The sequence below is a fragment of the Novosphingobium sp. genome (assembly GCF_027531025.1).
GTDB lineage: Bacteria > Pseudomonadota > Alphaproteobacteria > Sphingomonadales > Sphingomonadaceae > Novosphingobium.
On record NZ_JAPZQX010000009.1, the window covers coordinates 1 to 110,636 of the forward strand.

Here is a 110,636-nt window from a genome sequence, read left to right on the forward strand (position 1 = left end):
ACCGCATCTTCAAATCCTACGACGACATCGTCGATCACTGCTGCTTCGCCTGGAACAGGCTCGTCGAGCAACCATGGCGCATCATGTCCATCGGCCTGCGCCAATGGGCGCACAGGTTCTGATCAACGAGTCTTGGTATAATCCCTGAGCATCATTCGGTCCCGCCTGACAGCTCCGTTCTCGACCTTCACGAATTCCCGCAGCTGTCGGGTCAACTTCTGCCAATCCTTGGCATCAAAGTGCGGGCGGCTGGAAGCAACACCGTTGACCTTGGGGAAGCGGGGCAGCTCCTTGATGTACCCTTCCTCGATACACCATTGCAGGAAGTGCTTGAGGTCCGTGTAGGTCCGTTTGATCGTATTAGGTGAGAGCGTGCCCTTCTTGGTCAGGGCGATCTGCTCATCAACCACCTTCGACAGCAGCGAGGTCGAGAGGTCATCAAAGCTCTTCCGTTCAAGGAATGGCTTGAGCCGCTTCAGCAGCAGAATTTTGTAGTGGGTGGAAAGCTTGTGCGGTTGGGCTTCCAGCCGATCAATGTATGCCTGAATTGCTGGTCCCATCCGCTTTGCAGGGGGAGCCTCGCCAGTAAGCGATTTGACCAGAAGCTGGTTGTAGAGGTCATCAGCGAACTTGAACGCCTTGTGTTCATCGCCTGTGCCTGTGCTGCGATTCACATAGCCCGAGCCATTCGGCACCTTCACACGGCAAAGCCAGGTCGGTTTTTTGAAGTCTGCTCGCTGGTAGAGATAGATCAAGCCATCACGGAACGTCTTGGATTCCGTCACTGCTCCCTTTGGAGCTTTCTTGGCGACCTTGGCTGGCTTTGCAGCTGACGCAGATTCTTTGAGACCCGATTTTCCCAAAATCCGACTACCCCCCGACGAATCCGAACACGATCCGAAGATGGTTGATTTTTGGATTTTGGAAAACGGCTATTTTCTAAACCGCTGTTTTCACTAGGAAAACTGGAGCGGGCGAAGGGATTCGAACCCTCGACCCCAACCTTGGCAAGATTCAGAGCGATGATATTTTATTTGCAAATCATGTGGTTATTTTAACCCCCGAAAATCCGAACACGATCCGAACATTTTCAGCGCAATTTGCTCAGAAGGCCTCGTGTTCAATGTTTTAGCGGCATCCACCATGTCGAACGATGCCGCCACTCGTGAACGTGTGTCCGGGTTTATCGAAAAGTGCGGAGCGACAGCTTTGCTACCCTCATCACGGTCATAGCGGATCTGCGATGCGGCAGGCATTGGCCTGACCATCGGCCCAGGCAAGAACGGCCGGGGCAAAAACCGCCGGGGCGCCAGCTTCCGGCTTGAATGCGCGGATCGCTGAACCGGGAAGCCTGGCGATTGCAGCCTATTTCCCGCCCGCCCCTGTCAGGTAGGGAACGGCGAAAGGTGCCATTCCGCCGTTGTCGTGCCCGATCCCCTCAGCGTAAGCGATGCGCCAGCGCAGCGGCACCGTCTTGCCTACGCGCTCCTGGGCTGCCGCCAGGAAGCCGTGGCCGCGGGCAAACCGGGTCAGGCCCTGCCGATCGGCTTGCTGGTTCTTGCGCAGGCTCGGATGATTGCGGTCATTGTCCGCCGTCCCGAGCAGGATCGTGAGCGGTCGCTGAAAGGCCTTCTCCGGCACGACCAGCCCGGCGACATCGCCGCCCCAGCCGTAGGGGAAGGCGGCATCGGTCGGCATGGTGTACCAGCCCGAATTTGCCGCCACCGCAACCTCGAGGCGCGGCGCTTCGGCAAAGGCGACATAGCGGTGAACGAATTGCCCGCCCGCCGAGTGCCCATAGAGGGCATAGCCGCGCTGGTTTCCGGCGATCCGGCAGACGATCTCATCAAACAGCGGCTCGATCGCGCTGAACGACCAGAGTTCGCGCGGAACCCGCTGGCCGCGCTGGTCGATGATATTGCCCAGATTGTAGGATTCGGTGGTCGGAAAATCCTTCCGGCCGAAGGTCGGGACAACGATCACGAGATTGTGCTGCTCGGCCAGGTCACGCCATTCGTCGCGGTAGCGGTCGCCGTCGCGCTGGACGCCATGCATGACGAACAGGATCCGGCTGCCCGCGCCGGCAGCCTTCGGCTTGTGGACATGGACCGGCAGTTTCGGCCCAGACCAGCCGGCGAACTCGATCCGTGACGAACCCGGTGCCAAGGGTTCGCACGCCCGCGCCCAGCCGGGCGCGGCGGCCAGACCGATCCCGGTGACCGCCAGCAGCGCAGCAAACCGTCCGAACCTTCCAGCGCTCTTCATGAACCTACTCCATCAAACCACAGTTTCGCGCCAAGCGCGCTGCACACAGCCTGAACTAAGGACGCAACCCCTCTGCGAGCATCAGCTCGAGCGCAGGGACCAGCCCCTGGGCGAGGCCCTCGGCAGCCCCGCGCACCGCTGCGGGATCGGACTCGTCGCCCGCTTCGTAAGTGTAGGCCGGGATGCCGTAAGTGGCGTTGAACCAGTTCTTGGTTGTTCCGGTACCAGGGTTGGCATCGCGCGGATCGATCGTGAACGGATAGCCGGCGAAGGCCTCTTCCTTGCCGCCCAGCCAGGCGGCGAGGAAGGCCTTGCCCTGGGCACTTGCTTCGGCGCCCTGGACATAGACCGTGTTGCGGCGGGTCGAATGAAAATCGAGCATGAGCACGGGCCGGACCCCCGCCGGGAGCTTCGCGAGCCAATCGCCGACAGCGCGGGTTTCGGGCTGCTTGAACTGGCCCCAATCCCGGTTGAGGTCCACGCCGCCAAGGTTCGCCCGCCAATGGCCGCGCGCAACGCCGTCGGGGTTGAGCAGCGGAACGATCAGGAACTGGAAGCGCGTGCGATCGATCCCGCGGGACCGGACCAGCCTGGCAATGGCCGTGGAAAAGGCGTCCATTGCCATGGCCCCGGTGACTTCCGGCGGATGCTGCCGGCCCAGCAGGACGACCAGATGAGGGGCATCCGCATTGCCAAGCCGCACGGCCTCGACCGGTCGGCCATCGTGCGAATGGCCCAGGACCTGCCGATGGCCGCCGCCGTCTGTCACAAGCTGCTTCAGCGCCCTGTCATAGTGCGCCGCCGTGACCAGCGGCTGTCCGCTGACCACCCCTTCCCCCGGCGGGAGGGTGATCGTCGCCGCGCTGCCATCCGCCGCGACCGCGACCGACAGCGCGGCAGGATCCCCGCGCCCCCGCCACTTGGGCGCATAGCGATGACGCGCGCCGATATAGCGCAGGTTCACGGTCAGCCTGCCGCCCTCGGCAGTGCGATAGCGGAAGGCATACCAGGGACTGGGATTGATCGGCGGCTGATGTTCGGGAGTGATCAGGATCGAGACCGTCCGGTCATCCTCGACATGGCAGGCCGAACGGGACGCACCTTCGAAATCGAAATGGATGCTGCCCTGCGCGGTCCGGCATCCGGATAGCGTCGGCCTGGGGGTGGAAGCCGCATGGGACGGGGACGACTGCGCCAGCGCCGCCGTCCCCATCCCGATTGCCCCCATCCCGGCCAGCGCCCCTACGGCCGATGCCCCCAGCGCAGCTGCGGCGGCGAGCCCGCGCCAGTGCCAGACCCGCCGCTTCACGTCAGAACTTCTTGCGCAGTTCGATGTGGAACACCCTGCCGCGCGCCGTGTAGAGTTCGCTGAAGAAGCCATAGGTCTCGTCCGCGAGCGGCGGGTTCTTGTTGAACAGGTTGTTCACCGCAAACCGCAGCCGGGTCCCGTTGAGCGGGGTCTTGTTCTTGATGGTATAGGCGATCGACAGGTTGGTGATGAACTGGTCGTCGACCCGGTAGTAGTTGGCATTGGGGTCGTTCGAAACCAGCAGGACGTCGCGCACCACGCTGGTGTCCCACACCTTGCCGGTATACTGGCCGAACAGGCCGATCTCGACCGGGCCGCTTTCCCAGTTGATCGACCCGCTCATGCGCCACTTCGGGCGACCCTCGATCTCGAGCAGTTCGCCCAACCCGCCAACCGTCACGTCGGCCGGCAGCTTGCCCGCCGCGATCCCGGCCAGCAGTTCCTCGCCATCGGCGCCCGCGCTCTGGACGAAGCTCGACAGCCGGGCCGCATTCGCCCGCAGGCGGAACTTGCCCAGCCCGAAGTCCGGGACGTTGTAAGTGAGACCGAAGTCCCAACCCTTCGAAATGCGGCTGTCGAGGTTCAGGTAGGGGTCGAGCACCCGGATGATCGCGCCCGCGGGAGCAAGGCCGGTGCCGGTGAACAGCGCAATGTCATCGGCCGTGGGCGTGGCGCGGATGACATTGGGGTTAGTGCTGCCGCTGAGGCGGCGCAGCAGGTCCAGCGCGATCGCGTTGTCATCGCCGAAGGTGCCCACCAGCCCGGTCTGCTTGACCCGCCAGAAGTCGGCCGTGAGGGTCAGGCCGGGGATGAATTCCGGCTCGAGCACGACCCCGAGATTGATACTTTCGCTATCCTCGGGCTTGAGGCTCTTCGCGCCCGAACGGAAGCTGATGACCCCGGCTCCGGGACAGGCGTCGAGGCTGGCCAGCAGGCCCTTGGCAACGCGCGCCTGGCAAATCACGAAGTCGTCGCGGGTGTTGGACCGGGTCGTGCCATCGTCGTTCACCTGCACCAGGTTCGGTGCGCGGAAGCCCTGCGACCAGGCTCCGCGGAAGGTGACCCCTGGCAGCGTGGTCCACGATGCGGCTACGCGCGGGACGACGGCCGTCGCCTTAATATCCTCGAAGCGCTCGATCCGACCGGCCAGCTGGACATTGAACGCCTCGACCAGCGGGACGTTCATTTCCGGGCTGACCACCGGCACGAACAGTTCGGCGAAGGCCGAATAGACGTTGCGGGTGCCATCGGTGTCCGGCGACGGGCTGGTGCCCGCCACGTCGCTGCCGTTGAACACGCCGGTCACGCTGTCCGTGAAGGTGATCGTGCCGTCGAGCCGCGGATCGCGATCGTCGAAGAAGGTCTCGCGCCGCCATTCGATACCGCCGGCAATGCCCAGGTTGCCGCCCGGCAGCGAGAGCAGATCGTCGCGGCTGACCTTGAAGTCCGCCAGGGCCAGGCTGGTCCCGCCCTTGCGGCTCACGTTGATGCGGAAGGTATCGATCACGGATGTCGGGTTGGGCGTGCAGTCGCCCTGGCCCGGATCGTCGAGACAGCCGCCGTTGAAGGGGTTGTAGGCATCCGGCGTGGTCCGGTTGATCGACTGCTGCATCGCGGTCAGCGACACGCGGTTGGTTTCGAGATCGGTTACCCGTGCTTCCGAATAGACGAAGCCGGTGTCGAAATTCCAGGCACCGAAATTGCCCTTCAGCCCCGCGACAAGCCGGAACGAATCCTTGTCGACAAACACGTCGCGGTTGCCCGCATCAACGAAACGATAGCGCTCCATGATGATGTCCGCGCCTTCAACGGGGATGGTGGTCCCGGGCAGGCGCTGGGGATTGGGCTGGCCGTTGCGCGTGGTCGGGCCGAACGGGTTGTAATAGGCATTGCGCGAAATGCCGACCGGCACCGCACTCAGGATCGCCGAGGCATCGTTCTTGCGGGCGTTCTCCGAGCGATAGTAGCTGCCTTCGAAGTAGGCTTCGAGATTGTCGGTCAGTTCATAGTTGAACAAGGCCATCGCATTGTAGCGGTCCTTGCGGCTGATCAGCGTGTTGCCGAAGATCGTGTTGTAGCGCACGGCGGTTGTCGGCGTTTCGCCATTGCGTGCGCAAATCCCGTTGCCGAAGCTCATGCGGCAGCCGGTGAAGGTGCTCGGCTGCAGGTAGAAATCGTCATCGAGGATCGGAGTGCGGTTCGTCGGTGCCTGGATGTCGAACTGGCCGAAGGGGCCGAAGGTGTTGCGATTGTTGAACGAGGCATCGTTCTCGAACGGCGTTCCGACCAGCAAGGGCAGCTTGTTATCGTCACGCGAATAGTCGCGCGCGGATGCATCGAGCCCGTTCTCGTGGAAATAGCCGCCGTAGAGGGTCAGGTTGCCGCGGCCACCACCGAAATCGAAGCCGAAGCCCCCGCTGACACTGACACTGTACAGGCTGGTGCCATCCGAGGCGCGCCAGTCGGTTTCGAGGAAGCCGCCTTTGAGATTGCCCTTGAGCACGGTGTTGATCACGCCTGCGACGGCATCGGCCCCGTAGACGGCCGAAGCCCCGTCGCGCAGCACCTCGATCCGCCGCACGCTGCCGGGAGCAATCTCGTTGGTATCCGGGCTGACCACCGGTACCAGCAGCTCGGTCTGGAAACCGGGGTGCAGGTTCATGCGCCGACCGTTGACCAGCAGCAGGGTGTTGCCCGTCCCCAGATCACGCAGGTTGACCGATCCGACGTCGCCGCGAACGTTGTTCTGGGTGGTCGCGTTCTGCTCGTTGAAGGCAATGGTCCCCGACTGCGGGATGGCGCGAAACAGTTCATCGCCCGATGAGGCGCCGGTATTCTCGACCTGCTGCTCATCCACGACCGTGACCGGAAGGACGTCATTGATCTGCGCGCCCTGGATCTGCGAACCAATGACCAGAATAGCCGGCTCGGCCGGTTCGGCTGTCTCGGTGGATTGTGGCGCACCGGTCGCCGGGTCGACTGCCGCCTGCGCATGCGCCATGGTTGCGGTCATCATTCCGGTGCTGCCGAGCAACGCCAGCTTGAACAACATGTTGGTCACCATAGCTCTTACTCCCTGTTTTCAATCGTCCGTTTGCCTGCTTGGGCGTTTGACTTGCTACCAGCTCATGCGCGAATGCCGGTGTGACCACAAGCCGAGAGCCCACCGCGCACGAAACGTGCTGGTGGTCGCTCTTGATTTCGTCACCTGGGTCTTTGGCTCGCGCATGTCCGGTAAATGATGCCCCTTCAATGATGATGATCAGTCGGGATCCTGCTCGCCGGGACGGAGACCGGCGGGCGGATCGATTGGTGGCCCAGCCTCGCCCAACGGGCGGCCAGGGCCGCCGGTTCCGGCCAGTACGGCCGCCAGGCGGTCCTGGTCGAGCGCACCTTCCCAGCGGGCAACGACCACGGTGGCGACGGCATTGCCAATGAAGTTGGTAAGGGCACGACATTCGCTCATGAAGCGATCGATGCCCAGGATCAGTGCCATTCCCGCAAGCGGCACCGAAGGTACGATCGACAAGGTTGCGGCAAGGGTGATGAAGCCCGCACCGGTTACCCCGGCCGCCCCTTTCGAGCTGATCATCGCGACTGCCAGGAGAGCAAGCTGTTCGCCGATGCTGAGTTCGATCCCCGTAGCCTGGGCGATGAACAGCGCGGCAAGGGTCATGTAGATGTTGGTGCCATCAAGGTTGAACGAATAGCCAGTCGGCACAACCAGGCCGACCACGGCCTTGGCACAGCCGGCATTTTCCATCTTCTCGATCAGCGGCGGGAGCGCGGCTTCCGAGGAGGAAGTGCCAAGCACAAGCAGCAGCTCAGCCTTAAGGTACCGGATCAGGGCAAGGATCGAAAAACCGTTGAGGCGCGCAATCAGGCCCAGCACCACCAGCACAAAGAGCGCCGAGGTGATGTAGAAAGTGGCAATCAGCGTTCCCAGCGAAGCGAGCGTGCCGATCCCGTACTTGCCGATGGTGAAAGCCATGGCCCCAAAAGCCCCGATCGGCGCAAACCGCATCAGGATCGAAACCAGCTTGAAGACGACCAGCGAGATGCTTTCGAGCAGGCGGGTGACCGGTTCGCCCGGCGCGCCAACCAGCGCCAGCGCCACCCCGAACAGGATCGCGACAAGCAGCACCTGGAGGATCGAACCGTCGGTCAGCGCCGAAAGGGTCGTGGTGGGAATGATGTCGAGCAGGAACTTGACGATGCTCGCCTCTTCGGCCTTGCCCGCATAGTCCTTGACCGCGCCGGCATCGAGCGTGGCCGGGTCGATGTTCATCCCGGCGCCCGGTTGCACGATATTGGCAACGACCAGGCCGACGATCAGCGCGAAGGTCGATACCGTGATGAAATAGGCAAAGGCCTTGCCCGCCACCCGGCCGATCTCGCCCACATGGCGCATCCCGGCAATGCCGGTGACGATGGTCAGGAAGATCACCGGGGCGATGATCATCTTGACCAGCTTGATGAAGGCATCGCCGAGCGGCTGGAGCGCTACCCCCGCTTCGGGCCAGAAGTAGCCGACCCCAATCCCCGCCGCGATCGCCACCAGGACTTGGGCATAGAGGTGCTGGAACCATGCCGTGCGCTTGGGCTGCGGCCCTGCAGCAGCGGGAACGGAAATCGATGCCATGCCCTCGGTCGCCCTCTTCCCCACCGTCGTTCGGTTTGCAGCCTTTGCTGGCCGTAGAGAGACAGGATAAGGCCAAAGCATGCCCGGACAACGAGAATCGTCTTTGTTCGATCGTTAAGCAATTTCAGTATTTTATGGTAAGTCCGTGATTGATAATTCTGGCTTTCCGGACATTTCGCTTGCTATTATTCCGGATTTCCAGAAAGTGAAGCCACGCCCAGAACTTGCCAATTCCGGCGAGCATTCGCCACTGACGGACCTTGCGCAACCAGGTGGAGGACCGATGAGCCGTAAGCCTTGGCCGATTAAGGATGCGGCGTTCGTCCAGCTTGGCGAACGGTGTCGTCCATCGGCTTTTGCCCGCCCATGAACCTGAACGGGAAGCCCGCCGGGACGACTCTGCTGCGGCATCGGCACCTGATGCTGATCCTTGGGTGCGGAGCAATTCTGGTGGCAGCCATGACGCTGCCCCTGATCGAGCGCACCATGCGGGCCTCCGCCCTCGACGAGGCGCAGCGTGCGGCCAGCAATGAAGCAGCGATCCTGGCCGCTGGCCTGGAAAGCGAGCTCGACAAGTTCAGCCTCGTGCCGCTGGTGCTCGCCCGCGACCCGCAGGTGCAATCGCTGCTCAGCGGGAACCCGACCGAGCAGGCGGCGCTCAACCAGCGGCTGGAACAGCTTGCCAGGCAAACCGGCGCCGCGGCGATTTACCTCATGGATCGCGAGGGGCTGACCCTGGCCGCCAGCAACTGGAACCGGCCCGACAGCTTTGTCGGCTCCACTTACCGCTTCCGCGACTATTTTCGCAAAGGGCTTGCCGATGGGGTCGCCAGCCAGTTTGCGCTGGGCACGGTCAGTCGGCGGCCAGGCCTGTTCATCACCCGCCGGGTCGATGGCCCGTCCGGCGCCATCGGCGTAGTGGCGATCAAGGTGGAATTCGACAAGCTTGAGGCCAGCTGGGCGAACACAACATCCGGAGTCTATGCCAGTGACCCCTCCGGCGTGATCCTCGTGACCAGCCGGCCAGCCTGGCGCTTTCGCAAGATGCAGCCGGGGGCAGCGGGCGAACCGGGGCATAATGGCCGAACATCGGCGCTGATCGACAGTCGCCACCCGGTGGCACCCTTCGATTGGGAACTGCATCTGCTGTCCGATCCATCACCCGCGCTGGCGGCGGCCAAGGCGAACGCGCGCCTGCTGTTCTTTGTGCTCCTGGTGCTCATAATCGCGGCGATCGCCGCAGTGGTTGTCGGTATTCGCCGACGCGAGGCACGAGCGGAAAGAATGCTGAACGAGCGGACCGCCCGCCTGCGCGACCAGCTTCAGCAAGCCAACCGGCTGGCCACCCTCGGCCAGATCACGGCCGGCGTTGGCCATGAAATCCGTCAGCCGGTATCGGCCATCCGGATCCTGGCCGAGACTGGCGTGCGCCTGGGTCAGCGCGGCGCGCATGACGAAGCTCGCGAGAATTTCGCGCGCATCGCGGCGCTCACCGACCGGATCGGCACGATTACCGACGAACTGCGGCGCTTCAGCCGAAGAGGGGATCGGGCCCGGCGTGATGTCGCGCTGCGGCAGTTGATCGACGGCGCGCTGCTGCTCTTGCGCGACCGGATTTCCCACCTTGGCATCCACCTCGTTCTGCCACCGGATGCGGCGCTGGAGCGGGTGGTTCGCGGCGAACATGTCGGGCTGGAACAGGTGCTGGTCAACCTGCTGCAGAATGCGATCGATGCGACTGGGCAGTCAGGCCGGGTCACTATCGCGGTCGATGCGCTGGAACGCGAAGTCCGGCTGTCGGTAACCGATGACGGGCCAGGGATTTCGGCAGAGCAGCGCGCAAACCTGTTCCAGCCCTTCGCCACGACCAAGGCCGAGGGACTCGGTCTCGGGCTGGTCATTTCGCAAGACATCATGCGCGGACTGGGGGGCGATCTGGTCGCTGAAGCAGTGCCCACCGGCGCGCGGTTCACCATGGTGATCCCATGCCCATGAGCGACAACCCCTCGCTTTGCGTTTTCCTGATCGAGGATGACGAGGCCCTTGGACCGGCCGTTGCCCAGGCATTGCAGCTGGAAGGCATGACGGTATCGCTGTTCGATCGGGCCGAGGCAGCAATCGCGGCACTGCCCGATGACTTCCCCGGCGTGGTGGTCACCGATGTGCGCCTGCCCGGGATGGATGGCCTGGCCCTGTTCGCGCAGCTGCGGGAACGGGATGCCGACTTGCCGGTCATTCTCACCACCGGCCATGGCGATGTCGAAATGGCCGTTGCCGCGATCAAGCGGGGCGCGGCTGACTTTCTGACCAAACCCTATGCATCCGAGGCGCTGATCCGCGCGATTGCCAGCGCTGCGGAGCGCAGGCGGCTGGTGCTCGAGAATCGCAGGCTGCGGGATGCTCTGCTGGCCAAGGCCCAGGGCAAGTTCATCGGTTCATCGGAGTTTGCGGTTCGGCTGCGCGGGATGCTGTCAGCCATCGCCCAGGCCGAAGTGGACCTGGTAGTCGAAGGCAGTGCCGGCACCGGGAAGACATTCGTGGCCCAGTTGATCCATGAGCTTGGCCCCCGCCAAAGCCGCCCGTTCGTGCCGGTCGATGCGGGTGTGCTCACTCATCAGGATGCCGATCTGCTGCTGTTCGGGCGAGAGCCCGGTGGAAACGGACTGTCGCGAACGGGGCTGATCGAGCGCGCCAACGGTGGCACATTACTGCTCGATCAGGTGGAGGCCGCCAGCCCCACGCTGCAGGCCCGGCTGCTCTCGGTGCTTGAAACGCGATCCATCCTGCCGGCCGGGGCCGAGCGATCCCGCAAGTTGAATCTCTGCGTAGTGGTGACACGCCAACTGCACGGCGGCACCGACCGGACCGAGGATGGCCGGAGCCCGTTCTTCGAGCGACTCGGCGCGGTCCGGCTGGCGCTGCCGCCCCTGGCCGCGCGGCGCGAGGACATCGGCGCCCTGTTCCGGCATTTTCTCTCCCGCTACGAAACGGAACTGGGGGTGCCACATCGCGCGCTGACCGATGGTGTCTGGCGCCACCTGCAGACTCACGGCTGGCCCGGCAATGTGCGCGAACTGGAAGCATTCGCACGAACCTGGGCGATCGGCCTCAGCCTGCCGGAAAACGAGGCCCAGCTCACAACGAGTGGGCAGCCGCTGCACCTGGCCGTGGCAGAGTTTGAAAGGACAGTCATTGAAAGCGCGCTGCGCGCGGCCGGCGGCAATATCGCCAGGCTCGAACAGTCCCTCGGCACCCCCCGCAAGACGCTCTACGACAAATTGCACCGCTACGGTTTGCGCCCGAGGGATTTCCGTTAGGAGCAGTATTCCGATCTTGCGCGAAACCGGGCGGCAGCGCCGTCACCACGGCAAGCCAGGGACGACAATGCGCCCGAGGTTCCACCCAGATACTGCAGCTTGGAAAACTGGAGCGGGCGAAGGGATTCGAACCCTCGACCCCAACCTTGGCAAGATTCGGGTCGATGCAATTTTGTCTTTAGATCAGATTGTTATTTTCCCTTCGGACAATCCGAACACGATCCGAAGATTGCCCCGTTACGCGATCTGCTCGCCCGTGAGCTTCAAATTCTTCATGCAAAACGCCCAGCTTCATTAGCTTCAATCCTGCCAGAAATCTCTAATTCTAGATGGCCACATTTATTGAGATAGGGCCGCCAATGCACCGCTGCCAAAATTAGGCCAATATAGCCGAGACCAGCCGTCTCAAATCCATTTCAAGCTCTTCTTTGCTTCTAGCCTGTTCGCTGATCCCAATTGAGGCGCAGAAAATAAGCCGGGCATCGTCTCGAGGCGTGCAGGTTCCGGCTGCTTGCAGGGCTGCAAAGATGGCATCCTCGATTGCCCTATCCACTGCGTTAAAAAGTTGCCCAAATTCATGTCTGCGCGTGTCGAGCAACTCTAATCTATGAGGGCTTCCAATAGCCGCATCAAATGCTCGCCCGTGTTTCGCCATCAGCGCATTGGATATGCGGTCAGCCAGGCTCCCTTTTTCATCAAGGGCAGTGAGGACGCCAGATTGCATCTCGTTTGCCAATCGCGATGCCATTGCTGAAAAAACTGCCATTTTATCTGGGAAGTACGCGTAAAGGGTTGCCTTAGAGACAGAACTCGCCGTCGCAATCGCTTCCATCGTGGCCGATCTCAGGCCAACCCTGGCAAACAAGCTCTCGGCTGCGTCGAGAATACGATCGCGCCTTGCCATTTTCGCGCGGGCTATCGGTTTTGGGCTATCTTCGCGGGTCATAACCTCTTGATAGGTTCCTGCCTTGACATCTGCAACCAGCTAAACAATCGTATCATACGATAATCGTTCAAAACGTATGATTCTTAGGATGCCGCTATGCAAGAACGAGTACTGGTCACGGGAGCTAACGGCTTTATTGCCTCGCACATCACCAAGCTGCTGTTGGAGCACGGGTTTGCCGTTCGGGGTACGGTGCGTAATCCTCTGAAGGCAGATACGATTGGCTTTCTTAAAGCGTTGCCAGGTGCCAGCAATCTAGAGCTTGTTTCGGCAAACTTGAACGATGAAGGCGCTTTTTCAGATTACACCGCAGACGTGGATTATGTGATCCACACTGCGAGCCCGTTTGTTATCGACGTTGAAAACGTTGAGCGTGATCTGGTCAAGCCTGCGGTGCGCGGCACCGTCTCGGCGTTGGAGGCTACAGCCAAGTCTAGCCGCGTTAAGCGGGTTGTTCTAACCTCTTCGATGGCAGCGATCACCGATGCGCCGGATAGCAGGGTGCTGACCGAAGCGGATTGGAATGAGAAATCTTCTGTAACCCGCAACCCTTACTATTATTCCAAGACGCAAGCTGAACGTGCCGCCTGGGCTTTTACGAAGGCAAACAGGACTGGCTTTGATCTAGTCGTCATAAATCCCTTCATGGTTGCTGGCCCCTCGCTAAGCACCGGCGTCAGCACATCCAATCAGCTCTTCATTGACGTCGCCAATGGTCAGTATCCTGCCTTGATGGCACTCAACTGGGGCTTTGTTGATGTTCGAGAGGTGGCTGATGCCCATGTTCGCGCAATGAAGGCTCCAAATGCCAAAGGGCGCTACATCTGCTCTGCGGGCAATATGGATATGCACCAAATCACGAATATCATGAGGTCGGTGGGCGTGCGGGGAAAGCTTCCATCATTCGACATGAGCGGACGCATTGGGACCGCAACGATGAAGCTTCTCTCACATTTTCAGCCGAGTGGCATAGGAAGCTACCTCAGAACGCATCTCGGAGGCATTCCGCGGTTTGATAATAGCAAAATCCAGCGCGATCTGGGCATAGAGTTTCGTGACGTTGAAGAGACCATTTATGATACCGTGCACGACCTCATCGAATGGGGGCATTTGTCTACTTGAATGTCCAGCTTCATCATCGCCCACCCCCTTCAGGGATGCCGAATTTCTGTTCTAAAATTCGCCATAGGCACCCGCAACCGGCCAGAAGCTGCATGCCGCCTGCCAAACAATGAGATCCAAACATGCCTGCCGTCATAATATGGTGTTCCAATTGGAACGCTGGCGCTCTGTGTTCGAAGCCAAGTTTTCTTATCCCCCAGCTAAGGGATTTGGGGTGCTAGGGATTGCTCGAACCGCGCTCTGAGCTTTACGGATGAGTTGGCTCAGACGACCCATGGTTATGTCCGCTTTCAGGCTTTCAAGTCCGCAACCGCACAGTCCGGTTACGACAACTTTAGGGACGCTTGAGGTCAGGGTCAGGTCAAATAAAAGCGGCCATAAGGTCGGTATTCACCCAGGAATGGCCTAATCCCGCCGCAACAAGGCAACTGCACCGCAGGCAATGGTAAGGACGAGAGCGGGGACCGCGCTTCCTCCGATGATTGCCAAGTGCGTACCCACGGCCCCCACCATCAGAAGGGCAAGGCAGGAAGCGGCTAGAGGGACAAGGCGGGGTATAAGAAGCCCAATCGCGCCCGCAAGCTCTGCAAAACCAATCGCTACGCGAAGCCATTGGCCAGTGCCAAGCGCCTCCACTGTCGCCACTGGCACCGGATCGGCCACAAATTTGCGATAGGCCGTGATCGTAAAAACTACCGCCAGTGGCAGCTGGAGCGCCCAGGCCAGTCGCAGACGCCAGGGGTGAGATTGAGGCAGCCGCGTCATGAGTCAGGTTGCCTTGATGTTTGCTGAGCGCGCCGAAGCCAGAGTCCAGGTCCATGTCAAGAGTGTCGTTACCAGCAGCACAACCGGCCCGACATACTCGAATGCCCAGAACAACACGCCGCCCGCGATGAACAGCATTCCGAGCTGCTGCCTACTCACCAACCCTTCGGCCAGCGCGGCGCGCACAATGATGTAGTTAGCCGGTAAGTACAGCGCAATTGCGGTGATCAGCCCTGGGCTGAAGTCGGCGAAGACCAGTGTCCCCCCCAGATGGAATATCGCATTGTGAACCTGCGTCGCCATGAGGAACAGGATCGCCATGCATGCACTAATCCGGGTGCGCATAGTGGCGTGAAGCAGGAGGTAGACCAGCGCTATCGAAATCAGCACCACCAACACTGCTTCGGTTGTAAGAGCATTATTGTCGGGAAAGTACTTCACGCGCCATGCACGGAAGTTGAAGACAACATGCTCCTCGCCATGGTGGATCGCATAGGCGAGCGGGGCTAGCAGCAAGGCTGTTGCAAAGGGCAGACGGGGCATCGTGCAAATCCGTTTCTCAGAGACACCGGAGCATAGAATAGCCGCCCTTATTCGACTATCTAGTCAATTAGCTTGGAGTTATACTCTGCTCCATGCCTGGCATTCCCAATTATCGTGGCTTGCGCCGCACGCCCAACCGCAAGGCATTACTCGATGCTGCCGAAGAACTTTTCGGACGGAACGGGTTCGGCGCGGTTTCGGTGGACGACATTGTGGCCCGGGCTGGGGTCGCCAAGGGCACTTTTTACAATCATTTCGCCAGCAAAGAGGATATCGCTGGAAAGCTGGCGCTTGATATCCGCTTCGAAGTGCGCGACCGCATCTCTCTGATCAAGCCGACCAGCTCCGACCCTGCAATTCACCTCGCGATCGCGGCGACACTGTTTCTCGATCTTGCGCGGACAAAGCCCCGGCGCGCCTGGATATTGGCCAACCTACTGGGCGAAGCGACCGATGTTCAAGCCGCAATGAACGAGCCAGTCCGCCAGACGCTGGCGGCCGGCATGGCGCAAGGCCGGTTCAGAAGCGCCTCGCCGGAGGTCGCGCTGGTCGTCGTGTTGGGGATCGTCGCAGCGGGCATCCGCCATATTGTTGAAAGGCCGCCGCCCGATCCCCAAGCATTTAGTGTGACGCTGACCGCTCATCTATTGGGCGCGCTCGGGCTTCCTAATCACGAAGTGCAGGCCATTCTCGCTGCGCCCGTGGTTGCGGCAATCAGGGCGGGCGCGTGAGGAAATTGCTCTGACGGGTACGAAAGCCCCAGATGCCGGCGGCCGAAACATATGCACCGCCGCCGCAATTGAAAACTGATTGCCACCCAAAATGTTCAATGTCTGCAATCGCACTGCAGGTACATTAAAGCATGCAATCAGGAATCGCCAAATTCTGAGGCATTGCCCCAATCCAATCCGACCGCCGATAGCGGCCGTCAGCTCGGCACATAAGCTAGCTGAACGGGTGGCTGCTTTCGGGAAGTAAAGGTGTCAACGCTAAGGTCGACTTTGTTAGCTAGATCTGCAGATTTTAATGGCCCGATTGGACGGGATGACAGGTGTGGTGCCGCGCTGGGCCATCTACGCGCAGCATCTCCCGCGTGTCGCGGGGCAGGAGTGGCTCAATCCGCGACCACTGCTCATCCGAAAACCAAAAGAAATCCGCTGTCCATCGCGCCTCCTCACCGGAGAACAATGAAATACATCCAGGGCGCAATCAGGAATCCTGCTTATGGGTCCGGACCCTAGCATATTTCCCGACGACGGAAGCCTCATCCACGCACCGAAACTCGAATTTCAAACTCCAATTTAGACCCTCCCCATTTCATCAGGAACAAAAATTTGCCGCACAGACCTGTCACATTTGATCGCCTTGAGCATCCTAATTAATTCACTTGATCAAATTAGAAGGGGTAGATAGACAAAGAATCACAAATGGGAGCTGAGCGAAATAGGCCGGCACCATTAGGCAGATAAAGACCTGGAGAGGGGAGTAGGTATGACCAAATCATCCATCAAAAAGACATTGTGGCTATCGGCTGCAGCTTCGGCTTATGCCCTCAGCGCTTCGCATGCGCTTGCAGAGCAAGCAGCGAATGGCGACCCAGCAGCGGATTCAGAGGAAATCATCGTTACCGCTCTGAAGCAGAACACCCGACTGCTGGAAACACCCGCGTCCGTGACCGTGCTCGACTCCGAGGCTGTCACTAAGGGTAACATCACCAGCGCCATGCAGGTTGAATCGGTTGTTCCAGGCCTTGTCCTTGGCCAGGGCGCTTCGAACACGGGTAGCCCGTTTATACGTGGACTGGGCACCAATTCCCCAATCTTCAGCATCGAGCTGTCGATCCCGATGTATTATGATGGTGTCTATTACGGTCGCGGGCAAGATCTAAACGCGCCAATTTACGACCTTGCATCAGTGCAAGTAATTAGCGGCACGCAATCTACTATGCTGGGCAAGAATTCCAGCTTAGGCGCGATCAGCTACACCAACAACCGCCCCGAAAAGGAGGCACATTTCGGAATAAACGCTTCGCATAGCTTCGAAATCGGTCAGAACCAGGCAACCGGTTACCTGAACCTTCCGCTCAGCGATAACGTTCAGGCTCGCGGCGCCTTCTTCCTGTCAAATGAAGACGGCTACTATACCAATAGCTTCTCGGGCGAGCCCGAAGTGCGCGGCAGAGACCTCTCGGGCCGTATGTCGATCGCCTATCAGCCCAGCGATGCATTGTCCCTGACCCTGATATATCAGCACGATGACCGAAAGCTTGATGGACAGGCATTTGAAGTTCTCAAAGATCCATCGGGTAGGCTTGCTGCACGTGCAACATCAATTGGACAGATCGGGTTCAGCGGAACAGTAGATGACATTGTCTCGATAGGATCGGAAGCTATGGGAGCGTCGACCCGCGGGCCGTCTGCATTTAACTACTCGAATGTTGACCGTCTGACCGGCATTGCCGACCTGCAGCTTGGCGACCATACATTAACCGCGCAGACGGCCTACGCTGACACCCGGATCGCCCGTAACAACGATCTCGACTTCACCGCTGGCAATCTGTTCAACTTGCAGGAAGACGAGAAGAACAGAACAGTTTCGCAAGAAATTCGCCTGGCTTCTCCTGCAGGAAAGCCGCTTAGCTATTTGCTCGGCCTGTACTATTTCGACAATGACTTCCAGATGCGCCGCCTGATTTCAGGCTCCGCGACCTCGCCGGCAATCTTCCCATTAAACGGGGCAGCTGATTCGCTGCTGGTTATCAACACGACCACCCTCTCAGCTTTTGGCTCGCTCTCGTATGAGGTTTCACCTCAGCTGAAGCTTACCGCCGGTGGGCGTTACACCCACGAAACCAAGGACATCACGTTCAAGCGTTCAGGCACCGGTACTTTCGGCACTGTGGCGTTTCCGGCAGTGGCTCCCTATGCCGTCAAGCAGACTGTTGACCCCTTCGACTACAACCTGCTGGTTGAATTCAAGCCCACGAACGGGATCATGCTTTACGGTTCATACGGAAAGGGCAGCAAGAGCGGCGGTTATCAGGATGCGCCAACTACCGCTCTGGGTGGTGAATACTCGCCTGAAGCAGCCTACACTACCGAACTGGGCGTGAAGGCCGATTTTAGTCGGGGCACCTATGTCACCGCTGCGCTCTATCACACCAAAGTGAAGAGCTACCAGACGGCTTTCACCGGAGAAGCAAACGGCATTTCCCAAACCTTGATCGGGAATACGGACATCCGCTCGCAGGGCTTTGAGATGACAGCGGGTATCAAGCCTTCCGCAGGCTTAAGCCTGACTGGGTCCGTCGTCTATGCTGATGCCGAATTCACGGCCCTGCCCGGCGGCACAGCGGCGATCGCAAATCCTGGCGACGAGCTTATCCGCGCACCGAAATGGAACGGTAGCGTCGCAGCTGATTATGAGACCCCGGTAAATGACAATCTGACCCTCTTTGCAGGCGTCGACCTGCGCTTTTCCAGTAGCTACCTTCACCAGCTCGTGAAGATGCGCCCCGATGCGCCTGTTTCAGGCGCCTATCAGGTACTGGGTGCGCGGGCTGGTCTGCGCAGCGAAGCCGGATGGGAGCTTTCGGTCATCGGGACAAACCTGACGAACGATCGCTATATCAACTTTGCCACGCCAGTAAACTTCTCAACCTACCCGGGTCAGGCTGCTGTCGGCAACCAAGGCTACACCGGCAATCGCAACCGTCCGCGCGTGATTGCCCTACAGTTCAAGTACGCAATGTAATCCAAATACTCCCCGGGCCTATAGGCCCGGGGATTAGTCCATCGGCGTCAGGCTTTCGGACGAGGAAGACGCAGCGCAGTGTGTTGATAACAGCAGTGAGAGTGCCACGATGAATACCGCGGAACGCGAAGCTACACCGGCCCGCGCCTGGTTTGCCTTGGCATTGCTTTCTGGACTTTATGTCCTTTCCTTCGTTGACCGCTTCATGTTGGCCCTGGTTATCGATCCGTTAAAACACGACCTCCAAATCAACGATCTCCAACTGGGGGTCTTGTTCGGGACAGCATTTGCAGTGTTTTACGGCGCAAGCTCTCTCCCTTTGGGAAGGCTGGCGGACACCTGGAACCGCAAGGCTCTGATTGTTAGCTGTGTTGTACTTTGGTCAGCCTGCACAGTGGCCTCGGCCTTCGCACAAAACTTCACCACACTAGCAATTATGCGCTTCGGATTGGCTATCGGCGAAGCCGCTTTAGTTCCCGCTGCGCTGAGCCTTATATCTGATCTTTTCCCTGAACGGCGTCGCATGCTGGCAGGAACAATCTTCTCAACTTGCGGTATGGCGGGTGCTGCCTCTGCCTATCTATTGGGAGCAGCCACCTTACGCTTGCTCGGCGACTACCTGTCTAGCGGCTCTGCATTTCCGGTATGGAGAGCAAGCCTGATTGCGGTCGGCTTGCCAGGAATCTTTTTGGCGGCTGCACTTGCGGTGTTGATCCGTGAACCAGAGCGTAGCCACCGGAACAATGCTCCGACTAGCTCCATGAAAGACCTGTGGCGCCATATCCGATCGGAAGGCTTCCTCTATCCAGGACTGTTCTTGGGCGCCGGCTTTATGCAACTGGTAGGCTATGCGATGATCGCATGGGGGCCAACTATGCTTCAACGTCAGTATGGGCTTAGCGCAGAAAGTGCCGGCTATGGTTTCGGAATAGCAAATTTCATTGCTGCAGTTGGCGGAACGCTAACCATTCCACTTGTGCTGCGATGGCTCGTGACTGCACGCAAGTTCAACCTCGCAACGGCCATGTTGGCAACGAACGCCCTATGCGGCACCTTTCTGATCAGCATCACCCCTATGCTGGAAAGCTCCACCGCTTTTCTTATCGCATTTGCGGCAGGTGGTTTTCTTCTTGCCGGGACAACCAACGCAATCCTTCTTTCCCTTCAGCCCATCATGCCGTCCACCATGCGGGCAACCCTGACTGCGGCAGCCTTGATTTGCGTAAGCAGCTTCGGCCTTGGCTTTGGCCCTCCTTTAGCCGCAGCTATTGCCGGAATGGGCGCCGATAAGGCGAGCGCGCTCGGCCTTGGCATTAGCGTTGTTGGGGTAGTGAGCTTGGTTGGTGCCGTTCTGTGCCTGACCGCAAGCAGGAAACGACTTGCTAAAAAGCTAGCTACAGTCTGAGGTCTTAATCGCCTGCATATATTTGGACTTATTTGCTGAAACACATTCATGCGTTTTTAGTCGACAAACCACCGTTACCGGAAGATCCAGAAGTCCGCCCTGAGAGAGTAACTGATCGCGGAAATGGTACTGGAGCAAATTCAAACCGCTGAAAGCCATGGCAGCGAAAGTGCATTTAAAAAAACACCCGGCCATGAGACCGGGTGTTTTTATTCGAACTTGGGCTAATCAACGCTCTTGCGCTATCTCACCTGAGATCAGCGTCAGTCTTTCACTCGCGTCTGTAAGCCATGATAGTTCAGTGATTTACGAGCTTCATCAAGCCGCATTCCGCTAGCCACCGCATCGCGAATGCGCTGCTCGATCGCCTCAATGCTTTCTGCTGCCTCGATCACATCGACAACGCAATCTGCCGGAATTGCAACGACGCCATCGGCATCGCCTACCAACCAATCACCTGGGTTCACGCGAACACCTGCGATCTGGATAGGGACATTATAGGCGTCGGCGGTGGTGCGATCCTTGCCGGTCCGCATCGTATTCGACCGAGCAAACACTGGATAACCCAGCTCAACGCAGCGGTCGCTGTCACGGCAAACACCGTCTATCACCGTGCCTGCGATCCCCTTCGAGTGTGCAACGAAGGTAAGGATGTCTCCCCACACAGTCTGGTCCATGATGCCCTTGTTGTCGATGGTGACGACAGCTCCTGCTGGTACGTCGTCGATGTAATCACCGACCACACCGCCAGTCAGCCCGACTGGCAACATCCGGATCGTGAAAGCCGGCCCTGCAAACCGCATCGTGCGGACAACGGGCATGATGCCGACAGCCTGTCCTTCGATCCCCAGCTTATCAAGGGCGTCAGAGATAGCCGTAATGCCCACGGCAGTGAGCCGACTAGAGAGTTGCTGATTGTCCATTACGGTCACTTGTCCTTGTTCTTGAGCATGTCCTCATAGTTCGCGCCCATGACCTCGGTAATGGGCCGTCCTGCATCGATATCTGCGGCCATCAGCTGCTCACGCGCGAAGATGTCTTCGGCGGTGCCGACGATGTCTTCCAGACGAGCGGCTGAAAGGAAGATCACGCCGCTGCCGTCCGCCATGACCCAGTCACCTGGCGAAACCACCAGTCCGGCAAAAGTAATGGGTTGTTCGAACGCGTGCTCGGCAACACGCCCGCGTGCTGTCACTGGAACAGCCGCACGAGCAAAAACTGGCAGGCCAAGATCCCGACTTTCATCGACATCACGCACAGCGCCATCAACGACCACCGCAGCAATGCCTCGCTTTACCGAGGCGCGGCTGAGCAACCCACCCCAGCCCGACACATCCAGTCGACCGCGATGCTCGACCACAAGGATGTCGCCGCTTTCCGATGCCGAAATAGCGCCTGCGCCCAAATGAACCTTGGGCAAATCGGGGATTGGCGCTCCAAGCTTGACCGTCCTGACTCGGCCAGCCACTCGCGCCGGAAGGGTCAGCGATTGGATACCCGTCACCGCACCTGACAGGCCCAGTTTGTCGAGAGCATCAGATACCGAAGGTGTGTCCAGCGCCAACAGGCGCGTCCTTAAATCGCTCATCGCTCCAACTCCCCACACAATGTATAATTTGCCGCATTGCGGCCGCAGCCGAAGCTTCTTCGCGCACCTTTGGCGCCAAGCCTTAGCTCACCCCGCCTGTCAACTTTTTTGATCGAAATGTCAATTTGAATACATTATTTTTTCCACGTGATGCATTTAGTGCAAAACACTGGTTGATGCCAAAACGCAGACTTCCGAACCGGATCGCAATTAACGCGCGCAGTTTGCAGAGCAGCGGAAGTGCTCAAAAATCCCCCACTCACTAAGTTGACCATTTGCGTCAATTAAGAATTGTAATTCACATCATATGCGGCATAAAGCAGGCAAGAAATTCAGCTATTAGCCTGCCAAGTGGGAGTTTTCAGAATGTACAATTCCAAGCCGGTCCTCGACATTCATGGTCACGTTAGCGCCCCAATGCACGGCACCACAGCTCTGGGCCTGATGCTCGCCGCCAATACCGACCTGGGATTTGATCCTCGCCAGTCACTGCCAGCCCTTGGCCTGACTGAGCAGAGCTGGGAACAGTCGGTAAAGGCGCACATTCACGACCTTGATATCCGCAGCATCGACGCGCAATTGATCGGCCCCCGCCCGTTCCTGATGCTCGGCTGGATGAACCAGCACGTGCTGGAAGGCTGGACCCGATTTGTGAACAACGCCATTGCCAAGCAGGTGGAAATGGCTCCTGATCGATTTGTCGGTGCCTGCCAGCTGCCGCAGAATGCCCACGACGGCGATCTTTCGGGAAGCGTTGCCGAACTGGACCGCTGCGTCAACGAACTCGGTTTCAAGGGCGTTTATCTCAGCCCGGACCCCACCGGTGATCGCAAGTCGCCGGGCATGGACACGGCTTACTGGTACCCCATCTACGAACGCTGCCAGCACTATGGCATTCCGATCGTCGTCCATGGCAGCAACTGCATGGACCCGCGCATCAAGTCGATCCCGCACAACTATCAGATCGGCTTTGTGTGGGAACAATACCTGGCCACGCAGCTGTTCAGCCATGGAGATGTTTTCGATCGCTTCCCCGACCTCAAGGTAGTCATCTGCCATTGCGGCGGCGCGCTGGACCGCTGGATCAAATCAGACCATCACCTGTCGCAGCGCGATACGACTGGAAACCTGTACTTCGATACCAACGCACCTGATCTCAACTTCCTGGAAGCGGCAATCAAGCAGCGCACACCAAAGCAGCTGTGCTTCGGCACGGAAGCACCGGGTTCGGGCCGTGCAGTTCGGCCAGAAACGGGGCGACCGGGCGACGATCTCGTTCCGGTAATTTCCAGCTTCGATTTCCTGAGCGAAGCCGACAAGCACATGATCTTCCATGAAAACCCGGCACATGTTTGCCCGGGCCTTGGCGAGCTCGGCGGCTGTGCTCATGGCAGTGCCACGTCCGGCGATCAGAAGAGCCTCGACGATCCCTTCGCCTTCGGCAAATGACCGAAAGAGGTGACTGCATGACCGATGACCTGATCAAATCGGCCCATGGTTTATCCTCGGCGACAATTCATGAAGCCGCAAAGCGGATCGGCGCCTTGCCGGGCGGCATCCGCCCAATAGACCGCTTCATGTACACTTGCGGCCGGGCCCTGCCCGTCCGCTGCCCGGCAGGAGACAACCTCTGGATTCACAAGGCGCTTGCCGTCAGCGAGCCGGGAGACGTGCTAGTCGTAGACTGCGGCAGCGACGGTGATCCCTATGGCTACTGGGGTGAAATCATGGCTACGGCCGCCATTGCGCGTAAAGCCGGGGGCTTGGTCATCACCGGCGGGGTCCGCGATAGCAACCGACTGATCGAAATGGGGCTGCCAACCTTCTCGGGAGGCATCACCATTCGCGGCACCGGCAAGGATGCCAGCAAGGATGGCGCGGTTGGTGAACCGGTGCGCATCGGCGAAATCGTCGTTCGCAAAGGTGACCTGGTAGTCGGGGATGCCGATGGCGTAGTCGTTATCCCCGCAGGGATTGCCCCTGAGATAGTCGCAGCGTCCCGCAAGCGCGATCAAGACGAAGTCGCCATCTTGGAAAAGCTTGCTGCCGGTGCGCTGACAATCGATGTCTACAAGTTCTGACTATTGATTGGCCGGAGCCACCTTGAAGTGGCTCCGGCAAGATATCCACCTGGGCTATTGCCGAACGAGCGGAAGGCTCTTGAACCCACGAACCATGACGTGGTGCGCGCGTCTGGAATTCGCGATATCCAGTTCATAGTCACCAAGAAACGGCAGAAGATCTTCAAGAATGGTCCGGCAGACCATGCGGGCCATAGTCGAACCCGCGCAGATGTGCGGCCCAAGGCCAAAACCGAAGTGGCGAATCCGTTTGCGACCGATGTCGAAAGTATCAGGGGATTCGACGACACGTTCATCGCGGTTGGCCGATCCATAAAACAGCACAACACGAGAACCTGCAGGGATTGATACGCCATCAATCTCAACGTCAGTCATGACTTGCCGAGCGAAGGATTGCGTTGAAGTATCCCAGCGAACCGTTTCCTCGATTATAGCCGGAAGCAATTCCGGATCCTGCATGACCGCGCGCCGCTGATCGGGATGCTGCCACAATGCATGAATGACGTTTGGGAAAAAATGCCCAAGAGAGGCATTACCAGCCAGCAATACTGTAGACATGTTGCCAAGGATTTCCTCATCGCTGAGGTTAGCCCCTTCAGCCTTCGCAGCTAGCAATACCGAGAACAGGTCTTCGGCCGGCGACGCAGTACGCTTTGCCAATTCTCCGCCCAAGAACTTCCAGATCTCGGCGAAATCTTCCGCTGGTAAGGCATTGCCCATCGGACCGCCATGGCCTTCAAAAAGGTTCCGCGCCAGATGCTCAGCCTCGACTGCGGTTGTTTCATCCAGACCAAGCATGATGCCCAGCGCTGAGAAGATCATCGGGCGAGCGAAGTCCTCGACGAAATCAAATGATTTGCGCTCCTGCAACTCACCCATCCGGCGCCGGGAAAGCTCTTTGACCACTCCAAGCATCGACTGGACGCGCGACGGAGCAAGCGCACGCTGAATAACACGGCGCAGCTCGTCATGACGTGGCGGGTCCATAGACCCCAGCGTCTTGCCCACACGCTGCGGAGAATCGACTATCGCATTGCCTCTGCTCGAAGAGAAAGTTGCATAGTCGGCCAACGCTCGCTCAATGTCGTGATATCGCGTCAGCAACCATAGCCCCGATTGTTCATCGTGATAAACCGGTGCCTCGTCACGCAGCCGCCGATACGTCGCATAGGGATCGTCACGGAAGGCATCACTATTTGGTTCGAACAGACTCATCATGCAATTGGCTCCTTCACCGCTGCGAAAGTGCTCTCCTTCCGCCCGACCGAAATCTCTCAAAAAAGAGAACTGCTTATTCGCTCCAGATCGCAAAGCCGCAGCCAATACCGGTTCCGGCGGGCGTTCGACGGATTGGTTCGTATGCTGACCACTTAAGCGGCAGGTGCGTGACGCTACCGGCAGTCAGGATCCAATTGAGGATTTCAGAGGTGCCCTCCAGCATCGCTTCACGCGGGATAGCAGACAAAGCTTCACCAGTAGGATCACCCAATGCACCCATGACGGTGCGATCAAGTTCTTCTTCGACGACAAAATGGCTAAGCCCACCAGACGCCAACACAGCTACGCGCAAATCGAGCGGGCTAGCCTCAATGGCTTCACGAAGCTTGGCCCCGACCGAAAAACAGCGTGAAGGCGAAAGCACATTTGGCGGGAAGTAAGTGTTCAGCATGACAGGGATCATGGGGATGTCTTTGCCGCCAAAAAGCCGCTCGGCCGGGAAACCGAAGGCATGTCCAAACCCCCTACCCTCGGGGTTTTCGTCCGCAATCGCCAAGTCAACTTCCCGGTCGATCAACCCATGAATGATATCCATGGCAAGACCCGCATGCCCAGGAAAGGCATGAACCTTATCCATGGCATAACCGCGCGCGACCTGGTTCATCCAATCAGGCAGATCTTCTCCCATCGGATGGGTGAGGATTGTATCGCCATAATAGACTGCAATAGCAGGCATATTGCCGGGCCTGTAAAGCTCCGCTTGGTCATCGCCGACAATGACCACGACATCCACGTTCGCCTTGGCCAGCGCACCTGCTAGAGTATCGAGATGAGCCTGACAAATGCCCGCCAGCCGCGCATAATTTTCGGGCGTGGCATCAGCTGCATAAGGCTCACCGCGCAGCTTCACCAATTCGTCGTAATCAACCAGCCTGCCATCCGCGAGACTAAGCCGACTGTTCTTTCGATCCGCGAGCGAACGGTTATACCATTCGTCACTATCCAACGTTAGCAACGGCGTATGCGCAGTGGCGATTCCGAGCACAATTTTTGCCATCTGGCCTGAAAGTCCCTCTCCAAGCGCGAAGCTAGATTACCTCGCCCTTCTTATATGCACCAATTGTATAATGTAGTGCAATAATGTTCAATAGTTTTGTCAGTTTTTTGATCGCATAAGCCTATTATGGCATTCGATTGTCCGGCGCCTGCATGAACGAGACAGTCTCTTATCATTCTGTAAAAGACTAGTTTTTTAAAGACACCGTGGGGCACACACACGGCAAGCCTTGATGAGGCAAGCTGCAAAAAGCAGCATTGATCAAAGGCAGCAGACCAGCCTTTCGGCGGGCAGCCATTGCAAATTAAGCTGATTAAATGTCCCAACTATGATTGGATTGTACAACAAACTTTAGCTAAGGACCGTCGATTGAAAGCCTGCACGCCTAACCGCATTGCCGGGCGCGGGATTTTTGCAACTCTTGAGGGGGCCATTATGCCTCAAACCACAGATTTGATTGGAAAGAATCCCAACCGCCCCGATCGCCAGCGAGCGTGGCAAAAGCGATCGCTTGAAACCCGCGAGCGAATTCTGACGGCCGCTGCGCAGGAATTTGCCCACCAAGGCTTTGATGGCGCCTCAACTCGAAACATAGCCGCAGCAGCAAAAGTCCAGCACACGCTGGTCACTTATCACTTCCAGAACAAAGAGGGACTGTGGCGAGCAACTCTTTACGGGCTGAGCGTAACGCGATTCCAACAGTTTGAAGAACGTCTGGCCGGTCTGCGGGGGGTGGATGACTCCGCCAAGCTCTACCTTTATCTAGATGATTTCATCCAGTACTCGGCCAAGAATCCGGATTTCGCACGCATAATGGCCCATGTGGCAGCCAAGCCCAGTGAGCAACTCGATTGGCTGCTTGATAACGCCATTCGCCCAATATTCGACCGCACAGCAGGTTTGATCACTGCGGCCCAAGCCGCTGGAAAATTCATCACTGGCGAGCCCAAATATCTGTATTACCTGTTCATTGGCATGGCGACGCGTATATTCCTGCTCTCTGCCGAAGTTGAAAAAATCCTCGGCGTGTCTCCCTATGATCCAGAATTCGTCAACCACCATAAGCACACCTGCCTGCAGATGTTTTTCCGGAACATGCCTGAATATGGCATAACAGAACCCCAGGTGGCGGGCTCAAAAGCAAAACGTCGCGCTCCCAGAACGGGCGAACGTTACGAGATGGTCTAAAGCACCTTCTAGATTGAATATATAGATTGAGTAAGGCGCACGAGCCCGCATCCACGGGCTCGTGCTGATCTCGACTCAGTCAATCACAGCAAGGAAATCGCACGCAACAAGGCGATTTCCTGGCATAGCCTCAAGGAGGATCGCCTGCCGGGCAGGCCGGGATGCCTCATGCGGGAAGGCCTCCAACCAGTGCTGGTCGATTGCTGCACGAACACTGTCGTTACGGATATAGACCGTAATCTTGAGGATATCGTCAAGTGTTCCACCAGCGCCTTCGATAACGAGACGCACATAATTGAACATCAGAGCGGCCTGTTCCTCGGCTGTATCAGGATGTGCGCCAGCAGTGTAGTCAAACCCGAAAATGTTTCCGCTAGCGACGAATGGACCAATACGGCTGGCTGCCGGGATTGGCAGTTTTCCGTGTCCGAACCCTTCAACGACAATGCTTTTGCGATCACTCATCAGCCGATCTCCTCTTCAACTCTACGCCTTAGACGTGCATTGCAACGCCATATCGCAATTTAATCGATATGATGATATAAATTCATTTTATGAACCATGTGGAATGTTTTATTCCGTGTGAGCGGAAAATCTTCTGTCAGATGGAGAAGCACCGCACCTCCTCTGGCCTGTTCAGGGTGTATTGGGATGATCGATCCGACCAATTTTCGATGTGCCATGGGTGCCTACCCCACCGGCGTCTGCATTATTGCGGCCCAAGGTGCGGACGGTAGCAAGCACGCAATGGTTGTGGTGTCTTTCACTTCAATTTCTTTGAATCCACCGCTCATCGAGTTGACCTGAGCCCGGCAACCTGGTCCGTTTTAAGTGAGAATTTCCTGGCTGGGTTTGGCCAATGCCAGCCAGGAGATTCATGGCATGAAGAAGTCCAGATTCAGCGAACAGCAGATCGCTTTCATATTGAAGCAGGAGGATGACGGGACGACGGTTGAGGAGGCATGCCGCAAGGCAGGGATGTCGATCCAGACGTACTATCGATGGCGCAGCAAGTTCGGCGGATTAGACGCCGTGATCATCCCCTTAGCGCTGTCAGCAGAACCTTTCGGCACTCATTCCCCCAAAATCCAGCCGCTGTTCAAATCCGAACACGATCCGAATACAGAAAAATCGGCATTCCCCGCTGGGAAGTTTTCTCTAACTCGGTGGTTTAATTAAACATTTAGCAGGCGAAGGAATTCGAAATCTTGCGACCTCCGGCGCACTGCATATTACTCAGCTCTGCTATTCTGTAATGCCCCGTGAGAGTGCCGCTATAAAGTGGCTTTCGGCCAGATTTTCTGACCAAAGATTGAAATCTCAGAAAAAAAAGGAGCCCGAAGGCTCCCCTATTCTAGCATTCCCGCTTTGATCAGTGAACTATTGCGATGTTCACACCAGCGCTGCGAAGGCGCTTGTATGCTGCCACCACCACATAATCGTCGAACTCGTGCCGCATCGTCACGACCAGCGCTTCAATCGTTGATGACCCCTGCCCAGCCTCCACAAGATCGATGAACCCCTGACGTTCTTGCTTTGACGTCACCCATTCGATGATCGCCTGCTTCACGCCCTTGTTACGAACCTTTTGCCAAGTACGTGTTGCACGCGTCGTGCGATCATTACGCTCTGATAGCAGCGCTTCATAAGTCGCAATGATTTCGCCAAAACCACGATCCAGCTCGCTGTCACCGAGCTTGTTCAGCTCCCAAACCCGACGCTTCGCACGTTCCGCATATTCCGTGTCACCGATGCGATAGGCGTTGACCATGATTTTTCGCAGCTTGTCTGCATCAGTTTCCAACTCAGGTGCCTTCTTCGGCATGGCAACGACCTTACCGACATTACGACCCTGATTGGCCGAACCTGCGATGATCTTGCTGTTGAATGCGGTAGCCATTTTCTGAACTCCTGATTTTCAGAGAAGCCCGTTTGCCTCTCTATGTGTTCACAATAGCCCACGTTCTATTTAGAACATATGAGCTGACTAAAATGCGCTATTGATATGTTATGATTAGGACCGTTCCAATTAGAACATGCCTGTGTGCAGGGATAAGGCGGGGAGCCATGCTCCCCGCCTTATCAAATCACGCCGCCTCGAGATTATCGAACTCATCATCGAGATCGAAGCCATCGAGCGCATCGATCATGAACCGATCGAGCAGCTCTTGGTTCGACACCCTGACCTTTGATCCGAACTGATCTCCAACTGCACCCAAGGCCCTGTCGATCTCGACTGCCTGTGCAGGATTCTTCGCCTTGACGGTCAATGTGAACGACACCGTGTCCGAAGGCGCTTTCGCACCATCATCGATGAACGCTCTCAGCTCCTTCATCGTTGCTGTTGCCGTCAGCGCTTTCGAATTAACAAGTGTTTCGAACTTATCATTTTCGAGCTTTGCGAGCTCATAAACAGTCGTCCAACTGTTCGGCACACGATCAATGACAGGCACAAATCGCGCTGCCTGCTGCCCAATCTTGCGCAGCTTCCTGAACGTTGGACCGTTGTGATCAATGCCGACCTCCTGGCAGAAGATCATGATCTCAAGACGTGACAGCTTCGCCTCTGCTTCGAGCACGGTTTCGCCAAGCTTCAAAATGCTCTCGACCGTGTTGCGTGCATAATAGCGATAACGCTCAACATACTGCTCGACGGCAGGTGACAGCTGAAACGAAGTTGCAACAGGGGTGACTGCAACAGACTGCTCAAGCGACATATTTTCCATAATGATTGCCTTCCAAATCCATCGAACCGCTTGATTGCCGTTCGATAATTTGGATCTATCCCCAACTCGAATTTAATGGCATGATCGCATTAAAAGGCGCGATATAGATGTTATGAAATCTTCCAATTTTCCCGCTGGATTCACAGCCAAACACCCCGTCTTTGGCCCTACGGAAGGCCGCAAAGGCGTGAAATGGAACCAGAGCGCATTTTACTTCTGGTGGGAGTTCTTAAGGCTACACGATGGCTATGCTGAAACCTGCCGAAAAGATGGCAAAGGTAAGTACGCCAAGCTGTTTCAAGACTTTGGCAACGTACACGCTCAAGAGTTCAAGGAATGGTGGACCGCCAAAGTTGATGGCGGAAACCGTGGACGGCATCTATTCGCCGAACCTCCCGCACCGGCAACCGTTAAAGCCCTGTCTAAAGCCGAAGTCTTGGAGCTTTTCGATGTCGGCGGCGAAAGTCAGGTACTGCTAGTCTCGATACCAATGAACTATTCTCGCCGAGAGATCTCAAAACGCCTCGGCAAGGTTATCCGAGAAAATCATGGCCGCAAACGCGGTGAGAAGCGCTTGTCCGTTAGCAAAGCTCGCTATCCGCTGCTTTCCATTCCGGATATCGACTCTTTGGAAAAGACACTGCGGGTTTTCACAATCAGACGAGATAACCCCAAAATGCCACTGTGGGAGGTTGCTAGAAAAGCTAAGGTTGGCTCAAGATCGAGTTATGCATCAGCCGAAACCGATGCTGATGTCAGAGCAGCCCTGACCGCTGCTGCCAGTCGCAAACTCCGTCATGCCGAACTGATCATTGAGGGTGTCGGCAGAGGGGTTTTCCCTGTGCCCTTACCAACCAAACGTCATGACAAGTCTGCTCAGGATGGAACCGCCGTTCCAAATGGAACCCAGAGCCCAAAATGACCGAGAAAATCCGCTATTCCAGTCGGTCTGAGGTCACTGTCAGGAACGGTGATCTAACCCTCAGTAAAACCACAATATGGGTGGAGAGGGATGACTTTTACGGAGGTGTGGAGCGCAGCCGCAAGGCTTCCGAACCATTCATGGTTATCGGCTTTGATACCGAATACAAAGCCCCTGACCAGCCCCTGTCGAACGAGGATATCAGGGCAGGATTGGCAAAGAACCTGATCCTTTCATACCAGGTCTACTGCAAGGTTTATGATCCCGCCAAAGGCGATGGCGATCCCACCGAGTGGGGCGCCATTTGCTATCCCAATGATGGTGAGAGGCTAAGCCTTGCCGATTGCATTATGTTTGCGGTGTGGAGCGGCGTTCGAAATGGAACGGTGAAAGCCGTGCCGACCCGCATCTATCTGGTCGGCCACTTTACCAGAGCTGACATCCCAGCGTTTTCGGACTTCCAAGACCTCACGCAAATGATGTCGAGCGTGCGCAACACGTTCCTGTCGATCGATGGCCACATTGCGCTCGCCTATGACTTTCCTGACGGGGATCATGTCGACCTGAAGATATTGCTCCGGGATACCATGCTGTTGACCCCTGCCGCATCGAAGGGCTTAAAGGCTCTTGGCGAGCTGGTCGGCCAAGAGAAGATCGCCCTCGATCCCGATCCTGCCAAAGAGCAATGGTACAAGGAGAACATGGATTGCCTGATGCGGGACAATCCAAAGCTGTTCGACCACTACGCCCTGACCGATGCCGTCATTTGCGTTCGCTACATCGACAAAATGCTCGAGCAGAGCCGGGAGCTGTTCAACACCAATAAAATCCCTGCCACGCTGACCGGCATTGGAGTCGACCTTCTCCTCAAAAATTGGGACGAGCGCTGGGCGGGTGCCTCGCTCGACCTGCTGGGCAAGGAGAAGATCAAGGAACGGATCTACGACAAGCGGCAGGGCTATTATCGCAAGGTTGAGCGGATCGTCGATCAACAGGAGGTCGCCTGGCACCTCGCACTGGCAACCGAGTGCTACCATGGCGGACGCAACGAGCAGTTCTGGTTTGGCCCCTGCTTCGAAGACAATTGGACGGACTATGATCTGTCCAGCGCCTATCCCACAGCCATGGCGCTAATCGGCAAACCAGAATGGAGCCGTGCCTTCGTAACGACCAAGCCTGATGACTTCACGGCGCTGTCGCTCGGTGTTGCCAACGTCGAGTTCGAATTCCCAAAGTCCGTCCGGTTTCCGACACTGCCTGTTCGCACCGACAATGGCCTGATCTTCCCCCGCAAGGGTCTATCAAACTGTGCTGCACCCGAGATTGCCCTTGCCCGATCACTCGGTGCCAAGCTCAAGATACGTCACGGCGTCGTGGTCCCGACTGACCCAACCAAGCACATCTTCGGCGACTTCATCCAGATGTGCGTCAAGAAGCGTGCCGCCTTCCCCAAGGGATCGCTGGAGAACCTGTTCTGGAAGGAGCTGAGCAACTCCACTTACGGCAAGACCGCCCAGGGATTGCAGAAGAAGCGGGTGTTCGACCTCAAGGCTGCAGAAATGACCGAGCTGCCGCCGAGCAAGATCACGAACCCCTATTATGCGGCCTACATCACCTCATTCGTGCGGGCTGTGCTCGGCGAGATCATCAACTCCCTATCGGCCGAAGTGTGCGTCTTCAGCTGCACGACTGATGGCTTCCTGACCAATGCCACCGACAGCGACATCGCCGCAGCATCAGGCGGACCGCTGGTCAAACTCTATGCGCAAAGTCGTCATCGACTGACAGGCGATCCGACAGTGCTGGAAATCAAACACCGTGTCCGTGAGCTACTGGGGTGGCGTACCCGTGGTCAGGCCACATTGAAGGAAGGAAACGGCGGAGCTGACGACAAGGGCAATGTCGTGCTCGCCAAGGGCGGGATCCACCTGCCTCACCACTTCGATGATGTTTGGCATCAGAACCGCCGCATCGTGGAAATGTTCTTCAACCGTACGAGCGACGATGTGATCCCGATGAAGGTGAAAACTGGCGTTCGGGACATGGTGTTGTTCGATGCCGACCTAGTTGATCGTGCACTGTCGAAGCGCCTCAACATGGAGTTCGATTGGAAGCGCAAGCCCTATGCTGTCAGGCATTCGGAAGCACACGACCATATCGCCTTTTCAACGGAACCGTGGGACAGCATTGATCAGTTCATGGAGATGCGGCGGTACTGGGAAGCGTTCGCCTTGCAGCCTCGCCTGTGCCTGAAATCGATGTCGGATTATCGCCAGTTTGCGGTTTACGTGATGTCGCAGTCCTCGCTGGAACACGATGCTCGTTATCTTCACCGCAAGACACCTGACCTCAAGCGCCTGCGGCAATCGCTGGGCTCTGCATGGCGTCATTCCAAGGCTGGACTGGTCTGGGGGCAGTACCAGATCTCCAATTCGGAATTTGCTGAAATCCTGACCGAAGCGGGGATCGAATGCACACGGGCGGACGTTGAAAATGCTGCCCGCAAGCCGTTCGAACCGAAAAAATGTCCGCCCACCCCTGACGTATTTTCAGCATTATCGAAACTGACCAGGCAATTTCCCGATCTCGAAGTGGACCAATTTGTCGTCCAGTCGAAGGGACACATAGACTTATTGGCGGCCGAAACTACCCCCTGCCCATTTATTTCCCGACTCTGACTCTGAAGATCCCAAACAGATAAATAGGAGATAAATACCTTATATTTATAGAAAAACGGGATTTACAGGTGCGCCAAAGCAACAGGGAATTAATCAGAAAAGCTTTCAGAGACTGGGTTGATATCGATAGCTGGCAGGCACCTTGTGCCATCACGTTAACCCTCAGACAGGCGATTTTTGTTAATGGCGATAATGGTTGCAGCCGCATTTCCATTACCCCTGTTGCAGCATCTCAGAATTTTCGGCATTTTATGAACCGCCTCAATCGGGCGGCATTTGGCAAAGCTGCCCAGCGATATGGCAAAGGGCTAGCTGTCGTTCCAATCCTCGAAGGCACGCAGGATAAGCGGCTGCATTACCATGCCATCATTGATTGCCCCGGCAGGCTCCATGACCAGTTTCAGTCGGAGATCGTTAGCCACTGGCAATCAACCGATTGGGGCTACCACCAGACTGATTGCCAGCATGGCGCTGACCATGGCTGGCTCGACTACATCACGAAGTTCAGGGACAAATCTGACTTCGTGGCATCGATAGACTTGATGAACCTTCGTCTCCCGTGATCGCTGGGTACAGACCCCTTTCACCCATCAAGCCGCTTTAATCTGAACCCAAGGGTCCGAGCCGCAACGGTCCTTGATCAATAACTATAACCCTAAAACACAACAATAATCCGGAAAGGAAGCTCAATGGACCCCACATCTCTGATCAATTTCAACGCACCAAGTCCCCTTAGATCCCGCTTTGATGCAATCTGCCACGCAAGTGGCAGAACGAGGACGTCAGTCCTCGTTGAACTGATGGCCGATTACATCCTCCATCAATCCCAGCTTCTCGCTACGAGAAACCACCAGTTCCAGATGGTTGATGAATTGCTGGGAGAAAATTCTGTTTCTAAGGGCGAGACATCGTTTCCGAGCAACCAGACCCTTGCCAGCCGAAACACCACTCAAACCCGTTCAAACAGGGAATTCGACTTACCTGATTTCCTCGTTTCCGATGGTCAGGGAGATTGGTGATGTTGTCGAAAATCCAGAAGCCGAAGACGAAGCAGGAGCTTATCAAGGCTTTGCAATCAGCGCCCATCAAATCATTCGAGATCTATGAAGGTTCGGAGGTGAGCCTGATGCCTCAAAAGAATGAGCTGACCCGACAGGGCGCAACGATCATCGTTCTGAGGTAATCAGGCTCAATACGTTCAGGCGCTAGCCTTCTTACGCCCCCGCTTCTGCCCAGGCTTACGCCCCAACCCAATCTTCACCGCCAGCTCCTTGCGCTGCTCAGCATAAGCAGGAGCAACCAGCGGGTAGTCCTTCGGAAGCGACCAACGAGCCTTGTAGTATTCAGGGCTCATACCGTGCTCAGTGCTGAGGTGGCGCTTCAGCATCTTGCCCTTGAACCCGCATTCCAAGCAGGTGATTGCCTCAGGCTTCACAGACGATCTGACGGAGACCGCAGGGGTTAGCTTCTCTTCGACAACTGGCTGAGTTGGTTCACCCGCAGCTGCCAGAGCTGAGAACACCGAACCGATCAGTACGGGAACAGCTTCTGCTACAGTTTCATTGTTGCTCACGTAAGCGGCAACAATGTCTGCCGTCAAAGTTACCAGCGCCTCGTGCTCCATCTACGACCCCGTTATTTTCATATTTGGAAGTATACCATCTGCTTCAGCAGAGACCTCACTCAATTCGTCACAACAATTAGTTGGATTAGCCGAAGTGTCAAATGGATCGGCTGCCGCCACCTGACAGGGATGAAAAGCGGTAGAGAAACTTACGGTTCGGTCTTGGATTGGTGCTCGATCCGACCAGAACCCAGATGTCATCACCATCAACCTGGACGCCGTGCACTCGATCGTGCGGCGGTCGAATATTGGTGCAGGGGATGTACCGCTTCATGCTTTCGCCTGGACGGATAACCTCCAAGCGGTTCCTGTTTGCATCATACAAAGCGCATCCAGCACTACCCATGCACTGATCCTATGGCTGGATGAACTGGTTGTAAAACTGAGATGAGCGATCTCAAGCCGCCCTACCGAAAATGTAAATCGGTCAAAACAAAAGCCCAGCACCAATCCGATTGGTGCTGGGCTAGTGACAGGGAATCGGGTCGCTGAATTCCCTCGGGAGTCATCAGCTTCAAATCACGTTTGTGCGCAGTCCGATTTGATCAACATCAAATCGACCGAAATTAAGCCGCCCTTCTCGATCTGTCAGAGTTGGCAGTGACCTATAGGCCAAACCCACCACCGTTACTTCCTCTACCCCATTAATGGCGCAGAGCCTTGTTGCCCAGCCTGCCGATCCATCAGAGCCCGTCAAACATAAACGTTGGTTTGCTTTTGACGGAAAACAGAAAATGGCTCGATATGTTGCCTATTTCAGGGTCTCGACTGAGAAGCAGGGCAAGTCAGGACTAGGGCTTGCTGCCCAACACTCCCTCATTGAGCGGTTCCTACCCGATAACGATGAAGTGATCGCCGAATATGTCGAGGTCCAATCGGGCAAGAACGACGAACGGTTGGAACTGTGGAAGGCAATTAATCACGCCAAGCGGAATGATGCCAAGCTGCTGATCGCAAAGCTGGACCGCTTCTCCCGCAAGGTCAGCTTCATTGCATCGATCATGGAGCAAGGGATTGGGCTGGTGGTTGCTGAGATGCCAAACGCCACCGACTTCCAGCTGCACATCTTCGCCGCCCTCGCCCAGGAGGAGCGCCGCCTAATCTCGGAACGGACCCGCAATGCCCTAGCCGAGGCAAAGAAGCGAGGTGTTCAACTTGGAAAGAACGGGAAGCTGCTGGCGGAGCGAAACCGCAAGGCTGCCGACGAGAGAGCAGAGACTTTGCGCCCAATGATAATGCCAATGGTCGATGCTGGCTTGTCACTGAGCGAGATTGCCCGCCGCCTGAATGGTATGGGGATCGCCACGGTTCGAGGTGGCCGTTTCTATCCCGAACATGTCAGTTTACTGATGGCTCGATTTCGACGCCGCCTATCCAGATAGAACGCCCTGTATCTTGCTTGAGCATCGATCGCGCTTCAATATCACCCCACAGAATCAAGTTCATCTTTGGGGGTTATGTTGCTCAACAATTCCAATGCTCTCACGAACGTCGAAAAATCGACTTCATTAAAGGATCTGCGCACCACCATCGCAAACGCCAAGTCTAACATCGCTGCGGGCAAAGATGTTGAGATTTCGCAGAAAGTCCATGATGCGGCCGTAAGCCGATTTTGGCAGGTCTCGGCTTCTAAGCACCAGGCTGGCGCAGAGGTTGATCAGGCGCTTTGGGAGGCGCTGTACGCCTACGAATATCTCAAATCGATTGAGAATGAGAGGCCTACACGAGCTACCTACCTCCGGCGGAAGATCAAAGACACCGACATTCTAAGCGCTGTTTCGACCAGCGTTCTAAAGGGTGGAAAAACTGCTGGTTTGCAAGCCTTGCGCGACATGGGCCGCTTGGATGCATCGTTTGAAGCCGTTGTCGTAAAGTACTCAGGAGCGTTTGATGCTGCGGTTGTCGCCGCAGCTAAAAAGACGCTGACCGATTACAGCTGAGCCCTGTCGAGTTGGAGCGATGTGACATTACCACGGCAGATCCTCACGTTTCAGCCATTCTAGCTGAGGCGAAATCATTGCATCAATCGGCTATCGCGGAATTAGGAGCACCATATGACAACCCGTTGCCGAGGCTTCGGAAGGCTCTGAAACTGCTTCGAGACGCCAGCATTCTTGCCGAAGACTCCTAGTTCGACGATGCGGGAGGCCCTGAAGCAGCTATACCAGCAGCAAGGTCAAATACAGGCGATGATCGCACAGCTCGAGACCAGACGATCTCAACCCACATCATCCCTATGGCTGCTGGTTAGCATTCTGATTTTTCTAATTTTTTGTTATTTTGCGTTCTAGGTTCGGGCTTTAAACTTAGCTCGTATCGCTGCTGAAACTTTTGCAAGCTGGTCGTCGAAATCGCCCTGACCGATCATCGTACGGATTGAACATAACGCTGCTTCCACCTGATCAAGGTCAGTGCACTGAACTGCAAACATACCCTTCTTCAGTTCGATCTGTTGGCGGCCGTATTTGATGGGCAAGACATAGCAGCCATCTTCATCTAGCCGCGCCCAGGCTGCTTGTTGAGGCTTGCCCGCAATCATCTGACGAACATAGCCGATCTGCTGATCGATCCGCATGACCAGCTTTTGACGTCGCTGAATAACAGGCTCGACCTGCTTCGGCTTAGCGCTGGCTACAAATTTGAGTTCCACGGCGGCATCTCCTTTCAGTTGATACCGCCGGGTCCCCCCACATTTTATATAAGTCCACGAGCCTTATAGCATCGCTCTAGCTTAATTGCCGTTCAGTCCAACGTGCGCTTCGCTGCGGCCCTGACGTCGGGATCCGCATCCTTGAGGAGCTGCTTCGCAATGCTTTTCGCAATACCCCAACAGCCGGCCAATGCGCGCCGAACATCAGGATCGCTGTGATCTCTGAGCACCGCTGCAACCTCGTTGGTATCAGCATTGCTGTATTCGTTGATGCGTCCCGCAATGGTGCGAGCGCAGTCTAGATCCAGATTGATGAACTCAATCAACTTTTCAGTCGTAGCCCACTCACTGAATGGCGTCTGACCACACAGCCTGCGTCGGACGTCTATCGAATTGTCATTTGCTAACAGTTCGACGGTTTCTTCGGATATGCAGTCTTTATAAGCGACATCGGCGCGCACCTCGGAAGAGGGGCTCATTGCAAGAAAATGCAGGATATCCTGGCTATCGGCAGCATCGGGTATGCCGCTCGACATTCGCGAAAGAACCTCTGACCCGATTTCAAATCTCTTCTCTTCCCCGCCATCAATCTGAACCAGCAGGCTGAACTTCACACTTTTCACGGCAACCTCATTTCTAGATCAATCAGTTAACCAGCTTAGTGACGTTTTGGCACCCGATACCGTTTTTTTGATTCTTTTAGTCAGCTCGTCGGCAGCTGCAATGTTTGAAGTGTGGCCGTAGTACTGCTCCAGCATCGCGACCGACGTTCCCATGTTCTTTGCCAGCGTGAACTGGTGGACGCCATTCTGAAGGCGGAAAGTCGCATAGGTGTGCCTGAGAGAGTAAAGCGTTCGCACCTGACCATGCGTGTCTCTCTCAACATTGGCCGATTTGAGCAGTGCCGCGAATGATTTTTTGAACGATCCGATTTCCGATCCGTCTTTGTGGCAGAACACCAGGCTCTCAGGATCCAGTTTTGGATGTGGAATGTCATCCGTCGCCAGCTCCTCAATTCTGAGGTCGTGGATCCGCTTGAGGTATGTTTTGATTTCCGACGATGCCGCCACAACCTCACGTTTGCCTGTTTTGCCAGACACGGTCAGGACGATGTTCGGTGGAGTATCAGGGCCACCGCCGACTTCGCGAATATCCCTCCATTTAAGAATTCGGGCTTCACCCACACGGATGCCTGTGTTCGCTAGAATCAGAACATAGTCTCTGAGCATCATGCGGTCACGTCTAACCGCCTTATTCTCGACCTTGATGAACTCTCTGAGATGGCGTGTCAGTCGCTGCCAATCTCTCGGATCGAAGTGCGGCCTGCGTGCAGCTTGCCCATTCGTCTTCGGGAACCTTGGCATCCGATCGAGGTAGCCCTCGTCGATCGTCCACTGGAGGAAGTGTTTCAGGTCGGAGTAAATCCGCTTGATCGTGTTGGGGGACAGCCTGCCATCCCTGGCGTTCTCAATAAGCTTGTCGACAAGCTTGGAAATCATTGCCGGCGACAGGTCCTCGAACAGCTTCTTTGCCCAGTGGGGCTTGATTCTGTTCATCAGCAAGATCTTGTAGCGGATCGATAGCCGCTCCTTGTCCACCTCGATCCGGCGCACGTAGGCATCAATGGCGGGTCCAATCCGCTTTCCGACGACCGTCTCACCCGTCAGCGATTTGACCAGCTGCTGATTGTAGAGGTCATCGGCGAACTTGAACGCCTGATGCTCATCGCCAGTACCAGTGCTGCGGGTAATGTAGCCCTTGGTGTTGGGGATCTTGATCCGGCACAGCCAAGTTGGCTTTTTGAAGTCGGATCGCTGGTAGAGATAGATAGCACCCTCACGGAACGTCTTTGACGCCGTGACCATGCTTTTGGCGTTATCTGCAGAACCCTTCGCCACCAATCCCCCGAAATTCAATCCGTCATTCGAATCCGAACACGATCCGAACATGCGATTTTTTCACGATCGGGGAAACGGGCTCGGTGAAATTCTCCGAATTTGGAAAACCGCACCTGCCTGCCACGAGCTGGGAAGAATTGGAGCATACCGCAAACGGTAGCGGAATCAGGCGTTCTCGGACCCGCTGAAATCCGAACATATTCCCGAAAATCCGAACACAATCCGAACACGGCAAAATCAGCCGCTTCCGCCGGATAGCGAATTTTTAAATAGTTAGATTTTATAGGAAAACTGGAGCGGGCGAAGGGATTCGAACCCTCGACCCCAACCTTGGCAAGGTTGTGCTCTACCCCTGAGCTACGCCCGCTCTGAACGTCCAAAGCCCGCTTGCCGGTTCGGCAGGGGCCGGGGAGAGGCGCGCGGTTAGCATCGGGTATGGCGCTTGCCAAGGGGAAAATGCGCTTCTTTTGAAAGAGCCGCATTGGCCCTTCACAAACCGGCGCAAAAGCCCACATTGGGGCCAAGCGCAGATTCAACTGGAGTTCTTCCCTTGGCAAGCATGGGCCTCAGCATTGACGAGCAGAAGGCGGTCGACCGGTTCCGCAAGACCGTGGTCGAACCGTCGATGAGCAGCCTCGTCATCCTCGATTTCTGGGCCGAATGGTGCGGCCCCTGCAAGGCGCTGACCCCGGTGCTGGAGAAGGTCGCCGCAGAATATGCCGACAAGGGCGTGGTCCTGGCCAAGGTCAACGTGGACGAGGAACAGTTCATCGCCGCGCAGTTCCAGGTGCGATCGATCCCCACGGTCTATGCCATGTTCCAGGGCCAGCCGGTGGCCGACCTGACCAATGCCCGCAGCGAATCGCAGCTGAAGGGCATTCTCGATCAGCTGCTGGCCAAGCTGCCGGTGCAGCCCGGCGGCGCGGCCCCGGCGCAGGATGTGGCCCCTTTGATCGCCATGGGCGAGGACGTGCTGGCGAGCGGCGATGCCGAACGGGCCGCCGGGATTTTCATGCAGATCGCCGAGATGGCGCCGGACAATGGCGCCGCCCAGGCCGGGCTGGTGCGCGCGCTGGCCGCAGCAGGCCATATCGAGGAAGCCGAAGCCGTGCTGGCCGCCCTGCCCGATTCGCTGGCCAAGGATGCCGAGGTGGCCCGCGCCCGCACCGCGCTGGACCTCGCCAAGGACCGCCCCGCCGACGATGAGCTGGCCGGGCTGAAGGCCGCCGCCACGCCCGGCAATCCGGACGGGCAACTGGCCTATGCCACCGCCGCCTTTGCCGCCGGTCAGCGCGATGCCGCGGCGGAAACCCTGTTGGCGATGATCGCGGCCGACCGCGAATGGAACGACGGCGCGGCAAAGGCCAAGCTGTTGCAGATCTTCGAAGCTGTGGGGCTGGAAGACCCCTGGGTTGCCGCCCAGCGCCGCAAGCTTTCACTGGTGCTGTTCGGGTGAGCGCGCCGGTGCGCCTGTCGATCTTTCCGCTGACCGGCGCGGTGCTTTACCCCGGCCTGCAATTGCCGCTGCATATCTTCGAGCCGCGTTACCGGGCGATGGTGAAGGATGCCCTCGCCCGCGACCGGCGGATCGGGATGATCCAGCCGCAGAAGCCCGAGGACGGTGCGCCGCTATTCAGCGTGGGCTGCGTGGGCAAGATCATCGATGTGGAAGCGCTGGAGGATGGCCGCTTCAATCTGGTACTGGAGGGCGAGGCGCGGTTCCGGGTGCTGCGCGAACTGGAGGTGATTACCCCGTTCCGGCAAGTCGAAGCCGAACTGCTGGAAGAACCGGAACACCAGGCACTGTCGCCGGTCGAACGCGCCGGGTTCGAACGCGAGGCCAAGCGCTTTGCCGATGTCCAGGGCTATGCCGTCAACTGGGAAGCGGTCATGCGGCTTGACGATGCCTCGCTGATCGATGGCGTGAGCCAGATCGCGCCGTTCGATGCGGCGGCGAAGCAGGCGCTGCTCGAAGCCCATGACCTGGCTGCGCGGTGCGAACTACTGATCCAGCTGATGCAGTTCTTCGGCAAGCGGGATTCCGGCGACGACCGGGTGACCTTGCAGTAAGGCGCGGCGCGGACGGCTAGGCCAGCGTCGCCTTCAGCCCGTCGATCACATATTGCGAGGCCAGCGCGGCGAGCAGCACGCCCAGCAACCGGGTGATCACGGCTTCGACCCGCGCGCCCAGCACCTTCATCAGCGGTCCGGCGGCAACCAGCGCCAGCAGGGTCAGCACCATTACCGCGCCGAGTGCGCCCAGCACGACCAGAGTTTCCTCCGTCCCCCTGGCACGCGCGGTCAGCAGCATGATGGTGGCGATCGAGCCCGGCCCGGCGATCATCGGCATGGCCATCGGGAAGACCGAGACATCCTCGATTTCCGGGGTGGCCTTGACCTTTTCCGCGCGCTCCTCGCGCCGCTGGGTGCGCTTCTCGAAGACCATGTCGAGCGCGATCAGGAACAGCATGATCCCGCCGGCGATCCGGAAGGAATCGAGCTCGATGTGGAGCGCGCCAAGCAGGTCTTCGCCGAACACCGCAAAGACCAGCAGGATGATCGTGGCGATGAAGGTCGCCCGGATCGCCATGGCCCGGGCCTGGGCGCGGCTCGCACCGCTGGTCAGCCCGGCATAGATCGGGGCACAGCCCGGCGGATCGATCACCACGAACAGCGCGATGAAGGCCGAGAGGAACAGCTCGAGCATGGCTTAACGGGCCGGTGCAGCAGCCGGAACGGTGTGCTCAACGACCGTCTCGAAGCCCGAGCCGGTCCACAACGACACCGAGATGGTGCGACTGCCGAGCGTGGTCACCCCGGTACCCCAGCGCAGCGTCCCATCGCGCGAGGCGGCAGTGCGCCAGTCGGTATCGGTCCGGATCACCAGTCCGGATTCGCTGGGTCGCACCTTGCATTCGGCCACCCGCGCCGCGATCATCTCGGGCGGGCGCGACGGGCCGTCCGAAGTGAGGCTCATATCGGCGATCCACTTGTAGTCGCCGTTGTTCTGGCGCTGCCAGATCGTGGCGAAGCTGCCGCTGGCATTGGGGCTGACCCAGCCGCCGCGCGTGACCGCGTAGGAGCCATCGCAGCTCGACCAGACGGCGTGGGGCTGCCACTTGACCGCCGTTGCCGGTTCGGCCCGCCCTTTCAGCCAGTCGGCCGCCTTTACCCGCTGCGGCACGAACATTTCCGCATCCTTGGCGGCTGTCGCGCGGAACGCGGCCCACTGACCCTTCTCCTGCGCGAGGCGGGCAAAGGCCAGTTCGGCGGCGATGACCGCGCTGGGGTTGGCGGCAGGCTTCAGGGGCATTCCGCCCGCCCGGCCTCCCGGGCCCGACGAACAGGCGGCGAGAACCAGTGAGAGCGTGGCTGCGATGATAGTGCGCTTCATGGGCCGCAGCCTAAAGCGCATCGTCCTCCAGCGCCACCCCCGCGTTGCGGTGGGCGGCCACCAGCGTGTTGCGCAGCAGGACCGCGATGGTCATCGGCCCGACCCCGCCCGGCACAGGGGTGATCGCCCCGGCAACCGCGCTGGCCCCGGCAAAGTCGACATCGCCGACGAGGCGCGTCTTGCCCTCTTCCGCCGCCGGAACGCGGTTGATCCCCACGTCGATCACGGTCGCGCCGGGCTTGAGCCAGTCGGCCTTGACCATTTCCGGACGGCCCACGGCGGCCACGACGATATCGGCACGGCGCACCACTTCCGGCAGGTTCTGCGTGCGGCTATGGGCGATGGTCACGGTGCAGCTTTCCGCCAGCAGCAGCTGGGCCATCGGCTTGCCGACGATGTTCGAACGGCCGATCACCACAGCATCGAGCCCCGAGAGGCTGCCCAGCCGGTCCTTGAGCAGCATCAGGCAACCCAGGGGGGTGCAGGGTACGAAACCCGGCTGGCCAACCGCGAGCCGCCCGGCATTGATCACATGGAACCCGTCGACATCCTTGTCCGGGCTGATCGTGGCGATCACCGCCTGCTCATCAAGGTGGCCCGGCAGGGGCAATTGCACCAGGATGCCATCGACCGCCCGGTCGGCGTTCAGTCGCTCGACCAGCGCCAGCAGCGTGCCCTGGTCGGTATCGGCGGGCAGCTTGTGCTCGAAGCTGGCCATCCCGGCCTCGACCGTCTGCTTGCCCTTGTTGCGGACATAGACCTGGCTGGCCGGGTCTTCGCCGACCAGCACCACGGCCAGGCCCGCCTTGCGTCCGGCCTGACGTTCAAAGGCAGCAGCGGCGATGGCGACGCGCGCGCGCAGACTGGCCGCAAAGGCCTTGCCATCAATAATCGCCGCCTGGCTCATCAGACCTGACGCCCGATGTAAGACAGGATGATGATCGCCACCTGGATCAGCAGCAGCAGCACGATCGGCGAGAAGTCCATGCCGCCGGTGTGCGGCATCCGCCGCCGGATCGGGGCCAGGATCGGATCGAGGATCGCGTTTAGCGCGGTCCACAGCGCCGAGACGAACTGGTTCGAATAGTTCACCACGTTGAAGCTGATCAGCAGCCCGAGGATGAACTGCACGATCACCGCCGTGGTGATGACGTTGGCAAACAGGACAATGATCGGGATGAGGACTTCGTTGATCATCGGTTGGGTGTCCTTGGGAGGGGAAAGGGGTCTGGCCGGGGCCTAGCGGCGGATCAGGGTCCCTGCCCCGCGCGCGGTGAACACTTCGATCAGCATGGCATGGGGAACGCGCCCGTCGAGCACGACCGCTGCCTCGCACCCGGCCTCGACCGCATGGATGCAGGTTTCCAGCTTGGGGATCATCCCGCCGCTGATCGTGCCATCGGCCTGGAGCGCGGCGATATCGGCCGGGGTCAGGTCGGTCAGCAGGTTCTTGTCCTTGTCGAGCACGCCGGCCACGTCGGTCAGCAGGAACAGTCGCGCCGCGCCCAGTGCGGCCGCGATTGCCCCGGCCATGGTATCGGCATTGATGTTATAGGTTTCGCCGTCCGCCCCAGGCGCGATCGGGGCGATCACCGGGATCATGCCCGCCGCGCTGGCGGTTTCGATCAGGGTGACATCGACCGAGGTCGGCTCACCCACGAAGCCCAGGTCGACCGCCTGCTCGATATTGCTTTCCGGGTCCTTGGTGGTGCGCTGCACCTTGGTGGCAGTGACCAGCCCGCCATCCTTGCCCGAGATGCCCAGCGCCTTGCCGCCTGCTCCGGCGATCCAGCTGACCAGTTCCTTGTTGATCGCGCCCGAGAGGACCATTTCGGCGACTTCGGCAGTCGCCTTGTCGGTCACGCGCAGGCCGTCGACGAACTTGCTTTCGACCCCCAGCTTCTTGAGCATCGCGCCGATCTGCGGCCCACCGCCGTGGACCACCACCGGGTTGATCCCGACGGCCTTGAGCAGCACCACGTCCTCGGCAAAGTCGCGCGCGAGTTCGGGATCGCCCATGGCGTGGCCGCCGTATTTCACCACAAAGGTCTTGCCGGCATAGCGCTGGAGATAGGGCAGCGCCTCTACCAGGGTTTCGGCCTTGGCCAGCATCAGGGGATCGTGGGACTGGGTCATGGTGGTGCGGCCTTTAGCCTGCTGGCCGGGGATTTGAAGCCTTTTCACCCGCGCCGGTCATTCCGGCCGGGCATCGAGCTGCCGCCCGATCCGCACGGCTACAACCACGATCACCGGCACCAGCACGGCCGACAGAACTACCTTGGCCACTGCCTGGCCGATCATCAGGTCCATGATCGGGCGCACGCCATAGAAGCTGATGCCGATGAAGATCACCGTATCGACGATCTGCGACAGCGCCGCAGCGATGAAGCCGCGCAGGGCCGCGAACTTGCCCACCGCGTTACGGAGCTTGTCGAACAGCCAGATGTTGAGCGTGACCGAGACGCCATAGGCGATGATCCCGGCCGCCATCATCCGCGCGCCCTGGCTCATGATGATCGGGAAGGCTTCCTTGGCCGGTTCGTACATGCCCGGATCGGTTGGCAGGCGCACGACCAGGAAGGTCCAGCCGATCGCCACGATCAGCGGCACGAAGCCATAGCGCACCAGCCGGTTGGCCACATCCCGCCCGTGCAGTTCGGCAATCGCCGAGGACAGCGCAACCAGGGTCAGGAAGGGGAAGATCCCCGCCTCGACCGCCAGCGGGCCGAGCGAGGCCTGCTTGGCACCGAGGAAGCCCCCCAACGGCACCATGCCGCCGTAAAGGATCGCGAGGACGAAGAGCGAGCGCGGGATCGAGACAGTCTGCATGGGTGAGGCTTAGCGAGGTTCCCGCGCTTGTGGAAGTCCCGGCGATTCCGGCTAGGCGCAAGGGCTTGGCACGGTTACGAGATAGGCCAGACCACAATGGGGGACGCCGGTAATGCTCATCGTCAACAGCCTGATCGGGATCGCGCTGATCCTGGGTGTCGCCTGGCTGCTTTCCACGGATCGCAAGGCGATCCGCCTGCGCGTGGTCGGGGCCGCCTTCGCGCTGCAGGCCGGGTTTGCCGCGCTGGTGCTTTATGTTCCCTGGGGCAATGCCGCCTTGCAAGGCGCGGCGCACGGTGTTTCCGCGCTGCTTGGCTATGCCCAGGCCGGGATCGATTTCCTCTTCGGGCCAATGGCCAAGCCCGAGATCGGCGGCACCAGCTTCGCCATCGCCGCCCTGCCGGTAATCATCTTCTTCGCGGCGCTGATCTCGATCCTCTATTACGTCGGGATCATGCAGCTGGTGATCAAATGGATCGGCGGCGGTCTCGAAAAGATCACCGGGGTGTCCAAGATCGAGAGCCTGGGTGCGGCATCGAACATCTTCGTCGGTCAGTCGGAAAGCCCGCTGGTGATCCGGCCTTACCTGGCCGCGCTGACCCCCAGCCAGCTGTTCTGCCTAATGAGCGTGGGCATGGCGGGGGTCGCGGGGACGATCCTGGCGGCCTATGCCAGCATGGGCATCCGGATCGACTACCTGGTCGCCGCCGCCTTCATGTCGGCCCCGGGCGGGATCCTGATGGCCAAGATCATCATGCCCGATCCCAAGGGCGAGCCGCTGCCCGAACTCGACAAGATCGAGGTCCACGGGCTGGAGGACGAGCGCCCCGCCAACATCATCATGGCCGCCTCGCAAGGCGCGCAGACCGGCGTCAAGCTGGCCGTCGCCGTTGGCGCGATGGTGCTGGCCTTCGTGGCACTGGTGGCGCTGGCCAACGGCATCCTCGGTTCGATCGGTGGCCTGTTCGGCATGCCGGACCTCTCGTTCCAGCTGGTGCTGGGCTATATCTTCGCCCCGGTGTTCTGGCTGCTGGCCGGGCCGGACTGGGCCGAAGCGCTGCGCGCCGGGGGCTTTTTCGGCACCAAAGTGGTGCTGAACGAATTCGTCGCCTTCATCGACCTGGGCCAGGTCAAGGACCTGTCGGAGCGGAGCGTGGCAGTGGTCACCTTTGCGCTGTGCGGCTTTGCCAATTTCAGCTCGATCGCGATCCAGATGGCGGTGACCGGCGGGCTTGCCCCCAACCAGCGCCCGGTGATCGCCAGGCTGGGGATCAAGGCGCTGGTGGCGGGCAGCCTGTCCAACCTGATGAGCGCGGCGCTCGCCGGTCTGTTCCTCAGCCTGTAACATCTGTTCCTCAGCCTGTAACGGTGGCGCCTTAAGGTTCCCGAGCGGAGCAAAGCTGCGGGTTTCCACGAATAGCGCGGCCGTGCGGCCTGCGGCAGGGAGCGGCCCATGCCCGCCCTGCTGCTCTCCGCCGCCGCCCTGTTCAGCCTCTGCGGCGATGCCCGCGCCAGACCTGTGTGGTCGATGGCGACACGATCTGGCTAGCCGGGGAGAAGGTGCGGCTGGCCGATATCAATGCCCCCGAAACCAGCCAGGCCGCCTGCCCGGCCGAGCGCGCGCGGGGCGAGGCGGCGAAGCGCCGGTTGCTGGCCCTGCTCAACGCGGGTCCCGTCGAACTGGTCAGCACCGGGCGCAGCCACGATCGCTATGGCCGCCGTCTCGCCACCCTGACCCGGGCCGGCGAGAGCCTGGGCGCGCGGCTGATTGCCGAAGGCCTCGCCGAGCCCTGGCGCGGGCGGCGCAGCGACTGGTGCGGCGACTGACCCGGGATCAGATCCCGGCCCACCACTGGTAGCCGCGGTTATCCTCCCAGAAGCCGCCCTGCCCGCCGTAAAGCCCGGCCAGGCTCTCGCGCAGCTCGATCCGCATGATGAACTTGGCCTGCTTGTAGCCGAGCTGGCGCTCCACCCGCAGGCGGATCGGCGCGCCGTGGGGTTCGGTCAGCGGGGCATCGTTCATCCGCCAGGCCAGGATCGTCTGGGGGTGGAAGGCCTCGATCAGGTCGATCGATTCGTAGAACGGCTTGCCTTCCAGCTTGTCGGCACAATGGAACACGACAAAGCGGGCATTGGGCAGCAGCCCCGCCGCGGCCAGAATCGCGCCCAGTTGCGGCCCCTGCCACTTGCCGATCGCGCTCCACCCCTCGACGCAGTCGTGACGGGTGATCTGGGTGCGCTGGGGCATGGCCTGCAGCGCGCTGAGCGGCAGGTCGAGCGGACGGTGGACCAGCCCATCGACCCGCAGCGTCCACTGGGCAAAGCCCCCCTCCAGCAGTGCGCGATAGGCCGGATCGGCCACCCGCAGGCTGCCATTGGCCTTGAACACCGGGGACATATCCGCCTCGGTAAACTCGCGCGCCAGGCTGTCACCAATGATCGCGCGCTGGGCCACTTCGTGAAGCCGGCCGACCCCGGCAAGGCCGTGCTTGAACGTGGCGCTGTCATTCAGGGCATCGCAGCCTGACAGCAGCAGGCCGCCCGCCCCCGCCGCACCCAACCGCAGCGCATGGCGACGCGTGACGATCATGGCGCTTCCCCTTTGTCGCGCGGCAGGCGGTACCAGCCGGTCAGCATCGAACGGACCTCGTTCACCGGCCCGGCCAGCAGCACCATGGCCATGTGGACCAGGAAGAACAGCACCAGCGCCATGGCCGCGATGAAATGGACCGAGCGCGCCGATTGCCGCCCGCCGAACAGGTCGACCAGCCAGGGCCAGGCCGCATCGAGCGCGGGCGACATGGCGAGGCCCGAGGCGATCAGCGCCGGGATCAGCACGAACAGCACCCCGCCATAAGCGAGCTTCTGCAGCACGTTGTAATCCAACGCCGCTGCCCCGGTCGGGAACTTGAGCTTCGCGTGCTCGACGATGTCATGCAGGATGTGGCGCGGGCTCCATTCGATCCGCGTGATGTGCAGCCGCCGCGCGATATGCCCGCGCACCAGCCCCCAGATCAGGTAGGCGGTGAAGGCCAGCACCAGCACCCAGGCAAAGGCGAAATGCCACAACCGGGCATCGGCCAGGCTGTAGTCGGTGGGGATCGTCATCCAGCCGGGAAACGCGATATCGTCCATATCCGCCAGCACCAGCCAGGCGGCATCGTGATCCGAACCATAATGCCCCCAGTAAAGCCGGGGATGGGCATTGAGGATCATCAGCCCGCTCATCAGCATGACCAGGATCGTGATGGCATTGGTCCAGTGCCACAGCCGGGTGGCGAGCGCATGGCGGCGGACCAGATCGCCGCCCACCGGTTCGCGTGGACCACTTGGACCACTGTCCAGGCTCATTTTTTCCGCCTTGGCAAAAGCTCCCGTCGCGACAGGCGCAGTGCGGCCTGATCGGCGGAAATGCAGGGGCGAGAAAGGCGAAGGACCACATCGGAATGATCGCAGGAAATAGCACATTAGGAAAGGCGCCATCGCCCGGCTTGCGCGCTGGCGGCCGCTCCCCTACCCGGCAGTCAGGGGAGACGATCTGTGCCACCGGGGCAAAACCGCCATCATCCGATCATGCCATTCCTGGTTGCGACCAGCGGGATCGCGCTGTTCAGCGTGATGGACGCGGTGATGAAGAGCGCCAGCCTGGCAGTCGGGGCCTATAACGCGATGCTCTATCGCTCTGCCTTTGGCGTGCTGCTGATGCTGCCCTTGTGGAAATACACCGGCGGGCGCTGGCCCGAACGCGACGCGCTGCGGCTTCACGCCCTGCGCGGGGCGATCAGCGCTGGCCTTGCCACGAGCTTCTTCTGGGGCCTGATCCGCCTGCCGCTGGCCGAGGCGATCGCCCTGTCGTTCATCGCCCCGCTGATCGCGCTGTACCTGGCCGCGGTGATGCTGGGTGAGAAGATCGGACGGGGCGCCATCACCGCCTCGCTGCTGGGCTTTGCCGGGGTGCTGGTGATCGGCGCGGGCCGCCTTGGGCGCGAGGAATTGAGCCAGGATGCCATGTGGGGCATCGCCGCGATCCTGCTATCGGCCGTGCTTTATGCCTTCAACCTGATCTTCCAGAGGAAGCAAGCGCAGGTCGCCAGCCCGCAGGAAGTGGCGCTGTTCCAGATGGGCTTTGCCGGGTTCTTCCTGGCGCTGGCAGCACCCTGGTGGGCGATTGTCCCGGGCACCGGCACGCTGGGCGAGATCGCCAGCGGCGCGGCGCTGGCTGCCGTATCGCTGATGCTGCTGAGCTGGGCCTATGGCCGGGCCGAGGCCCAGGCCCTGCTGCCGATCGAATATACCGCCTTCATCTGGGCCGCACTGCTGGGCTGGATCGTCTTTGCCGAGCCGGTGACGGTCGAAACGCTGGCCGGGGTGGTGCTGATCGTGATCGGCTGCTGGATCGCCGCGCGCAAGACCGCGCCGGTCCATACCGAACAGACCACACTTTAGGCCGATCCGGGGCCGAATCCCGGCCCAGCCCCTTGACGCACGGGGCAATCCCGCGCATCGGCAGCGCCGATAAAGCCCGGCTGCACCCGCGAAAGGGGCGTGCGCGCAGGCGGGCACCACCAACAGGAGTATTTGCGGGATGACCCAGGTCGGACAGGACACGCTCGGCACGCGCAGCACGCTGACCGTCGGCGGCAAGGACTATGCCTATTATTCGCTGAACAAGGCCGCGGCCAAGCTGGGCGACATCTCGCGCCTGCCCTTCAGCATGAAGGTGCTGCTGGAGAACCTGCTGCGCTTCGAGGACGGCGGCTTCACCGTTTCGACCGACCACGTGAAGGCCGTGATCGACTGGCAGAAGAACCCGACCGAATCGACCGAGGAAATCCAGTATCGCCCGGCCCGCGTGCTGCTGCAGGATTTCACCGGCGTGCCCTGCGTGGTGGACCTGGCCGCGATGCGCGATGCCATCGCCAAGCTGGGCGGGGATACTTCGCGGATCAACCCGCTGGTCCCCGTCAACCTGGTGATCGACCACTCGGTGATGGTCGATGAATTCGGCCACCCCAAGGCCTTCCAGGAAAACGTCGAGATCGAATACCACCGCAACATGGAGCGCTATGACTTCCTCAAGTGGGGCTCGAAGTCGCTCAACAACTTCTACGCCGTGCCGCCGGGCACCGGCATCTGCCACCAGGTCAATCTGGAGAACATCGCCAAGACCGTCTGGACCTCGACCGACCAGCACGGCGCGACCGTGGCCTATCCCGACACCTGCGTCGGCACCGACAGCCACACCACCATGATCAACGGCCTGGGCGTGCTGGGCTGGGGCGTCGGCGGGATCGAGGCCGAGGCCGCAATGCTGGGCCAGCCGGTGTCGATGCTGATCCCTGAAGTGGTCGGCTTCAAGCTGACCGGCAAGCTCAGCGAAGGCGTGACCGCGACCGACCTGGTGCTGACCTGCACGAACCTGCTGCGCAAGCACGGCGTGGTTGGCCGCTTCGTCGAATACTATGGCCCGGGCCTCGCCTCGCTGAGCCTGGCGGACCGTGCGACCCTGGCCAACATGGCCCCCGAATATGGCGCGACCTGCGGCTTCTTCGGGATCGACGACAAGACGCTCGATTACCTGCGCCTCACCGGCCGCGAGGAAAGCCAGATCGCCCTGGTCGAAGCCTATGCCAAGGAGCAGGGCTTCTGGCTTGACCCGAACGGGCCGGAGCCGGTGTTCTCCTCGACGCTGGAGCTCGACATGGGCACCGTCGTGCCGTCGCTCGCCGGGCCGAAGCGCCCGCAGGACCGCGTCTCGCTGCCCGATGTCGACGATGTCTTCGCCAAGGACATGGCCGAGACCTACAAGAAGGCCAACACCCGCGTGCCGGTCGAGGGCAAAGACTTCGACATCGGCGATGGCGACGTGATGATCGCGGCGATCACCAGCTGCACCAACACCAGCAACCCCGGCGTGCTGGTCGCCGCCGGCCTCGTTGCCAAGAAGGCCGACGAGCTGGGCCTGAAGCCCAAGCCCTGGGTCAAGACCTCGCTGGCCCCCGGCAGCCAAGTCGTCACCGATTACCTGATCAAGGCCGGGCTGCAGAGCCACCTCGACAATATCGGCTTCAACCTGGTCGGCTATGGCTGCACCACCTGCATCGGCAACTCTGGCCCGCTCGCCGAACCGATCAGCAAGGCGATCAACGAGAACGGGCTGGTTGCCGCCGCCGTCATCTCGGGCAACCGCAACTTCGAAGGCCGCGTCTCGCCCGACGTGCGCGCCAACTTCCTCGCCAGCCCGCCGCTGGTGGTGGCCTATGCGCTCAAGGGCACGGTGATCGACGATTTCGTCACCACGCCAATCGGCACCGGCAAGGACGGGCAGGACGTGTTCCTCAAGGACATCTGGCCGACCAACCTCGAAGTCGCCGAAACCATGAACGCCTGCGTCACGCGCGAGATGTTCCAGGCCCGCTATGCCGACGTCTACAAGGGTGACGAGCACTGGCAGGCGATCAACGTCACGGGTTCGGAAACCTATTCGTGGCGCGCCGGTTCGACCTATGTCGCCAACCCGCCCTACTTCGAAGGCATGACGATGACCCCGGCCCCGGTGCAGGACATCATCGAGGCCAAGCCGCTGCTGATCCTGGGCGATTCGATCACCACCGACCACATAAGCCCGGCCGGCAACATCAAGGCCGACAGTCCGGCAGGCCAGTGGCTGATGGAGCACCAGGTCGCCAAGGCCGACTTCAACTCCTACGGCGCGCGCCGTGGCCACCACGAAGTGATGATGCGCGGCACCTTTGCCAACATCCGCATCAAGAACGAGATGGTCCCCGGCACCGAAGGCGGGTTCAGCCGCTACAATGGCGAAGTGCTGCCGGTCTATGACGTGGCGATGAAGCACAAGGCCGATGGCACGCCGATGGTGGTCGTGGCCGGAAAGGAATACGGCACCGGCTCCAGCCGTGACTGGGCGGCCAAGGGCACCAACCTCCTGGGCGTGCGCGCGGTGATCGTCGAAAGCTTCGAGCGCATCCACCGCTCTAACCTGGTCGGCATGGGCGTGCTACCGCTGCAGTTCAAGGACGGCGAGACCCGCGAGACGCTGGGCCTCGATGGCGATTGCACCTACACGATCAAGGGCGTCGCCAGCCTGACCCCGCGCCAGGATGTGGAAGTGGAAGTCACCCGCAAGGATGGCAGCCAGTTCACCTTCACCGCGCTGTGCCGGATCGATACCGCCAACGAGGTAGAATACTTCATGAACGGCGGCATCCTGCACTACGTGCTGCGCAAGCTGGCCGCCTGATCCTTAGCGACAGGGCTAACGAAAAGGGGCGTCGTCCGGCCGGACGGCGCCCCTTTTGCGTTGCGGGTTCCCCAAACTAGAAGGGCGGCCCGCGAAGGCCGCCCTGTCCCCCCATTTGAACGGTATTCCTTAGCCGGTCAGTGGCCGGTCAGGCCCCCTGCTGCTTGCCCAGGCGGCGACGGCCGACCAGCGCCGCGGCAGCCGCGCCGAACAGCAGCAACATCGGCGGCGCGGGCACCTCGTGACCGCCCGAGGAAGTGCTCGTCGTCGTGGTGTTGCCCGAGGACGAAGTGCTGGTCGTGGTATTGCCCGAGGACGAGGTGCTGGTCGAAGTTGACGAGCTGCCCGAGGTCGACGAACTGGTCGAGGTCGAGGAGCTGCCCGAAGTCGACGAGCTGGTGCTCGACGAGCCCGAGGTGCTCGTGCTGACATTGCCCGAGCTCGAGGTGCTGGTGCTGACATTGCCGGACGACGAGGTCGACGAGCTGGTGCTGACGTTGCCCGAGGTCGAGCTCGACGAGGTCACATTGCCCGACGAGGACGACGAGACGTTGCCCGAAGTCGAGCTCGACGAGCTGGCGTTGTTGCCCGAGCTCGAGCTGACATTGCCCGACGAGGTCGAGCTGGAGCTGGAGCTCGAACTGGTGACACCGCCAGTCGAGGTCGAGACATTGCCCGATGACGTCGAGGTGGAGCTGGAGCTGGTGACACCGCCGGTGCTGGTCGACACGCCGCCGGTCGAGGTCGAGACACCGCCCGTGGAGGTCGAGACACCGCCGGTCGAAGTGGTCGAGCTGGAGGTGATCCCGCCGGTCGTGGTCGTGCTGGTCAGGCCCCCGGTCGAGGTCGACGAGCCGCCGCTCGAAGTGGAGGTCGAACCGCCGGTCGAGGTGAAGCCGCCGGTCGAGGTAGACGAGCTGCCCCCCGAGGTGGACGAGCTGCCCCCCGAGGACGAGGTCGAGGTCGAGCCGCCCGAAGTGGTGGTGGAGACGACCACCGAGCCGCTCGAACCGCCGCTGCCGCCGAAGAACCCGCCGAAGAAGCCGCCGCCAAAGCCGAAGCCGCCCGAACCGCCGATCACGGTCACTTCGCCACCACCGCCCGAGGGGGTCGGCATCGGCGGCAGTTGCGGCAGCATCGGCAGCGCGGCCAGGGCCATCTGCTGCGGTTCCGGCGTGGCGCAGCTGACCGACTTGGTGATCACGCGGCGAATCTTCTTCGTCTGGCGCGGCGCCTGGGCGGTGCGAACCACCTTGCGCTTCATCGGCTTGGCCTGCTTGGCGTGCTTGACGTACTGGACCTGGGCAGCCGGGGCCTCGGCCACGTGCACCGCCCCGCCGCCCACCACGGCACCGCCCGCGGCAATCGCGGACAATTTCACTAGGGCCATCCGAACCGACATAGGCTGCGCTTTCTTCTGCTTCGGGCTGGGGCACGAACCGAACAGCCAATGCTGCCGGATTGCCCCAATAGGCACAGAAACGCAGACGAATTATTAAGCGACAATCGGGTTAACCATGTTTTGCCTGTCCCGCAGCGGGATTCGTACGCGCAGCGACCGGCCCGGACCCGAGCTGTCCCATTCTGGAACCGATTGTCTGCTAACTTCCTAACGAACGCGGGCTTTTCAGCTAGTCGGACAGCGAATCGCCGGCATCGAACAGCCCGGCCTGGCTGCCGCCCAATTGACCCTGGGGTGCCGCCAGACCCAGATGCTGCCAGCCCCGCGCGTTAAGACAACGCCCGCGCGCGGTGCGGGCGATCAGGCCCAGCTGGATCAGGAAGGGTTCGATCACATCCTCGATCGTGTCGCGCGGCTCGCTGAGACCCGCCGCCAGCGTTTCCACTCCCACCGGCCCGCCATTGTAGAGCTCGGCGATCATCGTCAGGTACCGCCGGTCCATCGTATCGAGCCCCAGCGCGTCCACTTCCAGCCGGGTCAGCGCGGCATCGGCCTGGCCCCGGGTGATCGCGGCATGACCCTCGACATGGGCGAAATCGCGCACCCGGCGCAGCAGGCGCCCGGCCACGCGCGGGGTGCCGCGCGCGCGCCGGGCAATCTCGCGCGCGCCATCGGGTTCGATCCCGATCCCCAGCAGTCCGGCCCCGCGCGTCACCACGCGTTCCAGCTCCGCCTCGGTATAGAAATTGAGCCGCACCGGAATGCCGAACCGGTCGCGCAGCGGCGTGGTCAAAAGGCCGGCCCGGGTGGTCGCGCCGACCAGGGTGAAGGGCGGCAGGTCGATCCGCACCGAGCGCGCCGATGGCCCCTCGCCAATGATCAGGTCAAGCGCGCGGTCCTCCATCGCCGGATAGAGCACTTCCTCGACCTGGGGGTTGAGGCGGTGAATCTCGTCGATGAACAGGACGTCGCCCTCTTCCAGATTGGTGAGCAGCGCGGCCAGATCGCCCGCCTTGGCAATCACCGGGCCGGAGGTGGCGCGAAAGCCCACGCCCAGCTCCTTGGCGACGATTTGCGCCAGCGTGGTCTTGCCCAGCCCCGGCGGGCCGAAGAACAGCACGTGATCCATCGCCTCGCGCCGCGATTTCGCGCTTTCGATGAAGACGCGCAGGTTGTCCTTCGCCGCCGCCTGTCCGACGAATTCGGCCAGCGTTTTGGGCCGCAGCGCGGCGTCGGGATCCTCGGGCAGGCGGGCGGAGGAGAGGAGCGGGTTGTCGGTCACCCCGTCGCCCTCTTCAGCGCGACCCGCACCAGGTCATTCAGCCCCGCGCCATCGCCCAGTTCCTCGATCGCGCGGGCGACGGCCTGCGTTGCGATATTGGGCTTGAAGCCCAGGTTCTGGAGCGCCGAAACGGCATCCTGGCTGGCCGATCCGGCCGGCGCGGCAGCGATGGCGGCACCGACGGCAGAGGGAAGCCCCCCCGCCTTGTCCTTCAATTCGTTGACGATCCGGCCCGCCAGCTTCGGCCCCACGCCCTGCGCGCGGGCGACCATCGCCGCATCTCCCCCAGCACACGCGCGCTGGAGTTCGTCAACGGTCAGCGCGGACAGCACTGCCAGCGCCATCTTCGATCCCACCCCCTGCACCCCGGTCAGCAGGCGGAACCATTCGCGCTCCCCGGCCGAGGCAAAGCCGATCAGGCGCATGTCGTTTTCGGAAACCTGCAGTTCGGTATGGACCGTCACCCGGTCCCCCCGCGTGCCCAGCGCATCGAGCGTGCGGGCGCTGCAATGGACGAGGTAGCCGACGCCGTTGACGTCGATCACGGCCCAGTCGGGGCCAAAGTCATCCAGCAGGCCGGAAAGGCGGGCGATCATGCTTTGTTCTATTGGCAGCTTTCGAACGGCAATGCCAGCGGCTTGTGCAATTGCCCCCAGCCGTTAGGCTTGAGGGCCTGACCGGGGGGAGAACGAAATCATGGCCTTCAGCGATTCCGCGGGGAAATTCTGGCAGGTCGACCTGACCAGCCGCCTGGGCGCGCATACCGCCACGCACCAGGGCGCGCTGGCCTGTTTCATCTTTGCGGGCCTCGCCGTGCTGGGCTTCTTCGTGCTGGGCGGGAGCGCGGGGTTCGGCACGCCCGAGGGAATCGCGGTGATGATCGGGGCCGGGCTGGAATTCGTGGTGGCGATGATCGCCGGGCTGCGGCTGCGGACCGGCAAGGGCGCCTATTGGGGCATGGCCACCGCGGTCCTGGCCACGCTGGAGCTGATCGGCAAGATCGTTGCGATCAGCATCGGCGGCATCGTTATGGGCGGGCTGGTGCTGGTCTACCTGGTCAACGGCATTCGCGGAGCCCTGGCGCTGAAACGCGGCCAGGGCTTCGCGGATGACGATTTGGACGTGTTCGGATAGGCACTCCGCCTACTTCGCCCGCCAGCCGTCCACGCTCCACCGCCCCGCGCCATGGGTGGCGAAATGCGCGCCGATGAACACCAGCACGATCGCCGGCCACCAACCGCGATAGGGTTCGGCAAAGTGGACCATGGCCACGGCCACCACGAAGGTTGCCGCCACGGCGAGCCCCGCCCAGCGGGTGAACAGGCCCAGCACCAGCAGCGCACCGCTGATGAACTGTACCCAGACGCCCAGCGGGGCCATCAGGTTCGGAGCGGGAAAGCCGAACTGGGTCATGAAGCCGACGAATTCCTGCATCCGCGCCGGGCTGACGATATTGTCCAGCGTTTCGTGCATCAGGAAGCTGCCGGTCAGCAGCCGCAGGCCAAGCTGGCTGAGATCGCGGCCGTGATCGAGCCCTGAAAGGTTAAGCATGAGAATCCCCCGGTGAAACTGGTTTCAGGCGGAACGATCTGCCGCACGGGACCGGAGGCGTCCAGCGTACCGGTACACCGCCAGCGGCAGGAGGCAGGGGTTCAGGCGCGCAGCAGGTGGGCGTGGGTGATTGCCACGGCCAGGGCATCGGCGGCATCGGCCCCGGTTAGTGCGACCCCCGGCAGCAGCACTTTCAGCATGGCCTGGACCTGGGCCTTTTCCGCCCCGCCGGTGCCGACAATCGCTTTCTTGACCAGCCGCGTGGCATATTCCGCAACCGGCATTCCGGCCCGCGCCAGGGCCAGCAGGCAGACGCCCCGCGCCTGCCCGAGCTTGAGCGTCGATTGCGGATTGGCGTTGACGAAAACTTCCTCCACCGCGCCTCTATCGGGCTGGTAGCGGGCGATGACATCGCTGAGCTCGCGGTCCAGCGTGACCAGCCGTTCGGCCAGCGCCGCTGCGGGATCGGTCCTGACCTGGCCATTGGCGACATGACTCAGCCGATTGCCGCTTTTCGCCACGATCCCCCAGCCGGTGCAGCTGAGCGAGGGATCAAGGCCGATAATCAGCACGGCTCAGAACCAGCCATCGAAGGGTCCGCCTTCGTCTTCGGCACGCGGAAGCGGTGCGCCGACGCGCTCGGCCCACTCGGCCACGTTCGCAACAAGGCTGGCGTTGATCTGGCTCGCGGGGCAATCGATCCGGAAATCCTGGGCCGGATTGCTGTTCGTGATGGTCAGCGCCCCGGCATAGGTCCGGCCCGGCCGGTCGGCCAGCGAGCCGTCCATCCCTTCGAGGAGAATGACCTGCCGCACGCCATCGGACAGCCGGATATGGCGCTGGTGGCCACCGCCCTGGCCGATCACGTGGCCTTCGCGGACCTCGTCCCAGCTCGACTGGGCATTGCCCACCCCTCCCCTGCCCTTCAGCGGCGTGGTGAACAGGATCAGGCGCTGGTCTGCGGTGCCTAGCAGTTCGACCGCCCAGTCATCGTTGCGGCAATCGAATAGGACCTGTGGCGGGGTCGCCGGAACCGCGCTCGCGCTCGACGCCGCGGCGGCACCGGCGATCAGCCAGCGGGCCACGCGGCGCGCGCGCTGCATCAGCCCAGCTGCTCCATCACCGCATCGGGGATTTCGTAATTGCCCCAGACGGTCTGGACGTCATCGTCATCGTCCAGCACGTCGATCAGCTTGAGCAGGGTGCGGGCGGTTTCAACGTCCACTTCGGTCTTGAGGCCGGGCTTCCACGCCAGCTTCACGCCTTCGGCTTCGCCGAGCACCTTTTCGAGTTCGCGCGCGACCGGATGGAGGTTTTCGACCGCGACCCAGATCGCGTGGCTCTCGGCATCGCTTTCAACGTCGTCAGCCCCGGCTTCGAGCGCGGCTTCGAACACCTTGTCGGCATCGCCGGCGCTGCCGGGATATTCGATCAGGCCGAGCCGTTCGAACCCGTGGCTCACCGCGCCCGATGCGCCCAGGTTGCCGCCGTTCTTGGCAAAGGCGGTGCGCACGTTCGTAGCGGTGCGATTGCGGTTGTCGGTCAGCGCCTCGACGATCAGGGCTACGCCGCCGGGGCCATAGCCCTCATACCGCACTTCCTCGTAGTTCTCGGCATCGCCCTTGCTGGCCTTGTCGATCGCCCGCTGGATGTTGTCCTTTGGCATCGACTGGGCGCGCGCGGCATTCACCGCGGCGCGCAGGCGCGGGTTCATGTCGGGATCGGGCATGCCCATCTTGGCCGCAACGGTGATTTCGCGGCTGAGCTTGGAAAACTGCGCGGCGCGCTTCTTATCCTGCGCACCCTTGCGGTGCATGATGTTCTTGAATTTGGAATGGCCTGCCATGGGAAACGCCGTCAGCTAGGAGGTGGAATTGGCCCGCCCCCTAGCCCAGCGACAGCAATCAGACAACCTTGAGTCCCGGTTCTGCCTGACGGCAGTAGCGGCACCGGCCCTGCTTCAGACTACAACAGCCGTGCCCGAAGCGCTGACCATCAGCATCGAGCCGTTGCTGCCCAGCACTTCGTAATCGATATCCACGCCGATCACGGCATTGCCGCCCAGGTTGCGCGCGGTGTCCTGCATTTCCTGCAGCGCCTGCATCCGGGCGCGGGCCAGCACGTCTTCATAGGAGCCGGACCGGCCACCAACGATATCCCGGACGCTGGCGAACAGGTCGCGGAACAGGTTCGCGCCGACGATCACTTCGCCGGTGACGATGCCAAGATACTGCTGGACCGGCCGGCCCTCGACCGTGGAAGTGGTGGTAACGATCATGGGGAAACTCCTTTTCCCGGGGATGGTTAGCCCAAGATAGGGAGTGCCCCGCCGCGATCAACCGGCGCCGGGAGCCAGCGTCAGCCCAGCCCGAGGGCCGTCTTGCCAATGGCGCAGGCGTCAGCCGAGCCCCAAGGCCGCCTTGTAGGTATCGAGGATCGCTTCCATCTCGGCCCGGTCATCGGGCTTCATCTTCCGCAGGCGGACGATCTGACGCATGATCTTCACGTCATAGCCCACGGCCTTGGCTTCGGCGTAGACGTCGCGGATATCGTCGGTGATGCCCTTCTTTTCTTCTTCCAGGCGCTCGACGCGTTCGATCAGCAGGCGCAGGCGGTCATCGGTGGCGTTGGCCATGGGGAAACTCCGGTAAGCGGGTGAATCGGTTGGCCACGCGGTTAGCGGTGCGAACAGATTCGGGCAAAGCGCTGCCTGTGGAAATCAGTGGGCTGCCGCTCAGTGAGCGGGCGCGTTCTTCTTCAGGCTCGCTTCCATCCGGGCGAGCTGCTCCGCCGTTGCCTCGGTCTGGAAGCGGGCCTTCCACTCGGCGGAAGGCATGCCATGGATCACTTCGCGCGCGGCCTCCTTGTCGAGGGGGGCACCGGCCTCGCGAATCCAGTCGGCCAGGCAATTGCGGCAGAAGCCCGCCAGCCCCATCAGCTCGATGTTCTGGGCATCGTGCCGGTGGCGCAGGTGGCGCACCATGCGGCGGAACGCGGCAGCGGCCACGGCATCGTCCAGCGCATCCAGCGGATCGCCAGCGTCTACATTCGTATTTTCAGAGCAGCTCATCGGGACAGTCCTTGGTCTTTCGCACCGCCTTTGCCATAGGCAGGCTGACCTGAGGAAGGAAAACAATGGCGAAGTTCGATCCGCGCGGCCGCAAGATCAAGATCCTGGCAACGCTGGGGCCAGCCAGCCGCAGCCCGGAAATGATCGAGAAGCTGCTGCTGGCCGGGGCCGACGCGTTCCGCGTCAACATGAGCCACGGCGATCACGAAACTCACCGCGAAACCATCGCCGCGATCCGCGCGGTCGAAAAGGATGTGGGCCGCCCGGTGGCGATCCTGTGCGACCTGCAGGGGCCGAAGCTGCGCGTCGGCCAGTTCAAGGGCGGCAAGGCGGTGATCCGCCATTCCGGCCACTTCACCTTCGACCGCAATCCCGAACCGGGCGATGATAGCCGCGTCTGCCTGCCCCACCCGGAACTGTTCGGCGTGCTGCGCAAGGGCCAGCGCCTGCTGATCGACGATGGCAAGCTGCGACTGAAGGTGATCGAGGCCAGCCAGGACGCGATCCTCTGTTCGGCCGAGGTCGGCGGGGTGATCATGGACCGCAAGGGCGTGAACGTGCCCGATGCCGTGGTACCGGTGCCGGCCATGACCGAGAAGGACCGCCGCGACCTTGCCTTCGCGGTGGAGAACGGGGCCGACTGGATCGCCCTGTCCTTCGTCCAGCGGCCCGAGGACGTGGCCGAGGCTCGCCGCCTGATGGGCGGCTATGGCGCGCTGATGGCCAAGATCGAAAAGCCCGCCGCGGTCGACCGGCTGGAAGAGATCATCGAACTGGCCGACGGGATCATGGTCGCGCGCGGTGACCTGGGCGTCGAACTCAACCCCGAGGAAGTGCCGCCGATCCAGAAGCGGATCGTTGCCGCCACCCGCCGCAGCGGCAAGCCGGTGGTCGTGGCCACGCAAATGCTCGAATCGATGATCGAAAGCCCGGCCCCAACCCGCGCCGAAGTGTCGGACGTGGCCAACGCGGTCTATGACGGGGCCGATGCCGTGATGCTCTCGGCTGAAACGGCCAGCGGGGCCTGGCCGGTCGAAGCCGTCACCATCATGCACCGCATCGCGGGCCAGGTGGAACGCGATCCGGGCTATCGCCAGCAGGTCAGCTTTGCCGAAATCCTGCCCGATCGCACCACGGCTGACGCGCTGGCCCATTCCTGCGCCTCGATCGCGGAATCGCTCCCCATCGCGGGGGTGATCGTCTTCACCGGCTCGGGCAGCACCGCCCGCCGCGTGGCCCGCGAGCGGCCGGCCGCGCCGATGCTGGTGCTGACCCCGGCGCAGAAGACCGCCCGGCGCATGGCGCTGCTGTGGGGCGCCCATGCCGTGACCACCAAGGACATCGGCAGCTTCGAGGAGATGATTGCCAAGGGCAAGCGGATGGCACTGCGCCACGGCTTCGGCAGCGCGGGATCGAAGCTGATCGCGCTGGCCGGAGTGCCGTTCGGCACGCCGGGTTCGACCAACCTGCTCCACGTGGTGACCCTCCAGGGCGACGAACTGGACCGGCACAAGGGCTAGGTCGCACGCGAGGCTCCTCTTGCCATCGGGGCGGGTGCGGCTAAGGACCGCGGCCCCACGATGGAGAATACCCTTGCGCACCGACTGGACCCGCGACGAAATCGACGCACTGTTTGACCTGCCCTTTACCGAGCTGCTGTTCCAGGCCGCGACCACGCATCGCGCCCACCACGCCCCGGACGAGGTGCAGCTGTGCACGCTGCTGTCGATCAAGACCGGCGGCTGCCCGGAAGACTGCGGCTATTGCAGCCAGTCGATCTATGCCGACAGCGGGGTGGCCGCGACCAAGCTGATGGACGTGCGCGCGGTGCTGCAATCGGCCGCCCAGGCGCGCGATGCCGGTTCGCAGCGGTTCTGCATGGGCGCCGCCTGGCGCAACCCCAAGGACCGCGACATGCCCGCGATCGTCGAGATCGTGAAAGGCGTGCGGGCGATGGGCATGGAAACCTGCATGACGCTGGGTATGCTGACCCCCGCCCAGGCCGCGATGCTGGCCGAGGCCGGGCTGGATTATTACAACCACAACATCGACACCTCGCCCGAGCTCTATGGCGAGATCATCACCACCCGCACGCTGGAAGACCGGCTGGAAACGCTGGACCATGTCCGCGCCGCCGGGATCAACGTCTGTTCGGGCGGGATCGTCGGCATGGGCGAAACCCGGGCCGACCGGGTGGGCTTCATCCACACCCTCGCCACTCTGCCGCGCCACCCGGAATCGGTGCCGATCAACGCGCTGGTGCCGATCAAGGGCACGGTGCTGGGCAACATGTTGGCCGATACGCCGCTGGCGCGGATCGATGACATCGAATTCGTCCGGACCGTGGCGGTTGCCCGGATCACCATGCCGCAATCGATGGTCCGCCTTTCCGCCGGGCGCGAGAGCATGAGCGAGGCGACCCAGGCGCTTTGCTTCCTCGCCGGGGCCAACTCGATCTTCACCGGCGACCGGCTGCTGACCGCCGCCAATGCCGGGGACGATGCCGACGCCGCGCTGTTCGCTCGGCTGGGGCTGAAGGCCCTGACCGGCGAAGAACCGCTGCGCGCGGCCCGGGCCTGTGGTTCCTCCCCCGCCGAACTGGCCACCGCCGACTGAGATCAGTCGAACAGCGCCTTGAGGTCCTTCTTCAGGATCTTGCCGTTGGCGTTGCGCGGCAGGGTTTCGGGCAGGAACAGGATCCGCACCGGCACCTTGAACGCGGCGAGGCGTTCGCGGACCCAGTCCTGCAATTCGGCCTCGGTTGCAGACTGGCCCGGGGTCAGGTGGACCACGGCGGCCGGTTCCTCGCCCAGGGTGCGGTGGGGAATGCCGACCACGGCCGCGTCCATCACCGCCGGGTGGTCGTAGAGCACGTTCTCCACCTCGGACGAATAGATGTTCTCGCCCCCGCGGATCACGATGTCCTTGGCCCGGTCGGCGATAAAGCAGAAGCCTTCCTCGTCCAGCCAGGCCAGGTCCCCGGTGCGGACCCAGCCATCGATGAATGTCGCGGCGGTGGCTTCCGGATTGTGCCAGTAGCCTTTCACGATCATCGGCCCGGCGGCGTAAAGTTCACCGATCTGGCCCGGGGGCAGTTCGCGGCCCGCATCGTCCAGCACCTTCAGCTGGGCAACCGCCACTGGCGGGCCGCAGCTGGTCGGCCGGTTGAGATAGTCTTCGCCCGAATGGGTCGTGACCGTGGCGGTGGTCTCAGTCATCCCCCAGCCATTGCCGGGCAGCGCGCCAAACACCTCGCGGATCTTGCGGACCAGTTCGGGGGCGGAAGGCGCGCCGCCATAGCCGATCGCCTCGATCGAGGAGAGGTCGTACTTGCTCCGCTCCGGGTGCTCGATCAGCTGCCAGGCGATGGTCGGCACCCCGCCGGTCGAATTGACCTTTTCGCGCTCGATGATCTGGAAGGCCCGGACCGGATCCCACTTGTACATGAAGATCATGGTGTGGCCCGCCGCGATCGCGCCCATCAGCGTGGCCGAACAGGCGGTGGCGTGGAACAGCGGGATGACCGTCAGCAGCACCTTGCGAGCCGGATCGGGCAAGGCTTCGCCCCGGCGCAGAACCTGCCGCGCGGCCGCATAGCCAGTCGACAGGATGTTGGTGAGGAAGTTGCGGTGCGTGCCCAGCGCCCCCTTGGGATTGCCGGTGGTGCCGGACGTATAGAGAATCGTCGCGTCATCGTCCGGAGCGAGTTCGACGTCGGGCAGGTCCTGGTCAGGCAGGCCGGACCAGGCCGCAGAAGGCCCGATCACGCTTTCCAAGGCCACTACCCCGACGGGCAGGTCATCCCGGCGCGAGGCGATGATGTGGGCCAGGCCCGGCAGTTCGGCGCGGTGCGGCTGGATCCGGTCCAGCCGCTCGCCATCGCAGACCAGCACCTTGGCGCCCGAGTGCGACAGGCCATAGGCCAGCTCGTGCCCGGTCCACCAGGCGTTGAGCGGCACGCAGATCGCGCCGATCGAAACAGCGGCGAAGAACACCACCGGCCATTCGGGCAGGTTGCGCATGGCCAGCGCCACCCGGTCACCCTTCTGCACCCCCAGCGACTGGAGGTGCCGGGGAAAGGCGGACACCGCACGGAACCAGGCCTCATAGGAGACCCGCTCATCCTCATAGATCAGGAAGGTGTGATCGCCGTGGCTGCGGCCCAGCCGGGCCAGAATGGCAAGGTTGGCGGGGGCATTCTTCCAGACCCGGGTGGGCACACCGCGAATGGGGATCGTCTCGTATTCGAAGCGCGCGCCCGGCGCGCACAGGATCGCCTCGCACTCGGCCAGGCTGCGCGCGGGCCAGCCGGCCGGAATCCATTCGCGGAAACTGTCGCTCGATACCTCGGTCATGATCCTCCCTGACGGTCGTTCGGCCGCCCTGAAGGACAGGCTAGGTCAGCCGCGCGCGCCGAACAAGGCGGAACCGACGCGGATGTGAGTGGCCCCCAGCATGATCGCCGTTTCGAAGTCATCGCTCATCCCCATCGACCGGCCGGCCAGGCCATGGTCGGCGGCCAGCTTGTCGGTGAGGGCAAAGAACGGGGCGGGTTCGATCCCCAGCGGCGGCACGCACATCAGCCCGATCACCGGAATCTGCGCCGCGCGGGCCTCGGCCAGCAAGGCGGGCAGATCGGCAATCGCGCAGCCGCCCTTCTGCTCTTCCGCGCCGATATTGACCTGGACGAAGCACGGCACCTGCCGCCCGGCCTTGTCCATCGCCTTGCCCAGCGCAGAGACCAGCGAGGGCCGGTCTAGCGAATGAATGCAATCGAACAGCGCAACCGCGTCTTCCGCCTTGTTCGACTGGAGCTGGCCAACCAGATGCAGTTCGATCCCCGGATGGGCCGCGCGCAGGGCGGGCCACTTTTCGGCGGCTTCCTGCACCCGGTTTTCGCCGAACACGCGCTGCCCGGCGGCAATGAGGGGCGCGATCCGCTCGGCCGGATGGGTCTTGCTGACGGCCACCAGCGTGATCTCCTCCACCTTGCGCCCGGCAATCCGGGCGGCGCGGGCGATACGGTCGGCAATGTCGGACAGGAGCGCGGCTGGATCGGAAGCTGGATAGGTCATGGCGCGGTGCTATAGCGGCCCGGTGCCACGAAAGAAGCCCCTCCCGCATATCTGGCTGCTGAGCGACGCGCGCAACGATGCGGCGCTGGAACGCGCCATCAAGCGGCTGCCGCGCGGCAGTGGTTTCGTGTTCCGCCACTATCACCTGCCGGAGGGCGCGCGGCGGGCGCGGTTCGATCGGCTGGCGCGGCTGGCCCGCGCGCGCGGGATCGCGGTCGTGCTGGCGGGAAGCGCGGCGCAGGCGCGGCGCTGGGGCGCGGACGGATCCTATGGCCCGCATGGCGATGCCACCCTGGCTACGGCCCATTCCCTGCGCGAGCTGCGCCGCGCCTGCCGGGCCGCCGCCGTGCTGCTTTCGCCAGTCTTCCCGACCCGTTCGCACCCCGGCGGCAAGGCGCTCGGCCCGTTGCGCTTCCGCCTGCTGGCGGCGCATGCGCCGGTGCCGGTGATCGCGCTCGGCGGCATGAACGCCCGTACCGCCCGGCGGCTGCGCTGGCCGCGCTGGGCCGGGATCGACGCCTTTTTGCGATGAGGCGAATCCAAGGATTCTCAAGGATTCTTGACGGGGAGTCACCCAAAGGCGCATGATGCGCGCCGTTACGAAGGGGATCACCATGGCAAGTCGGGCAGTCAGCGCTGGGAGCCGCGGCGTGCAGGTCAACTGGCGCGCCACGTTGCGCCGTGCCGCGCGCCGGGCCGCCGAGATCGGCGGGGCCGGGCTGCTGCTGGCGGGCATGGTGTTCCTGGCCCTGGCGCTGGTCTCCTATCACCAGACCGATCCTTCGGCCTCGACCGCTGCCGGCGGCACTGTCGCCAACTGGATGGGCTGGCCGGGGGCCTGGGTGGCGGAACGGGCGCTGTTCCTGTTCGGCCCGGTCTCGGTGCTGTTCCTCCCGCTGCTCTATGTCGGCGCGCGCAAGCTGTGGCGGCTGGTCGAGGAAGAGGACGAGGACCTGCCCCACGCCAACCACGCCTGGTGGCGACCGATCGGCGTGCTGCTGTTCGCGATGGCCCTGCTGGCGACCGTACTCGCACTGGTCTTTACCGGCCCGCGCGGCTCGCTGCCCGCCGGGATGGGCGGCATTTCCGGCCTGCTGGGCGCGCGCGCGATCGAGGCCCTGGCCGCCCTGTTGCCCGAGGCCGGCCGCTTCTGGGCGATCCTGGGCGCGGGGCTGGCTTGCCTCGCGGGCGGATCGGTGCTGGCCGCGCGGGTCTTTGCGCTCGATTGGGGCAGCCTGTTCACCCTGCCCGGCTTCCTGCGCCGCAACCCCCGCATAGCCATCGAGGATGGTACCCGGATCAGCGTGAAGCCCGCCGCCAAGGCCGGTGCCGAACCGCGCGCCAGTGCCGCGATCTCCGCCGATGGCCCGCGCAAGCCGCCGGTAATCACCGATCCGACGCGCCCGGCCAAGCCCGCCCAGCTGGCGACTTCCGGCAAGCAGGGCGACCTGTTCGACAGCTTTGAACTGCCCGCGCTCGACCTGCTCAACGATCCGCCGCCCCACACCCAGCAGAAGATCGACAAGCTGGCGCTGGAACGCAACGCCCGCCTGCTCGAAACCGTGCTCGACGATTTCAATGTGAAGGGCGAGATTACCGCCGTGCGCACCGGCCCGGTGGTGACGATGTACGAGCTGGAACCGGCTCCCGGCATCAAGGCCAGCCGCGTGATCGGCCTGGCCGACGATATCGCCCGCAACATGAGCGCGATCTCCGCCCGCGTCTCGTCGATCCCCGGCCGCACGGTAATGGGCATCGAACTGCCTAATGCCGACCGGCAGATGGTCAGCTTCAAGGAAATGGTCGCGAGCGAGGCCTTTGCCGGGTCAAAGGGCATGCTGCCGATCATTCTGGGCAAGGATATCGCCGGTGAGCCGGTCGTGGCGGACCTTGCCACCATGCCGCACCTGCTGGTGGCGGGCACCACCGGTTCGGGCAAGTCGGTCGGGCTCAACACGATCCTGCTCTCGCTGCTCTATCGCCTGACCCCGGCGCAGTGCCGCCTGATCCTGGTCGATCCCAAGGTGCTGGAACTGAAGTCCTACGACGATATCCCGCACCTGCTCTCCCCCGTCGTCACCGAACCGGCCAAGGCGGTCCGCGCGCTGAAGTGGGCGGTCGAGGAGATGGAGCGGCGCTATCGCATGATGAGCGAGCTGTCGGTGCGCAACCTGGCGGGCTTCAACGACAAGGTGAAGACCGCGATCGCCAAGGGCAAGCCGCTGGGCCGCCGGATCCAGATCGGGTTCGATCCCGAAACCGGCGAGGAACTGTTCGAGGAGCACCAGCTCGATTACCCGGTGCTGCCGCAGATCGTGGTGATTGTCGACGAGCTGGCCGACCTGATGGTCACGGTCGGCAAGGAAGTCGAAGTGCTGATCCAGCGCCTCAGCCAGAAGAGCCGCGCGGCGGGCATCCACCTGATCATGGCGACGCAGCGCCCCTCGGTCGATGTCATCACCGGGGTGATCAAGGCCAACCTGCCGACCCGCATCTCGTTCGCGGTGACCAGCCGGATCGACAGCCGCACGATCCTGGGTGAACAGGGCGCCGAGCAGCTGCTGGGCAAGGGCGACATGCTCTACAAGCCCAACACCGATCCGATCCGCCGCGTCCACGGGCCCTTCGTCAGCGACGAGGAAGTGGAACGGATCGCCGATTTCTGGCGCGCCCAGGGCAAGCCGGAATATGTCGACAGCGTTACCGAGGAACCGGAAGACGGCGGCTTCGGCTTCGACGATCTCGATGCGACCGCATCGGACAGCCCGGAAGAGCGCAAGTATCGCCAGGCCTGCCAGATCGTGTTCGAAAGCCAGAAGGCCTCGGCCTCATGGCTCCAGCGCCAGATGGGCGTGGGTTACAACACGGCGGCCAAGTGGGTGGAGCGGATGGAGGCAGACGGCTTCGTCGGTCCGGCCAACCATGTCGGCCGGCGCGATATCTATCGCGACCGGGATGGCAATCCGCTCTGACGAGCAGGACGATGGCAACCCGCTGTAACGCGGGCTGACGGGCTCAGTCCTTGCCCATCTCGTATTGTCCGGCCACGGCCTTGAAGTGATCGCGCGCATGGGCCTTGGCGGCTGCGGCGGTCTTGAAGGCTTCATCCTGCATCACCGCGGTGACGATCGGATAGCCTTGCGAATTGTAGCGGGTGTCACGCACGGTCAGGCGGAAGTCGCCCCCGGCATCGCGTTTGATCAGGAACGGACGGACGGGATCATAGGACATGTGGGGCACTCCGCTGGGGCAGGCCCTGGTCTGGCCCGCCAGTAAAAGGGGGCAGTCAGTTCGTGATGGCGGCTCGCTCGGCCTCGCGCTTGTCGCGTTCGGCGGCCACGCGGATCGCCTTGTCGGCCATCGCCTGCCAGCTGGCCTGGGCACGGATCAGCACTTCGCGCCGGTTGGGCAGCAGGGCATCACCGGCTTCGCGCGCGCACTTGGCAGCCTGATCGAGGTAGAATTGCGTCGATACGCTCATGGCTCGATCCTTGTGCGTGGAGATTGCCCCGCTCGCGGGGCGATCCTGCCGGTGGGCCGAAAGGCGCCACCGGCAGGCTCAGACCCGGTCAGGCTGCTTCGAGATTGACGGCCGAGGTCTTGCCCCGGCGGTCGGTCTCCAGCTCGTACTTCACGCGCTGATCCTTGTTCAGCGTGCTCATCCCGGCGCGTTCAACGGCCGAGATGTGGACGAAGCTGTCAGCTTCGCCGGTGTCCGGCTGGATGAAGCCATAGCCCTTGTCGGCATTGAAAAACTTTACGGTACCTACAAACATGATGCGTTCCCTTCACGAAACCGCGTGGACCTGCGAACAACGTGTCCGCAGAGCAAAGTGGCGTGTAAAGGGAGTTGGGGCGTTTGGGCCGAAAGTCCCGTCGCAGGCGACGTTAGCCCACCCCCCTTGGACCCTTTTCGGCGAAATAGCAAACTTTCCCGCTCGACCGTGCCGGGCGGGGGGGCGGTGTCAGTCGGCCAGATCGCGCGGACTGCGCATGGCGAGGAAGATGAACAGCACCGCCAGCAGGGCAAAGGCATCGGCCCCCAACAGCGGCAGCGTCCAGCTGCGGGCCGAGCCATTGGCAAGCAGCCATTCGCTGGCCAGACCGATCGCCAGCGCCCCGCCGCCGATCGCGAAAATGTTGAGCACCAGCATGTTGAGACCGGTCGAGGTGGCCTTGAGCCGGGGTGGCAGCAGTTCCTCGATGATCGCAAAGATCGGGCCATAGATCACGGTCATGAACAGGATCGACCCGGCCATGCCCAGCAGGAACAGCGGCGTGCCGCCCGGCACCAGCCGGTACAGCACCAGCAGCGGAGCCAGGATCAGCAGCAGGACGAACATGGTGACCGCCCGGTCCAGCCCGTGGCGGCGCTTGGCCCAGTCGCCCAGCAGCCCGGCCCCGAACGTGCCCGCCAGGCCGAAGATCACGAACATCAACCCGTAAAGCTGCGCGGCGGGACCGGCGGCATAGCCCTTCTCGGAGGTCAGCCAGAGCTGCACGAAGGGGCTGGTCGCGGTGTGGAAATGGGCAAAGATGATCGCCAGCGAAGCCCACAGGGCGCGCGGCCTGGCCCGGAATACCTCTGCCAGCGCGGAGAGATTGCCGGCCAGCGTCGGCCGGTGCGACAGGTCGGGCGGATCGTCCTTCAGCCGCACCAGCACGGCCAGCGCCACCAGGCCAAGCGCGCCCATGGCGATGAAGGTCCAGCGCCAACCGATCAGCGGGCCGAGCTGGCCCGCGATCAGGAAGCCCCCGCCGATCCCCAGCGGGATCCCGGCAAAGAACAGGCCCAGTGCCGCCGCCTTGTGGCGTTCGCTGACCCGGGCCAGGATGATGTTGCTGGCGGTCGGCACCAGCGTGGCCTCACCCGCGGCGACGAAGGGCCGCGCGGCCAGCATGGTCCAGAAGCCCTGCGCGAGGCCGGCCAGCGCGGTGAACAGGCTCCACACGCCAAGCCCCGCCGACAGCACCCTTACCCGGCCCAGCCGGTCGGCCAGCACCCCGGCATAGAGCGCGGCAAAGGCATAAACGCCGCTGAAGGCCAGGCCCGCGATCAGCGCGAACTGGCTGCGACTGAGCTCCAGATCGTGCATGATGTCGGTGGCAAAGGCGGCCACCAGTTGGCGATCGATCTGGTTGATGATGTGGAGGGTCAGCAGGAACAGCAGCAGACCCACCGGCACCGCGCGATCCTGTCCTTCCCCCGGTTGGCCCGCCCGATCCACCATGTCAGAACATTCCCCCGTTGGGACTGATCACCTGTCCGGCCAGGTAATGCCCGTCGCCCGACAGGTAGACCACAAGATCGGCATATTCGTCCATCGTTCCCAGTCGTCCGGCCGGGATCATCTGGAACAGCCGCCCGCGCGCTTCCGGATCGAGCCGGGCCAGGTAATCGTCGAACATCGGGGTGGCGACCCCGCCCGGCGCGATGGCATTGACCAGAATGTTGGCCCCGGCCACTTCGGCAGCAACCGAACGGGTGAAGGCGATCACCGCCCCCTTGGTGGCCGAATAGTGCGGGCTATGCGCGCTGAGGCCCGACAGCCCCGCGATCGAGGCGATGTTGACGATCCGGCCAAAACCGCGCGGCTCCATCTGGCGCAGCGCGGCGCGGGTGCAGAAGAACACCCCGTGGACGTTGACACCCCAGTACTTGAGCCATTCGGCATCGCTCATCGCGCTGGTAAAGCCCAGCGAGGTGCGCGGTTCGGGCGAGGTGAGATAGGCATAGTGGCGGTTGCGACGGGCCTCGTCCTGCGGCCCGCCTGGCACCAGTGCGGCATTGTTGACGAGCACCTCGACCGGACCAAGCGCCGCCTCGACACAGGCAAAGAAGGCATCGACCTCGGCGCTGTCACTCACGTCGCAAGGGGCGGCATAGACCTCATGACCGGCGGCGCGCAGGTCCGCGGCGGTCTGCTCAAGCTCATCGGTGAGTACATCGCACAAGGCGAGGCGACCGCCGCTGGCGCCCAGCGCCGCGGCGATCGCCCGCCCGAGCCCGCGTGACGACCCGGTGACTACGCAGACTCTCCCCTCAACCGAATTCATGCATATTCCCAGCGCGGCACACCCCGTTGGCCGGGCTGGCGGTTGGGCGGATAGCCCAGGCGGCGCAGCGTCTCGTCGGTCGACTGGTAGAAGGTGCCGATCTGGTAGATCGCCTTGGCTTCCGGCCCGGTCGCGACATCACGGTGCAGTTCATTGGCGATCCGCACCATCTGTTCGACCTGCTGGACCGAGGTCATCCGCTCGCCCTTGCGGCTCCACAGGTTGTCCTCGATCCCGACGCGCACGTGCAGGCCAAGCGCGATGGCGATGGCGTTGAACGGGGCGACATTGCGCATCACCGATTCGATCGTCAGCACCGCGCCATCGGGCACGCGGCGGGCGAATTCGATCAGGTCGGCCGGATGCGTCCCGGCGGCACCGCTGCCGATCGCGACATAGTTCAGCACCAGCGGGCCGTTGTAATGCCCCTTCCGGATCAGCCGCTCGACCGTTTCCAGCTGGCTGAGGTCGCCGACCATGAAGTGCGGCTGGATCCCGTTGGCGACCAGGCGCTTGAGGTGTTCTTCCATGAACACCGGTCCGCATTCGAAATACATGTTGCGATAGGCTTCGAACATCGCCGGGTTGGTGAGGCAGGTACCCGCGATATCGTCCTCGCTCATCAGGGCGGAGATATCCATCTGGTTGGTGTTGACCGCGATGGTCACCTGGTCCGGCTTGGGCTTCAGCTCGGCCAGCATGTGACGGGTATCGTCAGACAGCCACTTGGCCTCGCTGCCTTCGCCTTCGGGAGCGAAGGAGATCGAGCCGCCGACCTGGATCAGCATGTCCGGACAGGCCGTGCGGATGCGGTCGATCATCTCGTTGAACATCGACAGGCGCTTCGATCCGCTGCCGTCGGCCTCGCGGCAGTGCAGGTGCAGCACGGTGGCCCCGGCGTTGTAGCAATCGACCGCCTTCTGGACCTGGTCGGCCATGGTGACGGGAATGTCCTCCGGAAAATCGCCCGGCAGCCACTGCGGGCCATAGGGGGCGACCTGGATCACCAGCTTTTCCTGATTTTCGGGCAGCAGGCTGTCATCGAGGAAGTGCATGGGTCAGTCCTCCGTGGATTGGGTTGCGGCGGGAACGGGCATCCCGCGGGCCTTCATTTCATCGACCAGGTGGGGCGTGCCGAGCGCGACCGAATGGATTCCGAGCACGGCCACCAGTTGCAGCACGGCCATGATCTCTTCGGGCGTGGCCCCCAGATCGAGCGCCTTGGCAATGTGGCGCTTCACCCCGGGCGAATACATGTGGGTGCAGCTGGCATCGACCGCGATCGCCAGGAATTCATAGGTCTTGGGATCGATGATCCCCTTGCGGACCGAATGGGTCCCCATGTCGAGGAACTTTTCCATCCATTCCGCATCAAAGGCGGCGACCTGGTCCCAGGCCTGGTTCCAGCCGCCACTGGCACGGGCGGCATCGCTGATCGGTGTATCGGTTGGCATCGACTCTCTCCCCAATGCGGCCTGAATAGCGCCCCGGACTGGACAGGATTTAGAATATCCGCCATTCAATTGCTGAAATGCGCCAAAACCCCACTGTCCGCGCCGCCGCGCTGACCGGCTTCAGCGCGCTTGCCCGGTCGTACGGGCTCGATCCCGCCGCCCTGTTGCGCGGGGTCGGCCTGCCCGCCGATGCCGAAATCGAGGCCGACCGGCGGCTACCCGCCAGCACGATCAACCGCCTGCTCGAACAGACCGCAGACCTGGCCGGGGCCGAGGATTTCGGCTTGCGGCTGGCCGAACTGCGCGGCTTTTCCAACCTTGGCCCGGTCACCCTGCTGGCCCGCGACGAACCGGACATCCGCAGCGCATTGTCGATCTTCACGTCCTATCTGCCGCTGCACAACGAGGCGCTGACCATCGACCTGGCCGAGCATGACGGGCTGGCGATCCTGTCCTGCGTGGTGGCAGGGGAGGGATCGCGGGTGCAGGCCACCGACGTGGCCGTGGCCATGCTCCACCGCATCCTGCGCCAGCTGCTGGGCCTGGGCTGGCATGCGCAGGGTATCTATCTGGAACGGCAGCGCCCGGTGCGGGTCGGCCAGTTTGAGCGCGCCTTCAGCGGGCGGGTGCACTTCGCCCAGGATTTCAGCGGGATCGCCTTTGCCTCCGCCGATCTCGACCGGCCCAACCTCCTCGCCGAAGCGGCGCTGCGCCCCTATACCGTCCAGCTGCGCGCCAGCCTGCCAGGCCTGGCCGACCTGCCGCTGGCCGAGCGGACCCGCCGGCTGCTGCGCGCCATGCTGGCCGGGCGGCGCTGCACCGCGCCACTGGTGGCCGAGCGGCTGGGCCTGTCGCGCCGGACGATGGAGCGGCGGCTGGCGGCGGAAGGGACCACCTTCCACGCCCTGCTGGACGAGGTGCGCGGCGAAGTGGCGCGCGGGCAGCTGGCAGGAACCCGGCGCGGCAATGCCGAGATTGCCGACCTGCTGGGCTTTGCCAGTTCGGCCGCCTTTACCGCCTGGTTCACCGCGCGGCATGGCCAGTCGCCGCAGGTCTGGCGACGCGGGCAATTGGCGTGAACGCTTGCCATTGCCCTCCTTCCCGGCGAAAGGCGGCGCAATGATCCGCCTGTCCGACCTGGCCCTGCCGCTTGACCACGAACCCGCCGCGCTCGAAGCGGCGGTGATCACGCGGCTGGGCATCGCGCCGGAGCGGCTGGAACGCTTCACCGTGTTCCGGCGCGGCAACGATGCGCGCAAGAAGACCGCGATCAAGCTGATCTACACGATCGATGCCGTGGTGCGCGACGAAGCCGAAGTGCTGGAACGGCACCACGGCGATCCGCATATCAAGCCGACGCCGGACCTCACCTACAAGTTCCCCGTCATGGCCCCGGAGGGCTGGCCAAAGGATGGCAACGCGCCGCGCCCGGTGGTGATCGGGGCTGGCCCCTGCGGCTTGCTGGCTGGGTTGATCCTGGCGCAGATGGGCCTGAAGCCGATCATCATCGAGCGCGGCAAGGCCGTGCGCGAGCGGACCAAGGACACCTGGGGCCTGTGGCGCCGCGCGGTATTGGAAACAGAATCCAACGCCCAGTTCGGCGAAGGCGGCGCCGGCACCTTCTCCGACGGCAAGCTCTATTCCCGGATCAAGGACCCGCGCCACCTGGGGCGCAAGGTGCTGACCGAATTCGTGCGTGCAGGGGCGCCCGAGGACATCCTGACCGAGGCCCACCCGCACGTCGGCACCTTCCGCCTCGTCACCATGGTGATGAGCATCCGCGAAACCATCGAAAGCCTGGGCGGCGAATACCGCTTCGGCACGCGGGTGGAGGATTTTTCCATCGAGGATGGCCAGCTGAAAGGCCTGACCCTCTCCACCGGCGAGTTCCTGCCCGCCGAGCACGTGATCCTGGCAGTCGGCCATTCGGCGCGCGACACCTTCTTCAAGCTGCACGAGCGCGGCGTCTATGTAGAGGCCAAGCCCTTTGCCATCGGCGTCAGGATCGAACACCCACAAAGCTGGATCGACAAGGCCCGCTTCGGCCCCAACGCCGGCAACCCGATCCTGGGCGCGGCGGCCTATTCGATTTCGCACCAGGCCAGCAACGGCCGCGCGGTCTATTCGTTCTGCATGTGCCCCGGCGGACGCGTGGTGGCGGCTACGTCCGAGGAAGGGCGCGTGGTCACCAACGGGATGAGCCAGTATTCGCGCGCCGAATTCAACGCCAATTCGGGGCTGGTGGTGGACATCAACCCCGAACGCGATTTTCCCGGCGATCCGCTGGCCGGGGTGCGGTTGCAACGCCAGCTGGAGGAAGCGGCCTTCGTCGCGGGCGGATCGAACTACTGGGCACCGGGGCAGCGGGTGGAAGACCTGCTGGCGGGGCGCCCCTCGACCCATTTCGGCGTGGTCCAGCCGAGCTACAAGCCAGGGGTGAAGCCGACCGACCTGGCGCAAGTTCTGCCGCCCTTCGTGATCGAAGCGCTGCGCGAGGCGCTGCCCGTGTTCGGGCGGCAGGTGCCGGGCTACGACCATCCCGACGCAGTGCTGACCGGCGTTGAAACCCGCACCTCCAGCCCGATCCGCATCCGGCGCGGGGCGGACCTGCAGTCGATCAACACCCAGGGGCTTTACCCGGCGGGCGAAGGCGCGGGCTATGCCGGGGGGATCCTGTCGGCCGCGGTTGACGGGATCAAGGTGGCCGAGGCGCTGGCGGCCAGGCTGGTTGCCAAGGCTTGACCCACCCCGCCCACCCCGTTCGCCCTGAGCCTGCCGAAGGGCCGTCCTTTGATCTCGACCAGAGTGCGGAACCGCAGCGGCACGACGGTGCTTCGACAAGCTCAACACGAACGGGCGAGGGGTTAGGATCGTGAGCCAGTTCGACGCCATCATTCTCGGCGCCGGAGCTGCCGGGCTGTTCTGCGCCGCGACCGCTGGCCAGCGCGGCAAGCGGGTGCTGCTGCTCGATCACAACGCCGAGGTGGGCCGCAAGATCCTGATCTCCGGCGGGGGGCGCTGCAATTTCACCAATCTCCATACCGCACCGGATCGGTACCTGTCGGCCAACCCGCACTTCGCCAAGTCGGCGCTGGCGCGTTACACCCCGGCGGATTTCCTCAAGCTGGTCGAGAGTTACGGCATTGCCTGGCACGAAAAGACGCTGGGGCAATTGTTCTGTGATGGCTCGGCGAAGCAGATCGTTGCGCTCCTGCTGGAGGAATGCGCCAAGGGCGGTGTTACCCTGCGGCTGGGCGGGGAAACCGGCGCGGTCGAGCACCGCGATGGCCAGTTCCATGTCGCGGGGGCGAGCGCCCCGGCGCTGGTCATCGCCACCGGTGGGCCATCGATCCCCAAACTGGGGGCAACGCAGTTCGCCTATGAGCTGGCGCGACAGTTCGGGCTCAAGGTCGTCCAGCCACGCCCGGCGCTGGTCCCGCTGACGCTGAGCGGGGACGATGCCCTGTTTACCGAGCTTTCGGGCGTGGCGACCGAAGTGGTGGCGAGATGCGGCAAGACGGCGTTCCGCGAGGCGGCGCTGTTCACCCATCGCGGCCTCAGCGGCCCGGCGATCCTGCAAGTCTCATCCTACTGGCAGCGCGGCGAGGACGTGCGGATCGATTACCTGCCGGATCAGCCGCTGGGCTGGCTGCTGGAGGCCAAGCGCACCCAGCCGCGCAGCGCATTGCGCCGCGTCCTGCCCCTGCCCGAGCGGCTGGCGACCACGCTGGCCGAGCGACTGGGGGTGGCGGGCGAGCTTGGCAACCAGTCCGACAAGGTGCTGCGCGCCGCCGAAGCGACCTTGCACGACTGGCATTTCCACCCCACCGGCAGCGAGGGCTTTGCCAAGGCCGAGGTTACCGCCGGGGGGATCAGCACGGCGGAACTGTCCAGCCAGACGATGGAGGCGAAGAAGGTACCGGGGCTTTACGCCATTGGCGAGGCGGTGGATGTGACCGGCTGGCTCGGCGGCTACAACTTCCAGTGGGCCTGGGCCAGCGGCTTCGCGGCGGGGCAGGCGCTCTAGATAACGCGCCGCTGCCGATCGAGCCGCAGGGTCAGGTCGGCCCGCCCCGGCAGGTCGGCCAGCATCCACCGGGTCAGGCGCTCATAATGCTGGATAAAGCGCGCCACTTCTTCGGGCGTCATCGCGCCTGGCGCGGCCTGGCGCAGCTCCGCTTCCTGCTGTTCGCGCCAGTCGGCCACCACCTCCCAATCCGGCGCGGCCAGAAAGACCAGCCGGTCGATCCGGGCCCAGAGCTGCCGATATTCGCCCGCCAGCGTGGCATTGGCATGGCGGCGCCAGATGCCAAAGGGGTCCTCGCGCGCTTCGAGATCGTTGACCGGCAGTCTCACCTCCCCCTCGGGCTGCGGCGCGGCGCCCAGGCACCAGCCCTCCAGCAAGAGCACCTGCGTCCCGGCCGGAGCGCACGACCAGTCGCTTTCCGGCGTGCAGTCATCGCGTCCCTTGTCAAAGCGCGGCAGCGGGGCCGCCTCACCGCGAGCCAGTGCCGCAATGGTGGCCAGGCCCAGCGCCACGTCATGCGTCCCCGGCACGCCGCGGGTGGCGAACAGCGGGTGAACCTCGGCCGCCAGCCGCTGGCGCTCGGCGCGCGTCAGGTAGAGATCGTCGAGCGAAAGCACCGCGACCCGTAGGCCATCGGCCACCAGCCGCGCCGCCAGATCGCGCACCAGGGTAGACTTGCCCGAACCCTGGGCCCCCGCCACGCCCAGCGTGAACAGGCCGGGGCCCTGTTCGGCCTGCCAGCGTCGGACCTGGGGCAGCACAAGGTCAGCCAGGGCATTCACCGCGGCACCGCATAGCCCGTCCAGCGCTTGATCCGCCGGATCGCGAAGGAGGAGCGCATTGCGCTGACCCCCGGCAGGCGCGAGAGGCAATCGCGGTGGATGCGGTCGTAATGCTCAAGGTCGGTTGCCGCGACCCGCAGCAGGTAATCGGCCCCGCCGCTCATCAGGTGGCAATCGAGAATCTCGGCATAGTCCTGCACCGCCGCCTCGAACCGGTCCATCGCCTCGCGGCTCTGGCTGGTCAGGGTGATCTCGACAAAGGCAATCGCCTTCAGCCCCACCCGGGCCGCGTCGATCTGGGCAGTATAGCCAGTGATGATCCCCGCCGCTTCCAAGGCCCGCACCCGGCGATGGCAGGCCGAGGAGGACATGCCGGTCGCCTCGGCCAGGTCCGCCAGCGAGCGCGAGGAATCGCGCTGCAAGGCCTCGATCAGAGCGATATCGGCGCGATCCATGGGAATTCCTGCCACATTATGGAGATATGTCGAGAATATTTGCCACAAAGACCCAATCAAGGCGAGCACTTTGGGCGCAATTGCCCGATCGCCTGAGGTATCATGTCAGCCGGTGGCAGTTTGGGAGAGCGAACATGCGCGTCGGCACCGTCAAGGAAATCAAGAACCACGAGTACCGCGTTGGCCTGACACCCGAGAGCGTGCGCGAGCTGGTCAGCCACGGGCATGAAGTCTGGGTGGAATCTGGTGCGGGTCTGGGGATCGGCGCGACCGATGCCGACTATGCGGCGGCGGGCGCCACGATCAAGGGCGATGCCGCGACGATCTTTGCCGAGTGCGAAATGATCGTGAAGGTCAAGGAGCCGCAGGCCGGCGAGCGGGCCATGCTGCGCAAGGGGCAGATCCTCTACACCTATCTCCACCTTGCCCCCGATCCGGAGCAGACCGCCGATCTGGTCAAGTCCGGCGTCACGGCGATCGCCTATGAAACGGTCACCGGGCCAGGCAACACCCTGCCGCTGCTGAAGCCGATGAGCCAGGTGGCCGGGCGCATGTCGATCCAGGCCGGGGCAACCGCGCTCCAGAAGGCGCACGGCGGGCGCGGTGTCCTGCTGGGCGGCGTGCCGGGCGTGCTGCCGGGCAAGGTGCTGGTCATCGGCGGCGGCGTCGTGGGCTTCCACGCCGCGCAGATGGCCGTGGGCATGGGGGCCGACGTGACCATCCTCGATCGCGATCCGGAAGTGCTCGAACGGCTCGACAACCATTTCGAGGGTCGCGCCAAGACCCGGTTCTCGAACCTCGCCGTGGTCCAGCAGATGGTCCAGGAGGCCGAACTGGTGATCGGCGCCGTGCTGGTGCCGGGGGCGGCCGCGCCCAAGCTGGTCACCCGCGCGATGCTGGCCACGATGAAGCCCGGCGCGGTGCTGGTCGATGTCGCGATCGACCAGGGCGGTTGTTTCGAAACCAGCCATGCCACCACCCATGCCGAGCCGACCTATGTGGTCGATGGCATTGTCCATTACTGCGTCGCCAACATGCCCGGCGCCGTGGCGCGCACCAGCACCTATGCGCTCAACAACGTGACCCTGCCCCACGCCCTGCGGATCGCGGACCTGGGCTGGCAGGCGGCGCTGAAAGCCAATCCGCACCTGGCGAACGGGCTGAATGTCCATGCCGGGCAGGTGACCTATGAGGCGGTCGCGCGCGAGCTGGGGTATGATTACACCCCGGTGGCGGAAGTGCTGAGTTAGGCTTCTTCCGCAAAGGGCCGGAACGGCGCCGTTACCTCGTCGCGCACGCGCGCCAGCCGCCCGGTAGCCTTGTCGATCATCGCCCAGGTGGTCCGGGCCGAGACGATCACCTTGCCGTCGGCCCCGCGAAAATCGACCCGCCGGTCAAACCGCGCCCCGGTGGGCGGGGCGGGAATGAAGGTTTCCGCCGTCACCGCCTCACCCAGGCCAATATTGCCGCGATAGTCGATCTCGTGCCGGGTCACGACCCAGATAAAGGCCGCCTGGTGCTCTGGCGCGGCGACGGCCGACCAGTGCGCCGTGGCGATCTGCTGAATCCAGTCGACCCAGACCGCGTTGTTGACGTGGCCCAGTTCATCGATGTGCTGCGGCTCGGCCATGAAGGTCAGGGTGAAGCGGTTGCTCATTCGGCTACCCCAAGCTGCCACAGGATGAAGGCGAACTCCTCGGCCGTTTCTTTCAGGCTCTCGAACCGGCCCGACTTGCCGCCATGCCCTGCGCCCATGTTGGTCTTGAGCAACAGCTCGTTGTCGTCGGTCTTGAGCTCGCGCAGCCTGGCGACCCACTTGGCCGGTTCCCAATAGGTCACGCGCGGATCGTTGAGGCCCGCCGTTACCAGCAGCGGCGGATAGGCCTGGGGCTTGACCTGGTCATAGGGGGAATAGGACCGGATCAGTTCAAACGCGGCCGGGTCCTCGATCGGGTTGCCCCATTCGGGCCATTCGCCGGGGGTCAGCGGCAGGGAGGGATCGAGCATGGTCGCCAGCACATCGACGAAGGGCACGTGGGCCACCACCGCGCCCCACAGCTGGGGATCGGAATTGATCACCGCCCCCATCAGCTCGCCCCCGGCCGAGCCACCGGAAATGCTGATCCGTCCGGCTTGCGTATAGCCCCGGTCGATCAGGCCCTTGGCCACGTCGACAAAGTCATGGAAGGTGTTGGTCCGCCGTTCCAGCTTGCCCGCCTTGTACCAGGCCCGGCCCAGGTCATCGCCGCCGCGGATATGGGCGATGGCATAGGCAAAGCCGCGATCGACCAATGACAGCCGTGTGGTTGAGAAGCCCGGATCGATCGAAATGCCATAGGCGCCATAGCCATAGAGGTGCAGCGGGCCGCCGGGCTTCCGATCCTTGCGATAGACAATGCTGACCGGGATCTTGGTGCCATCGCGCGCGGCAATTTCGAGCCGTTCGGTGGCATAAAGCGAGGCATCATAGCCCGAGGGGATTTCCTGGACCTTCAGCGTGGTGAGCGTGCGGGCTGCGACATCATAGTCCAGCACCGAGGCCGGGCTGACCATGCTCTCATAGGACAGCCGCAGCGTGGTGACCGCCCATTCGGGATTGTCGCCCAGCCCCGCCGAGAAGCTCGCTTCGGGGAACGCGATCGGTTCGACCCGCGCCGGATCGTCGTAATAGCGCACCTCGATCCGGTCGAGCCCGCGCACCCGGCCTTCGGTGACGTAGAAATCGCGGAACAGCTCGAAACCGGTCAGGTAGAACTCATCCGTCCCTTCGATCAGCGTGGTCCAGTCCCCCGGGGCGCTGAGCTGCGCGGTGGCGAGGCGGAAGTTCTCGTGGGTGTCATTGGCGTGGATGAACAGCGTCTCGCCGCGCAGGTCGACATCGTATTCGACCCCGGCCTGGCGCGGCTTGACCAGCAGCGGCGTGGCCAGCGGATCGGCCGCCGGGACCAGCCGGACCTCGCTGGTTTCATGGTCGGACGTGCCGATGATCAGCCACTGCTCGTTGGCGGAAAGCGAGCAACCGACGCGGAAGCCCTCGTCATCCTCGTGATAGAGCTCGACATCCTGCTCGATCGGCTGGCCCAGCCAGTGGAGGCGCGCATTGTCGGTCCGCCACTGCTCGTTGGCGAGGGAGTAGACCAGCCCCGTGTCATTCGCGACCCAGATCAGGCTGGAGAGCGTACCGGGGATCACATCGGGCAGCACTTCGCCAGTGGCGATCACCTTGATCCGGGCGGTGAACCGTTCCGAGCCATTGTCATCGACCGACCAGGCCAGCAGCTTGCCATCGTTCGACACGGCAATCGCGCCGAGGCGGAAGTATTCGAGGCCCTCGGCCAGGGCGACCTCATCGAGGATCAGTTCATCCGGGCCGCCCGCGACAGGCCGGCGCCACCACTTCTTGTATTCGGCCCCTTCCTCGAACTCGATCCAGTAGAGGTAATCGCCGTCCTTTTGCGGCACCGACTTGTCGGCTTCCTTGATCCGCGCGCGCATTTCCTTGAACAGCGCGTCGATCCGGCCCTGCTGGGCGGCCATGCGATGTTCGAACCAGGCGTTCTCCGCTTTCAGGTGCGCCAGGACCTCCGCGTCCTTCACCTCGGGATAGCCGGGATCGCGCAGCCAGGCGTAATCGTCGGTCACGACGATGTTGTGATGCGTGACGTGATGGGGCTTCTTGGCGGCGACCGGCGGCCGGATCGGGGATTCGTTCATCCCGCCTAACTAGGCAATTGTCGCGGCAATGAAAGCCGGGCATCACAAGTGCAGGCAAAGGTGGGAAGAATTTCGATGCGGGGAATGATTGCCGGGGCTGTGGTGGTGATGGTGGCGTCAGCCGGTACCGCGATCGGCCAGGTCGCCCCGGACGCGGCCAAACCTGAGCGGGGACCGTTCCGCCAGATCGGAATCCAGAACTACGCCGCCGAGGAGACCCGCTGGCCCGCCCCGCCGCCGGACATGATCCGTCGCGCTGCCGCCCAGGGCGACCCTTCCGAATGGCTGCGCGAAGCCGACGCCCCGATCGCCGCCTGGCTGAAGACTGAGGAAACCGGCAGCGCAACGCTGCAGCTGTCAGTCGGCGCGGACGGGCGCGCGACGGCTTGCAGTTCGGCACCGGCTTCCTGGCAGAAGTCGCCCGCCTGGGCGGCGGACTTGTGTCCGCTGCTGATCAAGCGGGCGCAGTTCACGCCCGCCCTGCGCGAAGATGGCCGTGCCATGCCCGACCTGTTCATCGTCACCGCCAACTTCCAGTTCGCAAGAAACTGGTCGGGGCGGACCGGCCCCTTGATTGTCAACTATGGTGGCCTGGGCCCCGCCCCGCCGCCGCCCCGCACTAACAACCCCCTGCTCACGTCATGGCCGCCCTCCGGAGACTGGCTCCGGTGGGTCGCCAGCGAACCGGCCTTCAAGCTGCCCGTCGAACAGCCAGGCGGCGCGGCGCTGGCGGGGCCGGCGATCGGACTGGTGGTGGCGGACCGCAAAAGCGGTGATCCCGCATGCCGGATGGTCCTGTCCTCCGGTGATGCCGGTATCGATGCCAAGGCCTGCGACTTTGCGCGCAAGAAGCTCAAACCCGCGTGGGCGGATCCTGTGCGCGTTCCGGTGCGGCGCTGGCCGCTGCTGCTCAGCCCGCAGGGCAAGGGTTTCCGGGCGATCACCGCCAATGCGGATGCCATCAAGTGGCTGCGGGTCGAACCGGTCGAGCGCGACCGCCTCAACGCGCTGTGGCGCCCGCAGGCGGCGGGGGTGAAGCTGGTGCGGCTGGCCGGTGCGCTGGGGCCGGACGGTCGGCCCACCGGGTGCCGGGTGTTTGAAAGCTCCGGCAGCGACCTGGCCGATACCGCCGCCTGCCGGCTGTTCCGCAGCGAGGCCCGGTTCACCCCGGCCAGCGATGCCTTCGGCCAGCCCGGCAACCTGACCGGCTGGGTCAACCTGCAGCTCACGCCGCCCTGATCGGAACGCGCTGCCTTACCCACCCTCGCCAAAGCGGCACGGCGATCCTATAAAGCAGCGATGACCGAAACGCTCGCCCCCGCCCGCCCCGCCGTGCAATCCCATGCCGACCGCCCCCATGCCGACCGCCTTGCCGCGCTGCGCGCCGAACTGGCCGCGCGCGGGCTCGATGGCTTCGTGATCCCGATCTCGGACGAGCACATGAGCGAATATGTCGGCGGCTATGCCCAGCGGCTGGCCTGGCTGACCGGGTTCGGCGGATCGGCCGGAACCGCCGCGGTCCTGGCCGATCGGGCGGCGATCTTTGTCGACGGGCGCTATACCGTGCAGGTGCGCGAACAGGTCGATGGCGCGCTGTTCGAATATCGCTCGGTCCCGGCCGAACCGCTGCCGGCCTGGCTGGCGGATCATGCCCCGGCGGGCGCGAAGATCGGCTTCGATCCCTGGCTGCATGGCAAGCCCTGGGTCGATGCCTGCAATGCCGCGCTGGCGGCCAAGGGCGCGGCGCTGGTGCCGGTCAGCGGCAATCCGGTCGATGCCGTCTGGGCCGATCGCCCCGCCCCCAGCCTGGCCCCGGCGCTGGTCCACCCGACCGACCTGGCCGGTCAGTCGAGCGAGGCCAAGCGCAGCCAGGTGGCCGAATGGCTGACCAAGCGCGGGCTTGATGCGGCGGTGATCTCCGCGCTCGACAGCGTGGCCTGGCTGCTCAACATCCGGGGGCAGGATGTCGATCGCACGCCGGTGGCGCTGTCTTTCGTGCTGGCCCATGCCGATGGCACGGCCGAACTGTTCATGGAAGAAGCCAAGGTCACGCCGGAACTGCGCGCGCACCTGGGCAATGCCGTTTCGATCCGGCCCTATGGCGCCTTTGCCGATGGCCTGGCGCGAATGAAGGGCCGCAAGGTGGCGGTCGACCCCGAACGCTCGGTCCAGGCGGTCTTTGCCGCGCTGGGCGAGGCCGGGGCGATTGCCGTCGAGCTGACCGATCCCACCATCCTGCCCAAGGCGCAGAAGAACGCGGTGGAACAGCGCGGCCAACGCGATGCCCAGGCCCGCGATGGCGCGGCCGTGGCGCGGTTCCTGCACTGGCTGTCGGTCGAAGCACCCAAGGGCGGGCAGACCGAACTGTCGGTCGCGGCCCGGCTGCAGGCCTTCCGCGCCGAAAGCGGCCTGCTGCGCGACCTGTCGTTCGACACGATTTCCGCCGCCGGGCCGCACGCCGCCCTGCCGCATTACCGGGTGGACGCAGCCTCCAACATCGAAATTGCCCCCGGCTCGGTCTTCCTGGTCGATTCGGGCGGGCAATATGCCGATGGCACGACCGACATTACCCGCACGGTCTGGATCGGCACCGCAGATGGACGGGGCGAACCGACGGCCGAGCACAAGGACCGCTTCACCCGCGTGCTGAAGGGGCACATTGCGCTCGATCGCGCGGTCTTCCCGCGCGGCACGGTCGGCGCGCAGCTCGATACCCTGGCGCGGCAATACCTGTGGGCGGCGGGCGTGGACTATGCCCACGGCACCGGCCACGGCGTCGGCAGCTTCCTGTCGGTCCACGAAGGGCCGCAGCGGATCGCCAAGGGTCAGGGCGGGCAGGCCGGTACGGGGCAGGAGCTGCTGCCGGGGATGATCCTGTCGAACGAGCCGGGCTATTACAAGGCCGGCCACTTTGGCATCCGGACCGAGAACCTGGTGCTGGTGGAGCTGCGCGAAATCGCCGGGGCCGAGGGCGAATACCTCGGCTTCGAGACGCTGACTTTCGTGCCGATCGACCGCACGCTGGTGGACCAGACCATGCTGACCCGCGACGAAGTAGACTGGTGGAACGCCTATCACGCCCGGGTCGAGGCGATCCTGGCCCCGCAGCTGACGGGCGCGGACCTGGCCTGGCTGAAGGATGCCTGCGCGCCCTTGTAGGATAGATTTGTTCCTTTATTGTTCCGTCATCGAATCGAACGGAGAGCAAGAAGATGATCGGTTATGTCACTGTCGGAACCAACGACCTCGCCCGCGCCGCGAAGTTCTATGATGCCATTGCGGCTGAACTCGACACCCCGCGGATGATGGAATTTGACAGCTTCATTGCCTGGGGCACCGCCAATGGCCCGGCCGGGATCGCGGTGACCAAGCCCTACGATGGCCAGCCCGCCACGGTCGGCAACGGGGTGATGGTGGCCTTCGAGGCGAAGGACAAGGACCAGGTCGACCGGCTCTATGCCATTGCGCTCGCCAATGGCGGCACCGATGAAGGCGCGCCGGGACCGCGCGGCGAAGGGTTCTATGCGGGGTACTTCCGCGATCCCGACGGGAACAAGCTCAACGCCTTCGTGATGGGCTGAACGGGCCGGGCCTTGCGCGCGGGTGAACGAACCGGCGCGGGCGCGACAAATGGCTACAAAACTCGGCCAATCGGGCATAATGCTGTGACAGTCAGGGGCTAGAAGGCCCATGAGACGCCGCAGCACCGGTTGGCCCGTTCCCTCTGCCCACCGGTTGCGGCGTCCGCCCATGGATGGAGTTTGACCGCATGACCAGGATCGCCCGCACCTTTGCCCTCGCCACGCTGGCCATGGCCGCCAGCGCCACGGCCGCCATGGCCCAGCCCGCCCCCGGCGCCAACCCCGGCCCCCGGGCCGCGATGACCAAGGCCGATGCCGAGGCCCACGCGGCCGAAATGTTTGCCCGGATGGACGCCAACAAGGACGGCCGACTGGACCAGGCCGACCGCGCCGCGCGCGAGGGCGAACGCTTCGCCCGGCTCGACACCAACACGGATGGCAGCCTTTCGCGCGATGAGTTCGCCGCGGCCCGCACCCGCCCCGAAGCGATGAAGGGTACGCCCGGCGAAGGTCCGCGCAAGGGCCGGATGATGCGCGACCGCCGTGGACCCGGTGGTCCGGGCGGCCCCGGCGGCCCCGGCGGCCCCGACATGATGGCGCGCATGGCCGATGCCAACAAGGACGGCGCGGTCACTCGCGACGAGTTCCTGACCGCCCAGTCGCGCCATTTCGGCATGATGGACGCCAACCAGGACGGCACCGTAACGGCCGAGGAACGCCGCGCCGGGCGAGCCAAGATGCGCGAGCACATGCGCGGGATGCACGGTGCACGCGGCGGGGCTGACAAGGCCGGCCACGAAGGGCACTGATGCTCGCAATGGAGCAACCCCCGCCGATCAATCTGCTGCTGGTCGATGACGAAGCGGCACTGCGCGAACCCCTGGCCGAGTACCTCTCGCGCCAGGGGTTTGTCGTGACCCAGGCCACCAGCGCGGCCGAGGCCCGCACCCGCCTGCGCGAGGCTCGGCCCGACCTGGTGCTGCTGGACATCATGATGCCGGGCGAAGACGGCCTGTCGCTGTGTCGGCACATCACCGAGACGCTGGTGGTGCCCACCATCCTGCTGACTGCCCGTGGCGAGCCGACCGACCGCATCGTCGGGCTGGAAATCGGTGCTGACGATTATGTGGTCAAGCCGTTCGAGCCGCGCGAACTGGTCGCCCGGATCCGCTCGGTCCTGCGCCGTGCCGCCAAGGGTCCGGCTCCGGCAACCGAGGATGAACTGTTCGAGTTCGACGGCTGGCGGCTCGATCCGCTCAAGCGGCGGCTGATTGCCCCGGACGGCGCACTGGTCAGCATCTCTTCAACCGAGTTCCGCCTGCTGCTGGTACTGCTTGAACACCCCCGCCAAGTGCTTGACCGAGACCGGTTGCTCGACATGGTCCAGGGGCGCGAAGCCCACCTGTTCGACCGCGCAGTCGACAACCAGATCAGCCGCCTGCGCCGCAAGATCGAGGTCGACAGCCGCAATCCCACCCTGATCCAGACCGTCTGGGGTGGTGGCTACATGCTTGCCGCCGACGTCCGGCGGGTGCGGGAGCCGGGCTGAGCGATGGCCTTGCGGGGGCAGCTCTGGCCGCGCAGCCTGCAAGGCCAGCTGCTGCTCGCCGTGGCTGTGGCGCTGCTGCTGGGCCAGTCGATCAATGCCTTCCTGCTGCTGCGCGCCCAGACCGAGCGACGTGATGCCGCGCTGACCAACACGGTCGCGCTGCGGCTTTACGGCGCGCTGCTCGATGTCGAGGATCGGGCTTTTGTGCGCGGGCCGCGCCGGGTGCGGGCCAACGCCATGGCCATGGCCTTTCCCGATTCGCCCGATGATGGCCCCCCCCGACTGCTTCCCCGTGACAGGCGCCAGCCGGAAGCCGAAGACGCCCTCCGCACGCTGCTGGCCTACCAAGAGATCACAATATCCGATATCGTGGTCGTGCGCCGCGCGGTTGCCAGCGATCCGATCGCGATCCGTCGGCTGGCCCGACGGCTCGAACTGCAGGCCAATGGCCTGACCCCGACCGAAGTGATCGTGGCCGCCGCCCGGCGTGGGCCGGAGGGCCGGTGGGTGGTGGCGCGCACCTTCATCCAGCCCCCGCCAACCGGGCCGCTGGTCGGCCTGATCTTCCAGACCGCGCTGATCTATGCCCTGCTGGTCGGCGCGATCGCGCTGATCCTGCAACGCCTGACCAAGCCGCTTTCGACCCTGACTGCACGCGTCGAGCTGTTCGGGCGGACCCGTCAGCCCGCCCCGCCGCTCGATCCGGCCGGCCCGGAAGACGTGCGCCGCCTGATCGCCGCGCATAATGGGCTGGAAGCCCGGCTCGGCGCGCTTCTCGATGAAAAGGACGTGATGCTCGGCGCGATCGGACACGATCTCAAGACCCCGCTGGCCGCCTTGCGCGTGCGGATCGAAAGCGTCAGCGACGAGGCGGAGCGCGCCCGGATGGCCGCGACGATCGAGGATATCGCCCGCAGCCTCGATGACATCCTCTCGCTGGCCCGCGTCGGCCGCCCCAGCGACCCGCTCGAAGTGACCGACCTGACCGCGCTGGTTGCCCAGGTGGTGGAGGAATACGAGGACATGGGCGAGCCGGTGACCCTGGCCGATTCCGGCCGGATCACCATGCCGCTGCGGCCCACCTGGGTGCGCCGCGCGCTGCGCAACCTGGTGGGCAATGCGCTGCGCTATGGCGGGGTGGCCCGCGTCACGCTGATCGAATGGCGCCACCAGGTGGAAATCGCGGTCGAGGACGATGGCCCGGGCATCCCGGAAGCCGACCTGGCCCGGATCCTCGAACCCTTTGCCCGCGGCGAAGCCTCGCGCAACCGCGCCACCGGCGGGGCCGGGTTGGGCCTGACCCTGGCGCGGGCCATTGCCGAACAGCACGGCGGGACGCTGGTCCTGGCCAACCGGCCCGGACCTGATGGGCGTCCGGTCGGGCTGACCGTGACCCTGACACTGCCGCGCGGCTGAGCGCCGGGCCGCGCGGCCAGGCTGCTATTTCACCTTGGCGTGCGCAGGGTGACAGTGAAGGGCGTCTTGAAGCCGGGCTCGTCAAAACTGGGGAACACCCCGCGCCCGTCGATCGATCAAGCGAACTTTCCGCTCGACCGGCGTCGGGGCAAGAGGACGATAGGGTACCGGTGCAGCCTAGAAGCTGACAATCTCGGCCAGGGCGACAATCTTGCCCGCGCGCTCGACCTTGGCTGCCGTGACCGGTCCCGCCGCCACCGCCGCAACCAGATCGCTGGTGCGAGCGACCGGCTTGCCGTTCACTTCCACCACGAGATCGCCAGCGCGGAAGTCCATCCGGCTCGCAATCGAACCGGGCTCGATCGACACCACCTCGAGCCGGGAGCCGCTGCCCGCGCCATCGGGCACCTCGCGCAGGTTGAGGCCAAGCTTCGGCTGCGGCGCGGCCGGGGTGGCACTCGCCGGGGCCTTCAGTTCGACCTCGGCGCCATCGCGCAGCACCTTGGCGATGGTCACCGGGTTGGCGGCGACAAAGTCGAACAGGGCCTTGCTGTTTGCGATCGCCTGGCCATTGAGTTCGAGCACCCAGTCGCCGACCCGGAAATCCATCCGCTGGGCCAGGGTATTGGGAAAGACCGCGCGGACGATCGAGCCCTTGGTGGTGGCAAAGCCCTGCCTGGCCAGTTCCTCCGCGCTCGGGTCACGCTGGTTGACGCCAAGGCGCGGTGGCTTGAGCGTCAACCAGTGGCGCAGCCGAGCGTTCGCCGTGACCAGCCGCACCGGCATTTCCTGCTTGTTGCGAAACACCTTGAGGTCGAAGACCAGTTCGAGATCGTTCAGCACGTTTTCGTCAGAGTAACTGTAGAGCCGGCTCTCGCTCGACAACGGTTTGCCATTGCTTTCGAACAGGATATCGCCAACCTGAAGACCCGCCTTCGCGGCCGGACCACTGGTTGCCAGGCCGGTCAGGTAAAACCCCTTCACTCCTGCCCAGCGCGCCTTCTTCGCTGCCTTGGCATCGTCCCAGTTACCGGCCAGCCCCAGGAAATCGAGGTCCGCAATCAGCTTCGTATTGGCGCTTGAAGCCAGGGTAAAAGCGGCATCTGCGAATTGCCGGGCCAGGCCTTCGTCGCTGGTGCGCAGGGTAACGTTCTTCGACGTATCTCGGTGAAGGAAATGGACGCCCCAGCCAAACCGCAGCTTCGGGAAGCGCAGAATTTCGATCCGGAAGAGGTCGGGATAGGAGACGAAGGACTGTGCCTCGGAGGTAACCGGCACCTGCTGCGTCACGGTCGAACCGCCATAATAGGGGACATAGGTGTTCCCCACCCACGATCCGCCATAGGATGGCACATACTGGCTCTGCTGCTGGACCGTGGTCTGCGAGGCGTGGATGGCGAGGCCAGCGCGGGTGATCACCATCCGGTCGATCTTCATCCCGCCATAGTTCGAAAAGAACGGCTGGAGGTTGGTCAGCACCTTGGCCGCCTCATTGACGTCAGTCGATGGCCGTGGCGTGTACCAGATCCACTCGTAATCCCAGTCGCTGTCCTTGGCACGGGCCGGCTGGGCGCAGATTGCCACCAGAGCGAGGCACGCCCCGATCAACCGCAGCAACGATCGCGAACCCGACTTCCAGCCCATGGCACCACCCTCCACACTTGCTTGTGCGGATTGGCTAACCCCGGCTGCGCCTCTGCGCCTTGATTGGAATCAACGCAGCAAGCCACCCAGCAGGCCGCGGGCGAAGCGGCCCAGCATCTGTCCGCCCAGCGCCGTGCCGATCGCTCCGGCCGCCGCGCTGGCGGCCGAGGCGACGGGCGATCCGCCGGACTTGCGCCCGGTCATCTGTCGCGCAATCATCGTGCCGGCCGACGATGCCGCCGCGCCGAAGGCGGCCTTGCCGGCCTTTTCCCACATCGAGGTGGTCTTGCGCGGCTGGGCGCGCTGGGCTTCCTCGCCCTGCTGCTCGACCACCTGCGCCGCCTCGACCGCATCGGCCGCCTTCTGGGCCAGCACGTCCTCGGCGCTGTGGCGGTCGACCGCCTGGTCATACTTGCCGTCGAAGGGGCTGATCGACTGGATGATCGCCCGCTCCTTGGGGCTGACCGGGCCCAGGCGCGAGCGCGGCGGCGCGATCAGCGTGCGCTGGACAATCGTCGGCGCGCCATCCTCGTCGAGGGTCGAAACCAGCGCCTCGCCGACCTTCAGTTCGGTAATCGCGGTCTCAACATCGAGGTCGGGGTTGATCCGGAAGGTTTCCGCCGCCGCCTTGATCGCCTTCTGGTCGCGCGGGGTAAAGGCGCGCAGCGCGTGCTGCACCCGGTTGCCCAGCTGCCCGGCGATCTTTTCGGGAATGTCGATCGGGTTCTGCGTCACGAAGAACACGCCCACGCCCTTGGAGCGGATCAGCCGGACGACCTGTTCCACCTTGTCGAACAGCGCCTTGGGGGCATCGTCGAACAGCAGGTGGGCCTCGTCGAAGAAGAACACCAGCTTGGGTTTTTCCGGATCGCCCACTTCGGGCAGCGCCTCGAACAGTTCGGACAGCAGCCACAAGAGGAACGTGGCATAGAGCTTGGGGCTCTGCATCAGCCGGTCGGCGGCGAGCACGTTGACGATGCCCTTGCCGCTTTCGTCGATGCGGATGAAGTCGTTGATCTCGAACGCCGGTTCGCCAAAGAACCGGTCCGCACCCTGGCTTTCGAAGGCGAGCAATTGCCGCTGGATCGTGCCGACCGAGGCCTTGGAAATGTTGCCATAGGTGGTGGCAAGGTCGCTGGCGTTCTCAGCGCAGGCGATCAGCACCTGCTGCAGGTCACCGATGTCGAGCAGCAGCAGGCCGTTGTCATCCGCCCACTTGAAGGCGATCTGCAGCACGCCTTCCTGGGTCTCGTTCAGCCCCATCAGGCGGCTGAGCAGCAGCGGCCCCATTTCCGAAATGGTGGTGCGGATCGGGTGGCCCTGCTCGCCGTAAAGATCCCAGAACACCGCCGGGTTGTCGCGATAGGCATAGTCGGCAATGCCGATTTCGGCGGCGCGCGCCTCCAGCTTGTCGGCATGCTTGAAGTCGGGGCTGCCGGCCATGGCGATCCCGGCAAGGTCACCCTTCACGTCGGCCATGAAGACCGGCACCCCGGCGGCCGAGAACTGTTCGGCAATGGTCTGGAGCGTTACCGTCTTGCCCGTGCCCGTCGCCCCGGCGATCAGGCCATGGCGGTTGGCCCGGCCGAGCAGCAGCTCCTGCCGCTGGCCCTGCTCCGTCGCGCCCAGGAAAATGCTGCTCATGTCCGCTCCCACCCGAAAACCGATTCCTGTCAGGGTGATAGAGCCGGGCAAGCCCTTGCGCGAGGGACTTTTTGCGCTTCGCCGCGCGCGCCGCTAGAAGCGCCGCCGCATGACCGCGCCGTTTATCCTGCTTGACGATGCCAGACCAGTTGGGGCCAGCCCGGCGCGGCTCTATCGCGACCCGGTGGAACTGGTGATCGCCCGCCGCCCGGACGAAGTCGAACCGGCGCTGGCCCGGATCGAGGCGCTGCGCCGCAGCGGCCATCACCTGGCCGGGTACATGGCCTATGAATTGGGCCTCTGCCTGGAGGAACGGCTCGCCCCGCTGGCCGCCACACGCTGTGGCAGCGACGGGCCGCTGCTGTGGTTCGGGGCCTTTGCCGGATATACCGAGCTTGCTGCCGAGGCCGTTCCCGGCTGGCTGGCCGAAGCGGGCGGAAAAGGTTCGGCTGCCATCGGGCCATTGGTCCCCGCGATCAGCCTGGGCGAATACGAGGCCGCCTTTGCCGCCTTGCAGGAAGCCATTTCCGCAGGCGACATCTATCAGGCCAACCTGACCTTTCCGCTGACCGGATCCTGGCGCGGCGATCCGCTGGCGCTTTACGCTGCGCTGCGCCCAGCGGCGGGGGCGGGCTATGGCGGGGTGGTGTTCGATGGCTCGCACTGGCTGCTGAGCTTTTCGCCCGAGCTGTTCTTTGCCGAGCGCGGCGGCGCGGCGATGGTCAAGCCGATGAAGGGCACCAGGCCGCGTGGCCGCGATGCCGAGGCGGACGCCGCACTCGCCGCCGAACTGGCCGGATCGGTCAAGGACCGGGCCGAGAACCTGATGATCGTCGACCTGCTACGCAATGACCTCAGCCGCGTGGCCGAAGCGGGATCGGTGCGCGTGGAGTGGCCCTTTGCAGTCGAAAGCTATCCCACGGTCCACCAGATGGTGACGACGGTGCGCGCCCGCCTGCAGCCCGGCAAGAGCGCGGTCGACATGATCCGCGCGTTGTTTCCCTGCGGCTCGATCACCGGTGCGCCCAAGATCCGGGCGATGGAACTGATCAGCGAAGTGGAGCGCGACCCGCGCGGCCCCTATTGCGGAGCGATCGGCCGGATCGACGCGGCCGGCAGCGATGGCTCTTCCGATGCGGCCTTCAATGTGGCAATCCGCACCTTGCGGCTGACCCCGGGCGAAAATGGCCAGGGGCGGGCCGTGCTGGGAGTGGGATCAGCGATCGTCGCGGATTCCGAGGCACTGGGCGAATGGCGCGAGTGCCTGTTGAAGGGAGGTTTCGTGCGCAGTTCGACCGGTCCAGGCTCTGCCGCCCAGTTCGACCTGATCGAGACCATGGCCTTCTCGCCCGAGGAGGGCATTCCCCTGCTCGAGCTGCACCTTGAACGGATCAAGGCCAGCGCCGCCGAACTGGGCTTCGCCTTCGATCGCCATGCGGTGCGCAACGCGATCCAGGCGCTGTGTTTCGAGGCGGAAGGCCCCGCCAAGGTCCGGCTGATGACCGCACGCAGCGGAGCTTATGCGCTGGAAATCGCCCCCCTGCCCGCGCCCTTCCCGGCACCGGCGGTCTGCGCGGTAATGCGCCTGCCGGTCGATAGTGGCGACTGGCGGCTGCGGCACAAGACCACTGACCGCGATTTCTACGAGGCCGGCCTCGCCGCCGCGCACGAAGCCGGAGCGAACGAAGCGCTGTTCCTGCGCGACGACGGCCTGCTGACCGAAGGCTGCATTACCAACCTGTTTGTCGAGCGCGATGGACGGCTGCTGACCCCGCCCGCGCGGCTGGGCCTGCTGCCCGGCGTGCTGCGCCGCTCGCTGCTCGACAGCGGCCGCGCGGTGGAAGCCGAACTGCGGCTGGAGGATCTTAGCGAAGGCTTCCTGATCGGCAACGCGGTGCGCGGGCTGGTGCCGGCGCGGCTGCTGGCGTGATTTCCGCCGCACTTTCCCGCATCGCCGCATCGCGCACCACGGCCATGACCGACCGGGCCGCCCAGCTGCGCGCCGAGGGGCGCGACATCATCTCGCTATCGGTCGGCGAACCCGATTTCGCCATGCCCCCGCACGTGGCCGATGCCGTGCGCGCGGCGCTCGACGCGGGCGATACGAAGTACACACCGGTTTCCGGCACGGCCCGGCTGCGCGCCGCCGCCGCGCTCCATTTCAAGCGCGACCTGGGGCTGGACGTGCCCGCCGAACGCGTGATCGTCAGCGCCGGGGGCAAGCAGGCGATCTTCCATGCCCTGCTCGCCACGCTCGATCCCGGCCACGAAGTGCTGATCCCGGCGCCGTGGTGGGTCAGCTATCCCGAGATCGTCCGCTTTGCCGGGGCGACCGTGGTGCCTATGCCGACCACCGCGGCCGGCGGCTTTCGGATCACCGCCGACCTGCTGGAAGCGGCGATCACGCCGGCCACCCGCTGGCTGCTGCTCAATAGTCCCGGCAACCCGACCGGCGCGGTCTATCCGGCGGAGGAGCTGGCGGCGCTGGGCGAAGTGCTCGCCCGCCATCCCCAGGTGCTGGTGCTGAGCGACGATATCTATGCCCCGCTGCGCTATGGCCCCGGCAACCATGCCACCCTGGCGGCGGTCTGCCCTGAGCTGGCCGAGCGGGTACTGACCGTCTCTGGCGTTTCGAAGAGCCATGCCATGACCGGCCTCAGGATCGGGGTGGCCACCGGGCCGGCCTGGCTGGTCGAGGCGATGGGGCGGCTGCAATCGCATTCCTCGGGCAACCCCGCCTCGCTCAGCCAGGCTGCCGCCGTGGCCGCCTTCGAAGGGCCGCAAGGCTTCCTCGCCGACTGGCGCGAACGCTTCCGTTCTCGGCGCGACCGCTGCGTGGCCGCGATCAATGCCGTGCCGGGGCTCTACACGCCCGTTCCGGACGGTGCCTTCTATTGCATGGTGGACGCAGGTGCCCTGAAGGCACGCTTTGGTGACGATGAAGTGCTATGCATGTACCTGCTTGAGCACGGTGTAGCAGTGGTCGCGGCCTCGGCCTTTGGCGGCGACTTCGGCTTCCGGATCAGCTTCGCCACCGACGAGGCGCGCCTCGCCGAAGCCCTCAATCGCATCGCAAAGGCCCTGGCATGACCGACATTCCGATCCTGTTCGAAGACGGCGAGGCGCTGGTGATCGACAAGCCCGCAGGCCTCCCGATCGAGCGCCCCCGCGCCGGTGGCCCCAGCCTGGAAGACCGGGCCAGCGAACTGCGCCTGGGCTTTGCCCGCTCGCCCGTTCCGGTCCATCGGATCGATACCGATACCTCGGGCTGCCTGCTTTTCGCTCGTAATCCCAAGGCTTTGAAGCGCTTCAACGCCGCCTTCGAAGCGCGGCAGGTGGACAAGGTCTACCTCGGCATGGTCGCCGGCCCGGTCGCGGGCGAGGTGGGCACGATCGAGCTGGCGCTCACCAAGATCAGCAGCGCCGAAAAGGGCTGGCGGATGATCCCCGCGAAGAAGGGCAAGCCCGCAATCACCCATTGGCGCAAGCTGGCCGAGCGCAACGGGCTGACGCTGGTCGAGTTTCGCCCGGAAACGGGCCGCACCCACCAGATCCGCGTCCATGCCCTGGCCGGCCTGGGTCATCCGTTGTTCGGCGACCCGGTTTACGGTGCGGGCAAGGTCGAGGCGCCCTGGACGATCCTCCACGCCCGCTCGCTCACCGTGCAGCGCGAAGGCAAGCCGCCGGTCCATGCCGTGGCGCCGATGCCGGACTATTTCCAGACGCTGGGTTTCCGCGATGACGATCTCGGCGCATGACACGATCGTCCGCGCGCTAAGCCTCGTCACCGAGAGCTTCATGGCCGCGTCCGGTCCGGGCGGCCAGAACGTCAACAAGGTAGCGACTGCCGTGCAGCTGCGGCTCAACGTTTATGCGCTGCGCCTGCCCGAGGAGGTGTTCAAGCGCCTGCGCCAGCTGGCCGGCAGCCGGATGACCGCCAAGGGCGAACTGCTGCTCACCGCCCAGCGGTTCCGCACCCAGGAGGCCAACCGCCAGGACGCGCGCGACCGGATGGCCGAGCTGATCGAGGAAGCTTTCAAGCTGCCCGAAAAGCGCGCGAAAAGCCGCCTCAACCGCGTCGGCAAGACCGCGCGGCTAGCCACGAAGAAGCGGCGCGGCGAGGTAAAGGCCGGGCGCGGTCGGGTTTCGCTCGACTAATTCTTCGCAGCTGGCGGCGGCGGTACGGGTGTCGCTGCAGGCGGCAACCGCTCGGCATCGAGCATCTGCGCCGCTTCATCGAGCGCGCGCGCCTCCCCCACGCTGACGCCGCCCGGGCCCGGAGCATTGTCGGCCTTGCCGCAGGCGCCCAGCGCCAGCGCGGCCAGACCCCAGGCCAGGACCGGTCGCATCTGGCCCGGTTACTGCTTGGCGGCAGGGGTGGCAGGGGCGCTGCCACCAGCAGCCGGGGCCGCAGCAGGCGCGGCAGCAGGTGCAGCGGCATCGCTGGCCGCGGCATCCGGAGCAGTGGTGGCCGTCGCCTCGGCATCGGTGGCGGGCGTCGCGGCCGGATCGAGATCGCTGACCGCTTCCTCGGCCGGCATTTCGACGTTGTCGGGCGAAGCGGCCTCGTTGGCGCTGTCCGAGCTGCCGCAGGCGGCAAGCGCCAGGCTGGCGGAGACAAGGGCGACACAGGCAATCTTCTTCATGGGCATAACTCTCAGCTGGTGACCCGCAGTGGGCCATAACGGTTCTGAGCGGGTTCTAACCCAGCCAGGCCAAGCTGCCAACCGGGTGCGAATGCGTGGTTGAACAGATATAAAGATTTCTTTATATGATCCCTGCAATGCGGATCGACCCCACCCTTCGCGCGCTGGCTGACCCCACGCGGCTACGGATCATGCGCCTGCTGGCGCATATGGAACTGGCCGTGGGGGAATTGGCACAGGTGCTCGGCCAAAGCCAGCCGCGCGTTTCGCGCCACGTGCGGATTCTGTGCGATGCGGGCCTGGCCGAGCGGCGCAAGGAAGGGTCGTGGGTATTCCTGCGCAGTGCGATTGGTGAGGATCGCGCCCCGCCGCTGGGGGCCGCCGCCGCTCGCCTGCTGACCGTGGCCGAGGAAGGCGATGCCGCCTTTGCCGCGCGCTGCCAGGAGGATCGCCGCCACCTCGCCGCGATCCGCGCTTCGCGCGAGGCCAGTGCGGCCAGCTATTTCGCCCGCCATGCTGCCGAATGGGACACGCTGCGCAGCCTGCATTGCCCCGATGGCCCGGTTGAAGCGGCGCTGGCCGGCGCATTGGGCCCGGCTCCGCTGGGTCACCTGCTTGACGTCGGCACCGGCACCGGGCGGATGGCCGAACTGTTCGCGCCCAATGCCGAACATGTGACCGGGCTCGACAATAGCCCGGAAATGCTTCGCATTGCCCGCGCCCGCCTGCAGCACCGCCCGGCCGATTCGTTTGACCTGGTCCAGGGCGATTTCGCCGCCCTGCCCTTTGCCGAGGCCAGCTTTGACACGGTGCTGTTCCACCAGGTGCTGCACTATGCCCAGGCCCCCGAGATCGTGCTGGCCGAAGCCGCCCGGGTAACCCGGCCCGGCGGCACGCTGGCGGTCGTCGATTTTGCCGCGCACGACCGCGAAGAGCTGCGCACGGCCCACGCCCATGCGCGCCTTGGCTTTACCGATGAACAGATGCTCGGCCTGCTCAGCGATGCCGGATTCGTGCCCGCCGCGCCGATTGCGCTGCCTGGCCAACCTTTGACCGTGAAGATCTGGACCGCCCGGCGGATCGTCACGCCCGCCACTACACCAACAAAGGCCACTACCCGATGAACCTGGACAGCGAAGCCCGCCGCGCCCACGCCTCGCCGCTGTTTGCCGGGCTGCCCGGGGACATCGGCGTCTCGTTCGAATTCTTCCCGCCCAAGACGGAGAAGATGGAAGAGACGCTGTGGGAGTCGATCGTGACCCTCGCCCCGCTGACGCCGCGGTTCGTGTCGGTCACTTATGGCGCGGGCGGCACCACCCGCGAGCGCACGCACAACACCGTCGCCCGGATCGTGCGCGAAACCGGTATTCCCGCCGCAGCGCACCTGACCTGCGTCGATGCCACCAGGGACGAGATCGCCGAGATCGCCGATGCCTATTGGCAGGCCGGGGTGCGCCACATCGTTGCCCTGCGCGGGGATCCGCCGGGCGGCGCGGCCCGGTTCGAGCCGCACACCCAGGGCTATGCCAATGCGGTGGAGCTGGTCGCAGGCCTCAGACAGCAGCACCCCTTCGAACTGTCGGTCAGCGCCTATCCCGAAACGCATCCCGATGCCGCCAGTCCGGCGGCCGATCTCGACAACCTGAAGCGTAAGCTCGATGCCGGGGCCAGCCGCGCGATCACCCAGTTCTTCTTCGAACCCGATACCTTCTTCCGCTTTCAGGATGCCTGCCTCGCGGCCGGGATCGATGCCGAGATCGTGCCGGGGATCATGCCGGTGACCAATTTCGCCGCGATACAGCGGATGAGCGGGATGACCGGCACTGCCGTGCCGGACTGGCTCGGCCACCTGTTCGAAGGGCTGGATGAAAAGCCCGCCGCCCGGCAACTGGTCGCCGCCACTGTCGCCGCCGAATTCTGCCGCCGGCTCTATGCGGGCGGCGTGCGCAATTTCCACTTCTACACCCTCAACCGCGCCGAGCTGTCCTATGCGATCTGCCACCTGCTCGGCCTGCGTCCGGAGACAACCACATGACCCCGCGCGAACAGTTCCTGGCCGAGGCGGCCAAGCGCATCCTGATCATCGACGGGGCCTTCGGAACCGAAATCCAGCAGCGCAAGCTGACCGAGGCCGACTATGCCGGTTCGCTGGGCCTCTCCAAGGACCAGAAGGGCAATAACGATATCCTGGCGATCACCCGGCCAGACGTGCCCGAGGCAATCCACCGCGCCTATTTCGAGGCCGGGGCCGATATTGCCGAAACCAACACCTTCTCCGCCAACCGGATCAGCCAGGCCGATTATGGCGCCGAGCATCTCGTGCGCGAAATCAACGTCGAGAGCGCCCGCCTCGCCCGCCGCGTGGCCGACGAGTTCGCCACCGATGGTCGCCCGCGCTTCGTTGCCGGCGCCATCGGGCCGACCAACAAGACCCTGTCGCTCTCGCCCGATGTGAATGATCCAGGCTTCCGCGAGATCGGCTGGGACGAGCTGGTCGATGTCTATCGCGAACAGGCTGCCGCCCTGGTCGAGGGCGGCGCCGATTTCATCCTGATCGAGACGGTGTTCGACACGCTCAATGCCAAGGCCGGGATCATGGCCGTCCGCGAGGTGGAGCGCGATTTGGGCCGCGAAGTGCCGATCATGCTGTCGATGACGCTGACCGACCTGTCGGGCCGCAACCTCTCGGGCCATACGGTCGAGGCGTTCTGGTATGCCGTGCGCCATGCCCGGCCGCTGACCATCGGGCTCAACTGCTCGTTCGGCGCGACCCAGCTGCGCCCGCACGTCCGCGCGCTGAGCGCAATCGCCGACGCCGCGATCATGGTCTATCCCAACGCCGGCCTGCCCAACGAGCTGGGCCAGTACGACGAGCTGCCGGAAGAGACCGCCGCGCTGGTCAAGGAATGGGCCGCGGCCGGTCAGGTCAACGTGCTGGGCGGCTGCTGCGGCTCCACCCCGGCGCACATCGCCGCGATTGCCCGGGCAGCCAAGAGCCTGCCCCCGCGCGTCATCCCGCAGCTGGACGCGGTGACGCGGCTGGCTGGCCTTGAACCCTTCGTGATGGCGGCCTGATCTCATGAATGCCCAGTCTTCCGCCCGTTTCGTCAATGTCGGCGAGCGCACCAACGTCACCGGCTCGGCCGCCTTCAAGAAGCTGATCCTGGCGGGCGACTATGCCAAGGCGGTCGAAGTCGCGCGCCAGCAGGTCGAGAACGGCGCCCAGGTGATCGACGTCAACATGGACGAGGGGCTGCTCGACGCGGTCCATGCCATGACCACCTTCCTCAAGCTGATCGCGGCCGAACCCGACATCGCCCGCGTGCCGGTGATGATCGACAGCTCCAAGTGGGAGGTGATCGAGGCCGGCTTGAAGTGTGTTTCGGGCAAACCGATCGTCAATTCTATCTCGATGAAGGAAGGCGAGGAGCCGTTCCTGGAGCAAGCCCGCAAGTGCATGGACTATGGCGCGGCCGTGGTCGTCATGGCCTTTGACGAAAAGGGCCAGGCCGACACCAAGGACCGCAAGGTCGAAATCTGCGAGCGCGCCTACAAGCTGCTGACCGGGATCGGTTTTCCGCCCGAGGACATCATCTTCGATCCCAACGTCTTCGCCGTGGCGACGGGGATCGAGGAGCACAACAATTACGGCGTCGACTTCATCGAGGCCGTACGCGAGATCCGCCAGCGCTGCCCGCACGTGCACTTCAGCGGCGGGCTTTCGAACCTCTCGTTCTCGTTCCGTGGCAACGAGCCGGTGCGCCGGGCGATGCATTCGATCTTCCTCTACCACGCGATCCCGGCAGGGCTCGACATGGCGATCGTCAATGCCGGGCAACTAGACGTCTATGACACGATCGACCCGGCGCTGCGCGAAGCTTGCGAGGACGTGATCCTCAACCGCGATCCCGGCGCCACCGAACGCCTGATCACCCTCGCCGAAAGTTTCAAGGGCACCGACGCCAAGGCCGAAAAGGAAGCCGAGGAGTGGCGTGGGTGGGACGTGACCCGCCGGATCGAGCATGCCCTGGTCAAGGGCATCGACGCCCATATCGTCGAGGACACCGAGGAAGCCCGCGCGGCGATCTTCGCCAAGGGCGGTCGCCCGATCGAAGTGATCGAAGGCCCGCTGATGGATGGCATGAACACGGTTGGCGACCTGTTCGGTTCGGGCAAGATGTTCCTGCCCCAGGTGGTCAAGTCTGCCCGCGTGATGAAGAAGGCCGTGGCCCACCTGATCCCCTTCATCGAGGCGGAAAAGACCCTGCTTGGCACCGAGGCCCAGTCCAAGGGCCGGATCGTCATGGCGACCGTGAAGGGCGACGTCCACGATATCGGCAAGAACATCGTCGGCGTGGTCCTGCAGTGCAATGGCTACGAGGTGATCGACCTCGGCGTAATGGTGCCGTGGTCGAAGATCATCGAGACGGCGATTGCCGAAAAGGCCGACATGATCGGCCTGTCGGGCCTGATCACCCCCAGCCTCGACGAGATGGTTACCGTGGCCGAGGAAATGGAGCGGGCCGGCCTGTCGATCCCGCTGCTGATCGGCGGGGCGACCACCAGCAGGCTCCACACCGCGCTGAAGATCGACCCCGCCTATACCGGCCCGGTGATTCACGTGCTCGACGCCAGCCGCGCGGTAGGCGTGGCCAGCCAGCTCCTGTCCGATACCCAGCGCGATGGCTTTGTCGAAAGCACGGCCGCGGATTACCAGCACATGCGCGATGTGCGCGCCGGCAAGGAGCCGACCGTGCTGCTGAGCCTGGAAGACGCGCGCGCCAATGCCTTCCGGGCCGACTTCTCGGACAAGCCGATGCCGCCCGAACAGCCCGGACTGCACATGTTCGACGACTGGGACCTGGCGGACCTGGTCGGCTGTTTCGACTGGACCCCGTTCTTCCGTGCCTGGGAACTGGCCGGCAATTTCCCGGCGATCCTCGATGACGAGGTGGTCGGCGAAAGTGCGACCGCGCTCTACAACGATGCCATCGCCATGCTGGAGAAGATCGTCGGCGAGAAGTGGCTGACCGCCAAGGGCGTCTGCGGGTTCTGGCCCTGCGCGCGGGATGGCGACGATGTTGAACTGTACCTGACCGAGGAAGAACGCCACGTCCGCCTGCCGTTCCTGCGCCAGCAGATCCGCAAGAGCCGCGACCGGGCGAACTATTGCCTCGCGGACTTCATCGATCCCGATGGTGACTGGATCGGCGGCTTTGCCGTGGGCATCCACGGAATCGAACCGCACCTCGAACGGTTCCGCGCTGCGCACGACGACTATTCGGACATCCTGCTGAAGGCCCTCGCCGACCGCTTTGCCGAGGCCTTTGCCGAGCGGCTGCACCAGCACGTCCGCACCACGCTGTGGGGCTATGCGCCGGGCGAGCAGCTGACCAACGAGGCGCTGATCCGCGAGGAATACCGCGGCATCCGCCCGGCCCCCGGCTATCCGGCCTGCCCCGATCACAGCCTGAAGCCGATCCTGTTCGACCTGCTGGATGCCCCCGCCAATGCCGGGCTGACCCTGACCGAAAGCTTCGCCATGCTGCCGACAGCGGCGGTTTCGGGCTTCTACTTCGCGCACCCGCAAAGCGAATACTTCGGCGTAGCCCGGATCGGCCGCGACCAGGTAGAAGACTATGCCGCCCGGCGCGGGACGGACCTCGCCACGACCGAACGCTGGTTAAGGCCGAACCTGGACTGAGGCTCGACAGCGGCGGCAAAGCGGTTAGGCTTGGGGCATGCGCCTCCTCCCCTTGCTGCTCGCCCTGCTGCCGCTCCCCGCATACGCCCAGCCCGCAACGGTCGCGGTCGAGTTCGATCGCCAGACGATCCGGCCCGTGCTCGCCGAAGGCCTGGCCGACCGTGCCACCGGCCGCTCTGTGACAGCGGACGATCCGGTGCGGATCGCCTCGATCTCCAAACTGGTCACGGCGCTCGGCGTGATGCGACTGGTCGATCAGGGGAAACTCAACCTCGACCGCGACGTTTCGGACTATCTCGGCTGGCCACTGCGCAATCCCGAGTTCCCCGACAGACAAATTACCCTGCGCCAGCTGCTCAGCCATCAGGCCAGCCTGCTTGACGGGGGCGAGCTCTACATCATCCCGGCTGACATGACCCTGCGCGAGCGGCTGGCCGATCCGGCGATGTGGGACAACGCACATGGACCAGGTTTTGGCTGGTTTGCCTATAGCAACATCAATTTCCCGGTGGTGGCGAGCGTGATGGAGCGCGTCACCGGCGAGCGCTTTGACGTGCTGATGAGCCGCCTGGTGCTGAAGCCACTCAAACTCGACGCCTGCTTCAACTGGGGCGCGGGCTGTTCGGCCGATGCCTTCCGCCGCGCGGCGATCCTCTATCGCGCCAGCGGCGAAGTCGCCCGCGACGACTTGAAGGGCCAGCCGCCGCTCTGCCCGGTGGTGGCTGGCAAGGACGGTTCGTGCGATCTGTCGCGCTATCGGCCGGGGGCCAACGGCGCGCTGTTCAGCCCGCAGGGCGGCTTGCGCATTGCGATGAACGACCTAGCCCGGATCGGCCAGATGCTGGCGCGCGGCGGCAAGGGGTTCCTGTCCGCCCGCTCATTCCGGGAGCTGACCCGCGCCCAGTGGCAGGCTGGACCCGGGAAAGGCGGAATCGGTGAGTACGGTGAAACCAACGGCTTCTTCTGCGCCTATGGCCTTGGCCTGCACCGGATCGGCAGCGGGGCGAACGGATGCAAGGACGACCTGTTCGGCGATGCCACGCTGCGCCTGGGCCATTCGGGCGAGGCCTATGGCCTGCGCTCTGGCCTGTGGTGGGATCCGCGGACCGGGCGGGGCCTGGTCTTTTTCACCAGCGCGGTACCGAATGACGAGCCGACCGGCCGCTCCGCCTTTTCCCGGCGCGAGGAGGCGGTTGTGGAGCAATCGAAGGGCCGCAAATAGCAGGCTCCCTCACGGCCAGAAGGGCGGTTCCGCCTTCTTCACCGCAGCGCTCCTGATACCCGAACAGAGGGGAACAGGCGGTCTGGTTCGCGCGGGAAGAAGGCGTGGAGGATCGGGCGGACATCACTGTCCGGTCGGTTTGACCAGCAGGGCTCGCCCCGCCGCAATCCACCAGACCACCTGTCCAGCCGACAGCAACAGCATGGCATGGACATGGGGATTGAAGGCCCCGCTCAGCACCCATGCCACCGGCATGAGGCCAGCAAAGGGGCTGAACAGTTTGAGTGCGCGGTGCCGCGCGGGTAAGGCCAGGCCATTGCAGGCCATGGCGAGGCCCATGAAGGCCACATAGCCGCGATCGCAAGCCCGGTTCAGGGCCACGCCCAGCCTGCCTGCTTCCTCGCTCAGTTCAAAGCCAGCCGGCGTGATCCAGCCACTGGTCAGCCCGGCGATGCAGACCAGCACGACCGCCAGCAGGTTGCAGCATAGCGCAAACCGGACCAGCGGTCGGTCCAGCCCGAGCCATTCGCCCAGAGCCCAGCAGCCCAGCAACAGCACCGGCATGAGGCCGACCCCCAGCGTGTGCGTGATCGCATTGATGCCCCAGGGGCCGATCAGCGGTGCATGATCGCCGCGCGTGGGGTGGATCAAAAAGACCAGCACGTTCAGCAAGCCCACAGCGATCAGGGCCCAACCTCCTGCGGTGCGATTGGCGGCGGACATGACATTCTCCGGCAAGACAAGGTGATGCCATTGTTCTAGGATGTCTTTTTGAGCCGGGGCAGCCGCTGTTCCCGGACAATTGCAAGGCCATGTCCGATAATGCCGATCGATCGCCGCGCCGTGGCCACCCGCAACCGCATCGGCGAGGCCTTTCTGCGGTTGGGCGGGATGCGGGCCATCGAGGCGATCCGGGTGGAAGACCTGGCGCGCGAGGCCGGAATCGCCCGCTCCACTTTCTATGCCCATTTCAAGGGCCTGGACGACTATATGGCGCGCAGTTTTGCCGCCATGCTTGAAGCACTTGCTTCGCGCGGTGCCGGAGAACGGATCTTGCCCGTCGAGGCAATCGTCAGTCATGTCACCGCTGTGGGTGAGGGCGCGCACCGGCTTGCCCGGCATCGGCATTTCCCGCGCATGCTCAGCGAGGGCGAGCGGGCCTTGCGGCGGGTTGCCGAACTGCGCCTCGCGGCCCGGTGCCCGTTGCTTGATGCGACCGAACGGTCGGCCATGGCGACGATGCTGGCCGCCGGTTTCCTCGCCCTGCTGCGGGACTGGATGGAGGATCCACACGGGCGCAACCCACAGGAAATCCCAAAACGGTTCGAAACCCTCGAGGTGCGGCTGGTCGGCGAAGCTCCTGTTCGCTAGGCGCGGGCAGGTGACCCGCGACGCCCTGCTTGACCACTTGCACAGCACTTTCGGTTTCAGCGCCTTTCGCGGGGTGCAGGAGCAGGTGGTGGGCCGCGTGCTGGCCGGACAATCGACCCTGGCGGTAATGCCAACCGGCGCGGGCAAGTCGCTGACCTATCAGCTGCCCGCGGTGATGCTGCCGGGGACCTGCGTGGTGATCTCGCCTCTGATCGCGCTGATGCATGACCAGCTGCGCGCGGCGAGCGCCAATGGCATCCGCGCCGCCAGCCTGACCAGCGCCGATCTGGACCGCGAGGCAACGATCGACCGGTTCCGCGCCGGTGAGCTCGACCTGCTTTATGTCGCGCCCGAACGCGCCAGCCAGCCGCACTTCCGCGAACTGCTGGGCAAGGCGGAGCTGAGCCTCTTCGCCATCGACGAAGCCCATTGCGTGTCGGAATGGGGCCACGATTTCCGGCCCGACTACCGCGCCTTGCGCCCGCTGATGGACGCCTTCGCCGATGTCCCGCGCCTGGCGCTGACCGCCACGGCCGATGCCCATACCCGCGCCGATGTGCTGGCCCAGCTGGGCATCCCCGCCGATGGGCTGATCGTCGCCGGGTTCGACCGGCCCAACATCCGCTATGCGATCCGCCATCGCGACAGCCCGGTGCAGCAGCTGAAAAGCCTGATGGCCGAGCAACCCGGCCCCGGCATTGTCTATGCCCCGACCCGCAAGAAGGTGGAGGAACTGGCCGAGAAGCTGGCCGCGGCCACGGGCCGCGCGGTGCTGCCCTATCACGCCGGGCTGGACCCGGCGGTGCGCGCCGCCAACCAGGCGGCTTTCGTCGCCAGCGAGGACATGGTGATGGTGGCAACCGTCGCCTTCGGCATGGGGATCGACAAGCCCGACGTGCGGTTCGTCGCCCATGCCGGGATCCCCAAGTCGATCGAGGGCTATTACCAGGAAACCGGCCGCGCGGGGCGCGACGGGGACGCCGCGTTGGCGCTGATGCTATGGGCAGCGGAAGACTTTGCCCGCGCCCGGATGCGGCTGGGTGAAGTGGAAGAGGCGCGGCGCGAGGGCGAACGGGCCCGGCTCGATGCCCTGGCCGCGCTGGTGGAAACCGCGGGGTGCCGACGCGCGCTGCTGTTGCGGCACTTTGGCGAGGACCCACCGCAAGCCTGCGGCAATTGCGACAACTGCCTCGATGCGCCGGGCGTCCATGATGCCACCGAACTGGCCCGCAAGCTGCTGTCAGCGGTCTATCGCACGGGCCAGACCTATGGCTTCGGCCATGTCGAGAAGGTGCTGACCGGCAGCAGCGACGAGCGCGTGCTGGCCCGTGGCCATGATCAGTTGTCGGTGTTCGGGATTGTCGGTTCGGATGAGGCGGCGCTGCTCAAGCCGCTGGTCCGCGCTCTTCAGGCCCGCGGCGCGCTGGTTCCGACCGAGCATGGCGGCCTGGCACTGGGCGGGGATGCCCGGTCGATCCTGAAAGGCGATGCGGCGGTGCTGGTGGCGCTGCCACTGCGCACCGGTCGCAAGGCACGGCGCGACAAGTCAGGTGGCAGCAATCCGGTCGGCAATCCGCTGTTCGAAGCGCTCCGGGCGCTTCGCCGCGATCTGGCAGCAGAGGCGGGCATCCCGCCTTACGTGATCTTTCACGATGCCACCCTGCGCGAGATGGCTATGGCCCGCCCCGCCGACCTGGCCCAGCTGGGCGAGATCGGCGGGGTTGGAGCGCGCAAGCTGGCGGCTTATGGCGAGGCGTTCCTCGCCGTCATCCGCCAGTATTGACGAGGCGGCCGATCAGGGCCGGATCTCGTCGTGGGGGATGTGCGGCGCGGCATCCTCGCCATGGCGGGTCTTCCACAGCGAGTAGAACACCCCGCCCGCGATCAGCGCCGCAGTGACACCCAGGCTCAGCACCGGCGGGAACTTTTCGCCGCCCATCACGAAGTCGGCGATGAAGATCTTCGAGCCGATGAACACCAGCACCGAAGCCAGCGCATACTTCAGGTAATAGAAGCGGTGCACCATAGCCGAGAGCGCGAAGTACAGCGCCCGCAGGCCCAGGATCGCCATGATGTTGCTGGTATAGACGATGAAGGTGTCGGTGGTGATCGCGAAGATCGCCGGCACCGAATCGACCGCGAAGACCAGATCTGCAAGGTTGATCACGACCAGCGCCACGAACAGCGGGGTCACGGCGGTGACCAGCTTGCCGGTCTTCTCGTCCGGCACCTTCACGAAGAAGTGCTGATCATGCAGCTGCGGTGTGACCCGCATATGGCTGGAAATCCAGCGCACCACCGGGTTCTTCGAGACATCGGGATCGTGATCGCCCGCGAAGAACATCTTGATCCCTGTGAAGATCAGGAAGGCGGCGAAGATGTAGAGCACCCAATAGGCCTGCTCGACCAGGGCCGCGCCAAGCCCGATCATGATGCCGCGCAGCACGATCACTGCCAGAATGCCCCACAGCAGCGCGCGATACTGATACTTCGGCGGGATCGCGAAAAAAGTGAAGATCAGGCTGATCACGAAGACATTGTCGATCGACAGCGCCTTCTCGATGAAGAAGCCCGTATAGTACTTCATCCCCAGATCGGCGCCCTTCTCGATCCACACCCAGACCCCGAAGGCCAGGGCGATCGAAATGTAGAAGACCGAAAGCTTGAGCGATTCGGCGATGCCCATCTCGCGATCTTCCTTGTGCAGGATGCCAAGGTCGAAGACGGTCAGCGCGATGACGATGCCGATGAACGCCAGCCAGAACCACACGGGGGTTCCCAGCCAGTCTGCGGTCAGAAATTCCATCGTTTAAAGCCCCTGTAAAAAAGCAAGGCGCCGGCGCGAGGGGTTAGCCCGCTCCGGCGCGAGTGTAGTAAGATCGCGCTGCCGTTATGCAGCAGCCCGCGGGCGGCGCAACAGGCGCGTGATCCGGTCCTTGATCGCCAGCTTGAGTTTCGTGAGGCGCGCGATCTCGAACGGATCGGCTGCACGGCGATGTTGCGCCAGGCGCAGGGCATCGTCGAGCTTCTGGTGACGCTCCATCAAGCGGAATACACGATCGGACATGACATATGCTCCCTTTCGAACGGATGCTGTTCGATCGGATGCGCCGAGCCGGAGCCCAGTATCTTGGGATGGGGGGACAAGAGTCCGGACCCTGGCATCGGCGTCATCCGATGCGGTCCGACATCACGCAAGCGCCCTGGCTGGGAAGGGGGATGGTGCCAGTGCGCCGCGCCAGAGGGGCCCGGTCCCGCAGGAATGTTTTTAAGAGTGATTCGTTCCGATTTCAAGTCCCCTTTTTGCGATCGGTTGACTCTATGCCGAATCACGATATTAATGTGATATCAGTTTATAGGGGAAATTCGATGTCCGATACCCATGCGCGCATGAATTCCAGCCGCGAAGTGCGCGCCTGGAGCACCAGCGGATACCTGATCTTCATCGCCTTCCTGGCATTGCTGACCCTTACCGCCTGGCGGATCATCGCCTTTGCCGGCAGCCAGCCGGATGACAGCGAGGTGTTCGGCTTTGTCGTTTCGACCGGCCTGATGGCGATCGCCCTGGTGATCCTGGCCAGCGGTTTCTACATGATCCAGCCCAATCAAGCCGCCGCAATCACCCTGTTCGGGGCCTATCGCGGCACCGATCGCAGCGAAGGACTACGTTGGGTCTGGCCGTGGATGGGCAAGACCAAGATCTCCGTCCGGGCCAACAACGAGATTTCGGAAAAGCTCAAGGTCAACGACCTGCGCGGCAACCCGATCGAGATCGCCACCAACGTGGTCTGGCGCGTGGCCGACACGGCCCAGGCGCTGTACGATGTCGATGATTACAAGGCCTTCGTCGAAGTCCAGATCGAGGCTGCCGTCCGCTCGATCGGCTCGCGCTATCCCTATGACGATATCGAGCACCAGGAGGTGACCCTGCGCGGCAGCCACGACGAGGTGAACGCCGAACTGCTGGCCGAGCTCAACCACCGCCTGCGCGTGGCCGGCATCGCAGTGGACGATTGCGGCCTGACCCACCTGGCCTATGCCCCCGAGATTGCCGGGGCCATGCTGCGCCGCCAGCAGGCCGAAGCCGTGATCAGCGCCCGCAAGAAGCTGGTCGAAGGCGCGGTGACCATGGTCGAGATGGCACTGACCCAGCTGAGCGAGAAGGGCGTGGTCCATCTCGACGACGAGCGCCGGGCGGCCATGGTATCGAACCTGATGGTCGTGCTGTGCGGTGAACGCGATACCCAGCCGGTGGTCAACGCAGGCAGCCTGTACTGACCTGCAGCCATGGCTGGCCCACCCAAGAAATCCTTTCCCCTGCGGCTCGATCCGGCGCTCTACGCGGCGCTGGAAAGGGCCGCAGCGGCCGATTTCCGCTCGGTCAACGCCCAGGTGGAAGTGCTGCTGCGCGAGGCCCTGGCCCGGCGCGGGATCAAGCTGACCCCGGCTGAGCCGCCGCGCCGGGGACGGCCACCAAAGGAGCAAGACAATGCGTGAAGATCGAAACGACGGTGCCTGGTTTGCACCCAAGCGGCTGGGCTATGGCGCGGGCCTGCCGATCGCCTGGCAGGGCTGGGCCTTGCTGGTCGGTCACATGGCCGTAATGCTGAGCGGGGTCTGGCTGTTGCAGCCCCAACCGGCCGCCGTGATGGCCTGGGTCTTCATCACGGCCCTGCTGCCGATGCCGCTCTACGCGGCCAAGACGCGCGGTGGCTGGAGATGGCGAGGTCCCGGCGGATCGTGAAAGACTCCCGTTGGCTCCTGCTCCGATCCGGGACGGGAGCAAAGGACTTTACCCTAGCTTGATAACCCGGTGCTATTCCTGCCCGCATGGATAGCCCCACCCGCCCCATGCTTGCTGCGACCACGCTGGTGGCCCTTGCCGCCCTTACGCTTCCCCCGGCCCGCGCCCAGGGCAATGCGCCATTCATCGTGACCGAGACCGGGCAGAGCTTTACCCGGTTGGCCGAAGCGGTGAACGCCATCGGCGATGGCAGCGGCACCATTGTCATTGCCCCCGGCCGCTACCGCGACTGCGCCGTGCAGAGCGCGGGCGAGATCCGCTACGTCGCCACCCAGCCAGGCCAGGCCGTGTTCGATGGCGGCGCCTGCGAAGGCAAGGGTACACTGGTCCTGCGCGGCCGGGCGGCCAGCGTTGAAGGGCTGGTCTTCGCCAATGTTCGCGTGCCCGATTTCAATGGCGCGGGGATCCGGCTGGAAAAGGGCAACCTGACCGTATCGCAAAGCTGGTTCCGCGACAGCCAGCAGGGCATTCTGGCGGGGGTGGATACCGCCAGCACGATCACCATCGACAAGTCGACCTTCACCCGCCTCGGCACCTGCGAAGGGCCGGGCGGCTGCGCCCATTCGATCTACATCGGCGATTATGGCGCACTCTCGGTCACCCGCAGCCGCTTCGAACAGGGGCGCGGCGGGCACTATGCGAAAAGTCGCTCGGCCCGGGTCGAGATCGTCGGCAACAGCTTTGACGATTCGGCCGGGCGCGGCACCAATTACATGATCGACCTGCCCGGCGGCGCCTCGGGCCGGATCGCGAACAACTGGTTCGTGCAAGGGGCGGACAAGGAAAACTGGTCCGCCTTCATCACCGTCGCGCCAGAGGGCAAGCAGTACAGCTCCGCCGGGCTGGTGATAGAGGGCAACGACGCCCGCTTCTCCCCCGGCGTCAGCCGCACCAGCACCTTCGTTGCCAACTGGACCGACGACCCGGTGCAGATCGGCACAAACCGCCTGGCACCGGGGTTGAAAGTGGAAGACCGGCGCTAACCGAATGCGGGAGCGTAGCGTA

Annotated in this window: 112 protein-coding genes, 1 tRNA gene and 2 pseudogenes (1 of these 115 running past the window's edge); 57 read left to right on the plus strand and 58 right to left on the minus strand. The window is 63.4% G+C overall.

What is annotated here, in order from left to right; translation table 11 throughout:
• Positions 1–122 (plus strand): annotated as a pseudogene (locus tag O9281_RS12720) (IS630 family transposase); the annotation flags it as partial.
• Here the strand turns inward: O9281_RS12720 and O9281_RS12725 are convergent.
• From O9281_RS12725 to O9281_RS12745, 5 genes are all read right to left on the minus strand, one after another.
• Positions 123–785 (minus strand): phage integrase SAM-like domain-containing protein, encoded by a 663-nt coding sequence (locus O9281_RS12725; protein ID WP_298186474.1) that lies wholly within the window; start codon positions 783–785, stop codon positions 123–125.
• 580 nt (positions 786–1,365) lie between these two features.
• Positions 1,366–2,265: a hypothetical protein gene (locus tag O9281_RS12730; protein WP_298186478.1), complete on the minus strand. Its 900-nt coding sequence runs from the start codon at positions 2,263–2,265 to the stop codon at positions 1,366–1,368.
• A gap of 55 nt (positions 2,266–2,320) precedes the next feature.
• Positions 2,321–3,574 (minus strand): M14 family metallopeptidase, encoded by a 1,254-nt coding sequence (locus tag O9281_RS12735; RefSeq protein ID WP_298186481.1) that lies wholly within the window; start codon positions 3,572–3,574, stop codon positions 2,321–2,323.
• 1 nt (position 3,575) lies between these two features.
• On the minus strand, positions 3,576–6,626 hold the full coding sequence (locus tag O9281_RS12740; protein WP_298186483.1) for a TonB-dependent receptor: 3,051 nt from the start codon (positions 6,624–6,626) through the stop codon (positions 3,576–3,578).
• A 210-nt stretch (positions 6,627–6,836) separates the two neighbouring features.
• Positions 6,837–8,216, minus strand: a complete 1,380-nt coding sequence (locus O9281_RS12745; RefSeq protein ID WP_298186486.1) for a dicarboxylate/amino acid:cation symporter — start codon at positions 8,214–8,216, stop codon at positions 6,837–6,839.
• A gap of 459 nt (positions 8,217–8,675) precedes the next feature.
• On the opposite strand from O9281_RS12745, the gene O9281_RS12750 reads away from it, so the two are divergent.
• Genes O9281_RS12750 through O9281_RS12760 form a run of 3 tightly spaced genes read left to right on the plus strand, consistent with a single transcriptional unit; the run spans position 8,676 to position 11,831 of the window.
• On the plus strand, positions 8,676–10,211 hold the full coding sequence (locus O9281_RS12750; RefSeq protein WP_298186490.1) for an ATP-binding protein: 1,536 nt from the start codon (positions 8,676–8,678) through the stop codon (positions 10,209–10,211).
• On the plus strand, positions 10,208–11,533 hold the full coding sequence (locus tag O9281_RS12755; protein WP_298186495.1) for a sigma-54 dependent transcriptional regulator: 1,326 nt from the start codon (positions 10,208–10,210) through the stop codon (positions 11,531–11,533). The genes O9281_RS12750 and O9281_RS12755 overlap by 4 nt, the downstream gene beginning before the upstream one ends.
• A 16-nt stretch (positions 11,534–11,549) precedes the next feature.
• Positions 11,550–11,831 (plus strand): hypothetical protein, encoded by a 282-nt coding sequence (locus tag O9281_RS12760; protein WP_298186498.1) that lies wholly within the window; start codon positions 11,550–11,552, stop codon positions 11,829–11,831.
• Positions 11,832–11,909: 78 nt separating this feature from the next.
• Here the strand turns inward: O9281_RS12760 and O9281_RS12765 are convergent, their stop codons facing one another.
• Positions 11,910–12,479, minus strand: coding sequence for a TetR/AcrR family transcriptional regulator (locus O9281_RS12765; RefSeq protein WP_298186501.1), 570 nt, complete (start codon positions 12,477–12,479; stop codon positions 11,910–11,912).
• 96 nt (positions 12,480–12,575) lie between these two features.
• Here O9281_RS12765 and O9281_RS12770 point away from each other — a divergent pair, with 96 nt between their 5' ends.
• Positions 12,576–13,601, plus strand: coding sequence for an aldehyde reductase (locus O9281_RS12770; RefSeq protein WP_298186503.1), 1,026 nt, complete (start codon positions 12,576–12,578; stop codon positions 13,599–13,601).
• 405 nt (positions 13,602–14,006) lie between these two features.
• On the opposite strand, the gene O9281_RS14655 is transcribed toward O9281_RS12770, so the two are convergent.
• Together O9281_RS14655 and O9281_RS12775 are read right to left on the minus strand one after the other, a co-directional pair.
• Entirely contained in the window at positions 14,007–14,366 is a 360-nt protein-coding gene (locus O9281_RS14655) for a DoxX family protein (RefSeq protein ID WP_363321459.1), read from the minus strand.
• A gap of 3 nt (positions 14,367–14,369) precedes the next feature.
• Positions 14,370–14,909, minus strand: a complete 540-nt coding sequence (locus O9281_RS12775) for an HXXEE domain-containing protein (protein WP_298186505.1) — start codon at positions 14,907–14,909, stop codon at positions 14,370–14,372.
• Between the two features lie 92 nt (positions 14,910–15,001).
• On the opposite strand from O9281_RS12775, the gene O9281_RS12780 reads away from it, so the two are divergent.
• The 3 genes from O9281_RS12780 to O9281_RS12790 all read left to right on the plus strand — a co-directional run bounded on the left by O9281_RS12780 (position 15,002) and on the right by O9281_RS12790 (position 20,067).
• Positions 15,002–15,640: a TetR/AcrR family transcriptional regulator gene (locus tag O9281_RS12780; RefSeq protein WP_298186508.1), complete on the plus strand. Its 639-nt coding sequence runs from the start codon at positions 15,002–15,004 to the stop codon at positions 15,638–15,640.
• A gap of 760 nt (positions 15,641–16,400) precedes the next feature.
• Positions 16,401–18,662 (plus strand): TonB-dependent receptor, encoded by a 2,262-nt coding sequence (locus O9281_RS12785; protein WP_298186511.1) that lies wholly within the window; start codon positions 16,401–16,403, stop codon positions 18,660–18,662.
• A 109-nt stretch (positions 18,663–18,771) separates the two neighbouring features.
• The gene (locus O9281_RS12790) at positions 18,772–20,067 is read left to right on the plus strand and encodes an MFS transporter (RefSeq protein WP_298186514.1); all 1,296 of its coding nucleotides are present in this window, start codon (positions 18,772–18,774) and stop codon (positions 20,065–20,067) included.
• Positions 20,068–20,330: 263 nt separating this feature from the next.
• Here the strand turns inward: O9281_RS12790 and O9281_RS12795 are convergent, their stop codons facing one another.
• Both O9281_RS12795 and O9281_RS12800 read right to left on the minus strand, forming a co-directional pair.
• Positions 20,331–20,990, minus strand: coding sequence for an RraA family protein (locus O9281_RS12795; protein WP_298186517.1), 660 nt, complete (start codon positions 20,988–20,990; stop codon positions 20,331–20,333).
• A 5-nt stretch (positions 20,991–20,995) separates the two neighbouring features.
• Positions 20,996–21,655: an RraA family protein gene (locus tag O9281_RS12800; protein ID WP_298186519.1), complete on the minus strand. Its 660-nt coding sequence runs from the start codon at positions 21,653–21,655 to the stop codon at positions 20,996–20,998.
• Between the two features lie 366 nt (positions 21,656–22,021).
• On the opposite strand from O9281_RS12800, the gene O9281_RS12805 reads away from it, so the two are divergent.
• Complete coding sequence (locus O9281_RS12805) at positions 22,022–23,104, plus strand: amidohydrolase family protein (protein WP_298186522.1); 1,083 nt, start codon at positions 22,022–22,024, stop codon at positions 23,102–23,104.
• A gap of 17 nt (positions 23,105–23,121) precedes the next feature.
• Complete coding sequence (locus tag O9281_RS12810; protein ID WP_298186524.1) at positions 23,122–23,736, plus strand: 4-hydroxy-4-methyl-2-oxoglutarate aldolase; 615 nt, start codon at positions 23,122–23,124, stop codon at positions 23,734–23,736.
• Positions 23,737–23,790: 54 nt separating this feature from the next.
• Here O9281_RS12810 and O9281_RS12815 read toward each other — a convergent pair whose 3' ends face one another.
• Complete coding sequence (locus O9281_RS12815) at positions 23,791–24,954, minus strand: cytochrome P450 (RefSeq protein WP_298186526.1); 1,164 nt, start codon at positions 24,952–24,954, stop codon at positions 23,791–23,793.
• A 73-nt stretch (positions 24,955–25,027) separates the two neighbouring features.
• Positions 25,028–26,011, minus strand: coding sequence for a hypothetical protein (locus O9281_RS12820; RefSeq protein WP_298186529.1), 984 nt, complete (start codon positions 26,009–26,011; stop codon positions 25,028–25,030).
• Positions 26,012–26,308: 297 nt separating this feature from the next.
• Between O9281_RS12820 and O9281_RS12825 the strand changes: the two genes are divergently transcribed.
• Positions 26,309–27,199, plus strand: a complete 891-nt coding sequence (locus O9281_RS12825) for a TetR/AcrR family transcriptional regulator (RefSeq protein WP_298186531.1) — start codon at positions 26,309–26,311, stop codon at positions 27,197–27,199.
• Positions 27,200–27,274: 75 nt separating this feature from the next.
• Here O9281_RS12825 and O9281_RS12830 read toward each other — a convergent pair whose 3' ends face one another.
• Entirely contained in the window at positions 27,275–27,664 is a 390-nt protein-coding gene (locus O9281_RS12830; protein WP_298186534.1) for a RidA family protein, read from the minus strand.
• A gap of 186 nt (positions 27,665–27,850) precedes the next feature.
• On the opposite strand from O9281_RS12830, the gene O9281_RS12835 reads away from it, so the two are divergent.
• Both O9281_RS12835 and O9281_RS12840 read left to right on the plus strand, forming a co-directional pair.
• Entirely contained in the window at positions 27,851–28,006 is a 156-nt protein-coding gene (locus tag O9281_RS12835) for a flavin reductase family protein (protein WP_298186536.1), read from the plus strand.
• A gap of 75 nt (positions 28,007–28,081) precedes the next feature.
• Positions 28,082–28,225, plus strand: a pseudogene (locus O9281_RS12840) (transposase); the annotation flags it as partial.
• 346 nt (positions 28,226–28,571) lie between these two features.
• On the opposite strand, the gene O9281_RS12845 reads toward O9281_RS12840, so the two are convergent.
• Positions 28,572–29,099: a hypothetical protein gene (locus O9281_RS12845; protein ID WP_298186538.1), complete on the minus strand. Its 528-nt coding sequence runs from the start codon at positions 29,097–29,099 to the stop codon at positions 28,572–28,574.
• 187 nt (positions 29,100–29,286) lie between these two features.
• Positions 29,287–29,925, minus strand: a complete 639-nt coding sequence (locus O9281_RS12850) for a hypothetical protein (protein WP_298186540.1) — start codon at positions 29,923–29,925, stop codon at positions 29,287–29,289.
• 112 nt (positions 29,926–30,037) lie between these two features.
• Here O9281_RS12850 and O9281_RS12855 point away from each other — a divergent pair, with 112 nt between their 5' ends.
• The 5 genes from O9281_RS12855 to O9281_RS12875 all read left to right on the plus strand — a co-directional run bounded on the left by O9281_RS12855 (position 30,038) and on the right by O9281_RS12875 (position 34,708).
• A complete protein-coding gene (locus O9281_RS12855; protein ID WP_298186542.1) occupies positions 30,038–30,847 on the plus strand; it encodes a hypothetical protein in 810 nt (269 codons plus the stop codon).
• Positions 30,844–33,525: a DNA polymerase gene (locus O9281_RS12860; RefSeq protein ID WP_298186544.1), complete on the plus strand. Its 2,682-nt coding sequence runs from the start codon at positions 30,844–30,846 to the stop codon at positions 33,523–33,525. The genes O9281_RS12855 and O9281_RS12860 overlap by 4 nt, the downstream gene beginning before the upstream one ends.
• Before the next feature lie 68 nt (positions 33,526–33,593).
• Complete coding sequence (locus O9281_RS12865) at positions 33,594–34,088, plus strand: hypothetical protein (RefSeq protein ID WP_298186546.1); 495 nt, start codon at positions 33,594–33,596, stop codon at positions 34,086–34,088.
• A 237-nt stretch (positions 34,089–34,325) separates the two neighbouring features.
• Positions 34,326–34,544 (plus strand): hypothetical protein, encoded by a 219-nt coding sequence (locus tag O9281_RS12870; RefSeq protein ID WP_298186549.1) that lies wholly within the window; start codon positions 34,326–34,328, stop codon positions 34,542–34,544.
• Positions 34,544–34,708 carry a hypothetical protein gene (locus tag O9281_RS12875; protein WP_298186551.1) on the plus strand — a complete coding sequence of 55 codons (165 nt, stop codon included), beginning with the start codon at positions 34,544–34,546 and terminating at the stop codon, positions 34,706–34,708. The genes O9281_RS12870 and O9281_RS12875 overlap by 1 nt, the downstream gene beginning before the upstream one ends.
• 15 nt (positions 34,709–34,723) lie before the next feature.
• Here the strand turns inward: O9281_RS12875 and O9281_RS12880 are convergent, their stop codons facing one another.
• Complete coding sequence (locus O9281_RS12880) at positions 34,724–35,149, minus strand: MucR family transcriptional regulator (RefSeq protein ID WP_298186554.1); 426 nt, start codon at positions 35,147–35,149, stop codon at positions 34,724–34,726.
• Positions 35,150–35,796: 647 nt separating this feature from the next.
• Between O9281_RS12880 and O9281_RS12885 the strand changes: the two genes are divergently transcribed.
• Entirely contained in the window at positions 35,797–36,531 is a 735-nt protein-coding gene (locus O9281_RS12885) for a recombinase family protein (RefSeq protein ID WP_298186556.1), read from the plus strand.
• Positions 36,532–36,606: 75 nt separating this feature from the next.
• Positions 36,607–37,089, plus strand: a complete 483-nt coding sequence (locus tag O9281_RS12890) for a hypothetical protein (protein WP_298186558.1) — start codon at positions 36,607–36,609, stop codon at positions 37,087–37,089.
• Positions 37,090–37,436: 347 nt separating this feature from the next.
• On the opposite strand, the gene O9281_RS12895 is transcribed toward O9281_RS12890, so the two are convergent.
• The 4 genes from O9281_RS12895 to O9281_RS12910 all read right to left on the minus strand — a co-directional run bounded on the left by O9281_RS12895 (position 37,437) and on the right by O9281_RS12910 (position 40,064).
• Positions 37,437–37,799: a hypothetical protein gene (locus O9281_RS12895; protein ID WP_298186559.1), complete on the minus strand. Its 363-nt coding sequence runs from the start codon at positions 37,797–37,799 to the stop codon at positions 37,437–37,439.
• A 92-nt stretch (positions 37,800–37,891) separates the two neighbouring features.
• Entirely contained in the window at positions 37,892–38,413 is a 522-nt protein-coding gene (locus O9281_RS12900; protein WP_298186562.1) for a hypothetical protein, read from the minus strand.
• 27 nt (positions 38,414–38,440) lie between these two features.
• Positions 38,441–39,697: a tyrosine-type recombinase/integrase gene (locus tag O9281_RS12905; RefSeq protein WP_298186564.1), complete on the minus strand. Its 1,257-nt coding sequence runs from the start codon at positions 39,695–39,697 to the stop codon at positions 38,441–38,443.
• 292 nt (positions 39,698–39,989) lie between these two features.
• A tRNA-Gly gene (locus tag O9281_RS12910) sits at positions 39,990–40,064 on the minus strand.
• 192 nt (positions 40,065–40,256) lie between these two features.
• Between O9281_RS12910 and O9281_RS12915 the strand changes: the two genes are divergently transcribed.
• Positions 40,257–41,153 (plus strand): tetratricopeptide repeat protein, encoded by an 897-nt coding sequence (locus O9281_RS12915; RefSeq protein ID WP_298186567.1) that lies wholly within the window; start codon positions 40,257–40,259, stop codon positions 41,151–41,153.
• Positions 41,154–41,161: 8 nt separating this feature from the next.
• On the plus strand, positions 41,162–41,767 hold the full coding sequence (locus O9281_RS12920) for an LON peptidase substrate-binding domain-containing protein (RefSeq protein WP_298186950.1): 606 nt from the start codon (positions 41,162–41,164) through the stop codon (positions 41,765–41,767).
• A 16-nt stretch (positions 41,768–41,783) separates the two neighbouring features.
• On the opposite strand, the gene O9281_RS12925 is transcribed toward O9281_RS12920, so the two are convergent.
• Genes O9281_RS12925 through O9281_RS12950 form a run of 6 tightly spaced genes read right to left on the minus strand, consistent with a single transcriptional unit; the run spans position 41,784 to position 45,920 of the window.
• Positions 41,784–42,404 carry a MarC family protein gene (locus O9281_RS12925; RefSeq protein ID WP_298186569.1) on the minus strand — a complete coding sequence of 207 codons (621 nt, stop codon included), beginning with the start codon at positions 42,402–42,404 and terminating at the stop codon, positions 41,784–41,786.
• Positions 42,405–42,407: 3 nt separating this feature from the next.
• On the minus strand, positions 42,408–43,091 hold the full coding sequence (locus O9281_RS12930) for a hypothetical protein (protein ID WP_298186571.1): 684 nt from the start codon (positions 43,089–43,091) through the stop codon (positions 42,408–42,410).
• 10 nt (positions 43,092–43,101) lie between these two features.
• On the minus strand, positions 43,102–43,998 hold the full coding sequence (gene folD / locus O9281_RS12935; RefSeq protein ID WP_298186573.1) for a bifunctional methylenetetrahydrofolate dehydrogenase/methenyltetrahydrofolate cyclohydrolase FolD: 897 nt from the start codon (positions 43,996–43,998) through the stop codon (positions 43,102–43,104).
• The gene (locus tag O9281_RS12940) at positions 43,998–44,288 is read right to left on the minus strand and encodes a YggT family protein (RefSeq protein WP_298186576.1); all 291 of its coding nucleotides are present in this window, start codon (positions 44,286–44,288) and stop codon (positions 43,998–44,000) included. Before O9281_RS12940 ends, folD begins: the two co-directional genes overlap by 1 nt.
• A 42-nt stretch (positions 44,289–44,330) precedes the next feature.
• On the minus strand, positions 44,331–45,227 hold the full coding sequence (gene argB / locus O9281_RS12945; protein WP_298186578.1) for an acetylglutamate kinase: 897 nt from the start codon (positions 45,225–45,227) through the stop codon (positions 44,331–44,333).
• Positions 45,228–45,284: 57 nt separating this feature from the next.
• Positions 45,285–45,920 carry a queuosine precursor transporter gene (locus O9281_RS12950; RefSeq protein WP_298186581.1) on the minus strand — a complete coding sequence of 212 codons (636 nt, stop codon included), beginning with the start codon at positions 45,918–45,920 and terminating at the stop codon, positions 45,285–45,287.
• A 112-nt stretch (positions 45,921–46,032) separates the two neighbouring features.
• Here O9281_RS12950 and O9281_RS12955 point away from each other — a divergent pair, with 112 nt between their 5' ends.
• Both O9281_RS12955 and O9281_RS12960 read left to right on the plus strand, forming a co-directional pair.
• Positions 46,033–47,265, plus strand: coding sequence for a NupC/NupG family nucleoside CNT transporter (locus O9281_RS12955; RefSeq protein WP_298186584.1), 1,233 nt, complete (start codon positions 46,033–46,035; stop codon positions 47,263–47,265).
• Positions 47,266–47,441: 176 nt separating this feature from the next.
• Positions 47,442–47,747: a thermonuclease family protein gene (locus O9281_RS12960; protein WP_298186587.1), complete on the plus strand. Its 306-nt coding sequence runs from the start codon at positions 47,442–47,444 to the stop codon at positions 47,745–47,747.
• Between the two features lie 7 nt (positions 47,748–47,754).
• On the opposite strand, the gene O9281_RS12965 is transcribed toward O9281_RS12960, so the two are convergent.
• A complete protein-coding gene (locus O9281_RS12965) occupies positions 47,755–48,510 on the minus strand; it encodes a molybdopterin-dependent oxidoreductase (RefSeq protein ID WP_298186591.1) in 756 nt (251 codons plus the stop codon).
• A complete protein-coding gene (locus O9281_RS12970) occupies positions 48,507–49,271 on the minus strand; it encodes a cytochrome b/b6 domain-containing protein (protein ID WP_298186593.1) in 765 nt (254 codons plus the stop codon). Before O9281_RS12970 ends, O9281_RS12965 begins: the two co-directional genes overlap by 4 nt.
• Positions 49,272–49,493: 222 nt before the next feature.
• On the opposite strand from O9281_RS12970, the gene O9281_RS12975 reads away from it, so the two are divergent.
• The 3 genes from O9281_RS12975 to O9281_RS12985 all read left to right on the plus strand — a co-directional run bounded on the left by O9281_RS12975 (position 49,494) and on the right by O9281_RS12985 (position 54,680).
• The gene (locus O9281_RS12975; protein WP_298186596.1) at positions 49,494–50,366 is read left to right on the plus strand and encodes a DMT family transporter; all 873 of its coding nucleotides are present in this window, start codon (positions 49,494–49,496) and stop codon (positions 50,364–50,366) included.
• Between the two features lie 139 nt (positions 50,367–50,505).
• Entirely contained in the window at positions 50,506–53,181 is a 2,676-nt protein-coding gene (gene acnA, locus O9281_RS12980; protein ID WP_298186599.1) for an aconitate hydratase AcnA, read from the plus strand.
• A 257-nt stretch (positions 53,182–53,438) separates the two neighbouring features.
• A complete protein-coding gene (locus tag O9281_RS12985; RefSeq protein WP_298186601.1) occupies positions 53,439–54,680 on the plus strand; it encodes a hypothetical protein in 1,242 nt (413 codons plus the stop codon).
• A gap of 132 nt (positions 54,681–54,812) precedes the next feature.
• Here O9281_RS12985 and ruvB read toward each other — a convergent pair whose 3' ends face one another.
• Positions 54,813–55,865, minus strand: a complete 1,053-nt coding sequence (ruvB, locus tag O9281_RS12990) for a Holliday junction branch migration DNA helicase RuvB (RefSeq protein ID WP_298186604.1) — start codon at positions 55,863–55,865, stop codon at positions 54,813–54,815.
• Complete coding sequence (gene ruvA, locus O9281_RS12995) at positions 55,862–56,461, minus strand: Holliday junction branch migration protein RuvA (protein ID WP_298186607.1); 600 nt, start codon at positions 56,459–56,461, stop codon at positions 55,862–55,864. The genes ruvB and ruvA overlap by 4 nt, the downstream gene beginning before the upstream one ends.
• Positions 56,462–56,561: 100 nt before the next feature.
• Here ruvA and O9281_RS13000 point away from each other — a divergent pair, with 100 nt between their 5' ends.
• Positions 56,562–56,999 (plus strand): hypothetical protein, encoded by a 438-nt coding sequence (locus O9281_RS13000; RefSeq protein ID WP_298186609.1) that lies wholly within the window; start codon positions 56,562–56,564, stop codon positions 56,997–56,999.
• 9 nt (positions 57,000–57,008) lie between these two features.
• On the opposite strand, the gene O9281_RS13005 is transcribed toward O9281_RS13000, so the two are convergent.
• The 7 genes from O9281_RS13005 to O9281_RS13035 form a co-directional block, all read right to left on the minus strand.
• Positions 57,009–57,416, minus strand: a complete 408-nt coding sequence (locus O9281_RS13005) for a DoxX family protein (RefSeq protein WP_298186610.1) — start codon at positions 57,414–57,416, stop codon at positions 57,009–57,011.
• 101 nt (positions 57,417–57,517) lie between these two features.
• Complete coding sequence (ruvC, locus tag O9281_RS13010) at positions 57,518–57,988, minus strand: crossover junction endodeoxyribonuclease RuvC (RefSeq protein ID WP_298186612.1); 471 nt, start codon at positions 57,986–57,988, stop codon at positions 57,518–57,520.
• A 3-nt stretch (positions 57,989–57,991) separates the two neighbouring features.
• Positions 57,992–58,519, minus strand: a complete 528-nt coding sequence (locus tag O9281_RS13015; RefSeq protein ID WP_298186614.1) for a hypothetical protein — start codon at positions 58,517–58,519, stop codon at positions 57,992–57,994.
• Complete coding sequence (locus tag O9281_RS13020; protein ID WP_298186617.1) at positions 58,519–59,262, minus strand: YebC/PmpR family DNA-binding transcriptional regulator; 744 nt, start codon at positions 59,260–59,262, stop codon at positions 58,519–58,521. The genes O9281_RS13015 and O9281_RS13020 overlap by 1 nt, the downstream gene beginning before the upstream one ends.
• A gap of 114 nt (positions 59,263–59,376) precedes the next feature.
• The gene (locus tag O9281_RS13025) at positions 59,377–59,694 is read right to left on the minus strand and encodes a heavy metal-binding domain-containing protein (protein WP_298186619.1); all 318 of its coding nucleotides are present in this window, start codon (positions 59,692–59,694) and stop codon (positions 59,377–59,379) included.
• Between the two features lie 120 nt (positions 59,695–59,814).
• Complete coding sequence (locus O9281_RS13030) at positions 59,815–60,051, minus strand: DUF2312 domain-containing protein (protein WP_298186622.1); 237 nt, start codon at positions 60,049–60,051, stop codon at positions 59,815–59,817.
• Positions 60,052–60,150: 99 nt separating this feature from the next.
• On the minus strand, positions 60,151–60,486 hold the full coding sequence (locus O9281_RS13035; protein WP_298186624.1) for a DUF1244 domain-containing protein: 336 nt from the start codon (positions 60,484–60,486) through the stop codon (positions 60,151–60,153).
• Positions 60,487–60,551: 65 nt separating this feature from the next.
• On the opposite strand from O9281_RS13035, the gene pyk reads away from it, so the two are divergent.
• Both pyk and bioB read left to right on the plus strand, forming a co-directional pair.
• Positions 60,552–62,006 carry a pyruvate kinase gene (gene pyk / locus O9281_RS13040; protein WP_298186626.1) on the plus strand — a complete coding sequence of 485 codons (1,455 nt, stop codon included), beginning with the start codon at positions 60,552–60,554 and terminating at the stop codon, positions 62,004–62,006.
• Positions 62,007–62,073: 67 nt separating this feature from the next.
• Positions 62,074–63,102 carry a biotin synthase BioB gene (gene bioB, locus O9281_RS13045; RefSeq protein WP_298186953.1) on the plus strand — a complete coding sequence of 343 codons (1,029 nt, stop codon included), beginning with the start codon at positions 62,074–62,076 and terminating at the stop codon, positions 63,100–63,102.
• Between the two features lie 2 nt (positions 63,103–63,104).
• Here bioB and O9281_RS13050 read toward each other — a convergent pair whose 3' ends face one another.
• Entirely contained in the window at positions 63,105–64,841 is a 1,737-nt protein-coding gene (locus tag O9281_RS13050) for a class I adenylate-forming enzyme family protein (protein ID WP_298186629.1), read from the minus strand.
• A gap of 45 nt (positions 64,842–64,886) precedes the next feature.
• On the minus strand, positions 64,887–65,561 hold the full coding sequence (locus O9281_RS13055) for a YggS family pyridoxal phosphate-dependent enzyme (protein WP_298186632.1): 675 nt from the start codon (positions 65,559–65,561) through the stop codon (positions 64,887–64,889).
• Here O9281_RS13055 and O9281_RS13060 point away from each other — a divergent pair.
• On the plus strand, positions 65,560–66,093 hold the full coding sequence (locus O9281_RS13060) for a thiamine phosphate synthase (RefSeq protein WP_298186635.1): 534 nt from the start codon (positions 65,560–65,562) through the stop codon (positions 66,091–66,093). The genes O9281_RS13055 and O9281_RS13060 overlap by 2 nt on opposite strands.
• Before the next feature lie 82 nt (positions 66,094–66,175).
• The gene (locus tag O9281_RS13065) at positions 66,176–68,533 is read left to right on the plus strand and encodes a DNA translocase FtsK (protein WP_298186637.1); all 2,358 of its coding nucleotides are present in this window, start codon (positions 66,176–66,178) and stop codon (positions 68,531–68,533) included.
• Between the two features lie 43 nt (positions 68,534–68,576).
• Here the strand turns inward: O9281_RS13065 and O9281_RS13070 are convergent, their stop codons facing one another.
• The 7 genes from O9281_RS13070 to O9281_RS13100 form a co-directional block, all read right to left on the minus strand.
• The gene (locus O9281_RS13070; RefSeq protein ID WP_298186640.1) at positions 68,577–68,792 is read right to left on the minus strand and encodes a hypothetical protein; all 216 of its coding nucleotides are present in this window, start codon (positions 68,790–68,792) and stop codon (positions 68,577–68,579) included.
• A 55-nt stretch (positions 68,793–68,847) separates the two neighbouring features.
• Positions 68,848–69,042, minus strand: a complete 195-nt coding sequence (locus tag O9281_RS13075; RefSeq protein WP_298186643.1) for a hypothetical protein — start codon at positions 69,040–69,042, stop codon at positions 68,848–68,850.
• 88 nt (positions 69,043–69,130) lie between these two features.
• A complete protein-coding gene (locus O9281_RS13080; protein WP_298186645.1) occupies positions 69,131–69,337 on the minus strand; it encodes a cold-shock protein in 207 nt (68 codons plus the stop codon).
• A 189-nt stretch (positions 69,338–69,526) separates the two neighbouring features.
• Positions 69,527–70,792: an MFS transporter gene (locus O9281_RS13085; protein ID WP_298186648.1), complete on the minus strand. Its 1,266-nt coding sequence runs from the start codon at positions 70,790–70,792 to the stop codon at positions 69,527–69,529.
• Position 70,793: 1 nt separating this feature from the next.
• Positions 70,794–71,618 (minus strand): SDR family NAD(P)-dependent oxidoreductase, encoded by an 825-nt coding sequence (locus O9281_RS13090; RefSeq protein WP_298186650.1) that lies wholly within the window; start codon positions 71,616–71,618, stop codon positions 70,794–70,796.
• The gene (locus tag O9281_RS13095; RefSeq protein WP_298186652.1) at positions 71,615–72,673 is read right to left on the minus strand and encodes a 3-keto-5-aminohexanoate cleavage protein; all 1,059 of its coding nucleotides are present in this window, start codon (positions 72,671–72,673) and stop codon (positions 71,615–71,617) included. Before O9281_RS13095 ends, O9281_RS13090 begins: the two co-directional genes overlap by 4 nt.
• Positions 72,674–72,676: 3 nt before the next feature.
• Positions 72,677–73,072 carry a carboxymuconolactone decarboxylase family protein gene (locus O9281_RS13100; RefSeq protein ID WP_298186654.1) on the minus strand — a complete coding sequence of 132 codons (396 nt, stop codon included), beginning with the start codon at positions 73,070–73,072 and terminating at the stop codon, positions 72,677–72,679.
• A gap of 77 nt (positions 73,073–73,149) precedes the next feature.
• Here O9281_RS13100 and O9281_RS13105 point away from each other — a divergent pair, with 77 nt between their 5' ends.
• The 3 genes from O9281_RS13105 (at position 73,150) to O9281_RS13115 (ending at position 77,099) form a co-directional block, all read left to right on the plus strand.
• A complete protein-coding gene (locus tag O9281_RS13105) occupies positions 73,150–74,151 on the plus strand; it encodes an AraC family transcriptional regulator (RefSeq protein WP_298186655.1) in 1,002 nt (333 codons plus the stop codon).
• A 40-nt stretch (positions 74,152–74,191) separates the two neighbouring features.
• Entirely contained in the window at positions 74,192–75,814 is a 1,623-nt protein-coding gene (locus tag O9281_RS13110; RefSeq protein WP_298186658.1) for an NAD(P)/FAD-dependent oxidoreductase, read from the plus strand.
• A gap of 127 nt (positions 75,815–75,941) precedes the next feature.
• Complete coding sequence (locus tag O9281_RS13115) at positions 75,942–77,099, plus strand: NAD(P)/FAD-dependent oxidoreductase (RefSeq protein ID WP_298186956.1); 1,158 nt, start codon at positions 75,942–75,944, stop codon at positions 77,097–77,099.
• Here O9281_RS13115 and O9281_RS13120 read toward each other — a convergent pair.
• Both O9281_RS13120 and O9281_RS13125 read right to left on the minus strand, forming a co-directional pair.
• Positions 77,096–77,881, minus strand: a complete 786-nt coding sequence (locus O9281_RS13120; RefSeq protein WP_298186659.1) for a kinase — start codon at positions 77,879–77,881, stop codon at positions 77,096–77,098. The genes O9281_RS13115 and O9281_RS13120 overlap by 4 nt on opposite strands.
• Complete coding sequence (locus O9281_RS13125; protein WP_298186661.1) at positions 77,878–78,336, minus strand: Lrp/AsnC family transcriptional regulator; 459 nt, start codon at positions 78,334–78,336, stop codon at positions 77,878–77,880. The genes O9281_RS13120 and O9281_RS13125 overlap by 4 nt, the downstream gene beginning before the upstream one ends.
• A 134-nt stretch (positions 78,337–78,470) precedes the next feature.
• Between O9281_RS13125 and ald the strand changes: the two genes are divergently transcribed.
• Entirely contained in the window at positions 78,471–79,586 is a 1,116-nt protein-coding gene (ald, locus tag O9281_RS13130) for an alanine dehydrogenase (RefSeq protein ID WP_298186663.1), read from the plus strand.
• Here the strand turns inward: ald and O9281_RS13135 are convergent.
• Both O9281_RS13135 and O9281_RS13140 read right to left on the minus strand, forming a co-directional pair.
• Complete coding sequence (locus O9281_RS13135; protein ID WP_298186666.1) at positions 79,583–79,993, minus strand: thioesterase family protein; 411 nt, start codon at positions 79,991–79,993, stop codon at positions 79,583–79,585. The two genes, ald and O9281_RS13135, sit on opposite strands and share 4 nt — an antisense overlap.
• Entirely contained in the window at positions 79,990–82,050 is a 2,061-nt protein-coding gene (locus O9281_RS13140; protein ID WP_298186669.1) for a S9 family peptidase, read from the minus strand. The genes O9281_RS13135 and O9281_RS13140 overlap by 4 nt, the downstream gene beginning before the upstream one ends.
• 75 nt (positions 82,051–82,125) lie before the next feature.
• Here O9281_RS13140 and O9281_RS13145 point away from each other — a divergent pair, with 75 nt between their 5' ends.
• The 6 genes from O9281_RS13145 to O9281_RS13170 all read left to right on the plus strand — a co-directional run bounded on the left by O9281_RS13145 (position 82,126) and on the right by O9281_RS13170 (position 88,596).
• Positions 82,126–83,289, plus strand: coding sequence for an energy transducer TonB (locus O9281_RS13145; RefSeq protein WP_298186671.1), 1,164 nt, complete (start codon positions 82,126–82,128; stop codon positions 83,287–83,289).
• Between the two features lie 60 nt (positions 83,290–83,349).
• Positions 83,350–85,209, plus strand: a complete 1,860-nt coding sequence (locus O9281_RS13150) for an aminopeptidase P family protein (protein ID WP_298186673.1) — start codon at positions 83,350–83,352, stop codon at positions 85,207–85,209.
• A gap of 53 nt (positions 85,210–85,262) precedes the next feature.
• Entirely contained in the window at positions 85,263–85,631 is a 369-nt protein-coding gene (locus tag O9281_RS13155; protein WP_298186676.1) for a VOC family protein, read from the plus strand.
• A gap of 188 nt (positions 85,632–85,819) precedes the next feature.
• Positions 85,820–86,440: an EF-hand domain-containing protein gene (locus O9281_RS13160; protein ID WP_298186678.1), complete on the plus strand. Its 621-nt coding sequence runs from the start codon at positions 85,820–85,822 to the stop codon at positions 86,438–86,440.
• A gap of 8 nt (positions 86,441–86,448) precedes the next feature.
• A complete protein-coding gene (locus tag O9281_RS13165) occupies positions 86,449–87,180 on the plus strand; it encodes a response regulator transcription factor (protein WP_298186680.1) in 732 nt (243 codons plus the stop codon).
• A 3-nt stretch (positions 87,181–87,183) separates the two neighbouring features.
• Complete coding sequence (locus O9281_RS13170; RefSeq protein ID WP_298186683.1) at positions 87,184–88,596, plus strand: ATP-binding protein; 1,413 nt, start codon at positions 87,184–87,186, stop codon at positions 88,594–88,596.
• A 177-nt stretch (positions 88,597–88,773) separates the two neighbouring features.
• Here the strand turns inward: O9281_RS13170 and O9281_RS13175 are convergent, their stop codons facing one another.
• A complete protein-coding gene (locus O9281_RS13175) occupies positions 88,774–90,240 on the minus strand; it encodes a PDZ domain-containing protein (protein WP_298186685.1) in 1,467 nt (488 codons plus the stop codon).
• A gap of 69 nt (positions 90,241–90,309) precedes the next feature.
• Positions 90,310–91,884: a helicase HerA-like domain-containing protein gene (locus tag O9281_RS13180; RefSeq protein WP_298186688.1), complete on the minus strand. Its 1,575-nt coding sequence runs from the start codon at positions 91,882–91,884 to the stop codon at positions 90,310–90,312.
• Between the two features lie 109 nt (positions 91,885–91,993).
• On the opposite strand from O9281_RS13180, the gene pabB reads away from it, so the two are divergent.
• Genes pabB through arfB form a run of 4 tightly spaced genes read left to right on the plus strand, consistent with a single transcriptional unit; the run spans position 91,994 to position 96,042 of the window.
• A complete protein-coding gene (gene pabB, locus O9281_RS13185) occupies positions 91,994–93,814 on the plus strand; it encodes an aminodeoxychorismate synthase component I (protein ID WP_298186690.1) in 1,821 nt (606 codons plus the stop codon).
• Positions 93,815–93,858: 44 nt separating this feature from the next.
• On the plus strand, positions 93,859–94,974 hold the full coding sequence (locus O9281_RS13190; RefSeq protein ID WP_298186694.1) for a pyridoxal phosphate-dependent aminotransferase: 1,116 nt from the start codon (positions 93,859–93,861) through the stop codon (positions 94,972–94,974).
• Entirely contained in the window at positions 94,971–95,642 is a 672-nt protein-coding gene (locus tag O9281_RS13195; protein WP_298186696.1) for an RluA family pseudouridine synthase, read from the plus strand. Before O9281_RS13190 ends, O9281_RS13195 begins: the two co-directional genes overlap by 4 nt.
• A complete protein-coding gene (gene arfB / locus O9281_RS13200; protein ID WP_298186699.1) occupies positions 95,623–96,042 on the plus strand; it encodes an alternative ribosome rescue aminoacyl-tRNA hydrolase ArfB in 420 nt (139 codons plus the stop codon). Before O9281_RS13195 ends, arfB begins: the two co-directional genes overlap by 20 nt.
• On the opposite strand, the gene O9281_RS13205 is transcribed toward arfB, so the two are convergent.
• Together O9281_RS13205 and O9281_RS13210 are read right to left on the minus strand one after the other, a co-directional pair.
• Entirely contained in the window at positions 96,039–96,233 is a 195-nt protein-coding gene (locus O9281_RS13205; RefSeq protein ID WP_298186702.1) for a hypothetical protein, read from the minus strand. The genes arfB and O9281_RS13205 overlap by 4 nt on opposite strands.
• A 9-nt stretch (positions 96,234–96,242) precedes the next feature.
• Positions 96,243–96,530, minus strand: a complete 288-nt coding sequence (locus O9281_RS13210; RefSeq protein WP_298186704.1) for a hypothetical protein — start codon at positions 96,528–96,530, stop codon at positions 96,243–96,245.
• Between the two features lie 137 nt (positions 96,531–96,667).
• Between O9281_RS13210 and O9281_RS13215 the strand changes: the two genes are divergently transcribed.
• From O9281_RS13215 to O9281_RS13235, 5 genes are read left to right on the plus strand one after another with little or no spacing between them, the layout of a single operon-like run.
• Positions 96,668–97,654: a metalloregulator ArsR/SmtB family transcription factor gene (locus tag O9281_RS13215; RefSeq protein WP_298186960.1), complete on the plus strand. Its 987-nt coding sequence runs from the start codon at positions 96,668–96,670 to the stop codon at positions 97,652–97,654.
• Positions 97,651–98,565, plus strand: coding sequence for a methylenetetrahydrofolate reductase (gene metF, locus O9281_RS13220; protein WP_298186706.1), 915 nt, complete (start codon positions 97,651–97,653; stop codon positions 98,563–98,565). Before O9281_RS13215 ends, metF begins: the two co-directional genes overlap by 4 nt.
• Positions 98,562–99,605, plus strand: coding sequence for a homocysteine S-methyltransferase family protein (locus O9281_RS13225; RefSeq protein ID WP_298186708.1), 1,044 nt, complete (start codon positions 98,562–98,564; stop codon positions 99,603–99,605). Before metF ends, O9281_RS13225 begins: the two co-directional genes overlap by 4 nt.
• 4 nt (positions 99,606–99,609) lie before the next feature.
• On the plus strand, positions 99,610–102,234 hold the full coding sequence (gene metH / locus O9281_RS13230; protein ID WP_298186710.1) for a methionine synthase: 2,625 nt from the start codon (positions 99,610–99,612) through the stop codon (positions 102,232–102,234).
• A 37-nt stretch (positions 102,235–102,271) separates the two neighbouring features.
• A complete protein-coding gene (locus O9281_RS13235) occupies positions 102,272–103,456 on the plus strand; it encodes a serine hydrolase (protein WP_298186712.1) in 1,185 nt (394 codons plus the stop codon).
• A 123-nt stretch (positions 103,457–103,579) separates the two neighbouring features.
• Here O9281_RS13235 and O9281_RS13240 read toward each other — a convergent pair whose 3' ends face one another.
• Positions 103,580–104,179, minus strand: a complete 600-nt coding sequence (locus O9281_RS13240) for a hypothetical protein (RefSeq protein WP_298186715.1) — start codon at positions 104,177–104,179, stop codon at positions 103,580–103,582.
• Positions 104,180–104,278: 99 nt separating this feature from the next.
• Here O9281_RS13240 and O9281_RS13245 point away from each other — a divergent pair, with 99 nt between their 5' ends.
• Complete coding sequence (locus tag O9281_RS13245) at positions 104,279–104,827, plus strand: TetR/AcrR family transcriptional regulator (protein WP_298186716.1); 549 nt, start codon at positions 104,279–104,281, stop codon at positions 104,825–104,827.
• Between the two features lie 10 nt (positions 104,828–104,837).
• Positions 104,838–106,610: a DNA helicase RecQ gene (gene recQ / locus O9281_RS13250; protein WP_298186718.1), complete on the plus strand. Its 1,773-nt coding sequence runs from the start codon at positions 104,838–104,840 to the stop codon at positions 106,608–106,610.
• A 12-nt stretch (positions 106,611–106,622) separates the two neighbouring features.
• Here the strand turns inward: recQ and O9281_RS13255 are convergent, their stop codons facing one another.
• Both O9281_RS13255 and O9281_RS13260 read right to left on the minus strand, forming a co-directional pair.
• Positions 106,623–107,633: a TerC family protein gene (locus O9281_RS13255; protein ID WP_298186720.1), complete on the minus strand. Its 1,011-nt coding sequence runs from the start codon at positions 107,631–107,633 to the stop codon at positions 106,623–106,625.
• Between the two features lie 84 nt (positions 107,634–107,717).
• On the minus strand, positions 107,718–107,894 hold the full coding sequence (locus O9281_RS13260) for a YdcH family protein (protein ID WP_298186722.1): 177 nt from the start codon (positions 107,892–107,894) through the stop codon (positions 107,718–107,720).
• Positions 107,895–108,196: 302 nt separating this feature from the next.
• Here O9281_RS13260 and O9281_RS13265 point away from each other — a divergent pair, with 302 nt between their 5' ends.
• From O9281_RS13265 to O9281_RS13280, 4 genes are all read left to right on the plus strand, one after another.
• On the plus strand, positions 108,197–109,105 hold the full coding sequence (locus tag O9281_RS13265) for an SPFH domain-containing protein (protein WP_298186724.1): 909 nt from the start codon (positions 108,197–108,199) through the stop codon (positions 109,103–109,105).
• A gap of 9 nt (positions 109,106–109,114) precedes the next feature.
• The gene (locus O9281_RS13270) at positions 109,115–109,324 is read left to right on the plus strand and encodes a toxin-antitoxin system HicB family antitoxin (RefSeq protein WP_298186727.1); all 210 of its coding nucleotides are present in this window, start codon (positions 109,115–109,117) and stop codon (positions 109,322–109,324) included.
• Positions 109,317–109,571 carry a hypothetical protein gene (locus O9281_RS13275; protein ID WP_298186730.1) on the plus strand — a complete coding sequence of 85 codons (255 nt, stop codon included), beginning with the start codon at positions 109,317–109,319 and terminating at the stop codon, positions 109,569–109,571. The genes O9281_RS13270 and O9281_RS13275 overlap by 8 nt, the downstream gene beginning before the upstream one ends.
• A gap of 86 nt (positions 109,572–109,657) precedes the next feature.
• Complete coding sequence (locus O9281_RS13280) at positions 109,658–110,614, plus strand: right-handed parallel beta-helix repeat-containing protein (protein WP_298186732.1); 957 nt, start codon at positions 109,658–109,660, stop codon at positions 110,612–110,614.
• Here O9281_RS13280 and O9281_RS13285 read toward each other — a convergent pair.
• Positions 110,611–110,636 carry the 3' portion of a GNAT family N-acetyltransferase gene (locus tag O9281_RS13285; RefSeq protein ID WP_298186734.1) on the minus strand. 469 nt of this gene lie beyond the right edge of the window, so 26 of the gene's 495 nt are visible here — the last part of the coding sequence; the start codon falls outside the window, past its right edge; it ends in the stop codon at positions 110,611–110,613. The two genes, O9281_RS13280 and O9281_RS13285, sit on opposite strands and share 4 nt — an antisense overlap.

What these genes read in the sequence shown, in the direction of transcription:
- O9281_RS12730 (WP_298186478.1), bottom strand. Translation starts at nt 2,265, where the DNA reads ATGAAGAGCGCTGGAAGGTTCGGACGGTTTGCTGCGCTGCTGGCGGTC.
- O9281_RS12740 (WP_298186483.1), bottom strand. Translation starts at nt 6,626, where the DNA reads ATGTTGTTCAAGCTGGCGTTGCTCGGCAGCACCGGAATGATGACCGCA.
- O9281_RS12745 (WP_298186486.1), bottom strand. Translation starts at nt 8,216, where the DNA reads ATGGCATCGATTTCCGTTCCCGCTGCTGCAGGGCCGCAGCCCAAGCGC.
- O9281_RS12750 (WP_298186490.1), top strand. Translation starts at nt 8,676, where the DNA reads ATGACGCTGCCCCTGATCGAGCGCACCATGCGGGCCTCCGCCCTCGAC.
- O9281_RS12755 (WP_298186495.1), top strand. Translation starts at nt 10,208, where the DNA reads ATGAGCGACAACCCCTCGCTTTGCGTTTTCCTGATCGAGGATGACGAG.
- O9281_RS12765 (WP_298186501.1), bottom strand. Translation starts at nt 12,479, where the DNA reads ATGACCCGCGAAGATAGCCCAAAACCGATAGCCCGCGCGAAAATGGCA.
- O9281_RS12770 (WP_298186503.1), top strand. Translation starts at nt 12,576, where the DNA reads ATGCAAGAACGAGTACTGGTCACGGGAGCTAACGGCTTTATTGCCTCG.
- O9281_RS14655 (WP_363321459.1), bottom strand. Translation starts at nt 14,366, where the DNA reads ATGACGCGGCTGCCTCAATCTCACCCCTGGCGTCTGCGACTGGCCTGG.
- O9281_RS12775 (WP_298186505.1), bottom strand. Translation starts at nt 14,909, where the DNA reads ATGCCCCGTCTGCCCTTTGCAACAGCCTTGCTGCTAGCCCCGCTCGCC.
- O9281_RS12780 (WP_298186508.1), top strand. Translation starts at nt 15,002, where the DNA reads ATGCCTGGCATTCCCAATTATCGTGGCTTGCGCCGCACGCCCAACCGC.
- O9281_RS12785 (WP_298186511.1), top strand. Translation starts at nt 16,401, where the DNA reads ATGACCAAATCATCCATCAAAAAGACATTGTGGCTATCGGCTGCAGCT.
- O9281_RS12790 (WP_298186514.1), top strand. Translation starts at nt 18,772, where the DNA reads ATGAATACCGCGGAACGCGAAGCTACACCGGCCCGCGCCTGGTTTGCC.
- O9281_RS12795 (WP_298186517.1), bottom strand. Translation starts at nt 20,990, where the DNA reads ATGGACAATCAGCAACTCTCTAGTCGGCTCACTGCCGTGGGCATTACG.
- O9281_RS12800 (WP_298186519.1), bottom strand. Translation starts at nt 21,655, where the DNA reads ATGAGCGATTTAAGGACGCGCCTGTTGGCGCTGGACACACCTTCGGTA.
- O9281_RS12805 (WP_298186522.1), top strand. Translation starts at nt 22,022, where the DNA reads ATGTACAATTCCAAGCCGGTCCTCGACATTCATGGTCACGTTAGCGCC.
- O9281_RS12810 (WP_298186524.1), top strand. Translation starts at nt 23,122, where the DNA reads ATGACCGATGACCTGATCAAATCGGCCCATGGTTTATCCTCGGCGACA.
- O9281_RS12815 (WP_298186526.1), bottom strand. Translation starts at nt 24,954, where the DNA reads ATGATGAGTCTGTTCGAACCAAATAGTGATGCCTTCCGTGACGATCCC.
- O9281_RS12820 (WP_298186529.1), bottom strand. Translation starts at nt 26,011, where the DNA reads ATGGCAAAAATTGTGCTCGGAATCGCCACTGCGCATACGCCGTTGCTA.
- O9281_RS12830 (WP_298186534.1), bottom strand. Translation starts at nt 27,664, where the DNA reads ATGAGTGATCGCAAAAGCATTGTCGTTGAAGGGTTCGGACACGGAAAA.
- O9281_RS12835 (WP_298186536.1), top strand. Translation starts at nt 27,851, where the DNA reads ATGATCGATCCGACCAATTTTCGATGTGCCATGGGTGCCTACCCCACC.
- O9281_RS12845 (WP_298186538.1), bottom strand. Translation starts at nt 29,099, where the DNA reads ATGGCTACCGCATTCAACAGCAAGATCATCGCAGGTTCGGCCAATCAG.
- O9281_RS12850 (WP_298186540.1), bottom strand. Translation starts at nt 29,925, where the DNA reads ATGGAAAATATGTCGCTTGAGCAGTCTGTTGCAGTCACCCCTGTTGCA.
- O9281_RS12855 (WP_298186542.1), top strand. Translation starts at nt 30,038, where the DNA reads ATGAAATCTTCCAATTTTCCCGCTGGATTCACAGCCAAACACCCCGTC.
- O9281_RS12860 (WP_298186544.1), top strand. Translation starts at nt 30,844, where the DNA reads ATGACCGAGAAAATCCGCTATTCCAGTCGGTCTGAGGTCACTGTCAGG.
- O9281_RS12870 (WP_298186549.1), top strand. Translation starts at nt 34,326, where the DNA reads ATGGCCGATTACATCCTCCATCAATCCCAGCTTCTCGCTACGAGAAAC.
- O9281_RS12875 (WP_298186551.1), top strand. Translation starts at nt 34,544, where the DNA reads ATGTTGTCGAAAATCCAGAAGCCGAAGACGAAGCAGGAGCTTATCAAG.
- O9281_RS12880 (WP_298186554.1), bottom strand. Translation starts at nt 35,149, where the DNA reads ATGGAGCACGAGGCGCTGGTAACTTTGACGGCAGACATTGTTGCCGCT.
- O9281_RS12885 (WP_298186556.1), top strand. Translation starts at nt 35,797, where the DNA reads ATGGCGCAGAGCCTTGTTGCCCAGCCTGCCGATCCATCAGAGCCCGTC.
- O9281_RS12890 (WP_298186558.1), top strand. Translation starts at nt 36,607, where the DNA reads ATGTTGCTCAACAATTCCAATGCTCTCACGAACGTCGAAAAATCGACT.
- O9281_RS12915 (WP_298186567.1), top strand. Translation starts at nt 40,257, where the DNA reads ATGGGCCTCAGCATTGACGAGCAGAAGGCGGTCGACCGGTTCCGCAAG.
- O9281_RS12925 (WP_298186569.1), bottom strand. Translation starts at nt 42,404, where the DNA reads ATGCTCGAGCTGTTCCTCTCGGCCTTCATCGCGCTGTTCGTGGTGATC.
- O9281_RS12930 (WP_298186571.1), bottom strand. Translation starts at nt 43,091, where the DNA reads ATGAAGCGCACTATCATCGCAGCCACGCTCTCACTGGTTCTCGCCGCC.
- folD (WP_298186573.1), bottom strand. Translation starts at nt 43,998, where the DNA reads ATGAGCCAGGCGGCGATTATTGATGGCAAGGCCTTTGCGGCCAGTCTG.
- O9281_RS12940 (WP_298186576.1), bottom strand. Translation starts at nt 44,288, where the DNA reads ATGATCAACGAAGTCCTCATCCCGATCATTGTCCTGTTTGCCAACGTC.
- argB (WP_298186578.1), bottom strand. Translation starts at nt 45,227, where the DNA reads ATGACCCAGTCCCACGATCCCCTGATGCTGGCCAAGGCCGAAACCCTG.
- O9281_RS12950 (WP_298186581.1), bottom strand. Translation starts at nt 45,920, where the DNA reads ATGCAGACTGTCTCGATCCCGCGCTCGCTCTTCGTCCTCGCGATCCTT.
- O9281_RS12955 (WP_298186584.1), top strand. Translation starts at nt 46,033, where the DNA reads ATGCTCATCGTCAACAGCCTGATCGGGATCGCGCTGATCCTGGGTGTC.
- O9281_RS12965 (WP_298186591.1), bottom strand. Translation starts at nt 48,510, where the DNA reads ATGATCGTCACGCGTCGCCATGCGCTGCGGTTGGGTGCGGCGGGGGCG.
- O9281_RS12970 (WP_298186593.1), bottom strand. Translation starts at nt 49,271, where the DNA reads ATGAGCCTGGACAGTGGTCCAAGTGGTCCACGCGAACCGGTGGGCGGC.
- O9281_RS12975 (WP_298186596.1), top strand. Translation starts at nt 49,494, where the DNA reads ATGCCATTCCTGGTTGCGACCAGCGGGATCGCGCTGTTCAGCGTGATG.
- acnA (WP_298186599.1), top strand. Translation starts at nt 50,506, where the DNA reads ATGACCCAGGTCGGACAGGACACGCTCGGCACGCGCAGCACGCTGACC.
- ruvA (WP_298186607.1), bottom strand. Translation starts at nt 56,461, where the DNA reads ATGATCGCCCGCCTTTCCGGCCTGCTGGATGACTTTGGCCCCGACTGG.
- O9281_RS13000 (WP_298186609.1), top strand. Translation starts at nt 56,562, where the DNA reads ATGGCCTTCAGCGATTCCGCGGGGAAATTCTGGCAGGTCGACCTGACC.
- O9281_RS13005 (WP_298186610.1), bottom strand. Translation starts at nt 57,416, where the DNA reads ATGCTTAACCTTTCAGGGCTCGATCACGGCCGCGATCTCAGCCAGCTT.
- O9281_RS13015 (WP_298186614.1), bottom strand. Translation starts at nt 58,519, where the DNA reads ATGCAGCGCGCGCGCCGCGTGGCCCGCTGGCTGATCGCCGGTGCCGCC.
- O9281_RS13020 (WP_298186617.1), bottom strand. Translation starts at nt 59,262, where the DNA reads ATGGCAGGCCATTCCAAATTCAAGAACATCATGCACCGCAAGGGTGCG.
- O9281_RS13025 (WP_298186619.1), bottom strand. Translation starts at nt 59,694, where the DNA reads ATGATCGTTACCACCACTTCCACGGTCGAGGGCCGGCCGGTCCAGCAG.
- O9281_RS13030 (WP_298186622.1), bottom strand. Translation starts at nt 60,051, where the DNA reads ATGGCCAACGCCACCGATGACCGCCTGCGCCTGCTGATCGAACGCGTC.
- O9281_RS13035 (WP_298186624.1), bottom strand. Translation starts at nt 60,486, where the DNA reads ATGAGCTGCTCTGAAAATACGAATGTAGACGCTGGCGATCCGCTGGAT.
- pyk (WP_298186626.1), top strand. Translation starts at nt 60,552, where the DNA reads ATGGCGAAGTTCGATCCGCGCGGCCGCAAGATCAAGATCCTGGCAACG.
- O9281_RS13050 (WP_298186629.1), bottom strand. Translation starts at nt 64,841, where the DNA reads ATGACCGAGGTATCGAGCGACAGTTTCCGCGAATGGATTCCGGCCGGC.
- O9281_RS13060 (WP_298186635.1), top strand. Translation starts at nt 65,560, where the DNA reads ATGGCGCGGTGCTATAGCGGCCCGGTGCCACGAAAGAAGCCCCTCCCG.
- O9281_RS13055 (WP_298186632.1), bottom strand. Translation starts at nt 65,561, where the DNA reads ATGACCTATCCAGCTTCCGATCCAGCCGCGCTCCTGTCCGACATTGCC.
- O9281_RS13065 (WP_298186637.1), top strand. Translation starts at nt 66,176, where the DNA reads ATGGCAAGTCGGGCAGTCAGCGCTGGGAGCCGCGGCGTGCAGGTCAAC.
- O9281_RS13070 (WP_298186640.1), bottom strand. Translation starts at nt 68,792, where the DNA reads ATGTCCTATGATCCCGTCCGTCCGTTCCTGATCAAACGCGATGCCGGG.
- O9281_RS13075 (WP_298186643.1), bottom strand. Translation starts at nt 69,042, where the DNA reads ATGAGCGTATCGACGCAATTCTACCTCGATCAGGCTGCCAAGTGCGCG.
- O9281_RS13080 (WP_298186645.1), bottom strand. Translation starts at nt 69,337, where the DNA reads ATGTTTGTAGGTACCGTAAAGTTTTTCAATGCCGACAAGGGCTATGGC.
- O9281_RS13085 (WP_298186648.1), bottom strand. Translation starts at nt 70,792, where the DNA reads ATGGTGGATCGGGCGGGCCAACCGGGGGAAGGACAGGATCGCGCGGTG.
- O9281_RS13090 (WP_298186650.1), bottom strand. Translation starts at nt 71,618, where the DNA reads ATGAATTCGGTTGAGGGGAGAGTCTGCGTAGTCACCGGGTCGTCACGC.
- O9281_RS13095 (WP_298186652.1), bottom strand. Translation starts at nt 72,673, where the DNA reads ATGCACTTCCTCGATGACAGCCTGCTGCCCGAAAATCAGGAAAAGCTG.
- O9281_RS13100 (WP_298186654.1), bottom strand. Translation starts at nt 73,072, where the DNA reads ATGCCAACCGATACACCGATCAGCGATGCCGCCCGTGCCAGTGGCGGC.
- O9281_RS13105 (WP_298186655.1), top strand. Translation starts at nt 73,150, where the DNA reads ATGCGCCAAAACCCCACTGTCCGCGCCGCCGCGCTGACCGGCTTCAGC.
- O9281_RS13110 (WP_298186658.1), top strand. Translation starts at nt 74,192, where the DNA reads ATGATCCGCCTGTCCGACCTGGCCCTGCCGCTTGACCACGAACCCGCC.
- O9281_RS13125 (WP_298186661.1), bottom strand. Translation starts at nt 78,336, where the DNA reads ATGGATCGCGCCGATATCGCTCTGATCGAGGCCTTGCAGCGCGATTCC.
- ald (WP_298186663.1), top strand. Translation starts at nt 78,471, where the DNA reads ATGCGCGTCGGCACCGTCAAGGAAATCAAGAACCACGAGTACCGCGTT.
- O9281_RS13135 (WP_298186666.1), bottom strand. Translation starts at nt 79,993, where the DNA reads ATGAGCAACCGCTTCACCCTGACCTTCATGGCCGAGCCGCAGCACATC.
- O9281_RS13140 (WP_298186669.1), bottom strand. Translation starts at nt 82,050, where the DNA reads ATGAACGAATCCCCGATCCGGCCGCCGGTCGCCGCCAAGAAGCCCCAT.
- O9281_RS13145 (WP_298186671.1), top strand. Translation starts at nt 82,126, where the DNA reads ATGCGGGGAATGATTGCCGGGGCTGTGGTGGTGATGGTGGCGTCAGCC.
- O9281_RS13150 (WP_298186673.1), top strand. Translation starts at nt 83,350, where the DNA reads ATGACCGAAACGCTCGCCCCCGCCCGCCCCGCCGTGCAATCCCATGCC.
- O9281_RS13155 (WP_298186676.1), top strand. Translation starts at nt 85,263, where the DNA reads ATGATCGGTTATGTCACTGTCGGAACCAACGACCTCGCCCGCGCCGCG.
- O9281_RS13160 (WP_298186678.1), top strand. Translation starts at nt 85,820, where the DNA reads ATGACCAGGATCGCCCGCACCTTTGCCCTCGCCACGCTGGCCATGGCC.
- O9281_RS13165 (WP_298186680.1), top strand. Translation starts at nt 86,449, where the DNA reads ATGGAGCAACCCCCGCCGATCAATCTGCTGCTGGTCGATGACGAAGCG.
- O9281_RS13170 (WP_298186683.1), top strand. Translation starts at nt 87,184, where the DNA reads ATGGCCTTGCGGGGGCAGCTCTGGCCGCGCAGCCTGCAAGGCCAGCTG.
- O9281_RS13175 (WP_298186685.1), bottom strand. Translation starts at nt 90,240, where the DNA reads ATGGGCTGGAAGTCGGGTTCGCGATCGTTGCTGCGGTTGATCGGGGCG.
- O9281_RS13180 (WP_298186688.1), bottom strand. Translation starts at nt 91,884, where the DNA reads ATGAGCAGCATTTTCCTGGGCGCGACGGAGCAGGGCCAGCGGCAGGAG.
- pabB (WP_298186690.1), top strand. Translation starts at nt 91,994, where the DNA reads ATGACCGCGCCGTTTATCCTGCTTGACGATGCCAGACCAGTTGGGGCC.
- O9281_RS13190 (WP_298186694.1), top strand. Translation starts at nt 93,859, where the DNA reads ATGACCGACCGGGCCGCCCAGCTGCGCGCCGAGGGGCGCGACATCATC.
- O9281_RS13195 (WP_298186696.1), top strand. Translation starts at nt 94,971, where the DNA reads ATGACCGACATTCCGATCCTGTTCGAAGACGGCGAGGCGCTGGTGATC.
- arfB (WP_298186699.1), top strand. Translation starts at nt 95,623, where the DNA reads ATGACGATCTCGGCGCATGACACGATCGTCCGCGCGCTAAGCCTCGTC.
- O9281_RS13205 (WP_298186702.1), bottom strand. Translation starts at nt 96,233, where the DNA reads ATGCGACCGGTCCTGGCCTGGGGTCTGGCCGCGCTGGCGCTGGGCGCC.
- O9281_RS13210 (WP_298186704.1), bottom strand. Translation starts at nt 96,530, where the DNA reads ATGAAGAAGATTGCCTGTGTCGCCCTTGTCTCCGCCAGCCTGGCGCTT.
- O9281_RS13215 (WP_298186960.1), top strand. Translation starts at nt 96,668, where the DNA reads ATGCGGATCGACCCCACCCTTCGCGCGCTGGCTGACCCCACGCGGCTA.
- metF (WP_298186706.1), top strand. Translation starts at nt 97,651, where the DNA reads ATGAACCTGGACAGCGAAGCCCGCCGCGCCCACGCCTCGCCGCTGTTT.
- O9281_RS13225 (WP_298186708.1), top strand. Translation starts at nt 98,562, where the DNA reads ATGACCCCGCGCGAACAGTTCCTGGCCGAGGCGGCCAAGCGCATCCTG.
- metH (WP_298186710.1), top strand. Translation starts at nt 99,610, where the DNA reads ATGAATGCCCAGTCTTCCGCCCGTTTCGTCAATGTCGGCGAGCGCACC.
- O9281_RS13235 (WP_298186712.1), top strand. Translation starts at nt 102,272, where the DNA reads ATGCGCCTCCTCCCCTTGCTGCTCGCCCTGCTGCCGCTCCCCGCATAC.
- O9281_RS13240 (WP_298186715.1), bottom strand. Translation starts at nt 104,179, where the DNA reads ATGTCCGCCGCCAATCGCACCGCAGGAGGTTGGGCCCTGATCGCTGTG.
- O9281_RS13245 (WP_298186716.1), top strand. Translation starts at nt 104,279, where the DNA reads ATGCCGATCGATCGCCGCGCCGTGGCCACCCGCAACCGCATCGGCGAG.
- O9281_RS13255 (WP_298186720.1), bottom strand. Translation starts at nt 107,633, where the DNA reads ATGGAATTTCTGACCGCAGACTGGCTGGGAACCCCCGTGTGGTTCTGG.
- O9281_RS13260 (WP_298186722.1), bottom strand. Translation starts at nt 107,894, where the DNA reads ATGTCCGATCGTGTATTCCGCTTGATGGAGCGTCACCAGAAGCTCGAC.
- O9281_RS13265 (WP_298186724.1), top strand. Translation starts at nt 108,197, where the DNA reads ATGTCCGATACCCATGCGCGCATGAATTCCAGCCGCGAAGTGCGCGCC.
- O9281_RS13270 (WP_298186727.1), top strand. Translation starts at nt 109,115, where the DNA reads ATGGCTGGCCCACCCAAGAAATCCTTTCCCCTGCGGCTCGATCCGGCG.
- O9281_RS13275 (WP_298186730.1), top strand. Translation starts at nt 109,317, where the DNA reads ATGCGTGAAGATCGAAACGACGGTGCCTGGTTTGCACCCAAGCGGCTG.
- O9281_RS13280 (WP_298186732.1), top strand. Translation starts at nt 109,658, where the DNA reads ATGGATAGCCCCACCCGCCCCATGCTTGCTGCGACCACGCTGGTGGCC.